Source organism: Thermomicrobium sp. CFH 73360, from assembly GCF_023806465.1.
Taxonomy (GTDB): Bacteria; Chloroflexota; Chloroflexia; order Thermomicrobiales; family Thermomicrobiaceae; genus Thermomicrobium.
On the sequence record NZ_JAMSLS010000003.1, the window covers coordinates 1 to 115,343 of the forward strand.

At 61.9% G+C, this 115,343-nt stretch carries 101 protein-coding genes (1 of these 101 running past the window's edge); 59 read left to right on the forward strand and 42 right to left on the reverse strand.

The features are described 5' to 3' along the window. Positions 1 to 939 (forward strand): transketolase-like TK C-terminal-containing protein (locus NET03_RS06725; protein ID WP_286207268.1); only part of this gene is annotated, 939 nt, incomplete at its 5' end. A gap of 1,002 nt (positions 940 to 1,941) precedes the next feature. Here the strand turns inward: NET03_RS06725 and NET03_RS06730 are convergent. Beyond that, positions 1,942 to 3,489 carry an MDR family MFS transporter gene (locus NET03_RS06730; protein ID WP_252128144.1) on the reverse strand — a complete coding sequence of 516 codons (1,548 nt, stop codon included), beginning with the start codon at positions 3,487 to 3,489 and terminating at the stop codon, positions 1,942 to 1,944. 92 nt (positions 3,490 to 3,581) lie between these two features. Between NET03_RS06730 and NET03_RS06735 the strand changes: the two genes are divergently transcribed. From NET03_RS06735 to NET03_RS06750, 4 genes are all read left to right on the forward strand, one after another. Next, positions 3,582 to 5,294, forward strand: coding sequence for a thermonuclease family protein (locus tag NET03_RS06735; RefSeq protein WP_252128145.1), 1,713 nt, complete (start codon positions 3,582 to 3,584; stop codon positions 5,292 to 5,294). A gap of 135 nt (positions 5,295 to 5,429) precedes the next feature. Further along, positions 5,430 to 6,287, forward strand: a complete 858-nt coding sequence (locus NET03_RS06740) for an SDR family oxidoreductase (protein WP_252128146.1) — start codon at positions 5,430 to 5,432, stop codon at positions 6,285 to 6,287. 1,383 nt (positions 6,288 to 7,670) lie between these two features. After that, on the forward strand, positions 7,671 to 8,939 hold the full coding sequence (locus NET03_RS06745; RefSeq protein WP_252128502.1) for an EAL and HDOD domain-containing protein: 1,269 nt from the start codon (positions 7,671 to 7,673) through the stop codon (positions 8,937 to 8,939). A gap of 7 nt (positions 8,940 to 8,946) precedes the next feature. After that, entirely contained in the window at positions 8,947 to 10,191 is a 1,245-nt protein-coding gene (locus tag NET03_RS06750; protein WP_252128147.1) for an EAL and HDOD domain-containing protein, read from the forward strand. Here NET03_RS06750 and NET03_RS06755 read toward each other — a convergent pair. Continuing rightward, positions 10,188 to 11,069: an alpha/beta fold hydrolase gene (locus tag NET03_RS06755; protein ID WP_252128148.1), complete on the reverse strand. Its 882-nt coding sequence runs from the start codon at positions 11,067 to 11,069 to the stop codon at positions 10,188 to 10,190. The two genes, NET03_RS06750 and NET03_RS06755, sit on opposite strands and share 4 nt — an antisense overlap. A 1,563-nt stretch (positions 11,070 to 12,632) precedes the next feature. On the opposite strand from NET03_RS06755, the gene NET03_RS06760 reads away from it, so the two are divergent. Both NET03_RS06760 and NET03_RS06765 read left to right on the forward strand, forming a co-directional pair. Next, a complete protein-coding gene (locus NET03_RS06760) occupies positions 12,633 to 13,115 on the forward strand; it encodes a flavin reductase family protein (RefSeq protein ID WP_252128149.1) in 483 nt (160 codons plus the stop codon). A 472-nt stretch (positions 13,116 to 13,587) separates the two neighbouring features. Further along, the gene (locus tag NET03_RS06765; protein ID WP_252128150.1) at positions 13,588 to 14,232 is read left to right on the forward strand and encodes a TlpA family protein disulfide reductase; all 645 of its coding nucleotides are present in this window, start codon (positions 13,588 to 13,590) and stop codon (positions 14,230 to 14,232) included. Positions 14,233 to 14,460: 228 nt separating this feature from the next. Here the strand turns inward: NET03_RS06765 and solA are convergent, their stop codons facing one another. The 3 genes from solA to NET03_RS06780 form a co-directional block, all read right to left on the reverse strand. Then, positions 14,461 to 15,684, reverse strand: a complete 1,224-nt coding sequence (gene solA / locus NET03_RS06770) for an N-methyl-L-tryptophan oxidase (protein WP_252128151.1) — start codon at positions 15,682 to 15,684, stop codon at positions 14,461 to 14,463. 450 nt (positions 15,685 to 16,134) lie between these two features. Continuing rightward, entirely contained in the window at positions 16,135 to 17,238 is a 1,104-nt protein-coding gene (locus tag NET03_RS06775; RefSeq protein WP_252128152.1) for a coiled-coil domain-containing protein, read from the reverse strand. A 229-nt stretch (positions 17,239 to 17,467) separates the two neighbouring features. Beyond that, entirely contained in the window at positions 17,468 to 18,073 is a 606-nt protein-coding gene (locus tag NET03_RS06780) for an O-methyltransferase (protein ID WP_252128153.1), read from the reverse strand. A gap of 450 nt (positions 18,074 to 18,523) precedes the next feature. Between NET03_RS06780 and NET03_RS06785 the strand changes: the two genes are divergently transcribed. The 3 genes from NET03_RS06785 to NET03_RS06795 all read left to right on the forward strand — a co-directional run bounded on the left by NET03_RS06785 (position 18,524) and on the right by NET03_RS06795 (position 20,041). After that, positions 18,524 to 18,736: a hypothetical protein gene (locus NET03_RS06785; RefSeq protein WP_252128154.1), complete on the forward strand. Its 213-nt coding sequence runs from the start codon at positions 18,524 to 18,526 to the stop codon at positions 18,734 to 18,736. Positions 18,737 to 19,115: 379 nt separating this feature from the next. Next, positions 19,116 to 19,307: a hypothetical protein gene (locus NET03_RS06790; protein ID WP_252128155.1), complete on the forward strand. Its 192-nt coding sequence runs from the start codon at positions 19,116 to 19,118 to the stop codon at positions 19,305 to 19,307. A gap of 419 nt (positions 19,308 to 19,726) precedes the next feature. Continuing rightward, positions 19,727 to 20,041 carry an ArsB/NhaD family transporter gene (locus NET03_RS06795; protein ID WP_286207286.1) on the forward strand — a complete coding sequence of 105 codons (315 nt, stop codon included), beginning with the start codon at positions 19,727 to 19,729 and terminating at the stop codon, positions 20,039 to 20,041. Between the two features lie 10 nt (positions 20,042 to 20,051). Here NET03_RS06795 and NET03_RS06800 read toward each other — a convergent pair whose 3' ends face one another. After that, a complete protein-coding gene (locus NET03_RS06800) occupies positions 20,052 to 21,311 on the reverse strand; it encodes an alkaline phosphatase family protein (protein ID WP_252128156.1) in 1,260 nt (419 codons plus the stop codon). 147 nt (positions 21,312 to 21,458) lie between these two features. On the opposite strand from NET03_RS06800, the gene NET03_RS06805 reads away from it, so the two are divergent. The 6 genes from NET03_RS06805 (at position 21,459) to NET03_RS06830 (ending at position 28,205) form a co-directional block, all read left to right on the forward strand. Then, the gene (locus tag NET03_RS06805; RefSeq protein WP_252128157.1) at positions 21,459 to 22,439 is read left to right on the forward strand and encodes an agmatinase; all 981 of its coding nucleotides are present in this window, start codon (positions 21,459 to 21,461) and stop codon (positions 22,437 to 22,439) included. 9 nt (positions 22,440 to 22,448) lie between these two features. Then, positions 22,449 to 22,826 carry a hypothetical protein gene (locus NET03_RS06810; RefSeq protein WP_252128158.1) on the forward strand — a complete coding sequence of 126 codons (378 nt, stop codon included), beginning with the start codon at positions 22,449 to 22,451 and terminating at the stop codon, positions 22,824 to 22,826. A gap of 173 nt (positions 22,827 to 22,999) precedes the next feature. Then, positions 23,000 to 23,578 (forward strand): Lrp/AsnC family transcriptional regulator, encoded by a 579-nt coding sequence (locus NET03_RS06815; protein WP_252128159.1) that lies wholly within the window; start codon positions 23,000 to 23,002, stop codon positions 23,576 to 23,578. Next, a complete protein-coding gene (locus NET03_RS06820; protein ID WP_252128160.1) occupies positions 23,562 to 24,881 on the forward strand; it encodes an aspartate aminotransferase family protein in 1,320 nt (439 codons plus the stop codon). The genes NET03_RS06815 and NET03_RS06820 overlap by 17 nt, the downstream gene beginning before the upstream one ends. A 1,562-nt stretch (positions 24,882 to 26,443) precedes the next feature. After that, entirely contained in the window at positions 26,444 to 27,226 is a 783-nt protein-coding gene (locus tag NET03_RS06825) for a ParA family protein (RefSeq protein WP_252128161.1), read from the forward strand. Next, positions 27,219 to 28,205: a ParB/RepB/Spo0J family partition protein gene (locus NET03_RS06830; protein WP_252128162.1), complete on the forward strand. Its 987-nt coding sequence runs from the start codon at positions 27,219 to 27,221 to the stop codon at positions 28,203 to 28,205. Before NET03_RS06825 ends, NET03_RS06830 begins: the two co-directional genes overlap by 8 nt. 225 nt (positions 28,206 to 28,430) lie before the next feature. On the opposite strand, the gene NET03_RS06835 is transcribed toward NET03_RS06830, so the two are convergent. The 11 genes from NET03_RS06835 to NET03_RS06885 all read right to left on the reverse strand — a co-directional run bounded on the left by NET03_RS06835 (position 28,431) and on the right by NET03_RS06885 (position 39,878). After that, entirely contained in the window at positions 28,431 to 29,033 is a 603-nt protein-coding gene (locus tag NET03_RS06835) for a biotin transporter BioY (RefSeq protein WP_252128163.1), read from the reverse strand. 49 nt (positions 29,034 to 29,082) lie between these two features. Next, complete coding sequence (locus NET03_RS06840) at positions 29,083 to 29,856, reverse strand: LamB/YcsF family protein (RefSeq protein ID WP_252128164.1); 774 nt, start codon at positions 29,854 to 29,856, stop codon at positions 29,083 to 29,085. A gap of 2 nt (positions 29,857 to 29,858) precedes the next feature. Beyond that, positions 29,859 to 30,851, reverse strand: a complete 993-nt coding sequence (locus tag NET03_RS06845) for a 5-oxoprolinase subunit C family protein (protein WP_252128165.1) — start codon at positions 30,849 to 30,851, stop codon at positions 29,859 to 29,861. A 35-nt stretch (positions 30,852 to 30,886) separates the two neighbouring features. Continuing rightward, positions 30,887 to 31,879 (reverse strand): 5-oxoprolinase subunit B family protein, encoded by a 993-nt coding sequence (locus tag NET03_RS06850; protein ID WP_252128166.1) that lies wholly within the window; start codon positions 31,877 to 31,879, stop codon positions 30,887 to 30,889. Positions 31,880 to 31,912: 33 nt separating this feature from the next. Further along, positions 31,913 to 32,161 (reverse strand): acetyl-CoA carboxylase, encoded by a 249-nt coding sequence (locus tag NET03_RS06855; RefSeq protein ID WP_252128167.1) that lies wholly within the window; start codon positions 32,159 to 32,161, stop codon positions 31,913 to 31,915. Between the two features lie 23 nt (positions 32,162 to 32,184). Continuing rightward, the gene (locus NET03_RS06860; RefSeq protein ID WP_252128168.1) at positions 32,185 to 33,192 is read right to left on the reverse strand and encodes an ABC transporter permease; all 1,008 of its coding nucleotides are present in this window, start codon (positions 33,190 to 33,192) and stop codon (positions 32,185 to 32,187) included. Further along, positions 33,176 to 34,711 carry a sugar ABC transporter ATP-binding protein gene (locus NET03_RS06865; RefSeq protein ID WP_252128169.1) on the reverse strand — a complete coding sequence of 512 codons (1,536 nt, stop codon included), beginning with the start codon at positions 34,709 to 34,711 and terminating at the stop codon, positions 33,176 to 33,178. The genes NET03_RS06860 and NET03_RS06865 overlap by 17 nt, the downstream gene beginning before the upstream one ends. 11 nt (positions 34,712 to 34,722) lie before the next feature. Beyond that, positions 34,723 to 35,988, reverse strand: coding sequence for a TMAO reductase system periplasmic protein TorT (gene torT, locus NET03_RS06870; RefSeq protein WP_252128170.1), 1,266 nt, complete (start codon positions 35,986 to 35,988; stop codon positions 34,723 to 34,725). 138 nt (positions 35,989 to 36,126) lie between these two features. Next, complete coding sequence (locus NET03_RS06875; RefSeq protein WP_252128171.1) at positions 36,127 to 38,487, reverse strand: xanthine dehydrogenase family protein molybdopterin-binding subunit; 2,361 nt, start codon at positions 38,485 to 38,487, stop codon at positions 36,127 to 36,129. A 16-nt stretch (positions 38,488 to 38,503) separates the two neighbouring features. Next, positions 38,504 to 38,983 (reverse strand): (2Fe-2S)-binding protein, encoded by a 480-nt coding sequence (locus NET03_RS06880; RefSeq protein ID WP_252128172.1) that lies wholly within the window; start codon positions 38,981 to 38,983, stop codon positions 38,504 to 38,506. A gap of 19 nt (positions 38,984 to 39,002) precedes the next feature. After that, on the reverse strand, positions 39,003 to 39,878 hold the full coding sequence (locus tag NET03_RS06885; RefSeq protein ID WP_252128173.1) for an FAD binding domain-containing protein: 876 nt from the start codon (positions 39,876 to 39,878) through the stop codon (positions 39,003 to 39,005). Positions 39,879 to 40,098: 220 nt separating this feature from the next. Between NET03_RS06885 and accC the strand changes: the two genes are divergently transcribed. Then, on the forward strand, positions 40,099 to 41,445 hold the full coding sequence (gene accC, locus NET03_RS06890) for an acetyl-CoA carboxylase biotin carboxylase subunit (protein WP_252128174.1): 1,347 nt from the start codon (positions 40,099 to 40,101) through the stop codon (positions 41,443 to 41,445). A 202-nt stretch (positions 41,446 to 41,647) separates the two neighbouring features. Here accC and NET03_RS06895 read toward each other — a convergent pair whose 3' ends face one another. The 3 genes from NET03_RS06895 to NET03_RS06905 all read right to left on the reverse strand — a co-directional run bounded on the left by NET03_RS06895 (position 41,648) and on the right by NET03_RS06905 (position 44,942). Further along, the gene (locus NET03_RS06895; RefSeq protein WP_252128175.1) at positions 41,648 to 42,718 is read right to left on the reverse strand and encodes a PEP/pyruvate-binding domain-containing protein; all 1,071 of its coding nucleotides are present in this window, start codon (positions 42,716 to 42,718) and stop codon (positions 41,648 to 41,650) included. A 34-nt stretch (positions 42,719 to 42,752) separates the two neighbouring features. Continuing rightward, positions 42,753 to 44,567 (reverse strand): PEP-utilizing enzyme, encoded by a 1,815-nt coding sequence (locus tag NET03_RS06900; RefSeq protein ID WP_252128176.1) that lies wholly within the window; start codon positions 44,565 to 44,567, stop codon positions 42,753 to 42,755. A 141-nt stretch (positions 44,568 to 44,708) separates the two neighbouring features. After that, positions 44,709 to 44,942: an Lrp/AsnC family transcriptional regulator gene (locus NET03_RS06905; protein ID WP_252128177.1), complete on the reverse strand. Its 234-nt coding sequence runs from the start codon at positions 44,940 to 44,942 to the stop codon at positions 44,709 to 44,711. Positions 44,943 to 45,235: 293 nt separating this feature from the next. Between NET03_RS06905 and NET03_RS13570 the strand changes: the two genes are divergently transcribed. From NET03_RS13570 to lgt, 6 genes are all read left to right on the forward strand, one after another. After that, complete coding sequence (locus tag NET03_RS13570) at positions 45,236 to 46,108, forward strand: sortase (protein ID WP_286207270.1); 873 nt, start codon at positions 45,236 to 45,238, stop codon at positions 46,106 to 46,108. Beyond that, the gene (locus NET03_RS06920; RefSeq protein ID WP_252128178.1) at positions 46,068 to 47,000 is read left to right on the forward strand and encodes a Rossmann-like and DUF2520 domain-containing protein; all 933 of its coding nucleotides are present in this window, start codon (positions 46,068 to 46,070) and stop codon (positions 46,998 to 47,000) included. Before NET03_RS13570 ends, NET03_RS06920 begins: the two co-directional genes overlap by 41 nt. Beyond that, entirely contained in the window at positions 46,997 to 47,899 is a 903-nt protein-coding gene (gene panB / locus NET03_RS06925) for a 3-methyl-2-oxobutanoate hydroxymethyltransferase (protein ID WP_252128179.1), read from the forward strand. Before NET03_RS06920 ends, panB begins: the two co-directional genes overlap by 4 nt. After that, complete coding sequence (panC, locus tag NET03_RS06930) at positions 47,874 to 48,722, forward strand: pantoate--beta-alanine ligase (RefSeq protein WP_252128180.1); 849 nt, start codon at positions 47,874 to 47,876, stop codon at positions 48,720 to 48,722. The genes panB and panC overlap by 26 nt, the downstream gene beginning before the upstream one ends. A gap of 56 nt (positions 48,723 to 48,778) precedes the next feature. Continuing rightward, positions 48,779 to 50,416, forward strand: a complete 1,638-nt coding sequence (locus NET03_RS06935; RefSeq protein ID WP_252128181.1) for a serine/threonine-protein kinase — start codon at positions 48,779 to 48,781, stop codon at positions 50,414 to 50,416. 64 nt (positions 50,417 to 50,480) lie between these two features. Next, the gene (gene lgt, locus NET03_RS06940; RefSeq protein ID WP_252128182.1) at positions 50,481 to 51,341 is read left to right on the forward strand and encodes a prolipoprotein diacylglyceryl transferase; all 861 of its coding nucleotides are present in this window, start codon (positions 50,481 to 50,483) and stop codon (positions 51,339 to 51,341) included. Between the two features lie 5 nt (positions 51,342 to 51,346). Here lgt and NET03_RS06945 read toward each other — a convergent pair whose 3' ends face one another. Continuing rightward, a complete protein-coding gene (locus tag NET03_RS06945) occupies positions 51,347 to 53,098 on the reverse strand; it encodes a long-chain-fatty-acid--CoA ligase (protein ID WP_252128183.1) in 1,752 nt (583 codons plus the stop codon). 558 nt (positions 53,099 to 53,656) lie between these two features. On the opposite strand from NET03_RS06945, the gene NET03_RS06950 reads away from it, so the two are divergent. The 4 genes from NET03_RS06950 to NET03_RS06965 all read left to right on the forward strand — a co-directional run bounded on the left by NET03_RS06950 (position 53,657) and on the right by NET03_RS06965 (position 60,199). Beyond that, a complete protein-coding gene (locus tag NET03_RS06950) occupies positions 53,657 to 55,294 on the forward strand; it encodes a thiamine pyrophosphate-requiring protein (protein WP_252128184.1) in 1,638 nt (545 codons plus the stop codon). A 219-nt stretch (positions 55,295 to 55,513) separates the two neighbouring features. Continuing rightward, complete coding sequence (locus NET03_RS06955; RefSeq protein ID WP_252128185.1) at positions 55,514 to 57,076, forward strand: tannase/feruloyl esterase family alpha/beta hydrolase; 1,563 nt, start codon at positions 55,514 to 55,516, stop codon at positions 57,074 to 57,076. Positions 57,077 to 57,409: 333 nt separating this feature from the next. After that, positions 57,410 to 58,816 (forward strand): aminomethyl transferase family protein, encoded by a 1,407-nt coding sequence (locus NET03_RS06960; protein WP_252128186.1) that lies wholly within the window; start codon positions 57,410 to 57,412, stop codon positions 58,814 to 58,816. 48 nt (positions 58,817 to 58,864) lie between these two features. Beyond that, positions 58,865 to 60,199 (forward strand): ABC transporter substrate-binding protein, encoded by a 1,335-nt coding sequence (locus NET03_RS06965; protein WP_252128187.1) that lies wholly within the window; start codon positions 58,865 to 58,867, stop codon positions 60,197 to 60,199. Positions 60,200 to 60,506: 307 nt separating this feature from the next. Here NET03_RS06965 and NET03_RS06970 read toward each other — a convergent pair whose 3' ends face one another. Genes NET03_RS06970 through NET03_RS06980 form a run of 3 tightly spaced genes read right to left on the reverse strand, consistent with a single transcriptional unit; the run spans position 60,507 to position 62,258 of the window. After that, entirely contained in the window at positions 60,507 to 60,950 is a 444-nt protein-coding gene (locus tag NET03_RS06970) for a hypothetical protein (protein ID WP_252128188.1), read from the reverse strand. Positions 60,951 to 60,971: 21 nt separating this feature from the next. After that, positions 60,972 to 61,475, reverse strand: coding sequence for a hypothetical protein (locus NET03_RS06975; protein ID WP_252128189.1), 504 nt, complete (start codon positions 61,473 to 61,475; stop codon positions 60,972 to 60,974). Between the two features lie 24 nt (positions 61,476 to 61,499). Beyond that, the gene (locus NET03_RS06980) at positions 61,500 to 62,258 is read right to left on the reverse strand and encodes a DUF262 domain-containing protein (RefSeq protein ID WP_252128190.1); all 759 of its coding nucleotides are present in this window, start codon (positions 62,256 to 62,258) and stop codon (positions 61,500 to 61,502) included. Positions 62,259 to 62,817: 559 nt separating this feature from the next. On the opposite strand from NET03_RS06980, the gene NET03_RS06985 reads away from it, so the two are divergent. The 3 genes from NET03_RS06985 to NET03_RS06995 are packed head-to-tail and all read left to right on the forward strand — an operon-like array spanning position 62,818 to position 67,231. Beyond that, the gene (locus tag NET03_RS06985; protein ID WP_252128191.1) at positions 62,818 to 64,395 is read left to right on the forward strand and encodes an APC family permease; all 1,578 of its coding nucleotides are present in this window, start codon (positions 62,818 to 62,820) and stop codon (positions 64,393 to 64,395) included. Positions 64,396 to 64,404: 9 nt separating this feature from the next. Then, entirely contained in the window at positions 64,405 to 65,394 is a 990-nt protein-coding gene (locus NET03_RS06990; protein WP_252128192.1) for a metallophosphoesterase family protein, read from the forward strand. Positions 65,395 to 65,413: 19 nt separating this feature from the next. Beyond that, the gene (locus tag NET03_RS06995; RefSeq protein WP_252128193.1) at positions 65,414 to 67,231 is read left to right on the forward strand and encodes a nitrilase-related carbon-nitrogen hydrolase; all 1,818 of its coding nucleotides are present in this window, start codon (positions 65,414 to 65,416) and stop codon (positions 67,229 to 67,231) included. Here NET03_RS06995 and NET03_RS07000 read toward each other — a convergent pair. After that, positions 67,182 to 67,643 (reverse strand): arsenate reductase ArsC, encoded by a 462-nt coding sequence (locus NET03_RS07000; protein ID WP_353655793.1) that lies wholly within the window; start codon positions 67,641 to 67,643, stop codon positions 67,182 to 67,184. The two genes, NET03_RS06995 and NET03_RS07000, sit on opposite strands and share 50 nt — an antisense overlap. 142 nt (positions 67,644 to 67,785) lie before the next feature. Here NET03_RS07000 and NET03_RS07005 point away from each other — a divergent pair, with 142 nt between their 5' ends. The 4 genes from NET03_RS07005 to NET03_RS07020 all read left to right on the forward strand — a co-directional run bounded on the left by NET03_RS07005 (position 67,786) and on the right by NET03_RS07020 (position 70,913). Continuing rightward, positions 67,786 to 68,175 carry a nucleotidyltransferase domain-containing protein gene (locus NET03_RS07005; RefSeq protein ID WP_252128194.1) on the forward strand — a complete coding sequence of 130 codons (390 nt, stop codon included), beginning with the start codon at positions 67,786 to 67,788 and terminating at the stop codon, positions 68,173 to 68,175. Continuing rightward, positions 68,117 to 68,524, forward strand: coding sequence for a HEPN domain-containing protein (locus tag NET03_RS07010; RefSeq protein WP_252128195.1), 408 nt, complete (start codon positions 68,117 to 68,119; stop codon positions 68,522 to 68,524). Before NET03_RS07005 ends, NET03_RS07010 begins: the two co-directional genes overlap by 59 nt. Positions 68,525 to 68,749: 225 nt before the next feature. Then, positions 68,750 to 69,166 (forward strand): iron chaperone, encoded by a 417-nt coding sequence (locus NET03_RS07015; protein WP_252128196.1) that lies wholly within the window; start codon positions 68,750 to 68,752, stop codon positions 69,164 to 69,166. Between the two features lie 520 nt (positions 69,167 to 69,686). Next, entirely contained in the window at positions 69,687 to 70,913 is a 1,227-nt protein-coding gene (locus NET03_RS07020) for an MFS transporter (RefSeq protein WP_252128197.1), read from the forward strand. Here the strand turns inward: NET03_RS07020 and NET03_RS07025 are convergent. Both NET03_RS07025 and NET03_RS07030 read right to left on the reverse strand, forming a co-directional pair. Then, the gene (locus NET03_RS07025; RefSeq protein WP_252128198.1) at positions 70,896 to 71,702 is read right to left on the reverse strand and encodes an ABC transporter permease; all 807 of its coding nucleotides are present in this window, start codon (positions 71,700 to 71,702) and stop codon (positions 70,896 to 70,898) included. The genes NET03_RS07020 and NET03_RS07025 overlap by 18 nt on opposite strands. Before the next feature lie 3 nt (positions 71,703 to 71,705). Further along, on the reverse strand, positions 71,706 to 72,653 hold the full coding sequence (locus NET03_RS07030; RefSeq protein ID WP_252128199.1) for an ABC transporter ATP-binding protein: 948 nt from the start codon (positions 72,651 to 72,653) through the stop codon (positions 71,706 to 71,708). Between the two features lie 969 nt (positions 72,654 to 73,622). Here NET03_RS07030 and NET03_RS07035 point away from each other — a divergent pair. Next, positions 73,623 to 74,183 carry an ECF transporter S component gene (locus NET03_RS07035; RefSeq protein WP_252128200.1) on the forward strand — a complete coding sequence of 187 codons (561 nt, stop codon included), beginning with the start codon at positions 73,623 to 73,625 and terminating at the stop codon, positions 74,181 to 74,183. An 82-nt stretch (positions 74,184 to 74,265) separates the two neighbouring features. Beyond that, entirely contained in the window at positions 74,266 to 76,971 is a 2,706-nt protein-coding gene (locus tag NET03_RS07040) for an ATP-binding cassette domain-containing protein (protein WP_252128201.1), read from the forward strand. A gap of 283 nt (positions 76,972 to 77,254) precedes the next feature. Here the strand turns inward: NET03_RS07040 and NET03_RS07045 are convergent, their stop codons facing one another. Together NET03_RS07045 and NET03_RS07050 are read right to left on the reverse strand one after the other, a co-directional pair. Continuing rightward, positions 77,255 to 78,046 (reverse strand): SDR family oxidoreductase, encoded by a 792-nt coding sequence (locus NET03_RS07045; RefSeq protein ID WP_252128202.1) that lies wholly within the window; start codon positions 78,044 to 78,046, stop codon positions 77,255 to 77,257. Positions 78,047 to 78,463: 417 nt separating this feature from the next. Then, positions 78,464 to 78,838, reverse strand: a complete 375-nt coding sequence (locus NET03_RS07050; RefSeq protein WP_252128203.1) for a VOC family protein — start codon at positions 78,836 to 78,838, stop codon at positions 78,464 to 78,466. A gap of 768 nt (positions 78,839 to 79,606) precedes the next feature. Between NET03_RS07050 and NET03_RS07055 the strand changes: the two genes are divergently transcribed. From NET03_RS07055 to NET03_RS07145, 20 genes are all read left to right on the forward strand, one after another. Further along, positions 79,607 to 80,476 (forward strand): branched-chain amino acid ABC transporter permease, encoded by an 870-nt coding sequence (locus NET03_RS07055; RefSeq protein ID WP_252128204.1) that lies wholly within the window; start codon positions 79,607 to 79,609, stop codon positions 80,474 to 80,476. After that, the gene (locus NET03_RS07060) at positions 80,473 to 81,450 is read left to right on the forward strand and encodes a branched-chain amino acid ABC transporter permease (RefSeq protein WP_252128205.1); all 978 of its coding nucleotides are present in this window, start codon (positions 80,473 to 80,475) and stop codon (positions 81,448 to 81,450) included. Before NET03_RS07055 ends, NET03_RS07060 begins: the two co-directional genes overlap by 4 nt. Before the next feature lie 75 nt (positions 81,451 to 81,525). Further along, positions 81,526 to 82,953 carry an ABC transporter substrate-binding protein gene (locus NET03_RS07065; RefSeq protein WP_252128206.1) on the forward strand — a complete coding sequence of 476 codons (1,428 nt, stop codon included), beginning with the start codon at positions 81,526 to 81,528 and terminating at the stop codon, positions 82,951 to 82,953. 3 nt (positions 82,954 to 82,956) lie between these two features. Next, on the forward strand, positions 82,957 to 83,730 hold the full coding sequence (locus NET03_RS07070) for an ABC transporter ATP-binding protein (protein ID WP_252128207.1): 774 nt from the start codon (positions 82,957 to 82,959) through the stop codon (positions 83,728 to 83,730). Next, positions 83,730 to 84,461, forward strand: coding sequence for an ABC transporter ATP-binding protein (locus NET03_RS07075; RefSeq protein ID WP_252128208.1), 732 nt, complete (start codon positions 83,730 to 83,732; stop codon positions 84,459 to 84,461). Before NET03_RS07070 ends, NET03_RS07075 begins: the two co-directional genes overlap by 1 nt. A gap of 15 nt (positions 84,462 to 84,476) precedes the next feature. Further along, on the forward strand, positions 84,477 to 85,739 hold the full coding sequence (locus NET03_RS07080) for a Tm-1-like ATP-binding domain-containing protein (protein ID WP_252128209.1): 1,263 nt from the start codon (positions 84,477 to 84,479) through the stop codon (positions 85,737 to 85,739). A 21-nt stretch (positions 85,740 to 85,760) separates the two neighbouring features. Beyond that, complete coding sequence (locus tag NET03_RS07085) at positions 85,761 to 86,600, forward strand: phosphoenolpyruvate hydrolase family protein (protein ID WP_252128210.1); 840 nt, start codon at positions 85,761 to 85,763, stop codon at positions 86,598 to 86,600. Positions 86,601 to 87,030: 430 nt separating this feature from the next. After that, positions 87,031 to 87,741: a GntR family transcriptional regulator gene (locus NET03_RS07090; RefSeq protein WP_252128211.1), complete on the forward strand. Its 711-nt coding sequence runs from the start codon at positions 87,031 to 87,033 to the stop codon at positions 87,739 to 87,741. 46 nt (positions 87,742 to 87,787) lie between these two features. Continuing rightward, positions 87,788 to 88,510: a cyclase family protein gene (locus NET03_RS07095; protein WP_252128212.1), complete on the forward strand. Its 723-nt coding sequence runs from the start codon at positions 87,788 to 87,790 to the stop codon at positions 88,508 to 88,510. Between the two features lie 5 nt (positions 88,511 to 88,515). After that, positions 88,516 to 89,487 carry a PEP/pyruvate-binding domain-containing protein gene (locus NET03_RS07100; RefSeq protein ID WP_252128213.1) on the forward strand — a complete coding sequence of 324 codons (972 nt, stop codon included), beginning with the start codon at positions 88,516 to 88,518 and terminating at the stop codon, positions 89,485 to 89,487. A gap of 15 nt (positions 89,488 to 89,502) precedes the next feature. Continuing rightward, on the forward strand, positions 89,503 to 90,117 hold the full coding sequence (locus NET03_RS07105) for an HD domain-containing protein (protein ID WP_252128214.1): 615 nt from the start codon (positions 89,503 to 89,505) through the stop codon (positions 90,115 to 90,117). Further along, complete coding sequence (locus NET03_RS07110; RefSeq protein WP_252128215.1) at positions 90,114 to 91,013, forward strand: FAD binding domain-containing protein; 900 nt, start codon at positions 90,114 to 90,116, stop codon at positions 91,011 to 91,013. Before NET03_RS07105 ends, NET03_RS07110 begins: the two co-directional genes overlap by 4 nt. Further along, entirely contained in the window at positions 91,010 to 91,999 is a 990-nt protein-coding gene (locus NET03_RS07115; protein ID WP_252128216.1) for a fumarylacetoacetate hydrolase family protein, read from the forward strand. Before NET03_RS07110 ends, NET03_RS07115 begins: the two co-directional genes overlap by 4 nt. A gap of 37 nt (positions 92,000 to 92,036) precedes the next feature. Next, positions 92,037 to 92,333, forward strand: a complete 297-nt coding sequence (locus tag NET03_RS07120) for a putative quinol monooxygenase (protein WP_252128217.1) — start codon at positions 92,037 to 92,039, stop codon at positions 92,331 to 92,333. A 41-nt stretch (positions 92,334 to 92,374) separates the two neighbouring features. Further along, a complete protein-coding gene (locus tag NET03_RS07125) occupies positions 92,375 to 94,069 on the forward strand; it encodes a PEP-utilizing enzyme (protein ID WP_252128218.1) in 1,695 nt (564 codons plus the stop codon). Between the two features lie 504 nt (positions 94,070 to 94,573). Beyond that, on the forward strand, positions 94,574 to 96,871 hold the full coding sequence (locus NET03_RS07130; RefSeq protein ID WP_252128219.1) for a xanthine dehydrogenase family protein molybdopterin-binding subunit: 2,298 nt from the start codon (positions 94,574 to 94,576) through the stop codon (positions 96,869 to 96,871). Continuing rightward, positions 96,871 to 97,362, forward strand: coding sequence for a (2Fe-2S)-binding protein (locus NET03_RS07135; RefSeq protein WP_252128220.1), 492 nt, complete (start codon positions 96,871 to 96,873; stop codon positions 97,360 to 97,362). The genes NET03_RS07130 and NET03_RS07135 overlap by 1 nt, the downstream gene beginning before the upstream one ends. A 225-nt stretch (positions 97,363 to 97,587) precedes the next feature. Further along, positions 97,588 to 97,767 (forward strand): DUF488 family protein, encoded by a 180-nt coding sequence (locus NET03_RS13805; protein ID WP_353655800.1) that lies wholly within the window; start codon positions 97,588 to 97,590, stop codon positions 97,765 to 97,767. Next, a complete protein-coding gene (locus tag NET03_RS07140; protein ID WP_252128506.1) occupies positions 97,749 to 98,126 on the forward strand; it encodes a DUF488 domain-containing protein in 378 nt (125 codons plus the stop codon). Before NET03_RS13805 ends, NET03_RS07140 begins: the two co-directional genes overlap by 19 nt. A gap of 747 nt (positions 98,127 to 98,873) precedes the next feature. Further along, a complete protein-coding gene (locus tag NET03_RS07145; protein WP_252128221.1) occupies positions 98,874 to 100,223 on the forward strand; it encodes a permease in 1,350 nt (449 codons plus the stop codon). 394 nt (positions 100,224 to 100,617) lie between these two features. Here the strand turns inward: NET03_RS07145 and NET03_RS13810 are convergent, their stop codons facing one another. The 8 genes from NET03_RS13810 to fdnG form a co-directional block, all read right to left on the reverse strand. Further along, on the reverse strand, positions 100,618 to 100,893 hold the full coding sequence (locus NET03_RS13810; RefSeq protein WP_353655801.1) for a winged helix-turn-helix domain-containing protein: 276 nt from the start codon (positions 100,891 to 100,893) through the stop codon (positions 100,618 to 100,620). A 114-nt stretch (positions 100,894 to 101,007) separates the two neighbouring features. Further along, entirely contained in the window at positions 101,008 to 101,196 is a 189-nt protein-coding gene (locus NET03_RS07155) for a hypothetical protein (RefSeq protein ID WP_252128223.1), read from the reverse strand. Positions 101,197 to 101,560: 364 nt separating this feature from the next. Beyond that, positions 101,561 to 101,917, reverse strand: coding sequence for a type III secretion fhipep protein (locus NET03_RS07160; protein ID WP_252128224.1), 357 nt, complete (start codon positions 101,915 to 101,917; stop codon positions 101,561 to 101,563). 170 nt (positions 101,918 to 102,087) lie between these two features. Beyond that, positions 102,088 to 102,960 (reverse strand): formate dehydrogenase accessory protein FdhE, encoded by an 873-nt coding sequence (locus NET03_RS07165; protein ID WP_252128225.1) that lies wholly within the window; start codon positions 102,958 to 102,960, stop codon positions 102,088 to 102,090. After that, the gene (locus tag NET03_RS07170; RefSeq protein WP_252128226.1) at positions 102,957 to 103,208 is read right to left on the reverse strand and encodes a hypothetical protein; all 252 of its coding nucleotides are present in this window, start codon (positions 103,206 to 103,208) and stop codon (positions 102,957 to 102,959) included. The genes NET03_RS07165 and NET03_RS07170 overlap by 4 nt, the downstream gene beginning before the upstream one ends. Position 103,209: 1 nt before the next feature. Further along, positions 103,210 to 104,100 carry an NrfD/PsrC family molybdoenzyme membrane anchor subunit gene (gene nrfD / locus NET03_RS07175; protein WP_252128227.1) on the reverse strand — a complete coding sequence of 297 codons (891 nt, stop codon included), beginning with the start codon at positions 104,098 to 104,100 and terminating at the stop codon, positions 103,210 to 103,212. 12 nt (positions 104,101 to 104,112) lie between these two features. Beyond that, positions 104,113 to 104,928: a 4Fe-4S dicluster domain-containing protein gene (locus tag NET03_RS07180; protein ID WP_252128228.1), complete on the reverse strand. Its 816-nt coding sequence runs from the start codon at positions 104,926 to 104,928 to the stop codon at positions 104,113 to 104,115. Positions 104,929 to 104,995: 67 nt separating this feature from the next. Next, positions 104,996 to 108,181, reverse strand: a complete 3,186-nt coding sequence (fdnG, locus tag NET03_RS07185) for a formate dehydrogenase-N subunit alpha (protein ID WP_353655794.1) — start codon at positions 108,179 to 108,181, stop codon at positions 104,996 to 104,998. Between the two features lie 149 nt (positions 108,182 to 108,330). Between fdnG and NET03_RS07195 the strand changes: the two genes are divergently transcribed. From NET03_RS07195 to NET03_RS07205, 3 genes are all read left to right on the forward strand, one after another. Next, on the forward strand, positions 108,331 to 108,753 hold the full coding sequence (locus NET03_RS07195) for a nuclear transport factor 2 family protein (RefSeq protein WP_252128230.1): 423 nt from the start codon (positions 108,331 to 108,333) through the stop codon (positions 108,751 to 108,753). A gap of 924 nt (positions 108,754 to 109,677) precedes the next feature. Beyond that, a complete protein-coding gene (locus NET03_RS07200) occupies positions 109,678 to 110,166 on the forward strand; it encodes an NUDIX domain-containing protein (RefSeq protein WP_252128231.1) in 489 nt (162 codons plus the stop codon). A gap of 276 nt (positions 110,167 to 110,442) precedes the next feature. After that, positions 110,443 to 110,784, forward strand: coding sequence for a DUF2173 family protein (locus NET03_RS07205; protein WP_252128232.1), 342 nt, complete (start codon positions 110,443 to 110,445; stop codon positions 110,782 to 110,784). Between the two features lie 450 nt (positions 110,785 to 111,234). On the opposite strand, the gene NET03_RS07210 is transcribed toward NET03_RS07205, so the two are convergent. From NET03_RS07210 to flgK, 5 genes are all read right to left on the reverse strand, one after another. Continuing rightward, entirely contained in the window at positions 111,235 to 111,933 is a 699-nt protein-coding gene (locus NET03_RS07210; RefSeq protein WP_252128233.1) for a type II toxin-antitoxin system HicB family antitoxin, read from the reverse strand. Between the two features lie 566 nt (positions 111,934 to 112,499). Further along, complete coding sequence (locus NET03_RS07215; protein WP_252128234.1) at positions 112,500 to 112,745, reverse strand: carbon storage regulator; 246 nt, start codon at positions 112,743 to 112,745, stop codon at positions 112,500 to 112,502. Between the two features lie 13 nt (positions 112,746 to 112,758). Then, positions 112,759 to 113,196: a flagellar assembly protein FliW gene (gene fliW, locus NET03_RS07220; protein WP_252128235.1), complete on the reverse strand. Its 438-nt coding sequence runs from the start codon at positions 113,194 to 113,196 to the stop codon at positions 112,759 to 112,761. A gap of 23 nt (positions 113,197 to 113,219) precedes the next feature. Beyond that, positions 113,220 to 114,095, reverse strand: coding sequence for a flagellar hook-associated protein FlgL (gene flgL / locus NET03_RS07225; RefSeq protein ID WP_252128236.1), 876 nt, complete (start codon positions 114,093 to 114,095; stop codon positions 113,220 to 113,222). Between the two features lie 40 nt (positions 114,096 to 114,135). Beyond that, positions 114,136 to 115,343 carry the 3' portion of a flagellar hook-associated protein FlgK gene (gene flgK / locus NET03_RS07230; protein WP_252128237.1) on the reverse strand. Its footprint extends 199 nt past the window's final position, so only the last 1,208 of its 1,407 coding nucleotides appear in the window; the start codon falls outside the window, past its right edge; the stop codon is at positions 114,136 to 114,138.

The following is a 115,343-nucleotide window of genomic DNA, read 5'->3' on the forward strand; positions in this document are numbered from 1 at the left end:
GCTCCACGGATTCCCTTCCTCGTTGGTGGCTCAGCCGATCTCAGCGAGTCTACCCGGACTTCGCTGGAGGGCTACCCCCCGATCGCCAAAGAGCGATACTCTGGACGAAACATCCACTTTGGTGTCCGCGAACATGCCATGGGAGCAATACTCAATGGGCTGACCCTCCACGGCGGCCTGATCGCCTACGGCGGAACCTTCCTTGTCTTCAGTGACTACTTGCGCCCCGCCTTGCGCCTTGCTGCCCTCATGCATCTTCCGGTGATCTACGTCTTTACCCACGATAGCATCTTCCTTGGTGAGGACGGCCCAACGCACCAGCCTATAGAGCACCTTGCTTCCCTCCGCGCAATCCCCAACCTCACCGTCATCCGCCCAGCCGACGCTGCCGAAACGGTGGAGGCCTGGCGCGTTGCGCTCAACTACAACGAAGGGCCGGTAGCGCTCGTCCTCACCCGCCAGAAGGTGCCTACCGTCACTGCCGGCGTGGCCGAGGGGCTGGCGCGCGGCGCCTACGTGGTTCGCGAAGCTTCACGCTGGCCGCCCGACCTCCTTCTCATTGCCAGTGGCTCCGAAGTTGCCCTCGTCATGCAGGCTGCGGAGACACTCGAGCGTGACGGGCTGGCCGTCCGCGTCGTGAGTATGCCGAGCTGGGAACTCTTCGATCGGCAACCAGACGACTACCGTGCCGCCGTGCTCCCGCCGGAGGTGCCGCGGCGTCTCGTCGTCGAGGCGGCTCGCCTCTTGGGCTGGGAGCGGTATCTAGGACCGCACGGCCGTGGACTCGGGGTCGACCGGTTCGGTGCCTCCGCACCGGCTCCAGTTTTGGCCGAGCACTTCGGCTTCACCGTAGAGCATGTCGTCGCGCTCGCCCGCGAGCTCGTCGCCATGACACCGGCACCACCAGGCATGAGTACCCCGACCGTGACGGGAAGCTAAAGCGACGCGGTGACCTGCCCTCGCTTCTGCGTCACAAGCGCCCTCGGCGCTGTCGGCGTTCTACCACACTTCGGCACACTGCTCTTTGGGCCAGGCGCAACGCGGTCGGCGCCCGATTCATCGCACGCCGCATCCTTGTCCCTGCGCGAGTTGGCCAGCACCGTGCACGTCCACACCGCCGAGCACGGTGCAGTGTGGCCGAAAGCGCGCCGCGTTGTAAGTGAGTCTGACCATGCCCGCCTGGGGCAGCAGGCCTTGCGCCAGCGCCAGTGATAGGTCATCCTCGCGCAACGAAGCTTCTTTGCGTCCATCTCTGAGACTCCCACACCCCACGGCCGCGATGTATGGTCCCCACCGACATTGCTGGGTGTTGCGCGTGTGGGGGCTCGCCTCTTCTCGCCAGGACCGGCAAAGGTCTGCAGTGCGGGGAAAGCGTAGGACCAAGCAGGGTGCGTCAGAGTGTGCCGCATCGCACCCGCATCTACGGCGATCTTTGTCCTGATCGTGAGAGAAGGCTCCACAGGGGATGCTTCTGCGGTGGGATCATCCGCCCCGGTGTTCCGTGTTATCGTCACGTTGTTGACTGGTGAGAGAATGTATTGGTGTCGGGATCGTTCGTCTTCTCGGGAGTGCAGCTCATGCGCGCTCTCGGCAAACCATCACGGAGGCTCGCCAGCTGCAGCGGAATCGGCAACGTGGGTGGGCGATCCAGGGACGAGTACCAGGTGCCCTCTCAACTTGCTTCACCGCGGTGTTTCCCTGTCCCTCGTGGGTGAGTTTGCGACGCCACCAGCTGGGGGAACCGGGTGTTGGGGCGTTGAGCCGTGTGTCCTATTGCCCAACACTCCGCACTGCACAGCCCTCACTCAGCCGCACGATGGCAGCGGATACCGAGCGTCGTTTTCCCGTGAGGTAGTCCCGACCGTCTTCGCACAATCTGCCATGGCATGCTCCCCTGGCGTGGGGGTGTCCCCCCGGTGTAGCACGTGTACGGCATTACCGTCACTCTGCTGGGTTGGTGCTGCCTCTCCGCGTGTTGCTTACCACCAGTTCCCCTCGTGGAAAGCCCCACACCACCAGCCCGACTGCCAGGATGACCAGGGTGAGGATCCCAAAGTACACCCATCCCAGGGCATCGGCCAAGGCTACCCGGAGCGCTGCCAGCGTGTCTTGGGCCAATGTCGCCCGGAGTGCCGGCTCCAACAGAGCGGTTGTCGGCACGTTTCCGAGAGCTCCGGTGCGAGCAGCCAGCCCCGCACTCAAGATCATCCCCAGGGCGGCTACCCCAACCGCCCCGCCAATCGACCGGGCAAACCCCACCAGTGCGGTCGCGATTCCTCGTTCCTCCCAGCCGACCGCATTCTGCACCGCGATGATGAACGCCGTCGCGCTGAATCCCATTCCCACCCCGAACAACCCTGCGACTGTCACCGGGAAAGCCAACCCAGCCGAGCGCGGCACTGCTTGCAACAGGAGCGCCGCGGCCAGCATCGCTGCCATCCCCACAAGTACCGAGCTCCGGAAGCTGAAGCGCAGGATCACCCGCCCTGCCAGGGTCGACGCCACCGACCATGCGACCGCGAAGGGCATGATCACCCCGCCCGCAGTCATCGCCGTCCCGCCGAGCACCCCCTGCACAAAGAGCGGGAGATATGAAGTGGTCCCAAACATCCCTGCTCCGATGAGGATGCTTCCCAGAACCACCACCCCTATCAGCCGTTGCCGGAGCAGGGGGAGTGGCACCACTGGTTCAGCCGCCCGTCGCTCGATCCACCAGAATGCACCCAGAAGTGCTGCCCCAAGAACCAGACTTCCCAGCGCCAGAAGGCGCCGCTGCTCGCCTCCACCCTCGAGGTCCAGTAAGCCCAAAAGCACGAGCGCCAGCCCCAAGGTCAATGTCAGCGCCCCTGCGTAGTCAATCCGGTGCGGCCGCCGTATCACCGGTTCCGGGAAAGCAAGTCCAAGCAGCGCGAGTGCGGCAAGACCAAAGGGAAGATTCACGTAGAAGACCCAGCGCCAGCTCAGCGTGTCGGTCAAGAATCCTCCCACCGCCGGGCCGGCGACTGCCGAGGCGCCCCACACGGCACTCGTCAGCCCTTGCAGCCGTGCTCGCTGTTCGATCGGGAAAAGGTCGCCAAGGATCGTCAACGTTACCGGGATGATCCCGCCTGCACCCAGCCCCTGCAACGCGCGAAAGATGACAAGCTGCAGCATCGACTGCGCCAGACCGCAAAGCATCGAGCCGGCAAGGAACAGCCCCATCGAGACGAGCAGCACCCGCTTACGGCCATACAAGTCGGCCAATCGTCCGTAGAGCGGTATCGTGGTGGTGCCAGTCAGCAGATAGGCAGAAAAGACCCACGGGTACAAGGCCAGCCCGCCTAATTGTCCGACGATCGTCGGCATCGCCGTCCCTACAACGGTGGCGTCCAGCGCCGCAAGAAACGTCGCTGCTAAAACTCCCGCCACGATTGCCACCTGAGCGCGGCGTCCAAGCACACGCACTGCCGCGCTGCGAACTGCTTCCGTGCCTGCCGGCTGTCTGCTCATCCTCCGGCCTCGCAGCCCCGTAGATGCGACCGGCAGTATGACGCAACCGGAGCCACTCAGCAACGGTGGCCGCGTGGTACATGGGGAGTGTGGTGAGCCGTATTTCGGCGACCCCAAAACCCTCGTTCTCTCCGTATACTGCTTCCAGCTCTCTTGAGGTCGGTGAGTGCACCCTGACCTGCGGTCGGGAGACGCTCCATCCGGGGATCGAGGTGACTGAAGTGATGCGACGAACTGTCTCTCGTCTGGTGCGTCCAGAACTTGTTGCGCTCCGCCCCGCGCTCCTCCTGCTGCTCGTACTGACCCTCCTGCTTCCGTCACCGCTCCTTGTCCAGGCCGCTCCCACCGGCCACGACGCGTTCCTCGATACCTGGGCCCGGAGCGACCTTCCCGTCGCCCAGGGCCGCGTCAGCCGCACGTGGATGTGGGGCCCGGAACCCTTCACCACGCCACTCCGTGAGCCCTACGCCGAGGCACCCGGTGGCTTCCGCCTTGTCCAGTACTTCGATAAGTCTCGGATGGAGATCACCAATCCTCTCACTGATCGCTCTTCTCCCTGGTATGTCACCAACGGCCTCCTCGCCAGGGAGCTCATTACTGGCCAATTGCAGCTCGGTGACGCCACATTCCAGGCCGTCCCACCGGCCCAAGTCAACGTCGCCGGTGACCCTGATGATCCGAACGCACCAACCTATGCGAACTTCGCACACCTCCTCGCCGCCGCACCACTTCCGGTGGGTTCTGTGGTCACGCAGACGTTGGACAATGCTGGAATCGTCCGCGACGATCCCGGTTTGGCACGCTATGCCGTCACTGCCGCGGTGCTCGTCCCGGAGACGAACCACAGTGTTGCTTCGGTGTTCTGGGGCTTCATGAACGCCCGTGGTTTGGTCTACACCGGATGGCGCTTCCGTGAGGACACGCTCTTCCCCAATCCGTTCTATGCCACGGGTTTTCCCATTACCGAACCCTACTGGGTCCGTGTCCGGGTTGCTGGCACGCCACGCGATGTGCTCGTGCAGTGCTTCGAACGCCGCTGCCTCACCTATACCCCAGAGAACCCGCCGGGTTGGCAGGTTGAGGCCGGCAACATTGGCCAGCACTACTACCGCTGGCGCTATGAGCAGCTCGGCCGGACCCCGCAGCAGGCTGGGGTCTACGAACTCGCGACGGTGACGAACGTTGTCGACGGTGACACCATCGATGTCGAGTTCCGCGATGGCCGCACCGCTCGCGTCCGGCTCATCGGCGTGGATACGCCCGAGGTCTATGGCGAGGTGGAATGCTTTGGCGTTGCTGCCTCGCAGTTCACTGCCGAGTGGCTCAACCGCAAGCAGGTCGCCCTTGAACGCGACGTCTCAGAAACTGATCGCTACGGCCGGCTATTGCGGTATGTCTGGATCGGTCCCTACCTCTTCAACGAGCTCCTTGTCCGTGAAGGATACGCTGGCGTCACGACCTATCCGCCCGACGTGAAGTACGCCTGGCGCTTCCGCGAGGCCGAGCGAGTCGCCCGCGAGGAGCGCGCCGGGCTTTGGGGTGTTTGCCCGAGTTCCCCGGTCGGCGGAGGGCAGGAGCCGCTGCCTGAACCTCCTTTGAGCCCGACTCCCCTGCCGACATTGACACCGTCGCCCAGTCCGGAACCCTCCCCTACCTGCGATCCCAGCTATCCCACGGTCTGTATCCCGCCCCCACCGCCTGACCTCGACTGCTCAGATATCCCGTACCGTCGCTTCCCCGTGCTTCCTCCTGACCCACACCGCTTCGATCCCGATCGGGACGGTATCGGCTGCGAGGTGGGCTGAGGGATCACTCAAGAAGTCGCTTGTCGCGCCAAGGCGACGGGGATGAGCGACTTCCTGCCGCGAAACGCAACATGATACTTTCGAGCTATACTGAGCAAGAAAGAGCGCGTTCGAGCGAGCGAAAGGATCAACAGCATGATCGGCGTAACTGGTTCCACAGGTCGACTCGGTCGACTCGTCATCGCCGAGCTCCTGGAGCGTGTCCCCGCGGGTCGCATCGTCGCACTCGCTCGGAACCTGGAAAAGGCGCGTGACCTGTCCATGCGCGGGATCACCATTCGCCACGCCGATTACGATGATCCAGCAACACTCGACTCTGCCCTCGCCGGAATCGAGCAACTTCTCCTCATCTCCGGTTCAGAGGTCGGCCGCCGGATTGTGCAACACCGTAACGTCATCGAGGCTGCACAGCGTGCCGGTGTCCGCCTTCTGGTCTACACGAGTCTCTTGCACGCCGATCGCTCGCCGCTCCGCGCACTCGCGGAAGAACACCTCGCAACGGAGGAAACGGTGCGCACAAGCGGTCTCCAATGGGTCATCCTCCGCAACAGCTGGTATACGGAGAATTATGAAGAGCGTGCCCGAGCCGCCGCGACCACCGGCGAGCTCGTTGGTGCAACGGGACGGGCACGGATCGCCTCGGCCACGCGGGCTGACTATGCTGCGGCGGCAGCAGTCGTTCTGACCGGTGATGGTTACGCTGGCCGGATCTACGAACTTGCCGGTGATGAGGCTTGGACAATGGATGACCTCGCATGTCTCATCGCCGAAGGTAGTGGGCGGCCAGTCACGTACCGTGATTTGTCACCTGAGAAGTATGTTGCGTATCTCGTCGAGCGTGGAACACCTCGCCCAATTGCTGACGTGCTTGCCGCGCTCGAGGCAGGGATCGCTCAGGATGCGCTCTTCGACGAGAGCCGCCAGCTTAGCCAGTTGATTGGCCGTCCCACAACCCCGCTCCGCGAGGTCGTTTACCACTGGCTCCGAACCTGACCGGTAACGCGGCCCGTCCGCTGCTCTACGGATCTCTTGCCTGCGCTTTTCTCGCCACTACCCTCCTCTCCACAGCCGCTCGTGTCACCCGCGTCAGAAGAGAGCGGTTCGTCGACCACGAAGAACTACACCTTCACCGCTCGAAGGAGCAGCAGCAAGACGCCTCTCTCCAGTCAGGACTGTTCTGGTCGGTACAACCGACCGCCCAGGTATTGAGTCGTAGCCGGGCTCGTCTCAGCACAACCACTCCTGCCCAGGCACCGATCGCACCCTGCTCCCCTGCCCTCTCATCATGGTCAGCGAGCTGTCAGCCGACTGCTCCAGGTAACGCTGATGGTGCTGCGTGGGCACGGGACGGGTACACCAGCGTTCCCGCGCTGTGTCGATTCGAGGCACCAAGACACCACGAGTCGGAGCGCTTCGCCCAAGGCGACGCCTATTCGATTCCAGAAAGGAAGCGAGCAATTGGTCGCCGGAAGGAAGGCCGGCATTTGATGCGGTTCCGCTCCTGAGGAAACTGTAGGGAGATGTCATGGGGAGCGGTATCGTCCCATCGCGTGCTACCAGGACATGCGGGTAACAGGGCTCCGACGTGCTTCCTTGAGGCTCTACCACTCGTCGTTGATCAGGAAGGAACAGCGAACGCCACAGAAGGCACGAGACAGCACTCGAAGGATGTTCTGCGGCTCTTTGGCTTTGCCTGAGCCGGCCGCTCCACACTCATCGACCTGGTTGCGGTCTGGGGTGTGTTCAGTTGGCCCGGCGTGATCCTCGCACGTGCCTTGGCTCTCCGTGGCTTTTTGGTTGCTCCCTTCTCTGTGACCTTCATGCAGGGTTTCTGATGGACACTCATCGGAGTACGGTGGCCTGCTGGTGCTAGGCACTGTCTTCCGCTTCTGGAGCACCTTGAACGTGGAGAGTAGCGTACAGGGTAAGTGATTCCCTCGTGACCGAGTAGTTTGGCAAGGTGAGTCCCTGCATTGGGAAACTGGCTGCCTGGCTGGTGCAGTCTTCTCTCCACCACACGCTGCCACCCCTACCGATCCGGCTGCGGCGCCCCTCCGCATGTCAGCTGCCTCAGCAAGAGTCGCCGAGCAAGGGGGCGTAACCAATCGTGATCCTCCGGGGACTGTTCCTGTGAATGCACGGCAAACGCCATCTGCACGCCTTGTCTGGGTCGACACTGCACTCCATCGCGGGGAGTCCGCGAGGCAGTCGCTCTCCCGCGTACGAGGAAATGCCGGCCCCCTATCTGTGCTCAGCGATGCGAGAGCATGCCTTTCTGGCTTGGCCAAGAAGTCCCAAAAGAATTCCGGACATCGTTCCCAGATGATGGCTGCGGTGCTTGCCGATCCTTCGCCATGAAGGGAGTCGTGAGTGTTCATGCGCGATGTCTTTGTGCGTCGCCAGCCCATCTTTACGCGGCGCCTTGAGGTTTGGGGTTACCAGATCATAGCCGGACGCTTCGGCTACGTCGAGCCTGTGGTGTCATCGCCAGGACGGCCACAGACAGGTCGCCTGACTCTTCCAGGCTCGCCCGGTCTACCGCCTGTCCCCAGTGATGAAGCGCGCCTCTTGCTGGAAGCGCTCGCCGAAATCAGTCTACCCGCCCTGGTTGGCGAGTCGCTGGCCGTAGTTCGTCTGGCACCGACGACAGCACTCACGGCTCGTGATTTCCTTGTCTCACTCGCCCCGCCCGATCGTCTCGTTGCGCTGATGACGCTCCATCCTGTTCCGGACCGTGCAGTGCTTGCCGACGCACTCGATGCCCTTCGGGATGCCGGCTTCCGTGTCGGTCTTGCCGGTTTTCAGGGCCAGCCTGAGTTCTTGCCATTTGCTCGCACCGTTGACCTCGTTGCAGCAAGTTGTCAGGAGATTGGCCCAGAAGGGCTCGCTGAGTTCGCCAATCAGCTGCGGGCATGCCGGGCTCAACTTTTGGCAACCGATATTGACACCTACGACGTCTACGATCGCTGCCGCGAATCTCGTGTCACCCTCTTTGCGGGCCCCTTTCTCTCGGCCCCTCGCTCGGTCCGGTCGACTCGTGCTCCCTCGAACCGCGCTCTCCTGCTCCTGCTTGCCCGGTTGCAAGATCCTGAGGCGGAGTTCTCCGAACTCGAAGCACTCATCTCTTTGGACGTTGGTCTCACCTATCGGCTCCTCCGGCTTGTCAACTCGGTCTGGTACGGTCGACGTCGGATCGAGTCAGTTCGTCAAGCCCTGCTGCTCCTCGGTACCCGACTCGTCTCGGCCTGGGTGACCTTACTTCTTATGGCGGATATTCCGGACAAACCGCACGAGCTGCTCACGACAGCAGTGATCCGTGCGCGGATGGCAGAGCTCGTCGCCGCTGCCCGCGGACGGACCAGTCGTGAGGCTGCATTCCTGACCGGACTCCTCTCGGTGCTCGATGCCCTGCTTGACCAACCGATGGAGGAGCTGCTCGCGTCGCTCCCGCTCACTGACGAACTACGCGCAGCGTTGCTTCAGCACCAAGGAGAACTTGGTGCAGTCCTCGATGCTGTCCTTGCCTATGAGCGAGGAGACTGGAATCGCCTCGCCTTGCTGGGTTTGCGGCCCTCTCTCCTCACGTCTGCCTACCTCGATGCAATCGCGCTTGCTCGCGAGATTGATCTCGCCATGGCCGCCTGAGGTCGCCGTGCATGAGGTACTCATTACCCGTCAGCCTGTCTTCGATCGCCATCTTGACACCGTCGCTTACGAACTTCGTTACGGTCAACCAGTGTCGACTCTGCAGTCGGGTGCGTCATCGAATGCCCAACGCTTCCTCGATACCGTCCTTGAGCTTGGGCTCGATGCACTCGTCGGGGCCCGCCTTGCAATTGTCTCCTTCCCGCCTCCAGTCATGGTCTCGTCGTTGCCGGATCTTCTGCCTCTCCTCCCCGCTGACCGGCTCGTCCTGGCCGCTGGACCGGACGACCTTCGCGAGCCGGAACTCCGAGGAGTGATTCGCCGTCTTCTGGCGAGTGGCTGTCGGTTGCTCCTTAATCTTGCGGACGATCCCCTCTTCACTGCCCTACCGCTCGATGACGCAGATTTCATCCGCCTCTCGCTCCGCCATGCCAGGGCCAAGCTCGACCGGCGGCGCGCGCTCGAACGTTGGCTGACAGAGCAGCTGGCAGATGTCGCATCCTATCGCTCTGGTGGCCTACGGGTGCTGGTGTCCGATGTCCAGGACTACCGGGAGTTTGTGCGATCACGCGATCTAGGTGTCGATCTCTTCCAGGGTGATTTTCTCTTCCGTCCGATCCTTGTGCGTGGGCGTCGGCAGCCAGTCTCGAGCGCTGCCTTGTTCCTCCTTGCTCGCCTCAGCGATCCAGCCATCGAGTTCGAGGAAGTCGAGCGTCTCCTCGCACAGGACGTCCAGCTGACCTACAAGCTGCTCAAACTGGTCAACGCGGTCTGGTTCGCCCGTCGTACCCGCGTGGAGTCGCTTCGGCAAGCGCTGCTTGTCCTCGGTCTGCGGAGCGTTGCGGCCTGGGTGGCCGTGCTTGTGCTGGCAGGGATCGAACGGAAGCCAGTTGAACTCGTCCGTACTGCACTCGTCCGCGCTCGCATGTGCGAGCTTGTTGCCGGTGCTCTCGGCGTCTCGTCGCGCGAGACAGCTTTCCTCACCGGACTTCTCTCGGTACTGGACGCTGCACTCGATGTGCCTCTGGCCGATACGCTCGCTGAGCTTCCGTTGACGAGCGAGGTCACAGAGGCACTGCTCTACCACCGTGGCCCGCTCGGCCGTGTGCTCGCCGCTGTCCTCTCGTACGAGGTCGGGCATTGGTCACCACTCGCAGATCTCCCCATCACTCCAATGCTCCTAACCGAGGCCTTTATTGACGCACTTGCCTTTACCGCTCAGGCCCTCGTTGGGCTCGATCTTGCCCCCTAACGCAGCACCGGAGCGGCCGCCGGCCGCTCGAGAAAGACCGCGATCGCGCGCCCAAGTGCGCGGGGCCGTTCCTCCGGGAGAAAGTGGCTCGCATGGACGAACGCCAGAAAGCGGGCTCCAGCGATTGTCCTAGCATATTCCTCCGCTTCGTCGAGACGGAACTGCGGGTCGCGTGCTCCCCAGGCAACGAGGAGCGGAATCCTGCCTTCCCAGCAGCGTTCAGCGAGCGCTACTCGCCAGCACTCGAGGTCAGCCGCACTGAAGAGCGGTTGCCGTGCCAACCGGACGAGCGTGCGCCGAAAGCCGAGTTCGAAAGGCTCCCAGTAGCCGCGAAGCGCCTCCCGGTCGAGCACGCTCGGATCGGCGAGGAACGGGCGCATTGCCAGCCACAACATCCATGGCCGTGCCAAGGCGATCGCTCCGTCGCCGAGCAGTGGGACACGAAGGAGAGAGAGTGGCGAGAACCCCGCTCCACGCCAGCGTTCCACACGGAAACTCGTATTGGTCACAACGAGGTGCGTGACTCGTTCTGGCCAGCGTTCGAGTAGAGCTACCGCGACAAGCGCTCCCGCATCGTGCCCGACAAGCGCACACCGCTCGACCTGGAGTCGTTCGAGCAGCCGAGCAAGCTGTTCAGCGAGTTCGGTCACAGTGCTCGCACCGCGTGCGGGTTTGTCGGACCGTCCAAAGCCGAGCAGGTCAGGAGCGATGACTCGCCGTTCCCGACCGAGAATCGGCAGCACCTTGCGCCACAGAAAGCTCGAGGTTGGGATCCCATGCAAAAGAACAACTGGTTCGCCCTCCCCACGTTCGCGGACAAACCACCGTCGGCCATCGACGTAGACGAATGCACCGCCGGGGGTCTCAATCCTGGCCATGGGTGCCCTCCTCTCGTGCGCTGCTTCTCGTTGCGCAAAGTTCTGCCGCGAACGTCCACGGCAACCACTCACGGGAATCACGACCATTCGCACCAGCCCCTCGGGCTACCCGCCCACCCCGGTTGTAAGGAGTGCTCGGATACCTTCGCCCTCTCCTTCGCTTACAACCGCAACGAGCAAAAATGGCGCGTCTGGTCAGGGAGCAATGCAGGCATTTCTTCCCCGGATAATGCTCATCCTCGAGCCGTGCCACTGATCTACACGTGACAGAGCTCAGGCGTGACGACCGAGCTCGCCGGGTATCCCTCGGCCAGCGGAGTCGCCGCCCTCGCCTGATCAGCCTAGCAGGAGAGAGCCGATCTCGGCGCTGGATCCCGCGTTGCTCCCGAGTTTGCCGCCAGGGTGCATCGTGACCAGATCGTACCCGTTCCTTCACCCGGTTCACGAGATGGCCCGAGGCGTCTTGTGACGCAGAGCCTTCAATTCAGCGAGTGTGCACTTACCCTCCCTTCTCGGCGAAAGGCCTGTTTCCCTGAATCCCGGAACCACGTGCCGGCGCGTCGATATGCTCGATTTGTGTGAGGATCAACTGGTCTCCTCCCCGCCTCGAGACCCTGCAGCACGTCCGGAAGGCGGAGGGCTAGCCTCCTGTTCGGTGTCACCCACACAGCCCGAACCTCAGGAATGTCCGGCCTGCTGCGTGCAAGCGGGTCACCATGTGTGCTCCTTGGTGCGAGTGGCTAGAAGGATCATTCTTGCTGACCTTGGTTCCAGAACACGAGCGCGCACAAGAGGTACCCTGGACGGCTGGGAGGAGAAAGGTGCTGGCGAGAGAGTATTGACTGTTGCACCATCTCTCCCCTGCTCTGGTCACCGTTTCAGGTCGGGCGATGCGGCTCAGCCGGTGTGACACGAGAGGCGCGACTCACGGAACAGTGCTATGTGCTGCACGCGACTCTCACTTCCCTGTGTCCTCAAAGGTGCATCGTGGAGCGCATGTGCCTCAGTCCCTGCGTCCCGATCGTTGCTGCTTTCCCTACCTTGTGGCCGCCGGATGTGTCCGGCGAGGAGATGTGGGTGTGCTCACGTGCGTCTGCATGACGAAAGGGTACGACCCCTTGTACTCGAGTGCTGTAGGTATGCCATCCATCCTCTACCTCAAGACGCGTACCATGCAGAGTGCTCTGACAGGGCAGGGGGGCAGCGGCTAGGCACGAGCATGATGGTGTGTCGCCGCATGGTTCACCAACGGATCCGGTGCGGAGCCGCGGTGTCGCGGAACGTAGAGCTACTGTGCAAAGACCTTTTGGGTTCCCAGAGCTGGTCGATGAATCCGATGTGGGAATACTTTCTGCCCAAGCATGCATGCGGAGCGGCCTGCGCTCCAAAACGATCGTGCAGGTGCGCCAGCGAGGGGCTGACAGTTCGCGTACCCTGCCCGTCGACTCTTCGCTGCCTGGCCGACCGCAGGGGATGCCGGCGTCGAACCTCGTTGCCCGTGTCTGTGGTCACGTCCAGGCTGTCGCGCCTGCTCGGAAGAGAGTCGCTCAGGGGGGATATCCTATGGTCGATCCAGAACGCTTTCGTGACGTGATGGCTCGTCATGCGGCCGGAGTGACGGTTGTCACGACCGCCCACCCATCGGGCTATCACGGCGTGACAGTCACCGCTTTCTGCCCGCTCTCGCTGGAGCCACCGCTCGTCCTTGTTTGCATCGGACGTGAGCAGCAGAGCCATCGTCTTCTTGAGGAAGCGACCGGCTGGGTCGTGAACTTGTTGGCGCGGGAGCAGGAGTTCCTCGCCGAGCAGTTCGCCGGGCGCGCGCCACTGGCTGACCCACGCTTCTCACGCATCCCGCATCATCTCGGCCTCCTCGGGATCCCCCGCATCGACGGCTGCCTTGCCTGGATCGAGTGCCGCCCCTGGGCCCGCTACGATGGCGGCGACCATTCGATCTTCGTCGGTGAAGTCGTGGCTCTGGACCTTGGTCCTGCCGATGATCCCTTGATTTACTTCGATCGGCAATATCGGGAACTGGCCTGGTGAGCGTCACAGCTGCGCCGGCTCCATTCGCTGCTCAATGAGCAGCAACGGTGTCGCGGGACATACAGCTAGCCTCACTATTCCCGAACGTGGATGTGTCACGTCCCGCCATGGATCGACTGCCCCATCTCCCTGCCCGCATCCGTGCTGGTGCACTCCCGGTTGATCGGAGCTCGAGAGGTTCGTAGTGTTTCTGGTCTCTGACTTCACGAGAGAAGCAAGACAATTTTAGCTCGATGAGATTCCGCACTGCGTCCCCGGTGAGTGTGTGTTTCTCCCCAGCTATCTTTCAATGCCAGCGGTCATCTCTACCTCTTGTTTATGAACAGTGTCCGCGAATGTGTTCCAGGACACGGGATCCCATGGGTTGTAATGTGCTCTGCGCATGCCAGTCACCATGCGCCAAGTTCATCTTGATGAGTGTCTGGGAGTACACTCCCTATGGGGAGAGTAACGTGTGTGAGGGAGCCTTAGGGTGGCTGAACAGCTTCAAAACCAATCCGGTGAAGTTCCAGAAACGGTCCCGGCGCAGCGGCGGGAACGCCCGCTTTGGCTGCTTCTTGGGTTGAATATCGCCCTCCTGGCGGTCCTCGTTAGTGCCGTCTGGCTCGCGGTTTGGATGATGCGCCGCGGTGAGGCGCCGCGCCCCGCTCCTTCGGCCGGCGACTTTCTTGCGGGACAAGCCCTGACCGTTGGAACTCCAGCCCCCAACTTTCACCTCCCGCTCCTCGACGGAGAAGAGATAGACCTGAGCGCGCTCCACGGACGCCCTGTCCTGGTCAACTTCTGGGCTTCGTGGTGCGCTCCCTGTCGGGCGGAGATGCCGGCGCTCGAGCGGGTCGCGCAGAACTACGAGCAGGCTGGGCTCGTCGTGGTCGGCATTAACCAGCTTGAGGATCCAGACACAGTGCGGCAGTTCGTTCAGGAGTTCGGAATCTCTTTCCCCATTGCGCTCGATCGTGATGGGACAGTCAGCCGAGACTGGCGCGTGTATGGAATTCCTCAGACGTATCTGATCGACGCTGACGGGGTGATTCGCAAGGCTTGGGTCGGGATGGTCACTGAAGACTCAGTCTCTCGTGCACTCGCGGAACTTGGCCTTCCGTCGACTACTTCTTGAGGAGCTTCTTCTCCTGGTTCCTGCGTCGTGCTGAGGAGCATGTCACCGTCCCCAACTGGGTAGTGTCTCCACAGGGAGCCCAAGCTCTCTGTTGGACATTGAGCTTCGCGCTGCTCGCCCAGTGGTGCTGTCTCCGCAGGTGCCCCCTGCTGGACGCTTCGGGTGGGAGCTCGTGCGCACGCTGATGGAAAGACTGTCAGGTGACTGGCTGAGCAGAAGCTGCTCGTGTCACTCGTCGGGTTGGTTACCGTGCACTTCTTGACTTGCGCCAAACAGTGGTCGAGCAATGCTGTCATCTTCTGCGCGCTGGAAACGTGTGAGCCGGAAGAGTGCCGGTGGAGATGTCGTCGGCTCGGTTGTCAGATCAGCCAAGAGTTCGCCGATCGCCGGGGCGAACTTGAAGCCGTGTCCTGAACACGCGCTGCAGAGCACGACCTGTGGCCACTTGGGGTGCCGGTCAATCACGAAGTGATGGTCAGGGGTCATCGTATAGAGACAGGTTAGGTACCACAGCACAGGGCCGGTGGCGCCGGGCCAGTAACGCTCGAGCGTCGTGCGCAGCTCCTCGATCTCCGTGGGCTCGGCTGTACGGCGAACCGTCTCCGGTGTACAGACTTCGCCAGCATCGTGCCGGCCAAACTTTACCCCCTGGCCAGGAAGCTCTGGGAATGCACCGTAAATTCCGGTCTCGTCTTCCCATAAGGCGAACGGGAAGTGCTCCGCGCGGTAGCGGGCGGGTGTCGTCGGGGCGAAATGTACATGGAGGATTCGCCAGACTGTGAGCGGCAGGTTGAGTTCCGGGACGCTCGTCGGTAGCCAAGGCCCAGTGGCGAGGACGAGCCGTTCTGCGTGGAATGTCCCGAGCGACGTCTCGACCCGAACCCCGTCACCGTCCGGAATCCAGCGCTCCACCGGGGTGGAGTAGTGCAGTTCTGCACCCGCCGCTCGCGCTTCGTCGACGAGTGCTGCCATGGCTGCTTCCAGATCGATCAGGGCGACCTCGGCTTCCCATACCGCAACCTGATCCGGTGCCAAGCGCAGGCCTGGAAAACGTACCGCCGCAGTTTCCGCATCCAGGAGTTCGTGTGTGAGACCGTGTTCGCGGGCGCTGGCCAGTGCCCCGCTCACCAGTGCCGTCTCCGGACGGCCGATGTACAGGCCTCCTGTCTTCCTGAGCAACTGGCGCCCACTGGTCCCTTCCAATTCACGCCAGAGTGACCAGGCACGTCGTACGAATGGGACATAGTCCGGTGCTTCGTAATACGCTGTCCGGATAATGCGCGTCTTCCCGTGCGAGGAGCCGCGGTCGTGTCCGCGTGGAAAGGCGTCGAAGCCGAGCGTGCGATAGCCGCGCTGGGCAAGATGAAAGGCGGCCGAACTTCCCATTGCCCCGAGCCCGACGACGATAACGTCGAGACTGCGCACCATAACCCCCCAAGCCGACAGATTCACCCTATCGTATCTCCATTGCCCCCTGCTAACAATCCGGGAATAGTGAACCTCTATCGTCCCAGCGATTCGTGATCCGTCCGCATGCATTGCCGAAAGCTTGCGGATTGTACACAATCACAGAGACCCTGACCCGGTTTAGGGGTGACAGCCGAGTGGCTCCAGCGTGTGAATCGAGTACTCCAGCGAGTGAACCAGGTGCCAGAGCGTCCAGCGACCCCGCCCCCATCACTGGTCTGCCTCTCGGTGTTGTCTGCCCTCTTCTGTCCATGCAGACGGTGGCTGTGGAAAGGCGGTGTGGACCTCAGCTCGGAAGACTGAGCGGCGCGACACGATCGTCCACACTGACCACGGGAGGATGAGTCCTGGACATGGCGCGGCGGTGGGCTGCTCAGCTGAGGGGGCCGGCCGAACAGTCCAGTGTTGTGTGACAAGTTCGCGGGTGAATGCGGTTTACCGAATGTCCTGACCAGGGCCTGGCAGCACGAGACCCGCCGGTTCGACGAGTTCGCCCCGCCGCGAGAGCACGCCGAGCCCCAGTGATGCTGCGGTCTGCAAAGCATCGCGGTAGATGCGTTGCCCGTACACATAGGCGAGGAATGGTGGCTCAACCGCTTCACGTGCGAGTCGGCTGAGGAAGGACTTGGTTGTCAGTTTCCTAGCCCAGTTCCGAATGTCTCTGCGATGCAACTGGACCTTTACCTCGACAACAACCCAATGTTCCTGCCCCTGTGGGTCCACAACCAAGGCGGCGAGATCAAGTTCGCCGTTGACAGCCACGCTCCAAGGATTCTGCTTGATGGTATAACCCTTTCGCTCTAGTGTGGCCACGAGGGCATCCGCCGCGTCAGCTTCGACCATCGCACCGATCGTGACGGTCACCGAGGCGAGTTCGCTCCGAATCTGGCGGAGTGTCCGTTCGTGACGTTCGGCAGTTATCGTCAGCTCCTCAAGACGCTGCTCGTGGCGCTCGCTAGTGGCAGCAAGGCGGGTGGTGATCTCGGTGAGTTCCGCGAGGCGCTGGTCATGGCGTGCGGCGAGGGCGCGGAGGGCGGCGAGTTCCTGCTCGTGGCGCTCGCTAGTGGCAGCAAGGCGGGTGGTGATCTCGGTGAGTTCCGCGAGGCGCTCATCGTGGCGTTGGGCGAGTTCCTCCAGTCGTGCCAGACGCTCATCATGGCGCTCGGCGAGGGCGCGGAGGGCGGCGAGTTCCTGCTCGTGGCGCTCGCTGGTGGCAGCAAGGCGAGCAGTGATCTCGGTGAGTTCCGCGAGGCGCTCATCATGGCGTTGGGCGAGTTCCTCCAGTCGTGCCAGGCGCTCATCATGGCGCTCGGCGAGGGTGACCAACCTGGCGAGCAGCTCCTCGTGACGAAGCGTCGTGTTCCGGAGTTCCCTGAGGTCCTGCTCTATCCGATCCAGCTGCTGGCCTCGTCGCTGCATCTCGATCGGAAGCGCGAGTAGCTCCTGCGTCAGGACATGGCGCCGGAGTTCTTCCCGCAGCTCAGGATATTCCTCTATTGCCCGGAGCAGCGCTCGAAGCTGCTCAATCGACAGGGACATCAGTGATTTCCCCTCTGCGCATGTGCATCTCAACAACTATAGCAGAGTCTCCCAACTTGATCATCCGGTGGCAGTCGGCTCGCCCTCTCTTCTCGGGTGACATCTCCCTGTGTGATGATCGCCCACCTGCCACTGTGTTCTGCGCTGTGGTCTTAAGCGAATTCGTCGAACAACGTACATTTTCACCATAACTCACGGTCGGTTGGTAGTGATCGCTCTGACGAGTTGCTCATAACCAGCGTTTGACTGTCCATTCGAGGCCGCGCTCGAAGGGGATTGTCACCGTGTGGACGTCCGGATGAGAGCGTACGAGCTCCTGGTAGTCTCTACAGTCGTGTGAGACCACATTGTCGGCGATGACGAGACCACCCGGGATCACGCGGTCAATTCCCGCAAGAAAGAGTCGGCTGTAATCGTCCTTCTCGGCGTCGAGAAAGAGGAGACCAATGCCATCAAATCGTCGCACCAGTTCTGCTGCGTCTCCCTCGAGCACTGACGCCACATCAGCCAGTCCGGCTTCAGCCAGGTTCGCATTCGCTTCCCGGACTCGCTCCGGACGGATCTCGCTCCCGATGACCTGCCCACCATAGGTCTGGGCGGCCAAGGCCAGCCAAATCGTCGAGTAGCCCACGGCCGATCCTGCCTCAAAGATGAGTCGTGGCCGGAGCGCAAGGATCAGTCCATAGAGGAATGCACCGGTCGGCGGTGTGAGTGCGCGGATACGGAGCTCTTGTGGTAGTCCAGCCGCACGCTCGGCAGCGTCCCGCTCGTGCAGGCGGTCAAGGACAAGGCGGGCTCGCTCATTGGCGATGAGGTGTTCCTGTGGTCTCACCACGGCTCATGCTCCGTTCGTTCATACTCCCTCGCGCCGGCGAGTGTAGCACGTCGGATTCGCGGGGCGCTCCGACGCTGGTGCCCGTGAGGCTTCCTGCGGCGAGAGGAGCGTTGCTGGCACGCGACCCGTGGATCGTTTTTCCATCAGCTGCTCCGCTCACCAGCTCCCTGGTGTCGCGTACCATCTGAGAGGGGTTCAACGGATTTGTTGAGACTGCAGAGACCCTTTCCCCTCGACCAAAACGTGCCGTAGTGTGTATCTCCCTTGTGCTTCTGGGCTACGCGAGGAACACCCCTGACGAATCTCGTACGTGCTCTCAACAGAGTGGTGTGAAGGGTGGGCCAAATTCCTAACTGAGAGAAGAAGATCTTCGTGGCGGGAATTTGCACGAAGTGGGGGCTGCGCTCTGGGTAGTAGTGAGAGCAGTACTCTTGGGTGAAGGCGGTTGAGATGCGACTGAGTTGGGGAATTACCACCCGGCTTTCCCGTGCTACGCCTGTTGCCCGCGCGACAGGAGGCGGGGTGTTGCAGGTCCGCCTGGGTGTCGGAATTTTCGCAGCGACATTGGGAGCGATTTTCACTAGACCGGCACGGATCTCGGAGGCGCAAGGGGTGCTGCTCGGCGCAGCTGCCCGGCTGGCCACTAGCTTCTGTTCGACCTGAGCAGGCGGCTACAGCGGTGCTTGATGACTGAAACATACATCTCCTCGTCTTCGGCCTAATGATCTCGGCTGCTCTCGCTGAACAGGCAGGGGTCTTTCGGCTTCTCCCAGGATACGCTGTGCGGTGGACAGATGGCTCGACACAGCGTCTATATGCAGCAGTCTTTGCATTCGGTGTGAGGGTGACGGCAGTACTCTCCAACGATGCAAGTTCGTAGAGGGCGAAACGACGCGGCCGCGGCAGAGGCGTGACGGCAGTACTCTCCAACGATGCAAGTTCGTAGAGGGCGAAACGACGCGGCCGCGGCAGAGGCGTGACGGCAGTACTCTCCAACGATGCAAGTTCGTAGAGGGCGAAACGACGCGGCCGCGGCAGAGGCGTGACGGCAGTACTCTCCAACGATGCAAGTGCCATCCTTCTGACTCCAGTGGTCGCAATGCTTCTGCTCGGACTTGACCTCCCTCCGATGCCCTTCCTCTTTGCGACCCCCTGCATTGCCGATACAGCATCGTTCTTGCTCCCGGTAAGCAATCCGATCAACGCCCTCGTCTTGAGCGAACAGATCGACTGAGCGTTCTTCCTCTGCTTCCTGTTCGTCCCAGGCGCCTTCGCAAGTGTCACCAACGACGTGGTCTTCGCCTGGTGGTTCTGTGATGATCTGCGTGGGCACGAGGACTCCGCACGTTGGCGTGTTGTGCTGCCGAACGACCAATCTGTTGCGCACCGCATGCTGATTGGTCTTGCTCTGGCCTCTGTGTTTGGATTGTGGATGCGTCTTCCGCTGGGTCTGTGAGCGGTGAGTGGCGCGCTGACGCTTGGACAACTGGCACCTGTACCTGGAGCACCCTGCGGCGAGGCATTTCCTGGCCACTCTTTGGTTTCCGCACTGGCATGGTAGTCATTGTCCAGAGGTTTTAGGAGCTTGCCATAACGGAGCGGTTCGGTACTCCGCTCCTGACCCTTGATGAGGAATCGTCTTTCCGAGCTATCCTGGAGACCACCTTTGGTGCAGCACGTGGTTCCAAGCTCATCAACACCGTCCCGTTGACGCTCGTGATGCGGGCAGCGCTCTCTGATGCCGGTCTTCCCGCTCCGCAGCACCAAGCACTGGAGTATGCGACTGTCGTTAAGGCCCACTGCGGCCCGAATGTCACCACCGTCGGTTTGTTGGCGACGATGCTCTGGGTCCTACAGCTACACTGCTACGGGATTACGGTATCGCTATGGCAGTATCTCTGCCTTGGCCTTCTTGTTGTTCCGTCAATGTTGCTGATTGGCACGCTGATGATCTGGGTCCAAACGTGAAGGATGACGACTAAGGGCGCCAAAGAAGACACGGCACGAGCTGTTCGGTGGACTCCAAGCTGGCGTGCGCACCAAAGAAGGGTCGCAGTTGCGCGCCGGGCGGGTCCCAGGGAAAGCTGGCTGCCCCTACGGCCAAGAGCACAAGCTCGCCGACGCGGTATTGTGCTTCTGGGTGATACGGCGGTGGACCGAACAATCCTTCCTCGAACAGCTCGGATCCTGCCAGGATCACGCCGTCGTTTGCAGCAAGTTGCCGCACACGTTCCAGAACATCGGCCGCTCTGCCCGGCAAGGGGTGAAGGTAGACAGCACGTCGTTCCCCTGCCGGCGGCAAGGCCAAATGTGCAAGGAGTGTGGGGTCGGATAACGGACGTTGCCGTGCTGGATCAAGTGCTACCATCCCGTGATCGGCAGTCAGAACCACCAGCACGTCGCGGCGTGGCAGGCGGGCAATGAGTTCCTCCACAATGAGCCGATCAAGCTGGCGGAGTTCGATGTGCCAGGCGGTTGACTCTGGGCCAGCAAAGTGCCCGAGCGTGTCCAGACTGTCCCAATAGAGCGTGACGAGTTGCCGGCCTGGTTGTGCCAGTGCGGCGTGGGCGTGGGCGACGAACTCGCCGACCGTGCGGTAGCCGCGAAACTCCGCTCCCGCCGTCTGCATCTTAGTCAAAGGCGTGTCACGAAAGGCCTCGGGACTCACCACGGTTGAGCGGATGCCAACGGAAGCAGCGCGTTCGGCGATCGTTGGTACGGGGAGAAACTGGCGAGGCTCGAGCCCAGCGTTGGCATAGCTCGGGAAGCGGCCAAGCGGCGACCAGAACAGCAAGTTGGAGAGCATGCCGAACTCGCGGAGAAATGCAGTGAAGCCGATGAGGCCGTGCCGAGCCGGAGGCTCACCGGTGGCTAGTGCTGTGAGCGCAGCGACGGTGGTCGAAGGAAGGACGGAAGTCAGTGGAAACAGCACCCCTTCCTCCGCGAGACGTGCAAGCCCCGGCACCTCGCCGTCTGCCATTGCCCACGCAAGGCGCTCGTACCCGAGACCGTCGATGATGATGAGCAGCACCGCTTCCACCCCTTGGGTGAGATGCGATGGCCAGAGGTCATCTGAGACTGGTGTGCCAGCAGGCAGAGCGCCGAGCGTTGTCAGAATCGACCAGGGAAGATTGACGATCCCAAACCCCTCGTAGCTTGGCCGCACCCAACTCGGTCGCTCTGCCGAGAAACGTGTCCGCTCCCGTACCAGTTGCACTGCCTTCTCTCTGCTTTCCATGGTTTCCCCTCTCCTTCCCACCCCGATTCTCCTCCGGCGTTGCGTTCTCCAATCCTTAGGGCGAGCCGAGTATACCGAGATCGGCTTGACGGGAGGCGGCGCACGCGTCACAATGCTCAGGAAGTAAAACGTTTCGCGGCGGTGTCGATGCAAGAGCAGTACGAGGTAGGCCGCTCCGAGGTGTCGATTCTCCCGGCTCAAGCCGGTTGTCCCACTGTTCTCGGACTTCCCCGCCTCAACGAGTTGCAGCAGCCGCCCCACATCGCCTTTCTCGGTGTACCGTACGGCGTGCCCTACACGGGTAGTGGTCCAGAGCTCCCCTCGGCGGCCGCACCAACGGCGTTCCGTGCGGCATCGCTGGCTTTTCAGCCGTATTACCGGAACTACGACGTTGATTTCGACGGTGATCTCTTTGCCGACCGGGCACTTTCGTTGGCCGATGCCGGGGATGTCATGCTTCTCCCCGGTGACCATGCGGGGAATCTTGCTCGGATCACTGGTGCAATCTCCCAGTTGCTCAACAGTGGGACGGTCCCGATGGTACTGGGAGGTGACCACGCAGTCACGATACCGGTATTGCGCGCCTACAGCGGCTTTCGCTCGCTCTGTGTTGTTCAGATTGATGCGCATCTTGACTGGCGCGATGAAGTCAATGGTATTCGGGAAGGGTACTCGAGTCCAATGCGCCGAGCGAGCGAACTCCCAGCGGTACGTGCCATGCTCCAGGTGGGACTGCGCGGTGCTGGGAGTGGGCGTGCTGAGGAGTTTGCGGCAGCTCGGGCCTGGGGAAGCGTCCTCATTCCAGCCCGTGTCGTACACGAGCGGGGCGTCGTGTGGGTTCTGGAGCGGCTCCCAGTAGCGGACGGCTATTACGTCACGATCGATGCGGACGGGATCGATCCGGCGTTTATGCCGGGTGTCAATGCGCCGGCACCAGGTGGACTTGCCTACTGGCAGGTGTTTGATCTTCTCTGTGGTGTGGCGCGGCGCGGTCGGGTTGTTGGGATTGATCTCGTCGAGCTCGCTCCGGCACGAGATCCCAGTGGCGTGACACTGGCGCATGCGGTGCGGCTCTTGCTGGTCGCAATTGGTGCGATGGCACACACAGGGCAGTTTGATAAGAGGTAAGGAGGGCAGGTGAGCGGGAAATGGTCACCCCGACTAGAGACACCGGAGCGTCCGGAACAGCGGGTGTCTGGGACGTGGCTTTTGCTGGGCAGCGGGTTCATCGCAGTTGGGTTGGTATGGAGCTCGCTTGCCTACCGTTTCCAGATCGGCGATGCGCCACGCGCGATGCTTACGGCATTGGTGGTTGCTGCTCTCCACATCGTGGCGGGGGTGCTGACTTTTCGGCGCGCCAGGGTAGCCTTCCTATCCGGTCTCGTTGCGGTCGCGGCCGGTATCGTGATTGCGATCGGGGTACGGGTCTTCTTCCTCATCGGCGTGGAATTTGTCGCAGGAGTCCTGCTCATTCTTGGCCGGGCAGAGCTGCTCTCCGATCGTGGGAGGGGGTGAGATCGACGGAATCGGTGTATACTAGGGCACGCCGCTGACGGAACCGGCGCTCGACTCGCGAGGGGCGAGAACCGGGAAGTCGAGCAGGCAACGGTGCACTGCTGTACGGACTGAGCACCGAGAGGGTGCGCAAGCTGGTCAATGACGACCAGGGAGTGGGGAGCGCTGGAACAATGGTTCGCCCGATCGATGACCTTGACCGCTCGATCATCCGCCTCCTGCAGGAGGATAGCCGTATGCCAAGTGCGGAGATCGCCCGTCGGCTCGGCGTTGCCGAGCGAACCGTACGGGCGCGCATCAACCGGCTCGTGCAGGACGGCGTCGTCAAGCTGGTCGCGATCATCAACCCAGCAGCGCTTGGCTACGATGTCACTGCAGATATCTTCCTCGAGGTCGAACCAGGGCGATTGGAGGAGGTGGCTGAGCAACTTGTAGCCATGGAAGAAGTCGCCTACGTTGGTCTGACAACCGGCGACCGAGACATTAGCATCCAGGTGTTTGTGCCCTCCGTTGATGCGCTCTACCGTTTCATCACGGAGAAGCTACAGCGTATACCAGGTGTTGTTGGGACGACGACCTACGTTGTTCCCCGGGTGCTGAAGTGGTTGCACAACTGGTCGTTACCTGCCGATGGTGTGGTGACGACTGGACGACGTATGGTCCGGCGGCGCCGGCGTGGTCGGGCAGCGCGGAGCCAAGCAGAGGCGTCGGTGACCCCAGCGACGGGAACAGGCGGTGGTGAGAACGCGTAGTGCGGCACATGAGGAGTGGCTTCGTCGGGGACACACTGCGCTCGGTGGCGCAGTGACAAGTTTCGTCCTTCCTGAGACACATGCCGTTGTCCTCTCGCATGGCTTGGGAAGCCGAGTCGTTGATGTGGACGGTCGCGAGTACATCGATTACGTACTCGGGTCTGGTCCGCTCATCCTCGGGCATGCGCATCCGGCAGTCGTCGAGGCCGTCTCGCGCCAGGCAGCGCTCGGGTCGACGTTCTACACCCTCACGCCTGCGGCTATCGAGTTGGCAGAAGAGATCATCCGGGCCGTCCCCTGTGCGGAGATGGTCAAGTTCGTGTCAACTGGATCAGAGGCGACCTTTCACGCACTGCGTATTGCGCGAGCGTACACCGGTCGCACGAAGATCCTGAAGTTTGAAGGTGGCTTCCATGGTGTGCACGACTACGCCCTCATGAGCGCGTTCCCGCCAGAGCCCTCGGACGTTCCCACGCCGCGTCCGGATTCGGCCGGAATTCCACCCCAGGTAGCTGAGACGGTCCTTGTCTCGCGCTGGAACGACCTGGATCTCACGCGGCAGCTCATCGAGACACATGCGGCAGAGCTCGCTGCGGTTATCTGTGAGCCGTTGCAGCGCGCTCTGCCGCCGGCTCCTGGCTTCCTCTCCGGGTTGCGAGAGCTCACACAGCGGTACAGCATCCTCTTGATCTTTGACGAGGTTGTGACCGGCTTTCGGCTTGCTTACGGGGGTGCGCAGGAGCGCTACGGCGTTGTGCCGGATCTGGCTACTTTCGGGAAAGCACTAAGTGGCGGCTATCCGCTCGCCGCGGTTGCTGGTCGGCGCGAGATCATGAGCGTCACGGATTTTGCGCGCAAGGGGCGTGGCGAGCCGGTCGCGCATTTGAGCGGGACGCTCAACGGCAACCCACTCGCAGCAGCGGCGGGCCTGGCGACCCTCTCAGTGCTCCGCCAGCCCGGCGTTTACGAGTACCTCTACCGGATCACCGATCAACTCAAGGCTGGCCTCCGCGAACTGGCTGCAGCGCGGGGGGTGCCGCTGCGTGTCATCGGTGATGGTCCGGTCTTCCAGGTCGTCTTCGCCGAAGACGAACCACGGGACTACGCCGGTATGCTGCGTGCCGACCGAGAGCTCGCCGTGCGTTTCGGTCTGGCCTGTCTGGAGCGTGGACTCTTTGTCAACCCTGGTGAGAAGTTCTATGTCTCGCTTGCGCATACGGAGGAAGACGTCGCACGCACGCTCGAGATCTTCGCTGCAGCATTGGACGCGGTGTTGCTCCCTAGCGGGACAGCACTAGCCTAAGTACCGGATCAAACCTGTAGGAATTCGTCGGCGCGTCGGGCGAACACTGTGAGGAGTAGGATTCCTCCAGCTACTGCAAGGCGTGTTGCGTGGTGGTTGAATCCTGCTCCCGCTTGACACGAAGCAAACTGTAACGCGTCTCGTTCCGACTGCCTTCCTAGTCAGTGGTTTCCCAAAAAGTGCAGTGCCTGTGCGCTCTTACAGGGTTCACCATTTCGGCCAGCCTCGGTTGCATCTTCGGGGATATGCTCGTCCTTCTGTGGCTCGCTGAACGATGCCGAACTCCTGTTGGTGTTTGCACGGGTGCGCTCCTGTAACTTCAGTTTGCCTCTGGCGTCCTCTTCACTAATGCTCCTTGCGTTTCTGGAGGGACCAGCGCCACGGCGGTGCACGGTCGGCTTGAAGTCTGAGTGGAGGATCTCTTCTGGCGGCTTTTGGCGTGGAACGGGCAACGATAGTGGGAGGTGTTGGACAGAAAGTGGCTGATGTCCTCGTCACGGTCGCCTTTTGCGAGGAGTGTCCCGGTTTCTCCGGGGGGCGATTACCACCATTACTACCTTGAGCACTGCCGATGGCTCAGACGGGTATGAGATTCCACTCGCCTGCGCGGGGACGCTCTTTGCCCCTGAAGGGGCGGTCAGACTCGACTATCAGGCCTTGCACGCCACCCTTACAGCGTACCTTGCGTTAGTGTCCCACCGTGTCCGGTTCGAACACCTCTTTGCCATCGCTCGGAACTCGAGTACTGTGCACAGGCCTGCGAATGGTATCCTGCACGGATCCCATAAGGCCGCACTCGGCCCAGCAATGTCCGGCGATTGATTGACTTCCTGGGGCCAAGGGGGTGTGTCAGCCAGAACCGTCGTCTGAGGCGAGATCGGTACCGGTAGTGCCCATAGTGCGGCTCTCTCTGCAGGCTCTTCGGGAGTACCTTGAGAACTTTTTGAGCTTCCTGGCTGGTTCAGAATACCATCGGTTGCGTGTTCTGAGATGATGTAGCAATATTTGTCAAGGCTATTCGTTGTTGACTCTGATTGTTGTCTTCCGTCTCCTTCATTGTTCTCGGTGGTCGTGAAGGAGACGAAGTCTCGCTCGATTGGCGTTCTGCGAGTCCTAGAGCGCAATAAGTGCGGCATGGTAGTGCAGCTCCTGACCCTCGTGCTCTCCGCTGTGGTCATCAACTGCTTTGTCCCCTGGTTTTGGTACTGGCGGCCTACTGGCCGCGACGCTGATCCAGTGATCAGCTGTGTGTGAATGGCATATCGGGCGGTATTGGCGGTTCGCATTCCCCGCTCTGGGCCCGGGTTAGCCTCTCGGAGAGGGACCCGGCCGTTTTACCCTGTCCACTCTCCACAAGCAAGACGCACGGCGGGCAACCGTTCGATCGCGGGCTGCGACTCTCTCGTCGACGAGCCCCGTTTCCGCAGTGACGACCATTCAAGCTGAGACTCCGGGCAGGCGCGGCCCCGGGGCTCTCCAATTCCGCGCTGCATCCCCTGGACACCTCGTGCTTCCTCTGGTAGCCTTCCTCTGCGGGTGTCCGTACAGCGCGGGGGCTCGGCATGACCCCAGTGATTGCCTTCTTTAACCAGAAGGGCGGAACGGCCAAGACGACCAGCACTCTCAATGTGGGCGCGGCGTTGGCGGAACGGGGCTGCCGGGTGCTCGCGCTTGACCTTGATCCCCAAGCAAGTCTCACGATGGCGCTCGGGATCGACGTCGCCCGTTTGAAGAGCTCGGTCTATGACCTCCTCGTGGAGGAGCCACTTCCGCTCGCCGAGGTCGTGGTGCCGACACGCATCGCTGGCCTCGACCTTGTCCCCAGTCATCCTGACCTCGCTGCAGCCGAGCTGGAGCTCCTCAATGCGCTTGAACGTGAGCGTCGTCTCGCCCACGCACTCGCCGCGGCGGAACCGCTTCCCTACGACTATGTCTTGATCGATAGCCCCCCTGCCCTCAATATCCTGAGCGTGAACATCCTGGTTGCGGCGACCGCACTCGTCATCCCGATTGAGCCGCACCCGCTCTCGCTCATGGTACTGCGCCGCCTCTTCGAGACGGTCAACCGGGTACGCCGCCTCAACCCTCGTCTCACTGTCCTCGGGTTCCTTCCGACGAAGGTGCACCACTCCTCCCGTCTGGTCGCCGACATGTTAGCCACACTCCAGGAGCGCTTCCCGGAACTTCCGCTCCTGCCGAGCATCCCGCTCTCGGTCAAAGGGGCTGAGGCGGTGGCGGAGCACACCTCGATCCTGCAGTATCAGCCACGCTCGCCGCTCGCCGCTGCCTACCGCCAGGCGGCAGCAACGATTGCCGAGATGGTGGGGAGCGCTAGCCGTGTCTGAGGCTACTGCCCCGCGGACAACCCGTCGTCGCCGTTTCACGGTCGATGATCTCCTGGCCGATACCTCACCCCAGGCACGCGGCACGCGCGAGCTCGCCGAGGCACGCGAGATCGCCCTCGATCGCATCGAGCCCGATCCCGACCAACCGCGCCGCAGCTTCGATCCTGAGCGACTCGAGGAGCTCGCTGCCTCCATTCGTCTCCAAGGTGTGCTCCAACCCATCGCTGTCCGTTACGATACCGTTCGCGACCGCTTTGTGATCATCCACGGAGAGCGACGCTGGCGGGCTGCTCAGCTGGCTGGCCTCACCACTATTCCAGCAATCGTTCGGGAGGTGAGTGACGAGCAACGGCTGATTCAGCAGCTCATGGAGAACATCCTGCGCGAGGATCTCAATGCGCTTGATCGCGCAGCTGCCCTGCGCCGGCTCAAGCAGCAGCTCGGTGATGTTCCATGGGAGCACGTGGCGGAGGCGGTCGGAATCAAGCGCAGTCGGCTCTTCCAGCTTCTGGCAACCGAAAAGCTCCCCGAGCCAGTGCAAGAGGCGATTCGGAGTGGACGCCTGTCTGAGAAACAGACACGGCCGCTCCATGGCCTTCCAGAACCTTTGCAAATTGCTCTCGCGCAACTCGTGGAGCGTGAGCGGCTTGGCCAGGCCGAGATTGAGCGTCTGGCGCGGGCCCTGCGTGCTGCTCCAGAGCTCGCCACCTTGCCCTCAGCTGAACTCACCGTGCGGCTGCGTGCGCTTGTCCAGGAAGCTCGCCCAGCGCTGGGTCGTCGGCGACGCAGTGGTCGATCGGCCTCGCCGGTGAGCGAGTTGGTCGCAGCGTTCGAGCGGGTGCGGCAACTCCTAGAGATGATCGACCCGGCAGCGCTCGACGAGGCCGAGCGGCAGGTTGTTGTCGAGGCTGTGCAGCGACTCGGCCCGGCACTTCGGCGCTGGCACGCGGTGCTCCAGACGAGAGATTCGGTCTCGTGATTCGGCCTCGCTCGATACGTTTCTCCTCATTGGTGCTCGCTGGTTCGCTGCAGTTGATCCATGGGACACAGTCGCGGTCAGTTGATCGGCGCGGCTGTGTGGAACAATGGGCCAATGCGGCGCCAGCGACATGCTGCTCGGCACTGGGCGGATCTTCGGGATAGGAAAGGCCGGTATCATCTACCAGGGACGATACCGGCCGGCTCGGAACGTGGACGTCTTTGTTCAGAGGGCTGCTGGATTCATGCGCCGGACAACCCACCAGGCGCCAGGCAGGGCCAGCGTCGCCAGGACGATCTTCAGTGCGTCACCCGGCAAGAATGGCACGAGCCCAAGGAGCGGTGCACGCTCGATCCCGACGAATGCAGCGAGCCAGGAAACACCGAAGAGATAGATTGCGATGTTGCCGAGTGCCATCGCCACTGCCGTCGCCAATGGTTGGCGATCCCAGCCACGCTCGGCCAGCCAGCCAGTGACAAAGGCAGCAGCGATGAAGCCGACGAGGTACCCGCCGGTCGGCCCGAGGAGAACGGCGAGTCCAGCCTTCCCACCAGCGAAGACGGGGAGACCAGCCAGCCCTTGTGCCACATAGAGTGCCATGCTGGCTGCACCACGCCGGCTGCCCAACACCGCGCCGACCAGAAGCACGGCAAAGGTCTGCCCGGTGATCGGCACCGGTGTGAACGGCAGCGGAAGACTCACCCGGGCCGCGAGCGCCGTCAACAGGCTCCCGGCGACGACCAGCGCCACGTTGGCCAGTAACCGTGACGTTGCGCTCTGCTGCCAGGAGCGCGGCAACACCGAGTCCGCGAGGACCACTGAAGCCATCGAACTGTTTCTCCTTTCTCTTTGCTGGCCACTCCTTGGCAAAGCGTCCTCAGGCCAAGGGAGCAAGGCCAGTGCCGAGCGGCCGGACGATTACTCCTACCTCCTCAAGGCGCTGGCGCACCCGCTGGGCGATCTCTGGAGCATTTGGCGCATCACCGTGGATGCAAATCGTCTCCACCTCGGCGTGCAGGGTCTCACCCTCGATCGTCGGGATACGTCCGTGGACGACGAGCTCGACGGCTCGTCGGGCGACCTCCTCCGGATCCCAGGCCTGCTTCCGCCGTTCCAGGACGAGCTGTCCGTGCCGGTTGTAGTTCAGGTCGATATATCCCTCACGCGCCATTGGGACCCCAACGGCAGCTGCCACGCGTGGTGCGATCTCCCCCATCATCACGAGCGCAATCCCATTGCCGAGCGCTTTGATCGCCCGGCAGAGTGCCTCGCACAGCTCTTCGTTCTGCGAACACATCACGTAGAACGCTCCGTGTGGTTTGACGTGCTGCAACCGTGTACCGGCCGCCTGGGCGAATGCCTGAAGGGCGCCAGCCTGGTAGAGAGTATAGTCATAAACCTCCTGTGGTGTAACGTCGATCCGCCGTCGTCCGAAGCCGAGAAGGTCGGGGAAGCCGACGTGTGCGCCGATCCCCACCCCATGCGCGACGGCTAGTTCCACCGTCTGCCGCATGACGGCAGGATCGCCCGCGTGCCACCCACAGGCGATGTTGGCGGACGTGATCAATGGCATCAACGCCGCGTCGTTCCCCAGTGTCCAGCGCCCGAAGCTCTCGCCCATGTCGCAGTTGATATCGATGACGCGGGCCATGGCTAGCTCCTCTCGAGGTTGCTCTCGTGAATCGTTTCGTCCTGCTGTTTCAGCAGCGTGATTGCCTCCTCGAGTGTCACTTCCTTGAAGCGGATGTAGCTCCAGCCGGGCACCATCTGGCCGAGCTTCCACATTGCTGCTTTTGCGACCACGGCGTTACAGATGAATCCACCCAGCGTCGGCCCATCGATGCAGAGAATGATCGGCTGGTCACCACAGACGTTCACGGCGCCGACCGGATAGCCATTGTCAAGGATGTTCGAGGGGTGGCCACCACCCGCACCACCACTCTCGCGTGCCCACTGCCATTTGTGGATGTCCAGCCGGTATCCCGTGCGGTTCGAGGCTGCGTCCAGCTTCCAGTGATGAGAGAAGAAGAACGCCATATCCTCAGCCGTCATATAGTCTGGGTCAGCCTGTGGACCGCGTGTTGCTTCTACTTCCCACACCTCGTTGTAGCCCGAGTAGCTCGGTATCAGCGAGGCGGGGACGCGCCGACCAGCCGCTTGTGCCGGATCAGTCATTGGCTCACCGAGTGGCAGCCGGTCACCGGCCTGCAACTTGCGCCCCTCGAAGCCACCAATCGCTCCTGGCAGATAGGTTGCCCGACTGCCCAGCACTGGTGGAACGTCGATGCCCCCGCTGACGGCGAGGTAGGTGCGGAAGCCGGGACCCTGAAGGTAATCGAACTCGAGAAGATCTCCAGCGCGAACCAGGTAGCTTCGCCACAGCTCAAGCGGCTGGCCGTTCAGGCGTGCCCCCATGTCGGCTCCGCAGACTGCGATCGCGCGCTCGTCCTGGAAAGCGATGACCAGTCCACCGGCCGTAATCTCGAGGCCTGCTGTGCCAGGGAGGTTCCCGACCAGCACATTGGCGAAGCGGAAGGCGTAGTCATCCATTGGCCCCGCCGGAGCAAAGCCAAGAGAGAGCATGCCGATGCGGCCTGGATAATCTTGCACGGTTGTCTCAAAACCGCCGTTGCGCACTTCGAGCATGATCACTCCACCCTTCCCACGAGTCGCAGCTTGCATCACGGAACCGGAACGCGGGCCGCCGCCTCGGCCTGGCGTTGCCGGAACGCCTTCGCTTCGGGGTCCACCTCTTGGAGGAAGCGGAGATAGGCCCCCACGTCGAAGGTCGCTGTTTCGTCGATGACATACTGGTACGTTCCATCGTAGACGGCCTGGATCAGCGCCTCCAGTTCGTCGTCGGTCACGCGGGGGCGGAAACGGAGTCGGTCACCAGGGCGCAAGAGTACCGGGCTCTCGCGGAAGGCAGGATTGCGCTGCAGCGGGTCGTAGATCGGCACGGTGTGCCCAAAGATCTGGTATCCGCCAGCCGACTCAACGGGGTAGATGGCCAAGCAGGGCCCAGCGATCCCTACTGTCCCGGCCGGCGTCCAGTGCCGGGTTGGGTTGTACTTGGGCAGGACGACCGCATAGCGCGGGTCGAGCGGATAGGCGAAGGGAAGACCGGGGAAGAAACCGAGTGCCGCATTCCACCAATCGGTCGCCATGATGTAGCGAAAGAACTCCTCCTCGTCGCGAAGTCCGTTGTACATCGCTGCGTACTTCGAGTTCGTGCCGTCGATGATGTTGGGTGCATCCGCTCGCTGGTACTGCACATAGCGCGCGATCGCCTCGCGCGTCCACTTGTCGTCGAAGGCGATCGGGAGCTCAACGATGCGACTGGGCACCACAAGGTTCTCGAATGGCGGCAGGTGCTCGTATTGGTCTTCGACGAAATCGATGAGGTCACGCACGGAGATCTGCCGGCAGTCGTAATTGATCAGGATACTGCGGAGTGCCGGGATGGTCTCGATGAGCCCCGCCGGGCGATTGCGCTTGATCACATCATCGAGCCCGAGGACGCGGAAGCTCATCGTGAGATCGAAGACCATTTCACCGAACTCGACGAGCAGGAAACTGTCGCCGGCGTTGCGGTAAACAACGCCGGGCCGCCCATTCCGCTCGGGGAAACGTGCCAGGATGACTCCCGAGGGTTGGGTGACGTGTTCGGTCATGGCTACTCGCTCCTTCCACTCGCTTTTGGGAGCTCAGACCTCGTCGCTGACCACAGCGACCGGCTGCCCGGGCCGGATCGCTTCCTCGTTCTCAACGAGGAAGCGCACCAACTTGCCGCCCACGTCAGCAGTGATTTGGTGAAAGGTCTTCATGACGCCGACCAGGCCAATAACCGTCCCCGGGGTGATCGTGTCTCCCTCTTGAACAAAGGGAGCAGCGTCTGGACTTGGCCGACGGTAGAAGATACCAGGCAACGGTGATTTGATGGTGTGCTCTGCCATCTGGCCTTTCCTCCCTTCCCATCTCAACGCTCTCGGTGCACCCAATTGTCGATGATGACGGCCAAGATGAGGAGGCCTCCGGTGATGATCATTTGGGTGTAGGTGCTGATCCCCATGATGTCCATCCCGTTCCGAAGCATCACGAGGAAAACTGCACCTAAGGCGGCGCCGAACAAGTTCCCCTCGCCACCGCGAATCGAAACGCCACCAAGCACCGCTGCCGCAATCGACTCGAGCGGGAAACTGGCACCTAAGGTCGGTTCACCAGAGCCGACTCGGGCTGTTAACAGAAGCCCAGTAATGCCCACCAGTACGCCAGCGATTGTGTAGGCCAGGAACAGATACAAGCGGACCGCAATGCCGGAGAGTCGCGCCGCTTCCGCGTTGCTGCCGATCGCGTACCAGTACCGGCCGAAGCGAGTCCAGTGCAAGACAACATACATGGCGAGCAGCACAAGGATTGTCACAAGCCACGGCACAGGAATGCTGAGCACCTTTCCCGTGTAGAGCGTGCTTGAAAAGTAGTTGGGAAGGCCAAAGATTGGGACACCCCGTGACACGTGCAGGGCGAGCCCTGAGACAGCAGTCATCATGGCAAGCGTCACAATAAATGGTGGCACGCGGAACAACGAGACGAAGAGCCCGTTGAGTGCCCCGATACCCGTCGCCACCGCGATGGCAACCAGGGTTGCCAGGGCTAGCCCAGTTGTCGGTGTATTGGGATGATCGAGGAGCTGAAGGCCGACGACGATGCTAACGAGCGCAATTGACGAGCCCATTGACAGGTCGAATCCACCGGTCAAAAGCACCAGTGTCTGCGCGACTGACACAATGATGAGGAAGAGTGCTTGCGTCAGGATGGTCGAAAGGTTCGCGCGCGTGAAAAAGTTCGGCGAAGCGATGGAGAAGAAGATGAGGAGTGCGATCAGCAAGACGGGAAGCAAACCGAGTTGGTCGAGCATCCCCCGGAGAAACGGGAGACGTCCCACAGCCGCGAACCGCCTGGTCGTCAGCTCACGCGGCGTCGACACTGCTCTGTCCGCCCTCCTCTCGCATATGCCCGAAGAAGTACTGGAGCAGCCGCTCTTCGCTCGCTTCTTCGTGAGGAATCGTCGCGACCAGTTCTCCCTCAAACATCACCGCGACTCGGTGACAGACGTGCAGAAGTTCCAGCATGTCCGAGGTGATAAAGAGAACCGCTGCTCCTTGCCGGACCAGTTCGTGCAGGAGCTCGTAAATCGCGATCTTTGTCCCGACATCGATGCCCTGCGTTGGTTCGTCCATAATGAAGACCTGCGTGTCACGAATCAGCCCTCGTGCCAGCGCAACCTTCTGCTGATTTCCCCCGGAGAGGTTGCGGACGCGTGCTGCTGGGTTTGGGGGGACGATGGCGAGGCGCCGGATGTACTCGACGACGGCCCGGCGCTCTTTCCCTTTCTCCAGGAGCCCGACCAACCGCTCGAAGCGTTCAAGCGCAGCGATTGTCATGTTCTCGAGGACGGAGCGGTTCGTGAGCAGTCCTTCGCCACGACGATCAGCTGGGAAATACATCACGCCGCGTCGCAGCATGGCATGCGGGCTGAGGTGATCTGCTCGAACCGTCTCGCCGCCGATACGAATCTCACCAGCGGTCAGAGGTTCGAGCCCGACGAGAGCTCGCCCGAGAAGTCCTTTGCCAGAACCGATCAGCCCTCCGACCCCAAGGATTTCCCCCCTGCGCAGCGTAAGGCTGATATGACGGAGTCCATGGACTGAGCACAACCCTCGTACCTCAAGTATGGTCGGAGCATCGGGCGGAACAGGCTGCAGCACTGGATAGATCTGCTCATACTCACGGCCGGTCATCAGGGTAATCAATCGATCAGTCGTGGTCTCCTGTGCCGCTAGGGTGGCCACATGCCGACCATCACGCATCACCGTTACCCGGTCGGCAATCTCGTAGAGCTCCTCGAGCCGGTGCGTGATCCAGATGATCCCGACCCCCTGGGCTCGGAGCTCGCGCACGAGTCGGAAGAGGACACCGGTTTCACGATCGGTCAGTGAGGCTGTCGGTTCATCGAGAATAAGAACTTTCGGGTGTTCGAGTGTCGCCTTGGCGATCTCGACGAGATAGCGTTGCGGCACCGTGAGATCGCGGACGCGCGTGGTTGGCGCAATTCCTGCGTCGAAGATACCAAGCTGGGCGAGACTCCGTGCCCGCATCGCTGGCTTACGCAACAGCCCTGGCGCCGTCAGTTCCCTGCCCAGGAAAATGTTCTCCGCGACGGTCAGAGCTGGAACGAGGCTCAGTTGCTGGAACACGGCCCGGATGCCAAGTTCCTGGGCGTGATGGGGTGACCGGATCTGTACCGGTCGCCCCTCCAGCTCAATGGTCCCTCCATCCGGGCGGAGTGAACCGGCAAAGATGTTGACCAGCGTCGACTTCCCCGCTCCGTTTTCGCCAACGAGCGCGTGCACTTCGCCACGACGGAGTTCGAACGACACACGATCCAGCGCCAGCACGCCAGGGAAACGCTTTGTGACCTCGTGTGCCCGCAAGAGGAAGGTCATCGCTCGCTCCGTCAAGACTTCGGTTTCACTGAGAAGACCGGGCGAAAATCACGCGGCCCGAACATATCCTCGTACTTGAAGTCCTTGTAGTTCTGGGGTGTGACAACCTTAATGATCGGGCCAGCGCGGAACGGAAAGTCGACGCCTGGCTTTTCCCCGTTCAGGATCCGCACCATCATGTCTACCGCCATTCGACCCTGGAGGGCAGTGAAGTCAGTTGGTGCAGCAGCGACTTTGCCCGCGGCGATCTTGTCGTACAGCGGTGGGATGATGTAGGTGGACACGATCTTCGGTTTCTTGGCACGGTTAGCGAGAATATCCGGCGCAGCGTCCGCAGCGACGGCGTTACCCACAATGTAGGTGACGTCTGGGTAAGCGTTTAACGAGTCCTCGATGAGGGAGACTTGGACATCCTTACCGGTGTCGCCCCATTTCACATCAAGAATCTGCACCTTGCCCGGAACCTTCTCCTCCACGGCCGCCTTGAAGCCATCGACGGTATCCGGTGCCCACCCCGATCCAGCTGGACCTGGCAGGAAGACGACGGTCACGTTTTGACCGCCCGAGTCTTCAGCAACGAAGGTGCCCGTGGCATACCCCATGTCATAGAACGAGACGAGCGCCTTCGCCATGATGTCCGGTGCTTGAATATCGTTGATTACTTCAATAACCGGCTTCTTCTTGTTCTTAACGATGTCTGTGACGAGCTGGTCCTGCGAGGCATAACTAATCGCTGCCAGGATGATTCCCTCGATATCTGCTCGATTGGCAAGGTTCTCGACTTGATTGATCTGACCAGTGAGGTCGTTATAGCCTTGAGCAGCAACGAGCTCGATCCCAACGCCGAGAATTTGGGCCTCGTCAACAATCCCATAGTCCACGGCCAGCCAGTACGGATCTTTCAAATGCGGGAACGAAACACCGATCATGTACGGCTTGTTCGCCTTTGGCCGTGTCCACTTCTCGAACTTGGGGCCCTGTAAGCTTGCCGCTGGCCGCCCTGGTTGCTTGGTCGAGACGTCATACGTTCCATAATAAGCAGCCACCTCCCAGAGTTCCTCGGTTGCTGCCGGGCTAGCGGCCGGTGCGGTGGTTGGCGTTGCGGCTGGTGCCGTCGTCGGCTGTGCCCCACCGCTTGCTGGGGTCGGTGTTGTGCCACCGCCGGCACAGGCGGCGAGCAAGCTGCCAGCTGCGGCTACGGCGCTTCCCATGGTGAGCGTGCGGAGTACGGCCCGCCGCGTGAGGCGAAGGCTGTTGACACCATGTGAGCGATCCATCTCTGGCTTCCCTCCTCCGAACATCACGACTCTTCATCCGTAGCGGGAGGATCCCCGGCGCACGCACCGGCCGGGGATCCTTCCGCTCTCCCATCCATCCCTTGCCGGCGAAAATAGACAACTGCGATCGTCACCTCCTCACACCCCGAGCTCTCCACCGAGTGCTCGGAGCACGCGCTCTGGCGTCAGCGGCAGCTGCTCGATAGCGCGACCAGCTGGCCAGATGGCATCCAGCACTGCACCGGCGACGGAGGCCGGAGTCGCCAGAAGTCCGCCTTCTCCAATCCCTTTGATGCCACCGATCGTCACCGGCGACGGCGTCTCCAAGTGCTCAATGATGAGTTCAGGAACTTCGGTCGCAGTCGGCAGGGCGTAGGTGACGAAGGTGTCGGTGAGCAGTTGGCCATTCTCGTCGTAGACCATCGCCTCGAAGAGCGCGCCACCGATTCCCTGTGCGATTGCGCCCATGACTTGCCCTTCGACGATCATCGGGTTGAGCATTGTCCCGCAGTCTTCAACCGCCACGATCTTGTCCAGATGCACCGTCCCCGTCTCACCGTCCACTTCGCAGACGGTGACGATGCAGCCGTTTGAGTAGGTGGCACGCGGGTCGTAGAACTTGGTTGCCGAGAGCAACGGCTCTTCACCCTCGGCCCGAACCCGACCATCGAGGTAAGCTGCGAAGGCGACTTGGAAGAGGCTGAGCGAGCGATCGGGAGCGCCTCGGACGAAGACGTTCCCCTCCTGAATCTCCAGGTCCTCCGGGGCGACCTCAAGGAGCCGACTGGCGACGCGCAGGACTTTCTCCCGCACCTCCTGGGCCGCCAGTGCCACCATTCCGCCACCAATGACCGCACTGCGGCTTGCATAGGTGCCCATACCCCACGGAGCGCGGTCGGTGTCACCGTGCTCGACAATCACGTCATCGATAGAGACCCCCAGGATTTCAGCGGCAACCTGTGCCAAGGTCGTCTCGTGTCCTTGTCCGTGGCTGTGCACGCTCACGGCCACGCGGACTTTGCCGGTGGGATCGATAGTCACCGTCGCATTGTCGTGTGACGGGAATGGAAAGCCCGCCTGGAGCGCGATCTCAGAGCCCCAGGCTGTCGGTTCAACGTAGAGGCTAATGCCAATGCCCAGGTACCGACCCTGCTGTCGGAGCTCCGCTTGCCGTCGCCGCAACTCCTCGTACCCGACGAGTTCCAGCGCTCGTTCAAGTGATTCCTGGTAACTTCCACTGTCGTAGACCATACCGGTAATCGTGGTGTAGGGGAATTGGTCGCTGGTAATGACGTTGCGGCGTCGGAATTCGGCTGGATCAAGCCCGAGTTCGCGGGCAATTTCGTCGAAGAACAGTTCTCGCGCCGTCTGCGCGGCTGTCCAACCCACTGCCCGGAAGGCGCCGACCGGGGCCTTGTTGGTGCAGACGGCGATCACCTCATGCTGGTATGCCTGAATGTCGTAGACGCCGGGAATGATGCCCGCTGCTGCCAGCGGTTCGATAAGGGCACTTGCCGTGTTGAACGAGTAGGCACCACCGTCACCGATGAGTCGGGCCTTCAGCCCGAGCACCTTCCCGTCGTTGCGCACGGCTGCCTCGAGCTCGATGATCTGCTCCTTGGCGTGCGTGGCTGCTGCCAGGTTTTCCCGCCGATCCTCTACCCACTTGACTGGTCGACCGAGCACCTTGCCCAGGTAGGCGATTACCACTTCCTCGGGATAGATCGTCATCTTTTGCCCAAAGCCGCCACCGACTTCTGGCGAGATGACCCGAACCTTGTGCTCAGGAATCCCCAGAAAAAGCGAGAGGAAGAGCCGCAACATGTGCGGCATCTGCGTCGACGAGTAGAAGGTCAAGTGCCCACTCGACCGCTCATAGACTGAAAGGCAGCCACGTGTCTCCATAGGCGCTGCGACGAAGCGGTTGGTATGGAAGCGGCGCCGGAAGATCCGGTCGGCCTGGGCGAAAGCGCCATCGACATCGCCGAGTGTTATGACTTTTTGGTAGACCACGTTCGTCCCGAGGTCCTCGTGCAGGAGTGGCGCGTCTGGCGCCATTGCGCGCTCAGCATCGGTCACCGCTGGTAGTGGCTCGTAGTCGACCGCGACGAGTTCGGCCGCGTCCTCGGCAATGTACCGATTTTCCGCCACAACAACCGCCACTGCCTCGCCGACGAACCGCACCTTGTCCTTGGCCAAGACGGTCTGTGGCGTGGGCTTTAGCCCCTCGATTGGTAAACCGCTGGCCAGAGGAGGTAGCGTCGCGACGTCTTCAGCGGTAAAAACGGCAAGTACTCCTGGGAGTGCCCGGGCTGCACTCGTGTCGATCCGTCGGATCCGTGCGTGGCCGTACGGTGAGCGCACAAAGGCGGCATGGACAGTGCCTGGAATCTGGAGATCGGCGAGATATCGCGCCTCTCCAGTCAAAAACCGTGGGTCCTCGACCCGCTTGACGCGAGCTCCCACCCATTTGCCACGCGGCAGAATCTGGAGCGACATGGCTGTCCCCCTCTCGTCAGGTATCGGCTCGCTCGTGCCGTGCCGCGAGCTGGACTGCCCGCACGATGTTCTGGTATCCCGTGCAGCGGCAAAGGTTCCCGCTCAACGCCTCACGAATCTCCTCCTCACTTGGGTTAGGGTTCTCGGCGAGGAGCGCGACAGCAGTGAGCACCATCCCAGGAGTGCAAAAGCCGCACTGCAAGGCGTGTGCTTCCCAGAACGCCTCTTGCACCGGATGGAGCGTTCCGTCCGTTGCCAGCCCTTCGATCGTCGTGATGGTAGCTCCGTCAGCCTGGGCGGCCAGCACCAGGCAGGAGCGGACAGCGGCGCCGTCCCAGAGCACCGTGCAGCTACCGCAAACACCGTGCTCGCAACCCAACTTCGTCCCCGTCAACCCCAGTTCCTCGCGTAGGAAGTCCGCCAGCGTCATTCGCGGTTCGACCACGGCCGAGATGCGCCGGCCGTTGACGGTCACCGTGATCGGTACGCGCTCCATCGTCCACCCCTCTTCCTGGTCATGTCGCCTGCACGCGTTGTGCCGCTGCCTCAAGCGCCCGGCGTACCACAACCGGGACGATTTGCTTGCGGTAGACTGCCGATCCGTGGACGTCGGAGAGTGGTTCGTCAATCGCTTCCGTCGCTCGCACCGCTGCCTCGTGGAACGTTTCAGCAGTCAAGGGCTGCCCCACCAGCGCCTGCTCTGCCGCTGTTGCGCGCACCGGGCGTGTTGCAACGCCAAAGAGAGCGATCGCAGCTCGCGCGCAGGTGCCGTCAGCAGCGCGCTCCACCAGTGTCACCGCCCCGGCCAAGGCGAAGTCTCCGTGTCGGCGCGCAACCTCAGCGATACCCCATCCAGTGGCCGCTGATGGGAGAGGGAAACGCACGGCCGTCAGCAGTTCACCGTCAGCGAGGGCAGTCGTGAATGGCCCAAGGAAAAACTCGCGCGCCGGGACGGAGCGTTCTCCACCTGGGCCCCGTATGACGAGCTCTGCCTCCAGGGCTAGTGCGACCGCCGGGTACTCCGCCGATGGATCGGCATGTGCCAGGGAGCCGCCGAGTGTCCCACGGTTGCGGATCGCAGGGTGACCGACGAGCCGCGTGGCAGCAGCCAGGAGCGGGAGATGGTGAGCGACAAGGGGGTCACGTTCCAGACGTCGTTGCCGTACCATCGCCCCAGCGACGAGTGTTCCATCGTCCAGTGACAACTCGTCCAACCCGGCGATCTCTCCAAGGTCGACGAGTAGGGTCGGTCGGGCGAGACGCAGTGCGAGCATCGGAATAAGGCTCTGCCCACCAGCCAGCGGGCGAGCCTCTGCTCCCTCCCGCGCGAGGATCTCGAGCGCTTCGTGAAGACTCTGCGGCCGCTCGTAGGCGAAGGCCGGCGGTTTCATCGTCGCACCCTCCCCTTGCATGCCGGACCGAAAAATGTCACTTTCGTGAGCATCCGTTCACAGATTGCTGCTCGCTCCGGCGTTGTCACTTTCGGCACGATGACAGTAACGCTCGCTAAGGGTATGCTAGAACTCCGAAGGGTTGGCTGTCAAGACGTGAAACTTTGTAAGCTCGTACAAAGCCGTTTGTCATGTAGCCCAAAGTGAGGGAGGAATAAGGGTGTTTCGCAAGGTCCTGATTGCCAACCGCGGTGAGATCGCTCTGCGCGTCATGCGCGCGTGCCGGGAACTCGGGATCCGCACGGTGGCGGTCTACTCGGAGGCTGACGCACAAGCTCGGCACGTCCGGTATGCTGACGAGGCCCGTTGCATCGGCCCGGCAGCGGCGTCACGGAGTTACCTGAATATCGAGGCGATCATCGCAGCGGCTCGCGAAACGGGTGCCGAGGCGATCCATCCCGGTTATGGATTCCTCGCAGAGAACGCGGAGTTCGCTCGCGCCTGCCGGGAGGCAGGGATCGTCTTCATTGGGCCAAGCCCTGAGGCGATCACGCTCATGGGCGACAAGGCCGAGGCTCGAAAGCTTGCCGATTCGGTCGGTGTCCCAGTTGTTCCGGGAACGCCAGACAAGGTCACGCCAGACGAAGCTCTCACTTTCGCCGACCGGATCGGTTTTCCGCTCATGGTGAAAGCAGCGGCTGGTGGTGGGGGGCGTGGAATTCGCGTCGTGCGCAACCGCGCAGAACTCGAGCAGGCCTTGGAAGTTGCGGCCCAAGAAGCCCACGCCGCTTTTGGTGACGGTGCGCTCTATCTCGAAAAGTTCCTGGAGCGACCGCGTCATATCGAGGTGCAAGTGCTCGTCGACCATCATGGTACCGCTCTGCACCTCTTTGAGCGGGAGTGCTCGATTCAACGTCGCCGCCAAAAGCTCTGGGAAGAGGCTCCTTCCCCGGCGCTCACCCCTGGTCTGCGTGCTCAGATCTGCGAGGCTGCGGTGCGGCTGGCCCGTGCGGCCGGCTACACCAATGCTGGGACACTGGAGTTCCTCGTTGATGCTGGCGGCTCCTTCTATTTCTTGGAAATGAACACACGCGTCCAGGTGGAGCACCCTGTCACCGAACTCGTCACGGGCATCGACATTGTCAAGGAGCAGATCCGGATTGCGGCCGGCGAGCGGTTGCTTTGGCGTCAAGAGGACATCACTGTGCACGGCCATGCGATCGAGTTCCGGGTGAACGCCGAAGATCCGGCGCTCGGCTTCTTCCCCTCGCCAGGTGTGATCGAACGGATGGAGCTCCCGTCCGGCCCAGGCGTGCGCTGCGACTTCGGCTTCGGGCCCGGTGATGAGGTACCACCCTATTACGACTCGCTCATCGGGAAGATCATCGTCTGGGGGCGTGATCGGACCGAGGCGTTGGCTCGTGGGCGACGAGCCCTCGATGAGTTTGTGGTCGAAGGGATCGCGACAACCGCGCCGTTCCACCGCGCACTGGCCGATGATCCTGCAGTTCTTGCAGCCGCATACCATGTCCAGTTCTTGGATGAGCGGCTCGCTCACCCGCAGTGATCAGCTCTTCGGCGAGGGGTGAGAGCGCATCGGTTACCATGCCATATCGTGCCGATGCCGGGATTGGTGATGTCCACGGTGCTGTGGTGGGCGAGCAGTTCTGGCATGTCCTGGCGATTCCACATGCACAGTAGGTGCGAGAGTTGCTCCTCTTGCGCCCACTGTCTCTTGTGCTCTCTTGGTCGTGGTACCTCGCACCTCCTCAGCGGTTTGGCGGGCGAACGAGCGTTTGGGCAATCGCCATGATCGGGTTGGTCGCCGCTATGGTGACTGCAGGACGCTCCTTCTGGCTCCACACCGTCTCGGGGCGACACTGGAGAAAGTAGATCGTTCCACGGTTGGGAATATCCGTGATCGCCCATTCCACGTCTAAGGGGAAGCCGAACTGCTTTTCAAGCTCACGGGCGCGCCGGGCGAGCTCGACGACCTCGGCATCGTCGAGGCACGGGGCAGCCGCGCGCTCCAGCGGAAGTTCCTCGCGCTGGAGTGTGCCATCGGATCCGCCGCGCCGGTACTGGAACGGCTTGGGATTGATCTGCTTGCGGACGATCTCCAACGTCACCTTGCTGACCACGTACTCGTCCGGTGTGACTTCGCCGGCCACCACTGCCTGGCCGAGTCCCCAGCTGCCCTCGATGACCACCAGCGAGCGGTCGCCGGTCCGTGGGCTAAGGGTGAAGAGCACTCCCGCTGCCCGTGGCTCCACCAGGAGCTGGATAGCGACTCCCACCGCGGCGTCCTCGAGCTGAAGCCCCCGATGGACGCGATAGGCGATAGCCCGTGGTGTGTAGGCACTGGCCCAACAACGCCGGACTGCGCGCGCAAGTTCGTCGAACCCCTGGATGCCGAGGTACGTCTCATGCTGGCCAGCGAAACTCGCTGTCTGACTGTCTTCGTCAACTGCACTCGAGCGTACGGCAACAATCGGCTGCGCGCTACCCACCGTGCGGCCGAGCTGGGCGTATGCGTCGGAGAGATGCCGTGCAAGTGTGTCGGGGAGTGCTGCTGTGGTGAAGGCCTCCTCCACGCGCGCGGCCAACGCCGCTGCCGCATCGTCAAGACTGGGGTAACGGTCGAGGTCGAGGCGGAAGAGCCCGGTCAGTCCATTATCCTCGAGGAAGGTGTGATATGCCGCGGTCGTCAGTGCGAAGCCGGGCGGTACGGGGCATCCCGCAGCAAGCAGCAGACCGAGGCTCGCTGCTTTCCCCCCAACGAGAGGACGATCCGCTTCCCGCAGTGTCGCGAAGTTGAGGATGAAGGGTGCGTCATGCATGCGAACCATAACTCCTCTCCGGGCCTTGCGACGCTTAGTCCAGGATCGTTACCACACCGTTGTCACCGTCGACGCGGAGCATCTGCCCGGTGCGAAGACGCTTGGTCGCAACACCAGTTCCGAGAACGGCTGGAATCCGGTACTCGCGAGCGACGATCGCGGCGTGTGACATCACACCTCCAATATCGGAGACCATCCCGCGGACGCGCGCGAGCACGGGGGCCCAGCTGGGCTCGGTGACCGAGCAGACAAGGATCTCGCCGTCGCGGACGTCCTGGAGCTCCTCCACACTCAACACAACACGAGCGGGTCCTTCGGCGACACCAGGTGCGGCAGCGAAGCCACGCAACAGGTTCCCCTCATCCGGACTCAGCCAGGCCCGCAGCCGTTCCGGCGTAATGCCCCAGAGCATGATGATCGCCGGATCGCCGATCACCTCTGGAACGACACCGAGGGCCGGCGGTGGTGCCCAGGCGCGCAGCCGCTCCATGATCTGCCGTCTCCGGGCGATCTCGGACGGCCAGTAGGCTGGACCACGCGATGCCGAACCAATGCTCCAGCCGAGCAGGAGATCCATGAACGCACGCTCGACGTCCGTGTAGTGCAAGAGGAAGATATCATCGACATTCTGGAAGAAGCCCCTGGCGACAAACAACTTGCCGAGTTCTCGCACTTTGTTCCAGAAACGGCTCTGATACCAGTGCTCCACATAGAACTTGTGATCCTCGATCGAGTAGTAGACCTCGCGGGTCAGTGCGAGGATCTGATCAAAGGCTTGCTTTTCCTCCTCGGTGGCGAGGAGTTCTCGGTAACCCTGCGTGATTCGGTCGCGCTCTTGCCGCAGGGCCTCGGTATCACGCTCCAGGTTCTCGCCGCGCTGCAGACGCTGAATGTAGTCAGCCAAAACGCTTACGACCGGGGTTGGGTCATCGATCCAGGCACGGTGGTGGTGCTGGAAACCGTCACCGGTGTTCATGTAGAACCAGGGATCAGCGCTCTGCTCCCACTCAGCCAACCAACGCTGGCCTGCTTCGCTGTTCCGGAGCGCAGCAAAGACGCGCTCACCTGTGCCGTCAGTAAGGAAAATGTCCGCAACGCCGAGTTCGAGGGCTTTCCGGGCCAGGCGCTTCAGTTCGTCGTTCGGACGGAACATGCTCACGTCGATCGCGCCGACCATCCGAGTTACTTGCTGGTCAGAGATTTCTGGGAAAGCCTTTTTGCAGAAATCGTAGAAAGTGAAGTAGGCGGCAAACCCGATCATGACAATTTCCATATGGATTTGCCACACTCGGAAGATGCTATCGATCAGATCGTGGTACGCCGTCAAGTTGTCCATTGAGGCGCCGTAGCCACGACGGCTGAAGACATACTCGGCTGGTTCAACGTCGGGGAGCTCCGGAAACTGGATTGCGACCAGCCGATCGATCTCGCCGATTAACTTCTGCTTCCACTCGTCATAGAGCGTCCGCCAGTTCGCGTAATAGTAGCCGGCCCGTTCCTGGAACCAGGAGGCACGGCGCTCGATGAGTGCGGGGTCAGTGACCGGAGTCGGGCTGATATAGACATACCCGTTAAGCACGCGGAAGTCGATGCCCATTGCCGGCGGGATACAGAACATGCGACTGCTCATCTCACCAATCGCCAAGTATCCCGCCTCGGCGGTGATAATGTCGAAGGGGGTCATCGCCTCCGGGAAGTGCATACCGTTAAAGAACCAGAGGCGCTGCTCTTCTTCCGCTCGCCGGTCTTCACTGAAGAGGAGATAGTACGGATAGAGCTGCTCCCACCCTTCTGCCCCAGGTGGTGTGCCGACGTCGAATGGGCTCGGGAACCGCAAGGCGCCGCTCATCCGCTCCTCCGATCTCTAGTCGACTGCACTGACTTCATTCCTAATCATGACCAGAATGTTGCCGTATGCAAGCCGTGCGTTCGGGAATGCAGAACAAGCGTCGCCATGCCAGGTCGGCTCTCTGCTGAGCTGACCGAAGGATCAGCCAACAACGACGTGCGTGCTGGTTGCCGTCACGCCTGGTGTACCGTGGATACGCTCCAGGACAAGTCGTCCAAGTTCTTCCACGGTTGGCTGTTCAACGACGACGATCAGGTCGTAGTCTCCGGTCACAATATCGGCATGCTGGACACCAGGCACGCTGGCCAAGGCCTCCTTGACTGCGCGCGCTTTCCCGACGTCACAATGCACCAGGACATATGCTCGGGCCGCCATCGCATACCTCCTCTTCCTCTGGTGTTGCGTCGGCTCCTGTCTCGAGTGTGCCTGCCGTTCGGGGCTTGCGCAAGCGGCAGGATGATCCGAAGAACAGTAGTCCTGGTGTTCGAGTATGTGCCAGGCAGCTGCCTCTTCGACCTTCGGAGCAGGAGAGCGTCACGCGCCAGGCTAAGAGGTACATCTGGCGGAAAGCGGTTCGTCCTGCTAGCGCGCTGCGACATGACCCGATCTCAAGGCGGCTGCGGCTATACTTAGCGCGCGTGCGGTGGAGAGGGGTTCCCCGGGGGGTTATGAGGCGACGCGCATCAGACAATGGACCACCGCTGCGGGTGCTGACCGTGCCTGGCCAACGCCGAAGATGGCGTTCGCCCATCCCAGCCCTCAGCTTTGGCCGGGCCGCGCGTACACCTATTGCACGCGGTGAAGGGCGTCCTACCAGTGGACGGCTCTCTCCTTTTAGTGCCGTCCTTATCCTGGCAGGTCTATTTCTCCTGGCAGTCGCCGCGATGGGGACAGCTGCGCTTCGCCCTTCCCCCGAGCCTCCACCAAGCCAGGAAGCAAGTATCGTCACTCCGCCCCCACCGATGCAGGCAGTGGCAACGCCGACACCAGTGTCTTTTCCCTCGCCGACGCCACTTGCGGAACAGCTCGGGGCTTTACCAGTTGTCCCAACTCCTTCCCCTGAGCCGACCCCGACACCCAAGCCGAAGATGCCGCCACCGACGCGGATCCAGATCCCCTCTGTCGGGATCGACACCACGGTCGTCGAGGTCGGCTATCGCATTGTTGAGATCCAAGGGATGCAAGTCATCGAATGGGAAGTCGCTGACTATGCCGCTGGCCATCACAGCACGTCGGCGAATCCCGGTGAGGGTGGGAACATCGTCATCACCGGCCATAATGATTGGAAAGGTGAGGTGTTCCGCACGCTTGAGCATGTGAAGCTCGGCGATGAGGTGATCCTCACCAGCGATGCTGGGGTCTTTCGGTACCGCGTCACTGAAATCCACTATCGAAAGGAAGTCGGTGTGCCGCTCGAGGAACGGATTGCGACTGGCCGCTTCCTCGATCCGATGCCCGAAGAACGCGTGACGCTGGTCACCTGCTGGCCGTACGGGATCGATGATCACCGCATCATCGTCGTCGCCAAGCCCATCGATTAGGCAACCGGTCTCGCTCCTCGGTGCCGGCGGAGCGGCAACGGCGCTCGGCGTTGCTCTCGCGGCCGCTGGCATCGAGGTGAGTGCGGTCTGGAGTCGTCGACTCGAGCATGCGCAGGCGCTCGCGACTCGCCTGCCTGGGGCGCTCGCCTGTGCAGATCCGCAGAGTGCAGCTGACCGCGGGGCGCTGGTCGTGCTGGCAGTACCGGACGGCGCGATCGTTCCACTGTGCGCGCAGCTGCGCTGGCGCTCTGGACAGGCAGTCATTCACTTGGCCGGTGCGTATGGACGCGAGTTGCTCGCACCTGCTGCGCAGGCGGGTGCGGAGACGGGTGCGTTTCACCCACTCCAGGCCTTCGCTGGCCGGGTTGATCCAACAGCTTGGCTCGGTGTGGCGGTGGCGATCGAAGCGGATCCACCGCTGGCGACCGAGCTTGCGTCCTTGGCCCGACGGCTCGGGGCCGAGCCGTTCCGCCTCGACCCGGATCAACGCCCGCTGTATCACGCTGCCGCAGCGCTCGCAGCCAACGGCCTGGTCGCACTCGTTGGTGGAGCGGCCGAGCTCCTCGGCCGGGCAACCGGGCTGGAACGCGAAGCGGCGGTACGCCACCTCATGCCATTGCTGCGGGGTGCCCTGACCAACCTGGAACACCTCGGCTTATCCCAAGCGCTGACGGGGCCCGTTGCCCGAGGGGACCGCCAAACGCTCGAGCGGCACATTGCGGCGCTTGCCCACGAGGCACCGCACTGGCTCAGCCTCTACTGCGCGCTTGCAGGAGCCATGCTTCCATTGGCCCGCGAACGCGCAGCCGGTGATCCTGAACGACAAGCGGCGCTGGATGCCTTGGCTGACTGGCTCACGAGCGCCGAGAGCGGCGAGGGGGTGTCTGGATGACACAGCGTGTGACGGTCGCCGACATTGTCGCCATGAAGCGGCGTGGTGAGCGGATTGTCATGCTCACCGCCTACGATTATCCGACCGCACGCCTCCTCGATGAGGCAGGGATCCCGGTCATTCTGGTGGGTGATTCGCTCGGCAACACCGTCCTCGGGTACGAGACGACGATCCCCGTAACGCTCGCCGAGATGCTCCATCACACCAAGGCTGTCACGCGGGCAGTGCGCCGGGCGCTGGTCGTTGCGGACATGCCGTTCCTCACCTTTCAGGTCTCCCCGGAGGAAGCCCTTCGGAATGCGGGACGGCTGGTGCAGGAGGGGGGCGCCCAGGCGGTCAAGCTCGAGGGCGGCGGTCCGGTTGTGGAGACAGTCGCGCGGCTTGTCCAGGCCGGTATCCCGGTGATGGGCCACCTCGGTCTCACGCCGCAATCGGTGCATGCACTGGGTGGCTTTCGCCTACAGGCACGCACGGCGCCAGCTGTGCGACAGCTCTTCGCCGATGCACTCGCGCTCGAGCAGGCCGGTGCGTTTGCGATTGTCTTGGAGCTCGTTCCCACTCCGGTCGCTCGGGCCGTCAGCCAACTTCTCCACATCCCGACGATCGGGATCGGCGCGGGCGCTGGCTGCGATGGACAGGTGCAGGTGCTGACGGATCTCTTGCATCTCCTTCCCGGCCCGCTCCCCCGCCACGCCCGGGCCTACGCCGATCTGGCGACCGTCGTCAGCGAGGCGGTGCGCCGCTACGCGGACGACGTCCGGAGCGGGGCCTTCCCAGGTGAGGCAGAGAGCTTCGGCCTCCCGCGCGATCTCGATCCAGAGATACTCGCTGCGATTGCCGAAGAGTTCGGCAGCCGGCGTGAGGGCGGAGACAATGAAACTCGTGCGGACAGTCCATGAACTCCGCGCGTGGCGTACCGCGCGCACGGGCAGCACAATCGGTTTTGTCCCCACCATGGGCTATCTCCACGCGGGGCACCTCGCGCTTGTCCGGCGTGCTCGTGCTGAGAACGATGAGGTGGTGGTGAGTATCTTCGTTAACCCTCTCCAGTTCGGGCCACACGAAGATTACGAGCGTTATCCGCGTGATCTTGCGCGCGATCTCCGCCTGCTGGAGCCAGAGGGTGTTGAACTGGTCTTTGCGCCGCCGGTCGAGGAGATGTATCCACCTGGCTTCGCCACGGCGGTGGAGGTGCGTGGACCGCTCGCTGAGCGGTTAGAAGGTGCGGCGCGACCAGGACACTTTCGTGGCGTGGCAACGGTGGTGACGCGCCTCTTGAACCTGGTGCAGCCGCACCGTGCCTACTTCGGCTGGAAGGATGCCCAGCAGGTTCTGGTCGTCCGTCGGGTTGTTCAGGATCTCGCGCTTCCGGTCGAAATCGTGGCGGTGCCGACCGTTCGGGAGGCGGATGGATTGGCGATGAGTAGCCGGAATGTCTACCTCTCAGCAGATGAGCGCGCCGCCGCGGCTGCCTTGCCGCGTGCGCTCTTCGCGGCGCTCGCCCGTTTCCAGGAGGGGGAGCGTGATGCCGAAGTACTTCGGCAGTTGGTGCATGCTGCGCTCGCTCAGACGCCGGTCCGTCTCGACTATGTCAGTGTGAGCGATCGTGAGACCTTCCAGGAACTTGCCCAGGTCGATCGCCCGGCGCTCCTGCTCGTTGCTGCCTGGGTTGGCACGACGCGGCTCATCGACAATGTCCCGCTCGATCCCGTGCCCGCGTGAGGTCGCGCCGCTCTGTCCCGTCGGCGTACAATCGCCCACGGCGAAGGAGTTCTGTCGTGTTTCTATCGCCTCCACGCGTGATTGGTGGTCGCTATCGCCTCGAACAGCCTCTTGGCACCGGCGGGATGGCAACAACCTACCTTGCGCGCGACCTTGTGCTCGAGCGACCGGTAGCGGTGAAGATCCTCCGCGCCGACTCCAGCGATGCGCGCGAGGAAGCTCGATTTGCGCGTGAAGCGCGTGCAGCTGCAGCCGTCTCGCATCCCAACGTTGTGCAGCTCTACGATGCCGGACGCGATGGCGAGCTTCGCTATCTCGTTCTGGAATGGGTTGATGGTGGCGATTTGGCGCATTTGATCCGGGAGCGTGCCCCGCTTCCAGTTGACGAGGCTGTGCGCCTGGCACTTGATGTCCTGAACGGTTTGGCTGCGATCCACCGGGCGGGGATCGTTCATCGCGACGTCAAACCCGCCAATGTGCTGCTCGACCGGCACGGACGTGCGAAGTTGACTGACTTCGGCATCGCCCGGCGGGCCGACGAGCCGACCCTCACCGGCCCAGTGGACCTTCTTGGAACGGCTGCCTACGTGGCTCCGGAACGGATACGGGGGCAGCCGGCGACTGCCGCCAGTGATCTGTACGCGGTCGGTGTACTCCTCTACGAGCTTCTCACTGGTCGATTGCCCTTCCCAGGTCAGACACCTGATGAGCTCCTGGCACAGCACCTCCACACGACGCCCGTCCCGTTGCGCCGTTGGCGACGTGACATCCCGCCGGCACTGGAGCAAGTAGTCCGACGTGCACTGGTTAAGGAGCCGGAGCTCCGGTACCGTTCGGCTGAAGCGATGGCCGCTGCGCTCCAGGCAGCAAGTCTCGTTGGGAAAACGAGCGCGCAGACTGATGCTCCTGCGCTGACCACTGCACGTCCGGGACGGGCCCGTTCGGGGACGCTCAGGTTGGCGGGCGGAGTGACAGTCCTTTCGCTCGCCGTGATCGTGTTGCTTGCGCTTTTCGCACGAGCACAGGTGCCGGGAGAGCAGTCGGCACCGACGCCGACAGTCACTGCAGTCGTTCTCGCTCCGGCCGATCCGACTGCGACGCCCACCGTGCTACCCACGCCGACGCAACAACCGACGCCGACTCCTCCGGCCACACCGACACCGGTGCCAACTCCGACGCCCTCGGAAGTGCAGGTGCTGCTCGGTTCGCTCAAGGTGCTCGCGCCGACACCTCCGGAACTCCGGCGGTTTACCGATGCACCCGCACTCACCTTTGCACCGGAGGAGCTTGTCGGAGCCTATCTCCCGTCACGTGATGGGGCCTTGCAAGGGTTCAGCCGTGATCTCACCAACGCCGCGTTGCTTTTCGGAAGCGGAAGCGGTACCGAGCAGGCCTCAGTTTCGTTCGTCATCCCTGCGGGAACGGAACGACTGCTGATCCAGGTCGAAGGTCGGCAGCATCGTGGTGACCCGGTGGCGGCGCTCCAGATGGAGCTGGCTGGTTGGGTCATTTGGGATGGACAGAATCCATTTGCGGGCGCAGGCTGGTCGACGATGAACGTGGTTCTGCAGTTCGACCGGCTGCAGAGCGAGGTTCCAGTCACACTGACGCTGCGCAACGTCAGTGGCCCAGGGGGGCGCGGGGCCGAGTCCTGGCTTGCGGTGCGCTTGATACGAGTGCTCAGTGCTGTTTGACAACTGAGACCCTCTGGGGTATCTGATGGGATACTCCCACTGGGTATGACAGGAGGCATCGAGTATGGTCACGTTTACCATTGGTATGGATCCGGACATCGCGCGGATCGGCCCCATCCTTTTGACCTGGCACGGCTTCTTTACGGCAGTCGCAATCTTGGCTGCAGTCTGGTTGGCTGGCCGGGAGCTGAATCGGAAACAGATCACTATCCCGAACTTCGATCTTCTCGCTGTTCTGACAATCCTTGGCGGTATCCTGGGAGCACGGCTCTTTTTCGTCTTGGATCATCTGGGTGAGTATCTGCGCCAACCGTGGCGCATCCTGGCGATCACCGAAGGGGGCCTCACTGTCTATGGAGGGATCATCGGTGGGACGGTGACTGCTGCCGTCCTGCTGTGGCGTCAGCGAGTGCCGATTGGTCCGGTTGCCGACGCGGTTGTCCCAGGTTTGCTCCTCGCGCAGGGGATCGGCCGCATTGGTTGTCTCATCAACGGTGATGCCTGGGGCGGCCCCTGCACGTGCCTTGCCTGCTCGGGAGCGGCCGCCGCAACACCGACCGAAGGGCTCGGGTACTGTCCCTTTGCCCTGCGTTACACGAATCCAAAGGCGCTGCTTCCAGCCGACCTCCTCGGTGTTCCGACCCACCCCTATCCGATCTACGACATGGTAGTGAATTTCCTTGTCCTCGCAGTGCTCTGGCGCTTGCGCCGGCGCGGCCTGCCTGACGGCAGCCTCTTCGCGCTCTATTGGTTGCTGTATGGCATCGGCCGCTTCTTCGTGAGCTTTGTCCGGCAGGAAGCCGTCTGGTTCTGGGGGCTCCAGCAGGCGCAAGTCATCGCTCTGGCCACCGCGCTTGTTGGCGCGGTCGCACTTCTCTGGCTTCTGCGGCGCAGGACGCCTGCCGCAGCAGTCGTGCGTTCCTGACGAGTTCACCCCTCAGCGGGTGCAGCCGCTTCACCCTGCCGCTTGGCGAGCTCTTCCTCGATCAGCTTGCGGCGCAAAACTTTGCCGATCAAATTCTTTGGGAGTTCTGTACGGAACTCGATCTCGCGTGGGACACGATGCGGTGCCAGCCGCTCGCGACAGAAGGCAAGGAGTTCCCGCGCGTCGATACTCATTCCCTCCTGGAGGACAACGTAGGCCTTCACCATCTCACCGCGGTAGGGATCTGGAATGCCGACGACCACTGCCTCTTTCACGGCCGGATGCTGGAGTAATACCGACTCCACCTCGCTGGGAAAGACCTTGAGTCCGCCGACGATGATCATGTCCTTGCGTCGGTCGACGATCTGGAAGTACCCGTCTTCAGTCATGCGCGCAATGTCGCCGGTCAGGAACCAGCCTCCGCGGAAGACCCGCTCCGTCTCGTCCGGACGCTTCCAATAGCCTTGCATCACTTGTGGTCCACGAACGGCGAGCTCCCCAACCTCGCCCGGTGGCAGCATCTGGGTTCCTGTCTCCAAGTCCACCACGATCGCCTCCGTGCTCGGGAGCGGAAGGCCGATGGTTCCGGCTCTTCGCTCGCCAAGGATCGGATTGCAGTGCGTTACCGGCGCTTCGGAGAGCCCGTACCCCTCGACGAGCCGAGCTCCGGTCAGGCGCTCGAACTGTTCTTGCACTGGAACCGGCAGCGGCGCAGCACCAGAGATGCAGGCCTTCAGCGACCGTAAGTTGTACTTCTCCACCTTCGGTGCGTTCGCAAGCACCGCATACATCGTCGGGACACCCGGGAAGAAGGTGGGCTTCTCACGGTCGATCGCTTCCAAGATTTCCTTCAAATTGAAGCGTGGGAGAAGGACCATGCACCCACCGGTGACAATCGGGAAGTTCATGACCACCGTCTGCCCGTAGATGTGGAAGATCGGGATGACACCGAGCACGACATCAGTGCCGTCCGGCTCTTCAATGTTGCGCGCCCAGGCGTGGGTCTGGAGCGCAACGGCAACCAAATTCCGATGAGTCAACATCGCACCCTTTGGCACACCGGTTGTCCCCGCTGTGTACTGGAGGACAGCCAGGTCGTCCGGATTCCGTGCTACGCCGGGTGGAGTTGTCGGAGCACTCTGCAGAAGTGGTTGGAGCCAGTGCGTTCGCCCATCCTCGGGGAGTATCACATCGTGTCCCTCTTGCCGCTCCCGGAACAGGGCGAATCCGACCCGAGTGAGTGGCGGCAAGTACTCTTTGATATTGGTGACGATCACATGCTCAAGCGAGGGAACCTGGTCACGCACCGCTTGCACCTTGGGGAACATCAGCGAGAGGCACAGCACAACCTTCACCTCAGCGTCAGCAAGCTGAAGAGCAAGCTCTGGCTCGGCATAGAGCGGATTGCATGGCACCACAACTGCGCCAGCACGCAAGGCCCCATAGTAGCCGACCACCATTTGCGGGCAGTTTGGCAAAACAAGCGCCACCCGATCACCTGGCTGTACACCGAACCGAAGAAGCACATGCGCAAAACGATTGACGGCCTCGTTGAGCTCGCGATAGTGGATCGACTTGCCAAAGAAGCGGATCGCCTCTCGCCGCGGATACCGTCCAGCGTTCAGCGTAAGATACTCCGGCATCGTCGTCTCAGGGATCTCAATCGCCCAAGGAACGCCAGGCTCATAGTGGCGCAGCCAGGGCCGTGCCTCGGGGGTCATCGGCAGCGATTGCGGCAACTGCCTCGTGGCACCCATCCAGGAGCTCCTTTCTGGCAACTCTGCTCAGTTCGTGACTCCTCCCACATCCCTGCTGATCAGGGATGCTCTGCTTCCGTCGTCTCTGCATCCGGCACTCAGAGCGAGGTGCTTACAGCAAGTATGACCCAAAGAGCGTCGTGCCGGAAGAGACAATATCGGGTTTTCAGGAGCTGAAGCCGATCAGCAGCACCCAGCGTCTCCCTGTGTGCACAGTGTCGTTTTCTCAAAGAGGCCCTGACGCTACTCTGCTGTCGGATCCGGCTTCAGTACAGTCCATCACAGGGAGGGGCGCCACCGAGCGCACCGTAGCTACCCACACGACGTGCACTCTGGGTTCCTTTTGGTGAGTGTTCATTTCCAAACCAGGAGCCCTGCGGTAGACTGGCGCAGGGGAATGCCCCCTGGAGTGATGGTTGCGTTGTTCGTGCCGACAAGGTATTGAGCCGGTGATCGATGTCGCGCATTGGCTGCTGACCGGTGTCGTCACGCGTCTGCCGATGGAGAAACTGATCCCGGTGCGTATGGCGAGTGGTAGAGCGGGTGAGGAGGCAAAGGGTGCGTGTCGCGGATGTCGTCGCGGAAATTCTCAAGCGCGAGGGAGTCGAGCTCATCATCGGATACCCAGTGAACGACGTGTTGGAGGCTGCCGCCCGCGCGGATATCCGAACGGTTATCGTCCGGCAGGAGCGTGTGGGCATCCACATGGCGGATGCGATGAGCCGTGTCACCTCGGGCCAACGTATTGGCGTCTTCGCCATGCAGCATGGTCCGGGAACGGAAAATGCCTTTGGCGCGGTTGCCCAGGCCTATGCCGATAGCGTTCCAGTGCTGCTCTTACCTGAGGGTTATCCGCGTCCACTCATGAACCTGCCTCCCAACTTCAGTGCACTGTTGAACTTCCGGGAGATCGCCAAGTGGGTCGAGCAGGTTGTCCTGCCCAGCGAAGTGCCGAACGCCCTCCGCCGCGCGTGGACGCAGCTCAAAAACGGTCGGCCGCGTCCCGTTGTGATCGAACTCCCGCGCGACCTCGTTCAGGAGGAGTTCACCGGCACCTTCGACTACCGCCCGGCTCCTCGTGTGCGTCTCGCCCCGGATCCGGTCGCTGTCGATGAGGTGGCGGCTGTGCTTGTTGCCGCCCGGCGCCCGGTCATCTATGCCGGGCAGGGGGTCCACTATGCCCAAGCTTGGGAGGAACTCCGAGCCCTGGCAGAACTCCTTGAGGCACCGGTCTGCACCAGTCTTCAAGGGAAGAGCGCTTTCCCGGAGGATCATCCGCTCGCGCTCGGCGCCGGTGGCCGGGCCTATCCGGCGACCGTCTCGTATTTCCTGCGTGAGGCCGACGTAATCTTCGGCATCGGCTGCAGCTTCACCAAGACGAACTACGGCGTGCGCATTCCGTACGAGGGGAAAACGATCGTCCACGCCACGCTCGATGCGGCCGACCTCAACAAGGACGTCCCGGTGAGTCATGCCATTCTGGGTGATGCCAAGCTCACCCTCGCGGCACTCTCCGAAGCGGTCAGTGAGCGGCTCGGCGGGAAGCCGCGTGGACGCTTGCCGGAGGTCGCAGCTGAGATTCAGCGTGTCCGTGAGGCCTGGCTTGCTCAGTGGATGCCCAAGCTGACGTCCGACGAAGTTCCCCTCACACCGTACCGCGTGATCTGGGAACTCATGCGAACACTTGACGTCGAACGCACGATCATCACGCACGATGCTGGCAGCCCACGCGACCAACTTTCCCCCTTCTGGATTGCCAAGCGGCCGCTCACCTACCTCGGTTGGGGCAAATCAACTCAACTTGGCTATGGGCTCGGTTTGGCCATGGGTGCCAAGCTCGCCCGACCGGACATGCTCTGCGTCAACGTCTGGGGCGATGCAGCGATCGGCATGACCGGGATGGACTTTGAAACCGCAGTACGGGAGCGAATTCCGATTCTGTCGATCCTTTTCAACAACTTTTCGATGGCCATCGAGATTCCCGTGATGCCCGTGGCGACCGAGAAGTACCGCGCCACGGATATCGGCGGCGACTATGCGGCATTTGCCCGAGCCATGGGTGGTTACGGTGAGCGGGTGACTGAGCCGGGCCAGATCGTCCCAGCTCTCCAGCGGGCACTCCGCGCGGTTGAGGATGGTACACCGGCGCTCCTCGAGTTCATCACCGGCAAGGAGCTCGCCGTCTCGACACCGTAGGAGTCTCACGCCTCTCCTCATCCAGAGGATCAGTCTTCATCCTCCATCGAGGACGGTGCCCTGGCGAAGAGCCAGGGGCCCTTTGTTCTTCAGTGCTGAACAATGGCCTTGCCTACCTCGGCTTGGACACCCAGCATGCCTTGCAAGGTGTTCCCAGACAGAGCACAGCCTGATCAGGCGGATTTGCCCGTCCTGCAGATTTCAGAGAGGAGAATGGAGATGGATGAGGTGCGACTCGAGCGACACTGCGCAAGGCTGACCGGCCAGCGGGTCGTTGCCGAGGCGATCGCGCTGCCGACACGTGGCGCGCACCTCGTGATGACCGAGGTCGTCCCTGCGAGCGAGCGGTTGCCAGCCTATTGTCGCATCGAGGGCGTGATTGAGTCGGTTGATCCGACCGCGCCGCCCATCCGTTTCCGGGTCAACCTCCCGGCTGTGTGGAACGGGCGGGCACTTCATGTCGGGGGCGGTGGCTACAACGGGTTCGTTCCGAGTGGGACAGAACCAGCACCAGGAGCTCCGCCGGACGCTCTGGTGCCGTTGGCCCGAGGATATGCCACGTTCGGGAGCGATTCTGGCCACCAGGGGATGAACGCGGCTTTCGCACTCAACGACGAGGCGCTTGAGAACTTCGGTTATGCTGCGCTGAAGAAGACGCGTGATGTGGCCGTCACAATCATGCGTTGGTTCTACGGTGCGGAGCCAGACCGTACGTATTTCGCCGGACTTTCGCAGGGGGGTCGTGAGGCGCTCACCGTCGCCCAACGGTTCCCGGAGGACTACGACGGTGTGCTGAGTATTGTTCCAGTTCTTAACTTCACGTTGCTTCAGCTGGCTGGAAATCGCATGGGTCGTGTGCTCCTCAATGGCGGTTGGATGGATGCGGGAAAGATCCGCTTCCTAGCCCAGGCGCAGCGTGAGGCCTGTGGTGGTTGTGAAGCGGTACTGGATGGCTTGTTGATTGACTACACAGCGTGTGACTTTGACGTTGCGGCACTCTGCTGTGCATCGAGTCCCGAGGAGCCTGGTCTGACCGAGGCGCAAATCGCTGCAGTACGGTTAATGCGTTCACGTTTGGAACTCTCCTACCCGCTCGCGAACGGTGTCACTTCCTATCCCGGCTGGCCCTCTGGCAATGAGGATCTGCCTGGTGGCTGGGATCTCTGGGTCATGGGCTCTGCACCACCGCCAGCGGTGCAACCGCCAGGCGTCGATCCTGGTGGCCCAATCATTGTCAACTTCGGTGCACAGTTCGTCCGCTACGCCATTGTCCGCGATCCAGCGTTCCGGACCTATCACTTCGATCCGGAAGACCCGCGCTGGCGCGAGCGAATCATCCAGGTCTCCGCCATCGTCGATTCGACCGACCCCGATCTCTCCTGTTTTGCGGCACGGGGTGGGAAACTTATCCTCGTCGAATATCTGGCCGACTATGCGCAGAGTCCTTACGCCGGGATTGAGTATTTCCAGCGTATCCAGGAAAGCCTTGGCGAGGAACTGGTCGAGTCGTTTGCTCGCCTTTATGTCGTTCCGGGAGCAAATCACCGCGGCGGAAATGCGCCCAGTCAGGCTGACTGGCTCACCGTCCTGGAACGTTGGGTAGAAAGCAGTCAACCACCTGATGCGAGGATCATCCTCCAGCAGACTGAACCTGTCCTACGCACCTTGCCGGCCTGTCGTTACCCTGATTGGCCGGTGTACGTCGGTGGTGATCCGAACGATGCGCGGAGCTACTGCTGTCGTCCCGCGCGTGGGTTCGCGCGACGAATTCTGAGGCACTGAGAGCGACCTCTCGTCATCACTGAAGTCCTGAACCGACTCGGCGTGCCGGAGACACCTGAGCGATGTCGTGCGTGGGAGTGGTGAACTGACCGGCCGGATCGGCACGCCAACCAAGTGCGCCCGCTGCTCGCGCATGGAAGAACATCCTTGCAGCACGTCCTCGAAATGCAAGGAGCGGTGTCCAGATGTTCGGCATATCGGAACCATCGAGTTGACGCCTCATGATAAACATTGTAAATTAAACACTGAATTAGCCTGGGCGTTGCGCGGCGTGACCACCTCCCTAGAAGCCCTGGGGCAAGGAGCGAGAGCAGGAGCGAAAGGGATCTGTAGATGTCGTCAGCACGAGCCCTGAGTCTCCAGGCGCTCCTCGATCAGATCCCAAATATCGTCGATCATCTCTGCAACCAGCCATTGACGCTTCTCGGAACTTTCCCTGATCTGCCTCCAGAATTCACCAACTGGCGTGACGAGCAGCATGCGTGGCGTGAATCTGTCGCGCTCTTCGACCAGTCCTATCATATGACCAACCTTTATCTCAGTGGCCCTGACGCTGTGCTCCTGCTCGAGCATCTTGGGGTCAACTCTTTTCGAAATTTCCGGCCGGGGCACGCCAAACAGCTGGTCGCTTGTAGTCCAGAGGGCTATGTGATCGGTGATGGTATTCTCTTCTCTCTGCCAGATGGTCGTCTCAAGTTAGTCTCCCGTCCCGGCATCAATAACTGGGTGCAGTATCACGCCGAGACTGGTGGTTATAACATAACAGTCGAGAAAGACGCCTGGTCGGTTGTTGACCCAAATCGACCTCGAACGGTGTACCGATTTGAGCTCCAAGGGCCACAGGCGCCAGTGTTGCTCGAAGAGCTGAACGGTGGGCCATTGCCAGAGGTGAAGTACTTCCGTATCGGGGAGATAACGATTGCCGGTCGCCGTGTGTTCTTCCTGCGCCACGGCATGGCTGGAGTCCCCGGTGCTGAGCTCTTCGGCCCGTGGGGAGACCGAGAGGCGGTCCGTGACGCAATTCTCGAGGCCGGGCAAAAGCACGGCCTCCGGCGTGTCGGCGCGAAGGCCTATATCACGAGCGGTATCGAGGGCGTGGGCTGGATCCCCTCGCCCGTGCCAGCAATCTATACAAGCCCAGAACTCCGATCCTATCGTGAGTGGTTGCCAGCGACGAGTGAGGAAGCGATTGGATCGATCGGTGGTAGCTTCTACTCGCCGAACATCGAAGATTACTACTTCACCCCGTGGGATTTGGGATATGGACATCTCGTGAAGTTTGACCATGACTTCGTTGGGCGGGCGGCGCTCGAGCGGATGGCGACTGAGCCGCACCGCGTCAAGGTGACGCTTGTCTGGGATGGCGAGGACGTGACGCGGGCTATCCGAACCATGTTTACTGAACCCCCTGGCCGTCGGGCCAAGTTCATTGATTGGCCATTACCGCGCTATGCACTGTGGCAGTATGATGCAGTCCTCAATCAGCGTGGTGAGCGAATTGGTGTCTCGACGACCTGCGGTTACAGCGCAAACTACGGTGCTATCCTCTCGCTGGCGGTTGTCGATCCGGCGTACAGCCAGCCGGGCACGCGCGTGACACTCCTCTGGGGAGAGCCGCACGGCGGATCACGGAAGCCGCTCGTCGAGCGTCATGTCCAAGTGGAGATCGGTGCGACAGTCGCCCCCGTGCCATTCGCTGAGCATGCGCGACAGTATCTTCTGACGGTGCGTGGTCATTGAGGTCGATCGAAGGGCGAGGTCAAGTCTGTGCAACGTGAGGAGGGTGCAATGCAGCGGATGGATCGACGAGCCTTCCTGAAGCGAGCGTTCGGTGCGCTTGGCGTCTCGGCTCTGATGGCAGCCTGTGCGGGTGGGCAGGCAACGCCAACACCCACAGCTGCGCCAGCAGCAACGCCGACACCAGCTGCAGCCACGCCGACGACCGCCCCGGCTACACCGACGCCAGCTGCAGCGGTGACACCGACGGCCGCGGCCACGGTCACCAGGGAACCGATCCGGATCGGCGTCCTACTCACGCTCTCCGGTCCGGCGAGTCCGAACGGCGAGGCCAACCTCCGTGGGATCCAACTGGCGTTCAAGGAGGCCGGCAACGCGATCGCGGGGCGGCCCTTCGAGCTGTTCATCGAGGATTCGGCTGGTCAGCCGGATCAGGCCTTGTCCAAGGCGCGCCAGCTGCTCGAACAGCGGCGAGTCCACCTCCTCATGGGGATTACGCTGAGTAGCGAAGCGGCGGCGCTACGGGACTACTTGCACCAGAGCGAGATGCCGACGATCGTCACCAATGCGGCGCTGCAGGCACTGACGCGTGACCCGAAGATGCGCAGCCCCTTCATCTTCCGGGTGTCCTATGCGAACGGCCAGTATGATTCGCCCGTCGCCGACTATGCCTATCAGAAACTGGGCTACAAGCGCATGCTCGGCTTCGCAGCTGACTACGCAGCCGGGAAGGAAGAACTTGCGGCCTTCAAGGCGCGCTTTACGAAGGCCGGCGGTACCTGGGTCGACGAGTTCTATTCCCCGATGGGTACGCAAGACTTTGGCCCGTTCCTGCAGCGGATCCAGCAACAGGCCGGGAACATCGATGCCGTCTTCCAGTTCCACGGACTGAGTTCTGACGCCATCCGTCTCGTCGTCCAGTACGAAGAGTTCGGGCTGAAGGATCAGATTCCGCTGATCGCCTCCGGTGCGACGACCGACGACTCGATCCTGTCCGAGATGGGTGATGCTGCCGTTGGGTTGGTGAGTGGTACAGTCTACACGTCATCCATCGATCTCCCGGGAAACAAGAAGTTCGTCGACACCTTCCGGGGGGAGTACAATCGCAAGCCTGGGCAGGTCGATTACTTGGGGTACCTCGGTGGGCTCGTCGTGCGCCAGGCGATCGAGGCGGTCAGAGGGAGCGTCGAAGACAAGCAGGCGTTTATCCAAGCCGTCAAGTCGGTGCGGGTTGCGGCGCCGGCCGGTGAGTTCCGCTTCTACCCGGAGTCGCAGGGCCCTGTGCATACCGTGTACATCTGCCGCGTCGCAAAGGCCGCCGACGGCAGCTATTACAACGAAATCTTGGAGAAGATCCCGAACGTGGACGATATGACGTTTATGTGATCCCCATCGTACCGAAGCATAATCGGGGTGGTGAGCCCACGGGCTTACCACCCTGTTTGCTCATTGCCTGGCAATGGCTTGTTTTCCCAACATGCGCTCTTGCCCGCGAAGCCCTTTGCGCACTCTGTTGATCGAGCAGTTCTCCCTCGCAACGTGCCTCCGTCGAGGCCGGCTCGACTGTGAGCTCTCTGACGTGACCCAGCGTGTCATGGCTGACCCGTCCCGTCTCCTCGGAGGAACGGTCTCGCACGGGCGATGCCTTCCCGGACGAGGCTGGAGTTCGTGTCTGCTCAGACATACTGGCAGGCTAGCGACCGATGCACTCGGACGCTTGCTTGATGAGATGAGCCATCCGCCGTCGTCGCTCACTGAGGAATTCCTCATACGGATACTCATACCAGCGCTCCGGAAGCGCGTTCAACTCCAGCATCTTCTGAAGCTGCTCTCTCGAAAAGAGTCTCTCGAGCTTCGGTGCGTACTCGTCCGGCGGTGAGTCATTGATTGCCAGGTTGTCCCGCCACCCGATCCAGACGCGGTTGGCCAGCTGATTCGCCTGCTGTGGTGTGAAGCCAAGTTGGGAGAGAAAGGCCCGAGGGAAGAGGTGGTGGTCGTGCACCGGCTTGATCGGTGGTGCGTGCGTTGGATCCAGAACGTGCCGGCTCGGGATCGTCGAGAAGAGTGCTGGCGCATCCAAGACTACCTGTGCAGCACGGAAGACCTTGAGAAGGGGCGAGCTTGCTGTCGCCGTCAAGGCGGCGGGGAGCGTGACGCTCTAATAGTCAGGTGTCAGGACCGTTGTCATGATGGTCTGAAGCCGCTCGCGGAAAGCGCGGCCGCTGTGGATGCCGTCGAGTTGACGCAAGTCCTCTTCACTCTGCGTCTCGGCTGACCCAGCATACCGTCCGGTCAGCAGCGCGAGAAAGAGCCAACGTGCCAAAAGCGGGCGTGCTTCACTGTCAGGCAGGCCGAGTTCGAAGCGGGCGATCAGCCACAGCGCATAGGTCACAGCGAGGGCAGTTTTGGAGCCAATCATGGTGTCGCGCAGAAAGCCGGCCAGCCGCGGAACGTGCAGGAAGTCATGCCAGTGTTCGAGGGCGAGCACCTTGCTTTGTGCTTCGGCCAACCGTTGAAACTGCCTTTCGCGTTGATCCTCTGGAAAGATCCCGGTTTCTAGGTCTTTGCCTCGCAGAAGTGCATAGACGGTGCGCAAGCGGCTTCGTCGGAAGGCCAGCGCCACTGTTGTGCGGAGTAGTTGCTCTGGCGTCGGTTGCCACACACGGTTCAATGGGGATGGCTTTCACTAAGGTAGTTGCTTTGCTTGTTCACAGAACCGTTCCAGCTGTGCCCGGCCACTGTCCCAATACACCGACATCAGGGTGAGAACAAAGTCGGACTGTTTGAGAGACTTCCCCTGGCTGTTGACACGGACGAAGATCTCAGCAACACGTTCCTCGTCGACGTCGTGTGAGACCTCCAGGACCGTGAACGGGTAGTTCTCCAGTGCGTGCAGCTGTTGGAAAGCATTCTCGATTTGTCGCTCTTGACTCAGACTCAGACCACCGAGCTGACGATGCCGAGTGAGGTAGCTGCCGATGAGCGCATAGAGTGATGTCTCGGGTCTCCACAGGACGCTGATGTCCGCAATCCATCGTGGATCCTTGGCCAGGAACGCGTTGGAGACCTCGAACCGCTCCTCGAGCGGGTCAAAGGCGATCTTGATTCGACGGTGCACGAACGACTTGTCGCGCACTGGTACGCCAAAGTAGACCGCATAGAGTCCGGTAAGGCGTTGCTGCCCGTCGATGACCAAGAGGTGCGGCGTGCACTGCCCGTTCGCTCCGATCTGACGGACGTGTATTCTGTCCTGCTGACCAAACTCCCAGAACAAGAGGGTGCCAATCGGAAACCCGCGGTACATCGAGTCTAGGAGATCGCGCGCTCTCGTGTCCGGCCAGACAAATGGCCGCTGGAGGTCTGGTAGTGCCAGATGCCCGCTCTGGATGTCGAGCAAAAGCTTCTTGAGGGGGTATTCTGTCTTCTTGTAAAGCAGTGCGGTCATGCTGTGGCTCCCCTCGATCGGCAGGACGATCCGAACAAAGATCTCGGATGGAGACGAGCTGCACAAGACCTTTCGGTGCCTGTTGCTGTTCATCTGGCCTGGCCGTGGTCAGGGCAGTACACCGACTCTCACTGCCGATCGGCACCCCAAGAGCGAGCATCCGAGCCATGCCTGGTGGACGCTCCGCTTCCGACCGCTCTCCTGATTAACGTGAGGGGAGGTGATAGTCTGGACAATGACGGGATCGTTGAGGCTGGCGAGAACCACCGGACTACCAAGACCGTCGTTTCCTGGTATCTGCTTCCACTCGCTGCGCTTCGTGTTCTCGTCCCCCTGCGTCTTCTGTATCACCCGGCACAGCCAGCGACGGGACCCCTTCAAACATTCTGTGGATCACCGTCGTGGACCGCCCGCCGTATGGCACCGTGCAATGTCGCCCGTTGAACGCTTTGCCGCTGCTTGCGCCCGTGACAGCGCCAAGTTATCCTCACTACGGCGATAACGCCCTGATATGGTACCGTAGCGGAACAGATACAGTTGAAAGGGGGCGGAAGCGGCAATGTCAGTGCGACTCTTCGTCCGGCAGTCTTCGGGGCTTGTGCGCAGTATCTCGGCACTCGATGCCTTCATCGGGAATCTCTTAATCATCAACCTGGTAATCACGGCGACCCAGATTGTTTTAATGCCCTGGCTCTTCCCAGGTCTCAATCTCCCCCTTTCCGTCCTGCTGACTGCACCGCTTGTCCTGCTCCCCGGGACGGTCTACCTGCTGTACGGACTCGCCATGCCACGTTCTGGTGGTGATTACGTCTACATTAGCCGGACACTCCATCCAGCGCTCGGCTTTGCAGCCAACTGTTCCGTTGTCCTCTGGAACATGTCCTGGATGGGAGCCTATGCGAACTGGGTCACGACCCAGGGAATCGCCGCGAGCCTCTCGATCACCGGTGCCCTTTTCGGAAGCTCCGGTCTCACCGGGCTGGCCGACCGCCTGGCGACACCATGGGTGACGCTCCTCATCGGCACGCTGGTCAATGTCTTTCTTGCCCTCGTCCTGATCAGCGGACTCCGCCGTGCCCTCCTCGTTCAGCGCACCCTTTTCGTGCTCGCCTTCGCTTCGCTTGCACTCGGTGTCTTCGTTGTTGCTTTGTCCTCCCACGCGGACTTCCTTGCCCACGCACAACGCTTCTTCGACCCAGCGGCGCTCGAGCAAGCTGCTCGCCAGAGTGGGTTGGAGCTCCCCGCGTCTTGGAATGACCCGCTTCAGACGCTCTATGCGACCGGCCTCAACGCACTCGCGCTTCTCTTTATGTGGTTCGTCCAGTATGCCGGTGGCGAGATCCAAAGTGTGCGGCGCACATTGCCCCGCGCTGTGCTCGGTTCCCTCGCAGCTGGAACTGCAATGATTACGCTCATGGCCTGGGCTGCAGCAAAGACGTTCGGTCCTGATTTTCTGGCCGTCTTCAACCACGTCTTCTCCAACGCGCCTGATTCCTATCCGTTCCCTGTTGCGCCCAGTTGGCAGCTCTTGCAGAGTCTCTTAACCGAAAGTCCGCTCCTCGTCTGGCTTATGGCGGTTGCCTTCATCGCCTGGCCGATGGCCGCCATTATCATGAATCACCTGGCCAACAGTCGTTGTATGTTCGCTTGGGCCTTCGACCGCCTGCTTCCCGAGAAGCTCGCAGAGGTGAATGAGCGGACAGGGAGCCCAGTCGTCGCCGTCCTGCTCAGTGCGATCGGAGCTGAACTGTTCTTGCTGGTTTTCACCTTTTGGGGTGACACGGCTACCTTCTTCGGTGGAAGCACGCTCGGTTATCTGCTCGCTTTTGGCACCACGGCGTTGGCTGGTCTTCTCTGGCCATTCTTACGGCCGGAGTCGTTCCGGCGCTCTGCAGCTGCTGTCCGTCTGTTTGGGGTGCCGCTTCTCCCGCTCGCTGGGGCGGGAACACTCCTCTACTTCGCGTTTCTCTTCCTGGCTTTCCTCACCAACCCAGCTTTCGGGTTAGCACGGCTCGGTCTCATCGGTTTCGCACTGTACTGGCTGATCGGGCTGGTCATCTTCCTTGTCAGCTGGCAGATTCGGCGTCGTCAAGGGATCGACCTTTCCCTTGTCTACCGTGAAGTTCCGGCCGAGTGAGGTGCCCCCATGCGCTGGTTCCGCCGAACGACGAGTCACCAGACGCGTTTTCGTCTCCTCTTCGCGACCGATCTGCACGGTGCCAACCTCGTCTTCCGAAAACTGGTCAACGCCGCATTGGTCTATGAGGCGAACGCTGTCCTTATTGGCGGTGACCTCACCGGAAAGGTACTGGTTCCACTCATTCGCCAGGCGCGTGGTGGCTGGCTCGTTTCAGTCGATGGGGAGACGAGACTGCTCGCCAGTGAGAGCGAGGCGGAGGCTTACACGACTGAGCTTGCCGATCGGGGTGCTTACGTCCTGCGCTGTGATCCGGAAACGTTCGAAACGCTAAAGAACGATCCGATTCGTCAGCATGAGGCCTTCCTGGCTCTCATGCGTGAGCGCCTCCTCCACTGGGGCTCGCTGGCGCGGGAACGTCTGGCACCGCGTGGGATCCGTTTCCTATGGAACTGTGGAAACGACGATCCGCTCGAGCTCGATTCACTCCTTGCTGAGGTTCCAGGTGCGGAGTTCCTTGAAGGACGTGCTCTTCCCCTTTTCGGACGTGTCTGGCTCGCCAGTGTGGGAGCCGCCAATCTCACACCATGGCACTGCCCACGCGACATGCCCGAGGAGGAGCTCGCACGCCGCATCGACGCTGTCGCGACGCAGATCCCCAGAGAAGATCTCCCGTTTGCGATCTTCAATGTCCACTGTCCACCATATGGAACTGGCCTCGATCTCGCGCCGCGCCTCGACGCGACGCTCAAGCCGGTGGTGGTCGGCGGTGTCGTCGAGATGGTACCGGTCGGGAGCACTGCTGTCCGAGCGGCGATCGAGCTTTATCAGCCGCAGCTGTCCCTGCACGGCCACATCCACGAGTCGCGTGGTGCTCAGCGGCTCGGACGCACCCTCTGCCTCAACCCCGGCAGTGAGTATCAGGACGGAGTTCTGCGCGCTGCCGTGGTCGACTTCGAGGACGAGACCGTGCGAAACTACCTGCTGGTGAGCGCCTAAGTTTGCTGGAGGAAGCGTTGTGCTGACACGCTACTGCGTCGCCGCGATCCAGTTCGAGCCGGTCTTCGCCGCCAAGGAACGCAACGTCGAACGTCTGCTTGCACTTTGTGCCGAAGCAGCGCGGGGCGGTGCGCGCCTTCTCGTAACGCCCGAGATGGCAACGACTGGCTACTGCTGGTATGACCGGGCGGAAATTGCTCCCTTTGTCGAGCCGATTCCCGGGCCGACGACCGAGCGCTTCGTGATGCTCGCGCGTGAACACAACTGTTTTCTCGTGTTGGGTCTACCTGAGGTTGATCCCCGGACAGGAATCTTTTACAACAGCGCCGCGTTTCTTGGGCCTTCTGGGGTCATCGGCGTCTACCGTAAGACACATAGTTTCATCAGTGAGCCCAAGTGGGCGAAGGACGGTGATCGCGGCTTCCCAGTCTGGGAGACGGAGCTCGGGCGCATCGGCATCCTCATCTGTATGGACGCTGATTACTTCGAGCCTGCACGGATCCTCGCGCTTCAGGGTGCCGATATTCTCTGCTTCCCGACCAATTGGCTGCTCGAAAAAGGCCCTGGGGCAGCGTGGATGGCACGGGCGTTCGAGAACGGTTGCTACCTGATTGCGGCTGATCGGTATGGCTGCGAGCGCGGTGTGCAGTTCTCCGGTGGCTCGGCCATTATCGATCCGGACGGCCGGATCCAGTCGCGGCTCGATACCGGGGACGGGATCGTTTATGGAGCGGTGGATCTTAAGCGTGCCTGGGAGAAACGGTTTCCCGGAGCGACGACGTCAGACAAGCTCCTCGCACGGCGTCCAGAGTTCTACGATACGCTGACGCTCAATGCCTACCTCTGGAACCCGCTCGAGTTCCATGGGCTCTATGGCCACCGCCCACTCCCGCCTGGTCGGCGAAGCCGCGTCGCGGTTGTCCAGTTGCAGCCGCTCTCTGGGGCGTTCGCGGGAAATCTTGCAGCGATCGAGCGAGCGTTGGAGACCCTGCCGCGTGGGACGCGCCTCGTCGTCTTCCCTGAATATGCGCTCACGGGTGTTCCGCACGACGCCGATGAGGCCGCACGGCTCGCGCTTCCCGTGGCGGATGCGGTCACTGCGCTCCATCGCCTCGCCCGCCGGTGTCGGACGGTCGTTGCAGCAGGCTTCCTCGAGCGCCTTCCTGATGGCGTTGCCTCGAGCGTCGTTTTGGTCGGTCCGCGCGGACTCCTCGCGGCTTATCGGAAGACACATGTCGTCGGCTGGGAGCGCGCGTTCCTGACGTCGGGGAATGCGCGGCCACCAGTTGTCGATCTCCCGCTTGGCCGCGTCGGGCTGATCCTCGGAAGCGACCTCTGTTTTCCCGAAATCATCCGGGTGCTCGCCCTGGACGGTTGTGATCTCATTGTTGCTCCTGCCGGACCGCTCCTTCCGCCGGTCCAGGGCTTGGGACCGACTGCGGTTCCACTGCACGCACCAGCCGTCACAGCAGACGACCCAACGCATTTTCACCTAGCACGTGTGCGCGCGTTTGAAAATGCCACCTATATCGCCTATGCGGCACTCCCACAGCCGGAGGGTACTGGCTGGAGTGGACTGTTCGGACCAGAGCCCCAGACACGACCCCTGGAGCAACTCGTTGAGCCGACTGTGACGGGCGTGACTGTGGGAACAGTGGACACCACAAGTCGCTCCGCTCGTTTCCCTACCAACCCGGTACGCGCGAAGGAGCTTCTGCGGATGCGGCAACCGCATCTCTACGATTGCCTGCAACTCGCGTGCAACACCGAGAGTGTTTCCTTCAATTTTACCAGTGCGTCACCGGTCCACGCTGCCGATCCCGCAACGTCACGCTGACCCACAACCGCAGCCGTTGGGCGAGGGCGTCTCGCACTTGCCGAAACGCTTCCAACTTCTCCTCCTCATTCCCCTCAACCGCCGCCGGATCGGGAAAGGACCAATGAATCTGCTCACCACCCGGAAAGACGGGGCAACGTTCTCGTGCCTGGTCGCAAACGGTGATCACATAGTCAAAGGTCTGTCCCAGGAACTCCTCAACTGATTTTGCGCGGAGCCCACCGGTGTGAATGCCAAGTTCCTCAAGCACGCGGATCGTCAGCGGGTGGACCGCGGTTGGCTCTGTCCCGGCGGAGTACACCTCAACCGCCTCGCCCGCCATCCAGCGCAACAGCGCTTCGGCCATCTGTGAGCGCGCGGCATTGTGCGTGCAAACCACCAGCACGCGGATCGGTTTCTCGCCTTTTCCCACTATCCTCCCCCTTGACTCATTTGGCTTCCCCGTCTGGAGTGTTTCAAGCCTCGTGTGACCATCCATTGCAAAATCGTGAACACTGGTTGGTCAGGAACTCGTGGTACGCTCGCAGTAGCGCCGACTCGGGAGAATGACGACGATGTCGAATCTCCAACGGACAGCCAGTGCAGATCAGGCGATCGAACGCTGGCTCAAGCACGCGGTCGATCGACTCGTCAGGACGCTCGATCCAGAGCGGATCCTCCTCTTCGGCTCCTTTGCTCGCGGCACAGCAGGACGACGTTCGGATCTTGATCTCATCATCGTGTGGGATACCGAACTCGCCCCACTCGAGCGAATCGGGCGTGCGCTCGAACTCCTCTCTGATGCTCCGCGCCCCGTCGATGTGTTGGTCTATACTCCCCGTGAATTTCTGGAGCGCGCTGACCTTCCGTTCCTCCGCGGCGTTCTGCAGGAGGCGAGAGTCCTCTATGAGCGTGGAGAAGCGACGACAGGAGGCGACACGCTGGCTCCGGCAAGCTGCGGATGATCTCGAAGCGGCACAGGCGCTGTACGATGCCAACAAGTTCGCTCAGGCATGCTTCTTTGCTCAGCAAGCAGCGGAGAAGGCATTGAAGGCGCTGTGGTACGCGCTCGACCTCGACCCCTGGGGGCATTCGGTGACTCGCCTGATCGACGAGCTCCCAGAGGAGTTTCGGCGGTCTCTCTCGTCTCATCGCGATGCGGCACTGGCACTTGACAAACTGTATGTTCCGACTCGTTATCCTGACGCGCTTGGTGTGTTAACGCCGGCCGAGGCCTACACACGCGCAGAGGCGGAGCGTGCCGTTTCTGATGCCTGGGCGATCCTCATCGCGGTACGTGAAATGCTCGCGTGAATCCGTCTCGACCCGCATCCGCCGGCTGGAGCCGTGGTGACCGACTGGATCGCGAGCGCTCCTGCAGTGCAGAACGATGCTGCACTGAGCGACCGGCAATGTGCCACGCATCAGTCACGCCGACGTGTGCTAGGTCCTGCTCCTCGGACCTTGTTGCGGTACGCTTCCTAAGTCAATCATGATTGTTCCACTCTGTGCAGGGAAGGAAGCGTGAGAGGGGTACGAATGTCTGAGGCACATGATCCACAGCATGCACCTGCCCGCAAGCGGAACATCCGGCGTTCTTCACAACCTCCTGAACGCGCCAGTATCGAGGCAGCGGTGCGCGAGAAGATCGCCGCGATGCCTGAGCCCTGGCGGACAATCGGCGAGCGGTTGGATGCCTTGATCCGGTCCACTGCGCCCGAGCTTGTCCCGCGTCTCTGGTACGGCATGCCTGCCTATGCCAAGGCAGGCAAGGTTGTCTGTTTCTTTCGTGCTCCCGACCGGTTCGACGAGCGGTACCTCACGCTCGGCTTCACGGATGCTGCACAGCTTGACGAGGGCGTCATGTGGCCAACGTCCTATGCTCTCACCGACCTCACACCGAGTGAGGAGGAACGCATCGTCGCGCTGGTTCGGCGTGCGGTCGCTGGTGGTTGAGCGGACCGTGCTCACACGGGAGATGGGACTGCACTCGGGGTGCCGTTACCTGGCAAACAGAATCGACGCGTGGGAGCGGGGTAGATCGTCCCAAAACGCTGAGCTCGTGCTCCAGATGGTTCTCGAGACGCGGGATAAGGAGTCAGTGGGGCTGGGGAAAGAGCGAGCTTCCTACGTGGGTGTGGAGGAGCATGGTTCCCCCTCGCTTTGGACGCCATGGCAGAATGGAGCGACAACCAACAGTGCTTCGGTAATGAGTGGATGGCCGTCTGCTCGTATGACGCAGGGATGAACCACGTCGTGTGCGGTTTTGCAAGGGGGATGCGAAAGACACGCGGGCCCCCCGGAGGCGTGCATTTGCTCTGGACGTCGTGCGGTCTTGCCTCCGGTCGAGTCGCCTACCCGTGGGTGAGCTTTCCCCAACACTGGTGCCCTACGAAAGTACCGCCGCCGTCGTGTTGATTCGACCCTGACAGACTTGTCGCTTCTCTACCATGCGATGATGTCCCGGGAGACAGTGGTGCTGTACCAGCGTGACCGCGGCTATGCCTGGGTGATTGTTGGCACGCTCGCGCTGACGGAGACGGTTTCTTGGGGCGTGCTCTACTACGGATTTCCTGTCTTCCTTCTACCCATGGAGCGCGAACTCGGGGAGTCGCGTGCCAGTTTTACCGGTGCATTCTCTCTCGCCCTGCTCCTCTCTGGGCTGGCCGCACCGCTGGTTGGTCGCATACTCGACCGTGCTGGCCCGCGCTGGCCGATGACGCTCGGCTCGCTTCTTGCCACACTGCTCGTTCTTGCTTGGTCGCGTATTCAGGCACTACCTGCGTTCTACGCGCTCTGGGCCGGTCTTGGACTTGCCATGGCACTCGTCCTTTACGAGCCGGCCTTTGCCACGCTCGCGAAGTGGTTCGAGCACCGTCGGCGGTTGGCAATCACGGTTCTCACGCTTGTTGGTGGACTTGCCTCTGTCATCTTTACTCCGTTCAACACCTGGCTCGTCAGCCTCCTCGGCTGGCGTGCTGCGTTGGTCGCCCTCGCTGGATTGTTGTTCGTTGCCACAGCTCTGCCGCATGCGCTGCTGCTTCGTGCACCACCTGATCACCGTCCTGTCGGCCGGGAAACGCCGGTTTCCAATGTTCGCGCAGTGCTCCGCACCCCCACATTTTGGGCACTGAGCACGGCGTTGACACTCGCCGCGCTGGTGACGGTTGCTGTGAACGTGCATCTTCTCCCGTACCTTCAGGAACGCGGCTTCACGCCTGCCTTTGCTGCGACTGCAACCGGTCTGGTCGGCCTGATGCAAATTCCAGGGCGCTTACTCGTCGCACCGCTCGGTCGCTGGCTGTCTCACCGGACGTTGACGACCGCAGTCTTCCTCGTTCAAGGTGGTGCCTTGCTTCTCTTGCTCCTTCCCAATGGCAGGGAGGCTGTCGTCCTTGGGTTTGTCGTAGCGTTCGGGATGGCCAACGGGATGATTACGATCTTGCGGGCCGCACGTCCCGCCGAACTCTTTGGTAGTACCTCCTATGGTGTCATCGCTGGCACGATGACGCTCCCCATGACGTTGGCGCGTGCAGCGGCGCCCCTCGGTGTCGGCACACTCTATACGGTTTTTGGGCACTATGAACCGGTCTGGTGGGGCCTTGTCCTCGTCGGATGTATCTCGGCACTGGCGGCAGCGGTGGCCGAGTCCACTGCCGGGCGCACGCTCTCGCCCGCACTGCATTCATCCGAGCCGGAGTAGTGCTTCTCGCTGGAAGAGACGGCGACCAGCGCGCAAAATGCCAAAAGCCGCTGCCCAGACGACCACACAGCCGAGTAGTGCGAGGCGCCAGTCGATCAGGAAGAGCCCGCTTGCCTGTGCCACCATGACGCCGATAAGCGGCATTGCCAGTAACCCGCTTAGCTGCATGACTTCCTGGAAACCACGGACTCGAGCGGAAATGAGCACAACGGCACCGAGCCCTAGGAGAGCGATGCCGGGCATCCCAAGCCCGACCAAGAGCATCCACGGCGGGCTCGGTAAGAGCGGAGGACCGACGCCAGTCACCGCGATTCCGACCACCGCGCTGACGAGCGAGCCGAGCCACCCGATCACGACGGCGGGGAGCACGGCAGCCAATACCTTCCCGAGGAAGAGTTCTTCATCGCGGATCGGGGTCACCAACAGTGCCTCCAGCGTCCGCCGCTCCCGTTCTCCAGCGAGACTGTCGGCGGCGATCGCCGTTGCGACCGCGAGGGGAACCAACAAGATGAGCGGTGCGAACTGGTAGCTTATGAGCACTACCGCAATTTGCTGCCCCGGTTCCAGCCGCTCGAGCTGTGCTCGGTCGGCAGCAGGGAGGGCGCGAATCAGTGGTTCGAGTTCGCTGTCTGGTACCTCGCCGAGGAACCGTCCCAAGAGACCGAAACCAACCGGCATCGCCAGGAAGAAGACGAGCGGCAGGACGATCAGCGGCACGAGCACTGGCCGGCTTCGGCGCACCGCGAGGAGATCCTTGCGCACGATCGCCCGAACACGCTGCCAGTGCACGTCTCACCTCCGTTCTGTTCGTTGGTGCAATGCGAGGTACACGTCCTCCAACGACGGTGTACGGAGTTCCACCCCGTACACCGCTATCCCGGCCCCGACAAGTGTGGCGACCACGTCGGGCACTGCGCGCTTCGCCAGCTGCTCCACAAGGATCCTGCCGGGCTCCGGCTTTGCCTGCGCGCGCATGCCGCGACGAGCGAGGACGTCGAGTGCGCTGTTGACCTGTTCTGGTTCCACCTCAATGGTCACCCGTGCTGGGACACCAAGTGCCGCGGCAAGTTCTCGCGGTGGCCCCTCCACTAGGACTCGGCCACGCTCCAGAATCACCACCCGGTCGCACAAACGCTCGGCTTCGTCAAGGTTGTGCGTTGCCAGGAGAATTGTCCGCCCCTCGCGTCGCCGCTCGGCGATCAGCTCCCGGACGTGGTGTGCTGCCACCGGATCGAGCGCCGCAGTTGGCTCGTCCAGGAGCAAGAGTTCTGGGTTGTGGAGAAGACAGCGGGCCAGCGCAAGACGCTGGCGCATCCCAGCGCTGTAGGTCGCCACACGGCGTTCAGCCACCTCGGCCAGCCCAAACTGCTCCAGTAATGCTGCGATGCGCTGGGCCTGGACTACCCGCGGGACGTCGTAGAGATCGGCGAAGACCTGTAAGAGTTCCCGTGCCGTCAGGCGCTCGTCGAGCCCCGGAGATTCACCAACGACACCGGTCCGTTGGCGGATCTGCTCGCCGTCGACCGTTGGTTCAAGTCCGAAGACGCGCACTGTTCCACCGTGCGGCGTGAGCAGACCGAGTACGAGACGGATTGTGGTCGTCTTCCCTGCCCCGTTATGGCCGAGCAGACCAACGATCTCGCCGGCAGCGACCTGGAAGCTGATCCCGGCGAGTGCGACTGTCTGACCAAACCGCCGCTCCAGCCGGTCGACTTGGATAATAGGTCCGTCGAACACCACGTGGCTAACTCCCCGAAACACCACAGCACCGAGTCGGGTGTGGCCCTCGTGCATTGGTCAGCGTAGCTAGGACCCCGGCCGCGTTGTGAACGGGCTGTGCTGTCCGCTTCCTGATGTGCCGCTTGCCGAGCGCGCCGCACAGTCAGCGCTAACACGACGTTGGAATTCTTCAGTCGACCGTCACGCCTCTGCAAGCGGAGAGCAGTGCGTGACAGCACGCCGGGTGGCTGTACACTGTCGTCCTACGACGCTGAGTGTGGCAAGAGAATCGCGAGAAGAGAGGGACTATCGGGAGCATCTCTGCGCGCGGGTCGCGGCACGCTCGGACCCTGCCGGCGATGTCTCATTCTCGAGTATGTGGGGAACATCCCCGTGTGCTCCTCAGCGCGAGTTCCTTCTCAGATGCTCGGCCGAGCACGAGGCGGCTCTCCGGAAGAGGCTGCAGTTGAGTCGAAGGCGGCTGGGACATACCGAGACAGGCGCAAAGCCACCGACTGCTGACGTGCGGGTTCACGTAGCGCTTGTACCACAGCCTGCCTGCCTTGGAGACTCGCGATCCACCTTACGCTCTTGGGATGGGGCAGTGGCAGCGGCTCGAGTGCGTGCAGCGGCGAGGTCAGGGCTGTACAGCCGTTGCGCAGGAGTATTGGCCCCCGTGCGTGTGCTGACAAGGGGACTGGAGTGTCCCGGACCGTCGTTGGAGCGCTCGTTCACCCTGGCGTGATACTGGGCCATGGGCAAGCGGTGGCCCCGTCGCGAACCACACGGGTAGGAGCAGCCTCGCAGCATGTCAAGCGTATCGAACAAGCGAAATGTGAGTTGTGCCGGCGTTTAGTTGTGCCTCCCGAAGCCGATGGGCCATTTGCGAGAAGATACCCGACATCACACCGGATTGGATGGTGCCAATTGGCTGTTGTCCGGGATACACGTTCCGCGCACGCTTGCCATATTGGAGAGAGGAGGATGGTCATGCAGATTGGACGACCCAAGCAGTCACAGCGGTTCGCGTTCACTCCCCTCACCATCGCCCTCAGCGGCGTGATGATCGCTGTTGTCTTCGTGGCCACCCGTTTCATCCAGGTGCCGATCCCAAGCGGTTATATTCACCTCGGCGATATTGCCATCTATACGGGTGCTTTCCTGTTCGGCCCCATCGTCGGGGGCATCAGCGGAGCGCTTGGGCCGATGCTGGCTGACCTCACCAGTGGCTATGGTCAGTACGCTCCGGCGACGCTTGTGCTCCATGGGCTCCAGGGTCTCCTCGCCGGTTGGATCGGATGGCGCGCCGGGATCTGGCGCATGATCCTCGCTGTGACCATTGGCGGTCTTCTCATTGTCGTCGGGTATTTCTTGTACGAAGTCGCTGTGCTGCGCATCGGTCTCGCCACCGCGACGGCCAACGTTCCCTTCAATCTTTGGCAGGTCGTGTCGGGTGCGGTCGGTGGTGTCGCGTTGACGATCCTCTTTCGGGAGAGCTATGCCGCGCTCCTCGCTCGTCTGCAGCCGCAACGGTTCCGCCGTGAGGCCTGAGTACTCGCCCGCGGACCAATCTTCTGCGCCGAACTGGTGAGCGCGAGCGTGATGCTCGTCCATCTGTGTGGATGACCGTTCAATGGATCCGGACATCCAACCGGTAGAAGCCTCGACCTCGGATGCCAGGCCGAGCATGGCGACACGCGTCGTCGTTCGGGCTGAGCGGTTCACTTACCGCTATCCTGCTCTTGTCCCTGGTGAACAACCACAGACGGCGCTTGACGATCTCACCTTCGCCATTCCCGCGCGACAAGTCGTTGGCCTGGTCGGTGCGAGTGGGAGTGGTCTGACCACGCTTTGCCTCGCCCTTGCTGGCTTGGTTCCCTATGAGACTGGCGGGACTGTGCGCGGATGGCTCGTTGTTGCTGGTCAGGAGACGACCAGCGTTCCACCGGCTGAGCTCGCCCGCTCGGTCGGCATCGTCTTCGAGGATCCGGAGGCCAATCTCATTGGGCTTTCTGTGGCGGACGAGGTTGCTTTTGCGCTCGAGCTCCGCGGGCTCCCACCGAGGGAAGTCGCGCAGCGGGTCGCTTGGGCGCTCGAGACTGTTGGTCTCGCGCACGACGCTGATCGGCCGTCCGGGCAACTTTCTGGCGGGCAGAAGCAGCGTCTCGCCCTGGCTGTTGCGCTCGCAGCCCAGCCCGAACTGCTCGTACTCGATCAACCAACCAGCCAGCTGGATCCACGCGGAAAGCGCGAACTTCTCCAGGCGCTCGCTGCGCTGGCAGCTGATCCCGTTCGCTCGCTGACGATCGTTTTGGCTGAGCGTGACAGTGACCTCCTGCTCCCGCTCGTCGAGCGCGTGCTCGGCCTCGCCAATGGTCGGCTTGTCCTTGATGCTCCACCCGCGGAAGCCTTCACCGATCCCGAACGTCTCCGCACACTCGGTACCGCTGAGCCCCAGCTGGCGGCACTAACCCGTCATCTTCGGACGCGCGGCCTGTCGACTGCGCCGTGCCTCTTCCGCCATGTCAGCGAAGCCGCGGCGTACTTGCGCACGGCGTTTGAGCGAGAGAGACAGGACTCGGGTAGACCGAGTCCTCTCGACCTGTCACAGAGTTCATCGGCCCAGCTGTGCGGTGCTGCCGGCCAAATGTTCGGCCCTGATCTCGCTCCTGAGCCAGTCCTTCGGATCGAGCGCCTCTCTTATCACTATCCGAACGGGCCGCTGGTCTTACGTGATGTAGAGCTCACCCTTGCCCCCGGCGAGGTGGTCGCTGTCGTCGGACCGAACGGCTCAGGAAAGACGACGCTTGCCCGGCAGGTGATCGGGGCTCTCCATCCCACTGCTGGTCGGGTCCTCGTTACCGGCCAGGACACACGGACGAAGACGATCGCCCAGCTCGCTGCGTTCGTCGGTTACGTCGCGCAGAATCCGGACCACCAACTCGTGCAGGCGACCCCCTTGGCCGAAGTCGCTTTCGGGCTTCGGCAACTCGGGCTCCCGGCCGAGGAGGTCGAGCAGCGAGCCCGCGAAACGCTCGCGCGCTTTGGTCTTCTGCCCTTTGCCGAGCGACAGCTCCCTCTCCTGAGTCGCGGGCAACGCCAGTTGGTTGCCCTCGCGGCAGCGGTGGCGCGCGAGCCCGCGCTGCTCGTCCTCGACGAACCGACCAGTGCTCTCGATCAAGCTGGCCGTGAGCTCCTCGTGCATCTCCTCGCCGAGCGTGCTGCCACTGGTGCGAGCACGCTGCTCATTAGCCACGATCTCCGGTTGGTTGCACGGTGTGCGCACCGCGTTGTTCTGCTCAGCGAGGGAATCGTGCGGGCCGAAGGACCGCCACATGTTGTTCTTGGTGATGCTGCGCTTTTGGAGGCGAATGGATTTGTCCCACTTCCGGTCACCGAACTGAGTTGTGCGTTGGGGTTAGCGCCAGCGCTCGAGCCTGAAGAACTCATCGCGGCGCTTTTTGTGCCATCCGCTGTGGTCGCTCCTGAGCCAACCCGAGGCTCTCGCTCGCCGACAGCGCCATCCATGCACGCCGAACCGGCCTTGTCGCCACGCCAACACGCGCTGCCTGCACTGGCACGCCTTGATCCCCGGGTCAAGCTCGCGCTCGTCCTCGTCGCTGCGCTACCGCTGCTCCTCTGGCAGAATCCGCTTGTCCTCGTGGTCGTGGTCATCCTGTTGCACGTTCTCCTCTGGCGTGGTGGCGGTTTCGACCGCGCGCGACTCACAGCGGTTTGGCGAGCGCTCGCGCCACTCCTCTTACTCGTGCTCCTGCTCCGTCCCCTCTTCGATCGTGCTGGTGAGCCGGTCCTTGTCTCTTACGGTCCGTTCACGCTTACCCTGCCAAGCATCCTTGGCGCGGTGGGTACGGCGCTCCGACTGGTCGCACTGGCGCTGCTCGCACTAGCCTGGGTCGCAACGACAAGTGAGCGAGCGTTGGTGCAAGGTCTTGTGCGGCTGGGGCTTCCGGCGAGCGTGGGACTTGCGCTCACTATTGGCCTTCGTTTCATTCCGATCTTTGCTCAGACGTTCTCCACAGCATCCGAAGCGCTGCAGACCCGCGGCTGGGTCATCCCGGAACGGGGGATGGCACGTCTGCGCGCCCTGCTGCCTGTTCTGTCCGCTGCTCTTGCGGCGACATTGCGTCAAGCGCAACAGCTGAGCTGGGTGCTCACGGTACGTGGCGTGGGCGTGCGCGGGCACCGCCCGCGTTTTGGGGAGCTCCGCCTCAGCCGACTTGACTGGATCGTACTCGTGGCTGGCCTTGCTGCAGAGTTCCTGCTCCTTGCGGCCACGCTCACCGGATTCGGTCGCTCTCCGCTGTGGCCGGTGGGCTGAGGCGGAGCAGTCTCAGTTCGACCGCAATTCGCGCAGGGCAGGAGGCACGTGCTGCACGCGATGCGACGGTCCCAGTGGTCAAAGTTAGCACCACGAAGGAAAGGCATATCGCGAGCGAACGGTCACCAGCTATTCTGCTCGGAATCGGCGGCTTTGGCCCCGGGGTACCCTCCGGTGTATCGTCGCGTACTCGCCAACAAGCGTTGGCATGCAACCACTCACGGCGCACCTTCGTGGTACAGCGCACCCCTATGGTCGGTTGTTGATCCACCAATTGCGTCGCTCAGTAGATGCACTTGATATAGCCGCCGTCCACCTGGAGTGAGGCGCCAGTAATGTAGCTTGCGCGTTCTGAGGCGAGGAAGACGACCGCGTTCGCGAACTCTTCCGGATCACCGTACCGGCCCAGCGGGATCTGGGCAATTGTCCGTTGGCGTATTTCCTCGACCGACACTCCGGCTCGTTCGGCATTGACTTGATCCAGGTAGAGTAGCCGCTCCGTGGCGATCCGTCCGGGGAGCACATTGTTAACACGGATGTTATACGGAGCGAGTTCCTCGGCGAGTGTCTTGGCCAGCGCCGCCACTCCTGCGCGGAAGACGTTGGACAAGATGAGGTTGGGAATCGGCACCTTGATTGAGGACGACGTCATCACGATGATGGCGCCGCCTCCCCGTGCTCGCATCGACGGGAGCACGCCCCGGATCAGGCGTACGACACTCATCAGCGTCAGCTCGAACGCTGCCTGCCAGGGGGTATCGTCCGGAAAGTCCTGGAAAGTGCCAGCTGGCGGACCTCCGGCGTTCGTCACCAGGATGTCGACACCACCGAAGTGGGAGACCGTTCGCTCGACGAAGTGCGCGATGTCCTCAGCGCGTGTCACGTCTGCCGGAACCGCCAATGCGTCCACCCCGTATTCGCGCGCGGCTTTGGCCACCGCTTCCAGCGCTGTCTCGTTCCGGCTACAGATCGCGAGGTTCGTCCCCTCTCGCGCGAAGCCAAGCGCCACGGCCCTGCCGAGCCCTTGACTGGCTGCTGCCACCATCGCGACCTTCCCGCGGAGCCCAAGATCCATCGCGCACCTCCCGACGAACGCATGGCGCCGGACGACCCTGGCCGGCGCCTCCTCGCACCCGCTGCCAGTATGGGCCGAGCGGCGCGCGTTGACAAGCCGGACTGAGGCGGTGTGTCACGACCAGAGGAGCGCTGAACTCGTTGCTCTACCCAGTACGGAATGCCCGGCACGGAGCTGACATTTGCTGGAGTCGAGAACCTCCCTTTGTCTCCTCGTCTCTCCCATCCAATGCGTCTGTGCGGAGCCAGGGCCTCGAGGTGAGACCTCGCATGCCCAGGCAGGAATGATCAAGGATGCCGCACAGGATGGAGTGCGGTCGCCAGGGGTCGGCATGCTCGCGGGCATGTGCGAGCATCGGGAGCTTTTGTGCCGCAATGCTGTCCTGGCGACGACAAGGCTTAGAACCTGCCCTGGCCACTACTCAGCAAAGGCCATAAACTCGAGTAAGTTCCCAAATGGGTCGCGGCAAAAGAAGCGAGGTCGTCCCGGAATTGGCGTCGCGTCGTAGGGGTGATATCCGGCCTCGACAAGCCGAGCGCGGATGGCTGCGAGGTCGTCGACTTCGAAACAGATGTGGCGCCGTGAGCGACCGCGCGTCTCGTCATCCTCGGCGACGATGTGGAGTTCGCTTGGCCCAACGTCGAACCACAGCAGGATATTGAGTCCAGCTAAACTCTCCGGAACCGGTTTCTCTCGGAGTCCGAGCACGCCACCGTAGAAGGCGCGTGCTGTCTCCGTCCCGTCGAGCGGTGCTGTGATAGAGACATGTTGAATCCGCTTCAGCGTGGTCATGCCATCCTCCTCCGTGGCGAACGTCCGCTCCTACCCGTGACCGTCATCCTTCCGCTGCGGCACGATCGCCGCATCCACCATGCGTCGCAAATACGCTGCCCCTGGGCCTCTCCAACGCAGCGCAGCGCCACCCACTGTGCGCGACAATAGTCTGCTCCCTGGCCTCATCTCGCCAGATCGGCTTCTCCCGCCGAATTTCCTTTGGGACGGCGCGTGAACCGATGAATGAGCCCTACCTCATTGCCGCTGCCAGCACCACGCCGCAGTTCCGGATCGGTATCGACCGACCTTCGAGGGGAACCTGTGGCGCACCTTCCCGACGGGGGCGGAGCAGCTCCTGAAGTCGCCAACCCTGGCTGGTTCCCCTGACCATAGACGGAGATGAGGGGCAAGTGGCCGGCCGGATCTCGGTGATCAGACCTGGCCACCAGCCTTGTGCCCCATCAGAAAGGGGGAGCGCGAGACGGTGGTACGGTTGGGAGTCCAGAATTGAGCCTTGTGGTTGCCATCGGATGTGCGACTTGCTGGCGTTCCCTCGGAAACCGGCGCGCTTGGCAGTCGGTCTCCCATTGTGCAGTCTGCTTCTCCCTGTCTCTCATGCTCAGCATCCTGAGCGCAGTGACAGTTCCTGGAAGGCGATGGTGCTCAACCTCCGGTCTGTTTCCTCTTGACAGCCACACCGCCCGCTCTTACGATAATCGATAATCGCAGATTCGCAACGGCCAAGCGCGTTCCGCTACCAAGTGAGCCGAGACGGCAGGAGATGCGATGAGTTGGCCACAGTTTGTGACCGTTACACTGAACGGTTTGACGCTCGCGGCGCTGTACTTCATCGTTGCTATCGGCTTCACCCTGATCTTCGGAGTGCTCCGCGTGGTCAACCTTGCCCATGGATCGCTCTACCTGTTTGGTGGCTACCTCGGCTGGAGCGTTGCCGATCGGACGGGGAGCTGGGTGCTGGGCGCTGTTGCTGCTCTGTTTGTCACAGCTCTTGCTGGACTGTTGCTGCAACTGGGTCTACTTCGACGGATCCATGGCCAGGAGCTCCGCGAAGCGCTCGTGACCATCGGCGTCTCGATCGTTGCCGCCGATCTCATGCTGGCACGTTGGGGCGGCTTCACCTATGACTTTTCGCCGCCGGAAGTGATTACTGGCGGTCTCCGTATCCCGCTGCTCGACATCGGCTATCCCCGCTATCGCCTCTTCGTGCTTGCCTTCGCCATAGCGCTCGGACTCATACTCTGGTTTGTCCTCGCGCGCACTCGTCTTGGAATCACGGTGCGTGCTGCCATCGATGACCGCGACATGGTCGCGGCAGTCGGCATCGACGTGCAGCGCCTCTTCGCGCTCATGTTCGCAGTTGGTGCCGGACTCGCGGGGCTCGCCGGGGTGATCGGCGGTTCAGTACTCTCGATCTCCTCAGGGGAAGACGCTCGGTATCTCTTAGCCTCGCTCATTGTGGTCATTGTCGGCGGGATGGGTAGTCTGCCGGGCACGGCGGTCGCGGCAGTGCTCGTTGCGCTGGTCGAGCAGTACAGCCTCGCACTCTTTCCCACCTACGCAGCGATCGTGAGCTTTCTGCTGATGGTCGTGGTGCTCGCCCTTCGTCCGCAAGGTCTATTCGGGAGGCCAGCGTGAGGAAGACTCGTCTCCTTGCAGCACTGCTTCTCTTACTCTTATTGACGTTTCCCCTCTGGGGCAGTGCCTACTTTGTCGGGCGCATCTTCACTCCCGCACTGTTTTTCGGCATTATCGCGCTCAGTCTTTCCTTGCTCGCTGGCTACGGCGGGATGGTCTCCTTAGCGCAGATGACGCTGGCAGGCCTGGCTGGTTATGGCTACGGCTATCTGACGATCACTCTCGGACAGCCGTGGTGGATTGGCATCCTTGCCGGACTGGCAGTTGCGACGCTCGCGGCACTGGTCTTCGGACTGATTGCGGTGCGTTCAACTGGCATCTACTTCCTGATGATCACTGTCGCGCTTGGCATGGTCGCCTACGCCCTTGCCAACCAGAATCGTTCGATCTTCGGCGGTCACACTGGGATTCTTGGTATCCGTGCTCCAGAACTTTTCGGCCATTCCCTGGTCGAGCGCACAATCTTCTACTACCTCTGTCTCGCAGTCGGTCTTGCGACCTATGGTTTTGTGCGTTATCTTGCTGGCACGCCCTTCGGGTTGGCCCTGCAAGCGCTGCGCGACGACCCGCGGCGCTTGTGTACGCTGGGCTATAACGTCGCGCTCCATCGCGTGGCAGCGTTTACCCTTTCCGGCTTCCTGGCCGGAATCGGGGGCTTGCTTCTCGTCTGGTACAACGGAGCTATCTCGCCAACAACGATCGATCTCACCCGGCTGATCAACATTCTTGTCATTGCTGTGATCGGTGGCCTGGCCTACGCCGAGGGAGCATTTCTCGGGGCGCTGGTCTTTGTTCTCGTCACCAATTTTGCCAGTTCCTTTACACAGCGCTTCAACACGATGATCGGACTCACCTTTCTCGCGATCGTCCTGTTCTCTCCCGAAGGGTTGAGCGGCATCGCGCTGCGCCTTTGGTCACTGCTGCGCCGCACGCTCCTGACGCGTGTTGCACCATCGCGCCATACCGGTCTGTAGCGAAGGGAGGTGTCTTCTCGTGTCGTGTGTGAAGGCCTGTTCCGGCGATCCGACGACAAGGAGAGGAGGAGAACGATGAACAGGCAGGAACGTCGGTTGAGTCGTCGGGTACTCCTTCGGCGCGCGGGACTCTTCGGTCTGGCAGCCTCTGCGTCGGCTCTCCTGGGAGCTTGTGCCGGCCAGCAGGCGACGCCAACTCCCGCTCCACCGGCTGCGAGCCCCACGCCTGCTGCGGCTGCCTCACCGACTGCCCCACCAGCGACACCAGCCGCAGCGGCTAGTCCGACGGCCACGGTTGGACCGGCTGCCGGTGAGATCGTCATCGGCATCCTCGCGACGTTGGAAGGAGCCTTCGCACTGTACGGTGAGGAGGCTGTTCGTGGTGTCGAGCTCGCCGTGGCCGAGTTTGGCGGAGCCATCGCTGGCAAGAAGATCCGTCTTGTCAAAGAGAGTACCGATGCCACACCGCAAGTCGCTCGCGAGAAGGCTCGGAAACTCATCGAGCAGGACAAGGTCGACTGCATCGTCGGACCGCTCTCCGGGGACGAAGGGCTGGCGCTCCGCGACTACGCCAAGACAATTCCCGATAAGACGATCGTCAACGGCACGTCGGCTGCCCAGGACACAACGCTGCGTGATCCGGCTCCTAACTTCTTCCGCTTCTCGACTGATGGCGTCCAGTGGATGGCTGGCCTGGGTACCTACTGTTATGAGGTTAAGGGATATCGCCGCGTCGCCACCCTCGGTGAGGATTACTCGTATCCCTATAGCCAAGTAGCGGGCTTCCTTCTGGAGTTTTGCCGACTCGGCGGTGACTGTGTCGCCCAATTCTGGGTTCCGATCGGGACGAAGGACTACAGTTCGGTCATCACAGCCATGCCCAGCGACATCGATGCGATTTACGTCATACTTGGTGGGGCCGATGCGGTCAATTTCCTCAAGGCGTACGCAGACTTTGGGGGCAAGGCGGCTCTCATTGGTGGGAGCTCGACTATTGATCAGAACGTTCTCGAGACGAAAGGTGCACTGCGCGAGCGAGTCATCGGTATTCCAGGTGCCATGCCGGTCGCGGCGGATAATCCCGATCCGGCTTGGAAAGCATGGGTCGACGCGTACCGGAAGCAGTTTCCCCAAGGCCTCAGCACGCCGTCGCTCTTCTGTTGGGGCTACTACGTTAACGCCAAGGGCTTACTCCTGGGTCTCCAGGCTGTCAACGGAGACCTAAGTGATGGACAGAAAGAGCTTCAAGCGGCTCTCGCCAAGGTTGAGTTCGACGGTCCTACTGGTCATATCAAGCTGGATAAGAATCGCCAGGCGATCGCGAACAACTTTGTTGTCGAAGTGGCCGAAGGACCGGACGGCAACTTGTACAATAAGCTCGTGAGGGTGGTCGAAGGAGTCAACCAGACGCTCGGCCTGCCCGAGGACAAGTACCTCGCACTCGGCTCGTTCACGCGCGACAACCCAACCTGCGAGAAAATCAAGCAGACCTTCGGGTCCTGAGTTATGGTCACTGTCGAGTTGCATCGCTCCCAAACCGCGGCTCGCGCCTTGGAACTCCAGGGCGTGAGCCGCCGCTTTGGTGGACTCGTCGCTGTCCGCGATGTCTCGCTGGCACTCGAGCCGGGCGAGCGACGTGCCATCATCGGTCCGAACGGTGCGGGGAAAACGACGCTCTTCAACATCATTACGGGCGAACTCCGCCCCACGGCTGGTATTATTCGTTTCTTTGGTCGCGACGTCACGCGCCTGCCGCCTCACCAGCGTATCCGGCTCGGCCTGGCGCGCACCTACCAGACCCCGCTCGTCTTCCCGCGCCTTAGTGTCGCCGAGAATCTCTACTTGGCCGTCCGGGGTGTCCAGCCGTGGCGACTCAGTCTCCGGCGACCCAGGGCTGAGGATCCGGAGCGCGTCGAGGTCGAGCGCCTCGCCGAACTTGTCGGTCTTCGGCATGCCTTACACGCGCTCGCTGGTGTGCTATCGCATGGGGAGCAACGACAACTCGAACTCGGGATGGCACTTGCTAGTCGCCCGAGGCTGCTGCTCCTCGATGAGCCGGCTGCCGGCCTCTCCCCCGGCGAACGAGAGCAGCTCACCGCGCTCCTCTTCGCGCTCGACACTGAGATCACAGTCTTGCTCATCGAGCACGACATGGATGTCGCGTTCCAGGTGGCGCAGCGGGTGACAGTGCTCCACGAGGGGAGGGTCATCGCTGAGGGAACACCGGACGAGATTGCCATGAATGCAACCGTGCAACAGGTCTACCTCGGAGGGACGTGATGACCGACACGCCGCTCCTCGAAGTCCGCGGGTTGCATGCCTACTACGGCCAGAGCCATGTCCTGCAAGGGATCGATCTGGTGCTCGGGCACGAGCCTCTCGCCGTCCTCGGACGGAACGGTATGGGAAAAACAACGCTCTGCCTCGCACTCACCGGTCTTTTACCGAGCGTCCGCGGGTCTATTCGCTTTGCTGGGCACGAGCTCGTCGGCCAGGCACCGCATCGGATCGCTGCACTTGGGGTGGGGTACGTCCCGCAAGGGCGACGGATCTTCCCCTCCCTGACAGTTGAGGAGCATCTCCGGCTCGTTCCGCGCCGTGCCACTGGCACGGGTGACGTATGGACACCAGAACGCATCTATGCGCTCTTTCCGCGTTTGGCCGAACGAAGACGCCAGCCGGCCGGCACGCTTTCCGGTGGTGAGCAGCAGATGCTGGCCATCGCTCGCGCGCTCCTCACCAACCCGCAACTGTTGATCATGGACGAACCATCGGAGGGGCTCGCTCCGGTCATCGTCGAGCAACTCATTGCCACACTCCGACATCTCGCGGAGGGCGGGCTTGCCATTCTCCTCGTCGAGCAACGACTGGCTGTCGCGACCGCTGTCGCTCAGCGCATCGCCATCATGGTCGGCGGACGGATCGCGCTCGAGACGACCTCTGACAGACTCCTCGCTGATCCGGCGCTGCAACAGCGATACCTTGGGGTGAGTGCCCGGCGCGCGGCATAGGGAAAGGGGGCGAGGATGCCGACTGTCGTGCTGATCGGCACGCTCGATACCAAGGGTACGGAGTATGCATTTCTGCGACAGCGCCTCCGCGAGCACGGTTGTGAGGTTGTTCTTGTAGACGCAGGCGTGCTTGGTGAACCCCAGACCGTCCCAGACGTCACCCGTGAAGCCGTCGCGCGGGCTGCCGGTGTCGAGCTCGCGGAACTCGTCGCCCGCGCTGACCGCGGGTATGCCATCGCCACCATGGCACGGGGAGCAACCGCGGTCGTGCAGGAACTCTTCCAGGCAGGACGCTTGCACGCGATCCTTGCGCTCGGCGGATCTGGGGGATCAGCAATTGCCACTGCAGCCATGCGCGCGCTCCCGATCGGCGTCCCCAAGTTGATGGTCTCGACCCTCGCCTCCGGTGACACGCGGCCGTATGTCGGAGCCAGCGATATCGCCATGCTCTACCCGGTCGTCGACATCGCCGGAATTAACCGGATCAGTGAGCGCATCCTGACCAATGCTGCAGCAGCGATCGCTGGTATGGCGCAGGCCTACGAAACCTACCAGCCGACGGTGCCAAGCAAACCGCTCGTCGCCGCCACAATGTTTGGCGTCACAACACCCTGCGTCACTGAAGCTCGCCAGGAACTTGAGGCGCGCGGCTACGAAGTTTTGGTGTTCCATGCTACTGGTACCGGTGGCCAGGCGATGGAGGGACTCGTCAAGGGTGGCTTCTTGGCCGGTGTGCTCGATATCACCACGACAGAGCTCGCCGACGAACTCGTCGGGGGTGTGCTTTCTGCGGGGCCAGAGCGATTGGAAGCAGCGGGTGCAGCTGGCATCCCGCAAGTTGTCTCCCTGGGGGCACTGGACATGGTCAACTTTGGCCCGCGTGACACTGTCCCCGAGCGCTTCCGGCAGCGCCGCCTCTACCAGCACAACCCCACCGTGACGCTGATGCGCACCACCCCGGAGGAGTGTGCCGAACTCGGCAAGATCATCGCCCAAAAGCTGAACGCTGCGCGTGGTCCAGTGGCGGTCTTTATCCCACTGCGTGGCTTTTCTGCGATCGACGTGGAAGGCAAGCCGTTCTATGATCCGGAGGCAGATCGCGCTCTGATTGAAGCGCTCAAAGCCAACCTCGCCCCTCATGTCGAGGTACACGAGTGGGATACCGATATCAACGATCCGGCGTTCGCTCGGGCGATGGCCGCACGCCTCGATGAACTGATTCGGGCACAGGCTACGGAGAGGACGCTCTCGCCTGCGCCTGAAGGAGAGACCAGCTGAGCTGGGGAAGGAAGGCAACCAATGAGTTGGCGACCGATGACGCGTGCCGAAGCACTTGCCAAGCTGCGTGCCACCCTGGCCGAGGGAAAGCCGATCATCGGCGCTGGCGCAGGAACAGGACTCTCGGCCAAATGCGCCGAGGCGGGTGGAGCAGACCTGATAATCATTTACAACTCGGGTCGCTACCGGATGGCTGGGCGAGGTTCCCTGGCCGGGCTCATGCCCTACGGCGATGCCAACGCCATCGTCGTTGAGATGGCTGCCGAAGTCCTTCCCGTTGTCCGCCATACACCAGTCCTGGCTGGCGTTTGCGGTACCGACCCGTTTCGCCTTATGCCGGTCTTTCTCCGTCAGCTCAAGGAGATGGGCTTTGTTGGCGTCCAGAACTTCCCGACCGTGGGGTTGATCGACGGGATTTTCCGCCAGAACCTCGAAGAGACTGGAATGGGGTTCGATCTCGAGGTCGAGATGATTCGGATCGCCCACGAACTCGATATGCTAACTGCCCCATACGTGTTTGATCCGGATCAGGCTCGGGCGATGGCCGAGGTGGGAGCGGACATCATTGTTCCGCATGTCGGGCTGACGACAAAGGGGATGATCGGGGCCAAGACCGCGCTCACGCTCGATGAGGCCGTCGAACGCGTCCAGGCGATGTGCGATGCCGCCAAAGCGGTCAATCCGGACGTGATCGTGCTCTGCCATGGTGGGCCGATCGCCGAGCCTGAGGATGTCGCGTACGTGCTCGCCCGGACGCGCGGCGTGGTCGGCTTCTTTGGTGCCTCGAGTGTCGAACGATTGCCGACTGAGCGGGCGATGGTCGAGACGATGCAACGATTCAAGGCACTCCGCCCAGCGTGAGGGAAGCGTGGTGCAATGTTCCACGAGCGAGGGACAAGTCATGCTCCTCAAGCCTTGAGCCCGAACTGCTTGACCTATCCCTGGGTATGGACGAGTGCACTGGTTGCGACGGAATCAAGAAGGAGGAAGCGAGAGATCGAGGCGCAAGATCTAGGACCCAAAGCAGGTTCCGCGCCGATTTCCGGCGTGTCCTCGGAGCAAACTCGGGCCAGCAGTTGGAGCCGCGGTCGCATTTGTACGCGGCGCAGCTCATCCTCACTGCCCCGGAGTCGGTAATGATCTGTCGAGGGGCCGGGTACCGAGCAGTTGGTTACCGCCTGAAACCGGGGCAAAGGTAAGCAAGGCTCAGCAGTGTGGCGCTTGACAGCCTGCGGGGCGGACGTAGTATCATCCTATAGAATCGATTCTCGAAGGAAGTGTGAGGCCATCGATGTCGGATCCCAGGTCACGCAACCGCGATCAACTCCTTCCGAAGCCGATCGTCCGCCGCGTTCTCCGCGAAGAGATCAAGGAGTACCTGATCGACGCGATCCTCCGTCGCCGCCTTGCCCCCGGTGACCGCATTGTCGAGACGCGCATCGCGCAGGAACTCGGTGTCAGCCAAACGCCGGTCCGTGAGGCGCTGCGGGATCTCGAGCTTCTCGGTTTCGTCACCAGCGAACCCTTCCGTGGTACTCGTGTCCGCGCCTTCACCCACGAAGAACTGGTCCAGATCTATCCCATTCGCGCCGCGATTGAGGGAGTTGCGGCCCGTGCCGCTGCGACCCGCATCACCACCGAGCAGCTTCTTGCCCTGGAGGAACAGCTCGACCGCATGCGCGAGGCGACCGAGTTCGGCGACGAGGCGACGGCGATCGAGGCTGACATCGCCTTCCACCGTATCATCGTCGAGGCGTCCGGGAACCACCTCCTCCAACAGTTCTGGACAAGTCTGAGTCTGGCAACCACCACCTTTCTCACCTTCTCTCTTCACCGTCGGGCAATCGAGGGACTTGCCGCACGTCACGAACCTATCTTGGAAGCGTTGCGTACGCGCAATCCTGACCTCGCGGAAGCGGTGATGCGTCGTCATATTGAGGAGCCGGGACGCTGGGTCTACGAAGCACTGTCTCGAGAGCAGAGCGCTGACCAGGAGCGTTGAGCTGTCAATGTTTTGCCAAAGCAAGTGGTGAGAAGGGAGCAGTTCAGTGGGTGTTCGTCTGATTGATCTCTCCATGCCGGTGCACAACGACATGATCACCTTTCCGCGTGTCCCACCTCCCAAGATCGAGATGCACGAGTCGTGGGAGGAGTTTGCTGAGCGGATCGGTGCTGCTCAGTATGGCGCGACGTGGCTCACAGCCAGCTACCGCCTGCAACTCAACGATCACGTCGGCACGCATATTGATGCCCGGAAACACCTCGTCGCCGAGGCTCCCGGGCCGGAGGGTATCCCCCTCGAGTACTGCTATTCCGATGGTGTCCTCCTGGACTTCCGCCACAAGGAGAAAGGCTCTGGTATCACTGCTGCTGAACTCCAGGAAGCGCTTGACAGGATTGGTTACCGCCTCAAGCCACTCGACATTGTCCTCATCTGGACGGGTGCTGGTGCATATCAGAACGAGCAGCGCTACCTCACCGATCACTGCGGCATGACCCGCGAGGCAACGCTCTGGCTCATCGACCAGGGAATCAAGGTGATGGGAATCGATGCCATCACCTTCGACCCACCTGTCTGGGCCATGTTCGAGCGTAAGCAGTTCTGGGAAGCTCATCTTGTGATGCGGGAGCACGAGTACTACCACATCGAGAATATGACGAACTTCGATCAGATCCCGCGTCCCTATGGGTTCAAGGTTGCGGCCTTCCCCATCAAATGGGTTGGAACGACCGCAGCCCCGGTGCGTGCAGTCGCCATTGTCGAGGAGTAGTTCCCATGAGGAGGGCTGCCACGGCTGCGCTTGTCCGCTGGTTTGACGATCCCGCCTGTGCCGACGTCACGCAGGCCGGTGGCAAAGGGGCGAGTCTGGCTCGTCTGGCGACTGCGGGTCTTCCTGTCCCGCCAGGCTTCGTCGTCACCAGTGCCGCTTTCGCGGCGTTCCTGGAAGCGACAGGACTTGACGCGACCATCCGCGCACTGCTTCGGCAACTTGATCCGGGTCAGCGGCACCAGCTGGAGGCTATCGCGACGGAGCTCCGGCAGCTTATCACGAGCCAACCAATCCCACTGGAGCTCGATGCAGCGGTCGCTAGCGCCTACGCTGAACTCGGCCACGGTGAACCGATCCCTGTGGCGGTCCGCTCCAGTGCGGTGGCGGAGGATTCCCATCAGGCGTCCTTTGCCGGTCAGCAGGAAACGTTCCTCGATGTGCGCGGGATCGATGCGGTGCTGGAGCGAATCCGCGATTGCTGGGCATCCCTCTTCGGCCCGCGCGCCCTTTTCTATCGTGCTCGCAAGGGGTCGCTCGACGACCTCGCCTTCGCTGTTGTCGTTCAACAGCTCGTCGTGCCGGAGAAGGCAGGCGTGCTCTTCACGGCTGATCCCGTCCAGCGGCGACGCGATGTGCTTGTGGTCGAGGCGGTCTGGGGCTTCGGCGAGTTGCTCGTCTCCGGTGAGGTTACGCCCGACCATTATGAACTCGACCGACGGAGCCGCCAGCTACTCCGTACCCTCGTCCCGCTCAAGTCGCAGATGCTGGTGCGAGCTGAGCAGGGTGGACTGATCGCGGTATCCGTGCCTGAGCATCGGAAACGTGCCCGCGTGCTCGACGAGCAGGAACTCGCCGCACTCTGCGCGCTGGCGGAGCAGGTCGAAGCGTTCTTTGCTGCGCCACAAGACGTCGAGTGGGCGATCGACGAAGGACAGCTGTTTCTCTTGCAAAGTCGTCCGATCACGACGCTCGTCTGAGGGCAGGAGCGGCCAATGCCGACCGATCGCGAGCTGCTCGATCGAGCACACCAGTGGATCGCTCCGTACTGGAACGCCGAGCACTTGCGCCGGACACTCGACTGGCTCTTTATCCTGGAGCCGCAGGCAAGCCTGGCGCTTCGGCTGGCGGCGCTGACTCATGATATGGAACGCCACTTCCCAGGGCCTGATTCTCCGCGGCTCAATGTGCAGCGCGGTATCCCTGATCGCCTCTATGAGGAGCAGCACCAGAAGCGTTCGGCACGCATCGTCGCTGTGTGGCTGACCGAACAGGAGGCCGACCTTGCCCTTGTCGAGGCCGTACGCGATCTTGTGGCAGTGCATGAGTGGGGAGGCTGGCCGGAAGCTGACCTGCTGCAGGCGGCCGACTCACTCAGCTTCCTCGAGGTCAACGTTGATCGCTTCATCGGCCGTGGGCTTACCGGTGAGCAGGGCTTCACGCCCGAGCTCGTTGCCGTCCATTTCCGCTATATGGCGGAGCGGATCAGGATCCCCCGAGTCCGCGAGCTTGCGGAGCCGCTCCTCCGCACTGCACTGGCCCGACTGCAAGAGCAAACGGTGATCGCTGCCTCTGCTCCAGTGGACGGTCGATCCGGAGGCAGCCGATGATGGACTGCACAGTCGTTGCTCCTACGGTGCTCGATGAGGTGCTGGCGCTGCTCGCTAGTGCAGGGGAGGATGCCGTCCCCGTCGCTGGAGGAGTTTGGGTCACGCTGACACTCCGCCATGGACTCATCAGTCCGCGCCTGCTCGTTCACCTGCGAAGAGTTCCGGAACTCGGCCGCATGGTCGTGGAACCGACTGGTGAACTCGTCATCGGGGCGTCGATCACACACCGCGCGGTCGAGCGCTCGTCGCTTGTCCGTTCGCATTCACCTATTCTAGCAGAGATGCTTGCCGAAGTGGCGAACGTCCGTGTGCGCGAACAGGCGACGCTGGTCGGCAATCTCTGTGAAGCTGACCCGGCTTCCGATCCACCGACGGTCTTGGCCGCCCTCGGTGCCTCGGTTGAGCTCCTGAGCCGGCGCGGGCGTCGCCTGGTACCCGTGGCCGATTTTGTCCTCGGGGCTTACCAGACCGCGCGTGCGCCGGACGAGCTCGTCACCGCGATCCGAGTACCGCCGCTGCCACCACGAGCAGGAGTCGCTTATCTCAAGTTCCGCACCCGTTCGCACGAGGATCGTCCCGCTCTGGGAGTAGCGGCTGTCGTCTTGCCCGATGACGCAGGACGCATCGCGGCAATCGACCTTGTCGTCGGTGCAGCCGGCGATCATCCGCAGCGCGTACCGTCGGTGCTCGAACACGCTCGTGGACTCCCACTCGATGAGGAACTCGTCACCGTGCTCGCCAGCGCATATGCTGGAGCTGTCGAGACAGTCTCCGATCTCCGGGCCAGTGCCTGGTACCGCCGGGAGATGGTCAGAGTGTTCGTTGCTCGTGCACTGCGCCTGGCTGCAAAGCGCGCCGGTCTTTACTACCAGCAGGGAGGGAGTATGGACGCATGAAGCTCGCCACGTTTGCGGTCCCGAGCCCGGCCGGTGCCATTCGCCGGATGGGCGCTTTGGCCGATGGTTGGCTTGTCGATCTCCAGGTCGCCTATTCCGCCTACCTCGCACGGACCGATCCTGGCTGTGAGGCCGAGCGGCTGGCTGCGCTGCTCTTGCCAGACGATATGGTTGCCTTTCTGGGGCATGGGACACTTGGATGGGAAGCAGCAGCTCGGGCGGTCGAGGAGGGACTCCGCGTCGAAGAAGCGTTCGGGAGACGTACGCGGTATCGACTCGAGGAAGTTCGTCTTCTCGCGCCGCTGCCGCGCCCGCGGGTGATCCGGGATTTCCTCACCTTTGAAGGGCATATGCGCAATGCGAGCCGTGCCCTTGGCCGCGGCGGCGAAATTCCGCCAGCCTGGTATGAGGTGCCAGCCTACTACAAAGGGGATCCCGAGACGGTCGTCGGCCCCGACGCGGACGTGGTGATGCCGCAGTACACACAGCAATTTGACTTCGAGCTCGAACTCGGAATGGTGATCGGCCGGCGCGGCAAGGATATTCCGGTTGCGGAGGCACACCGGTACATCGCTGGTTTCACCATCTTCAACGACTTCAGTGCGCGCGACCAGCAAATGCGTGAGGCTCCGATCGGGATGGGGCCGAGCAAGGGGAAGGATTTCGATACCGGCAACGCCATTGGCCCCTTCCTGGTCACTCCCGACGAACTCGACGTGACAAACCTGCGCATGGTGGCGCGTGTCAACGGCGAGGTGTGGTCAGAAGGATCGAGCGCGGGGATGCATTTCTCGTTTGCCCAACTCATTGCGCACGTCTCGCAGAGCGAGACCATCTACCCAGGCGAGCTCTGGGGTTCGGGTACGGTGACCAACGGCTGTGGGCTTGAACTCGGCCGCTACCTGAAGCCTGGCGACGTCGTCGAATTGGAGGTGGAAGGGATCGGTGTGCTGCGCAACCGCGTGGTGCGTCAGCCTGCGTCGTGAGCAGCGTGTGCGGAAGGGAAGGAAGGAGGAGTGTCCGATGCCGTTCGTTGTCGTCGCCCACTACTACGCCAAGGAAGGAAAGGCCGACGAGATCGCAGCCATCTTGAAAGAGATGGTCACGCTCTCACGGTCGGAGCCCGGCTGCTTGGTCTATTACGTCAACCGGTCACAAGACGATCCGCGCAAGTTCTTGCTCTACGAGCAATACCGGAGTCGTGAGGACTACGAGGCACACAAGGCGACCCCGTACTTTCAGGAGAAGATTCTTGGGACGGTCGTCCCGATGCTCGAGAGTCGCGTGCCAGAGTTCTACGAGCTCGTTGAGCCAGAGTGAGCGTTGATTCGCTGTTGTGCTGCGCGGAGAGGAGGGAAACCATGGCCCAGGAGCGACCGGAAGTCCAGCTCCCCGTGACCTTCTTAGGTGACGAGTCCTTCCCCGTCGAATGGGCCAGTGAGGAGGAGAAGCAGCTTTTCTGGTGGTGGGATGACCTCCACTGCCCGAACCCACTCTCCCCGATGTTCTTCGAACTCGGCGGTTGGTGGGCAACCTGTGCTTATCTCTATCGTCGGTTTGGTGCACCGTTTGGCGTCGACTGGAAGGCGAAGTTGGTCAACGGCTATCTCTATACCGCTGTTGTCCCGCGCGATCCCAAAGAGGCGCAAGAGATCGCGCCCTATTACAACATGGTCATGCGCGTGTATGCCGAGAAAGGCCTGGAATGGTGGCAGGAGCGGCTCCGCCCAGAGATTGAGCGGAACTTTGCCTATCTCGATTCCTTCCCCTATGAGACGGCTTCGCTCCCCGCACTCATGGTCCTCTTGGAGGATGCAATCGACATCCAAGAGCGTCACTGGCGGATCCACTGGATCCTCAACCTCTCGCAGTTCCAAGCCTCCCTCGACTTCCAGAGCGCCGTGCGTGAGGTCATCGGCGACGTCGATTCCACCCTGCTCGAGCGGATCATGGTCTCGGATAGTGACCGCAACTGGGACGCTGTCCGCGCGCTCTGGGAAGCGAAGGAGCGAGTCAAGCGCAACGTCGTGCTTACCGATGCCTTCAGCAAAGAGACGCCGGTCGAAATCCTCGCCGAACTCGAGAAGACGGCCGAGGGCCGTGAATTCCTTCGCTGGCTCGACGAGTACAAGCGCGAGTTCGGTCATAAGGCGCTTTTCAGCCACGAGTATATCTACCCGACCTGGTACGAGAATCCCGCCCCGATCATCGCCGCGATCCAAGGGTATCTCCAGACGGACTATTCTTATCCAGAGGCCATTCAGCGCCTCCGTCAGGATCGCGATGCTGCTATCCAGGAGCTCCTCAGCAAGATTCCGCCGGGTGACGTCCGTGGACGCGAACGCGTGGAGGCGGCCCTTCACCGCGTCCTCCAGATGATGCCACTCACTCCTGACCATCACTTCTATATCGACCAGGGTACATTTGCCCGCATGCGCTACGTTCTCCTGGCGATCGGACGACGCCTGGTGGAGGCGGGCCTTCTCGACGAGCCGGACGACGTGCTCTTCCTCCGCTACCATGAACTCCGCGTCCTCGCTGCCGAACCCTCCAACCTGCCGAACGCTAAGGAACTGGTTCGCCAGCGTCGTGAAGCACGTGAGCATGCATTCTCTATCCGCCCGCGTGAGTGGATTGGCACGGCCAGCGAGTGGGCACTCTTCCAGGAACCTTATAAGACACTCTGGGGATATCCTCAGAAGTTCTTCGACTCGCTCAAGCCGCGAGAGGTCACGCAACGGATCGAAGGAATTCCAGCCTCGGCAGGGGTGATTGAAGGCACTGCCTTCGTCGCCCACACGCTTGAGGATGTCGATGCGCTCAAAGGTAGCGAGATTCTGGTCTGCCGCATGACCAACCCAGCTTGGGTGGTCGCCTTCACCAAGATCGCTGGCTTGGTGACCGATTCCGGTGGACAACTCTCGCACCCTGCGGTCGTGTCGCGCGAGTTCGGCATCCCTGCAGTCGTCGGCACGAGCGTTGCGACGCAGGTGATCCGTACGGGACAGCGGATCCGTGTCAACGGCTCAGCTGGCGTCGTAGAGATCCTGAGCTGAAGCGGAGGGTGCCAAGATGACGAGCGGTCGGCCGCAACCGGTCGCAGCGGATCGGCCTGACGGCGTGGGTCGTTGCAGCACATCTGACCGCGGCCGGCCGCTCGTGGTCCTCGCGTCCTCACCCACTGATCGCGGAACCGCCGATTCTCGTGTCCGGTGCGCTCAGCAAGAACAACGGATGACGTGGTGGCACGTGGCCTGGTGGGATTTCGTTGGCAGTGTCGCTGCCCCGTACCCTGCGGCACGGTCTATCTCATCTGACGCGGTAGCGAAGAGGGACTGTTTTCCACCCCAAGCGAACAGCGGTTCGCCTGGTGATCCCTGTTTTGTGCGACAGCTCTACTGCGTTGCTGGCGCAAGCATTACGCTCTCTATGGTGCATCGGCACTCGTGGGTCGAGACTTCCTCCTTCCCTGCTCCTGTTGGGTTGTTCTGCTCTTCGCGTACCGGACCAGTGTAACCTGATCTCGATGCTTGCGGCTCGCGCTGACGGGAGGAGATAGGGTGAGTGGTCGCACAACGTTCGGCATGATCGATGCATGGGAGCGCGTGACCGCACGCATCCGCTTGAGCCAGGACGTGAGCATTCCGGGGATGCTGCACGCTGCGGTCGTGCGCAGTACCATACCGCACGGCCGTCTCCGTCGCATCGAGACGAGTGGAGCCTGGACGGTGCCGGGCGTCGTCGCCGTTGTGACTGCTGCTGACCTCGCTCGCATCCCGAACTTGCGCCCTGTCTACGGTCCCCAGATCGAAGACCAACCCGTGCTCGCGCACGAGCGCGTCCGTTACGTCGGCGACATGGTTGCACTCGTCGCTGCGGAGAACGCGCGTGCGGCTCGCGAGGCCGCTGCCCGGGTCGTCGTCGAGTACGATCCGCTGCCTGCAGTCTTCGACCCGATTGAGGCGCTGCGACCAGACGCGCCGCTGATCCACGAGCTCCGCCCCGAAGAGCCGCATCGCGGCCATGCCGTTTACTTCGGTCTGCGACCGATCTTTGGGACCAACTGCTGTAACCATTTCCGGCTCTACACTGGCGACATTGAGCGTGGTTTCGCCGAGGCCGACCTCGTGCTCGAAGAGACGTTCCGCGTGCCGGCTGCGCAGCACGTGGCGATGGAGCCGCATGCTGCGCTTGCCTACTGGGAAGATGGACGTCTGGTGGTCATCAGCGGCACCCAGACGCCCTTCAACACCCGTCAGATCCTTGCCCAACTCTTCGGGCTTGCTCCAGAACAGGTACGCGTCATTGTACCCCCGATGGGGGGGTCCTTCGGCTCCAAGGTTTTCCCGCGCATTGAGCCGCAGGTGGCAGTCCTTGCCTACCTCACTGGTCGTCCTGTCAAGCTTGTGCTCGATCGCTACGAGGAGTTCGTGACGCTCACTCGCCACGCGACGGTCGTCACGATCCGCCTTGGCCTTACGCGTGACGGTCGCATCACAGCCAAGCGGGTGCAGGCGTACTGGAGTACTGGAGCCTATGCTGATTGCGGCCCGGATGTCGCACGCAAGGGTGGCTTCGGCAGTGTGGGCCCGTATCGCATCCCACATGTGGCGGTGGACTCCTACTGCGTCTATACCAATCTCCCGCCTGCCGGTGCCTTCCGCGGCTACGCCGTTACTGAGGTTGTCTGGGCCTCGGAGCGCATGATGGACATCGCTGCTGACGCGCTCGGGCTCGATCCGCTCGAGTTTCGCCTACGCAATCTCCTTCATGATGGTGAGCAGTTCGCGACCGGCGAGACGCTGCACGATGTTCACTTCCGCGAATGCCTAGAGGCGGTCGCTCGCGCACTCCACTGGGAACAAGGTTCCCGCGCGCGATCGCCCGAGGGTCGCCTCCGGGCCAAGGGGCTTGCTGTCGTCATGAAAGGGATGACAACACCGAGCCGCTCGGAGGCTCGTGTCGGTGTCGACCGCGCCGGACGCGTGACGGTCTATTCCTCGACTGTCGAACTCGGCCAAGGTGCCCGTACCGTGCTGGCACAGCTTGCGGCGGAGCCACTCGAAATACCCTACACGACTGTCCGTGTCGTCGATCCAGATACCGATCGCACTCCATTCGATAACCGCACCACCTCAAGTCGCTCAACCTACATGATGGGCAACGCAGTCCGCCAAGCCGCAGAGGCGCTCGCTCGGCGCCTTCGCGAGCTCGCAGCAGAGCGTCTTGAGGCCGCGCCGGAGGACCTCGAGCTTCTCCCTGGAGCGGTTTGTGTCCGCGGTGTGCCGGAGCGCTGTGTGAGCTGGGGTGAGCTCGTCACTGCGACGGGGAGCGACGAACTGCAAGAACACGCCGTCTTTAGGAACGAAGGTGGACTCGATCCCGAAACGGGACACGGCATTGCTTCCTCACACTGGCATCAAGGAGCGGCAGGTGCCGAAGTCGAGGTTGATCCAGAGACAGGGCAAGTACGCATTCTGCGACTTCATGCTGCAGTCTATGCTGGCCGCGTGGTCAATCAACTCACGGCAGCATTGCAAAACGAAGGCAGTATGATCATGGGACTCGGTAGCGCGCTCTTCGAGGAGCTTGTCTACGACGAAGGGCAGCCGCTCACGACGAATCTCTCAGACTATCTCATCCCCTCGTTTCTCGATCTTCCGGTGACACTCTCACACGACCTCTTGGAGTGTCCTGGGGCCGAGGTGCATGGGCTTGGTGAAACCGCTCTGCCGCCCGTCCCCGCGGCCATCGGCAACGCCGTCGCGCGGGCCATCGGTGCTTGCCTCACGGAATTACCGCTGACCCCCGAACGCGTGTTACGTGCCCTGCGCGCCACTCGGCAGGAGGCGTCCTGATGGGACAAGTTGTTCACCTTGCCGTCAACGGTGAGTACCACGAACTTTCGGTCCTCTGCGACGAGACCCTTCTCGAAACCTTGCGTGATCGTCTTGGGCTCACCAGCGTGCGGGAAACCTGCGGTATCGGCATCTGCGGTGCGTGCACTGTGCTTGTTGATGGACGTCCCGTTTCCAGCTGCCTGCTTCTTACGAGTCTCGCAGATGACGCCCAGGTGACAACGCTCGAAGGACTGGTTGGTCCGAACGGTGCGCTCCATCCCGTTCAGGAAGCGTTCCTCGCGCAGCAAGCTTTTCAGTGCAGCTACTGTACGCCAGGGATGATCTTGAGTGTCGTAGCATTGCTCACGGAAAATCCTACCCCTACCCCCGAGGAGGCCGCGGCTTACCTCGCCGGCAATCTCTGTCGCTGTGGCTCCTACCTCCGTATCCTTGCGGCAGTGGAGGATGCTGCTCGGCGGTTGCAGCAGACCAGGAAACTGTCACGGTGAAGGCAAAGCGCCGGACACGACTCCGGCGGTGCAGGCGAGCATCTGCTTACCCTTCGGATCCTGTGCTATGCCTATACGCACCACGAGACCTTGCCGGGCTGAAGCTGATCTACAGGTGGTACAGTAGGGCCGGTGATGACTCTCGGGATTCTCACACGGCCGAGAGTTTTTCGCCATCCGTCGAGTGCAGGCAGCCGATTCATCCTCGATGCAAGACTGAGCATGATGTCGAACGTCCAGATCTTCACCATTGGCCACTCTAATCGCTCCTTGGAGGAATTTCTGGCTCTGCTCCGCGCGTATGGGATTCGCTGTCTGGTGGACGTGCGGCGTTTCCCCACTCACGCCGGAATCCACAGTTCGATCGGGAACTCCTTGCCCAGCAGCTGCCAGAGCACGGCATGAGCTATCGGCACTGCCCCGCTCTCGGTGGTCGGCGCCGACCGCGGCCTGATTCGCCCAATACAGGCTGGGTCAAGGCCGGCTTCCGTGGCTTCGCCGATTACACGCAGACTCCTGTCTTTGCTGCTGCGCTCGAGGAACTTCTCCAGGTGGCGATACGCGAGGGGTCACTCGCTCTGCTCTGTGCCGAAGCGGTGTCGTGGCGCTGTCACCGGAGCCTTATCGCCGATGCGCTCGCTGCGCGTGGTATCTCTGGCTGGCATATCCTCTCCCCCACGCGTCTGCAGCCGCACCAGCTAACTGTCTTCTCCCGCGTTGTCGATGGCGTCGTCCAGTATCCCGGCTACGTGCAGGCTCCATAATCCGCCTATCTGCCATAACACTCGGGTGAGGACGGAGACGCTCGACACTGTTGTCGCGCTCCTGTTGAGCGGATCGCAATCTCCGGCGCGTCAACTGGGCTGCAGTGTTCCGCTTTGACTCTATGTATCTCGGCGCTCGGTGTCCACCAGTTCGGGTTCTCAGGAAGCACGCGCAGCTCGGTAGCTGCGGTGGAGTGTAGGAGTGTCCTGTGCCGACTACGATTCCTCCATAGCTGATTCACGACGCGTGGTTCCCATCTCGGAGCAGCCGGACGACCGCGGTCGCCCGGTATTGCCCCAGTTCGGTCCCTCGCGATCACGAGGGATTCTGGTATCGGGTGATCCCGAAACCCGTTCTCGGCGATCGCGCCCAGAGACGTTACGGCACCCAGTAGTGTACGGCAATCCCCGACGATTCCCAAACGCCTTGTTGACAAAGGCCGAGCGGTGCGCTACGCTGTCGACAACGGTTGGTTGCGAAGGTCTGTTGCACGCATGCACGATCGTCGCGTGAGATTCGACTGTTCCCCAGCTCGTGCCTGGCTCCTTGGCCAGGATGCTGGGCCGAGTGTTCCTCGAGGCCCCTGATCCCCCTGATGCGGCCGGTTCGGCCGCCTCTGACAGAAGATGCAATCTCTCTGCCCAGAGTGCGTATCTGATGCGACTCCGAGCATGGTGGAACCGTGTCCCGTGCGGTCGGGTCGCTTCAGCGGCTGATGCAACGGTCTCGCTGAAAGGGGGATCTCCGTGAGCAGTGCCGTTCCACGACAGCCTTTGGCGTCGGCTCAGCGCTCAAGCCTCAGCTTCGTCCTCGCACTCGGTCTCTTCGTTCTGAGTCTTGCCTTCCTGCTCGGTACCGTCGTCGATATGCGACGGGCTTTCCTCCTTGCTCCCGAGTCCTATGACAAACTCGGCTCTCCCTCAGCCTTCTTGTACGTCACTCCGTGGCATCTTGGTGCACTCGTGCTTGCGTTCGTGCTCTGTTGGCTCGCCTATCGGGCGCTGCGGACCACCGAGTCGACGCTCAGCCTTAGCGACCTCCGTCGGGCCCGTGACGTCCTCGCGGGACTACTCATGGGCCTCCTGGTCGTTGATCTCTTCGTCTATCGAATCGTCCAAGCGCAGCGCGTCGCGGCCGCTGGGAAGGCGGGTATTGCCAAGACCTTTGCCGTCGATGCGCTGCCGACCTGGCTGCGTCCGTTCGGCGAGGCGGTCAACTTCCTTCTCGTCGTCTGGCATGCAACGACTTTGGGAATCTTGCTCGGCGCGTTGTTCCTTGTCTTGCTCTGCTCGAGCGAGCGGCTGAAGCGTGCCTTCAGCCTGCGTGGGTTCCAGGCCCATGTTACCGGCAGCGTCAGTGCGCTCGCCTATCCGTTCTGTTCGTGCTGCGCGGGCCCGCTCGGAGCCAGTCTCTACCGTGGTGGTGCCTCGCTCAACGCGTCTCTCGCGTTTGTGGTCGGAGCTCCTCTCCTCAACGTGACAACATTGTTCCTCGCTTCCGCCCTGCTGCCTCCGGAATTCGCTCTGTTGCGCATTGTTGGAGGTGTCATCTTGGCCGTCTTCGGGACCTGGCTTGTCGCCTTAGCTGTTCGACGTCGACCACCCGTGATTGTTGGTGACGCGAGCATGCGTGGTCTACGCTGGCTTGAGCGTCTCACGCGGGCATTTGCGTTCGAACAGGTCGTCCAGGGGCGACGAGTCGAATCTCCGTCGGAACTCATCGCAGCATGGCTCCGTACGACCTGGGTGATTGCCCGTGTCGCGGTGCCGATGCTTTTCATCGCTGCCGCAGTGATTGGCTGGGTAGCTCCCGTGGTCACTGCGCTCGGCGGCGGTAACACCGTTGGTACCGTGATCTTTGCCACCGTGGTCGGAGTTCTCTTCATGATTCCCACTTGGACGGAACTCGCCATCGCCGCGCCACTCATCCAACAGGGTCTTACGGGCCCAGCCGCGGCGCTTCTGCTCGCCCTGCCAGCGGTCAGCTTGCCGAGTCTTCTCATCTACGGCGCTGCGCTGCGTGATTGGCGTGTCCCGGCGTTGCTCGTCCTGGTGGTGGCTGTGGTCAGCATCGGCGCAGGGCTGCTGTTCCTGTGACCGCCTGAGTGTGTCGCGCATTCGTGTCCGGGTTTTTCACCACCCCGTGCCCTCGCGCGTGCGGGGCACGGGGTGAGACCTTTTGGCTGCGCAACGCTTTCAGGTGTGTTGCCTTGTCAAAAGCCGCTTGCCGAAAAGCCGGAGAGAGCGCTGGTCTTCTCGTCTGTTCTTCCTCACGTGGCTCCTTCTGACGGGAGGGTCAATCAGTACTGCGCTGCCGCACGCAATGAGGCGCCTGGGAACAGCGCATGACCAAAAAGCTTGGCGTGTTTTCTTTCTCCAGTTTTGTCCTCGCCGTCCCTGGCCTGTGGGCGAAGAGATTCCAGGCTGGGGCCCACACAACTCTCTCGTGGACGTTCCTCCGTTCCGATCACCGGCATCGAGCGTGCGGTGTTCAGGGTGCAGATTCGGCGCGAGATAGCTCGTTCACTGCTGCCCATCCCATCTCGGTGAGCTTCCAGATCCCTCGCGGTGAACTCGATTCCAGTAAGCCCTCTTGGACCATCATCTTCCGGCACCATTGTGCCGTATTCTTCCATCTGATACTTCCATTGGATCGCAATGGGCTGCGATCGTAGTCATTCAACACTGCTCCCATCTTTTGCTCAACAAGCTGTAGGACGTGCTCAGTCCTGCCTGCCCCGCCAAGCTGTGCGAGCGCTTCCAGGATTGGCCGCCTAAAGGCTTCTTCCGGTGTCCGAAGACCACGCGGAAGCCGCTTCCCCGTGGCTGGTCGTGGTCTGCGCCTCGGCGTGGGGAGGGACTAGGTGAAGAGCTCAGACCATTAAAACTGCATCTCTTTGACGCGTGCTCGAAAGGCCTCGCATTGACGGGCGACCTCGATTGCCCGTTGTGCCTCGTCCAACTGTCCTTGCTCCAGGCAGAGTGCTCCTTGCCGACGAACGGCCTCAACGACAGCAGTGATCTCTTGAAGAAGCAACTCGAAGGCAACCTGTACATCATTCTGCGTCATAAGGAAACCTCTCCGAAGACCCCTCTCGTCTCGGCTATCAAGAAATTGTATTTGCTCATGGACCCTAGCCTATCCTGGTCATAACTGTGTGGGGACGAGCAGATTCATCACCACCTCGGCTGTGGACTCTAGCGTTTATCTGATGAAAACCCAGAGAAGACCATTCTCACTCACCTCCACTGGTGGTTGGCCGGCTATTGTTCTGGTGTGGAGAGGCACTGTGCTGCCCGACGCCTGAGCACAGCAACGTGGGTAACTTCCGAGTTTCCGAGTGGAGAGATCCGTTCTTTGGGAGCGGATGATGGACTGACTCAAGTGTGGAGCACATTTGAGAAGCAAGTGCGCTGGTCACAAGCGATACGTCCTATGCCCGTGGCTTGTCTGCGCTCGGTGCGCCGAGTGCCAACCATGCACGGAAGTCTGGGTCGTGCTGCGCCAATTGATATTCCATCAACACTTCTTGGCACATTGCCCGCAATCCCCCGCTCCCCGGGGTTTCCAGCACCAGCTGCAGCAGCCATCCCTCAAACGCCTCTGGCTCCGGGTCGGCTGCAATCGCTTGCTCCAGCACCCAGCGCTTGAGCTCCTGCCCAAGCGTGTCTGGTGTCTGGTCGCGCTTGCGTCGCTTCCGTCGACCTTCGCTCGCTTCCATGGCGGCAAGCAGTGCACGACAGAAGACTGAAGGTCGGGTCAGTTGTGCTGGATCGATCACCGGCGGCATGGCCTCGTCCTTTCGACCGAGATGGCCCCTTGCCCCTCCCAAGACGGCTTGTCAAGCAAATTCGAATCGGGCAACTTACTCCCTGTTGCTGCGCCGGCCGCGTATCGCATGTCTGCCGCAACGTGACATTGCTGGGAACGGGTGCAATCGGCACTGCCCGCACCAGACAGTTAGGCAAGCAGTTCCTGTGCGACTACCTGGACCTCCAGCGGGTATCCTAGTCCCTCCGGCCGCTGATATCCCCGATCCTGAGCCAGTAAGTCGAACTCGACCGTTGTCAGATCCTGGAGGAGTATTTCACCATGGCTCCACGGTCCAAGCGTCGCGAATGTTTTCACGTAGCCGCGACACTGTTCACACACCTCGACGCGCTGGGAGTCCTGTTTCCCCTCCTCAGCGAAGTAGCGGAGGCTACGGTGGTCGCTGTTTCCACAAAACGGGCACTGCTGGTGCGGGTAACGCCACCCAGTACCGCACCGACCACAACGCAACCAACGCTCTCGCTCGAGTCCTCGAAACTCTGCCAGAGTGGGCCAAGCAGCACAATGGGGACAATAGCCCACTCGCCAACGTAGTAGCTCGCCCAAGGACATGACACGACTGGCTGACGCCAGGACAGGGATACTGAGGACGTTCCCAAGTACAGTAATGAGTTGCACGGCAATCTGCGTTGAGCTCGCCAGTTGTTCAAAAGCCACCGCATTGCCTTGGACACCTGCTTGGACGAGTTCGAGTGCAGAAAGTCGTCTCTGCGCCACAGCTTCCACTAGTGCTTGACTCTCTGGTAAGCCGTGCTCGGCGAGAAGTTCACTGGCCTCTTGAAAGAGTCGTTCCATCATGCCCAGATCAATCGCAAGTGTCTGCTGGTGGAGAAGCGGGACACTCAAGTGCGGCTCCGGTAGACGCTGTGTCGTGGGCACAGTCACGAGCGATCCCTCCGTGGTGTCAGTCAGCCGTAGCACGAGCACATAGAGCCGTGCCAGCGGGGCCAGGACCGCATCGTGCTGAGCGAGAGCTTCGAGCCGTGCAACAATTGCGGTCATTCGACGGTCATCCCAGCCAGTTGGCTCGCCTCTCCTTCTTTCGGGGTGTTGTAGTAGATGATCCTGGGGCCGCCAGGATGGAGTTGCACCTCCTGGGCGCGATTCCCGATATCGCCGCCGGAGCCACCACCACGTGACCGGGATGCTTCCGGGCTACAGGCTAAAAGCAGGGCTGTAAGAAGGATAACCATGACCCAGCGCAGCCCTTGCTGGATGCGGCGTGACGTGCTGAAGCTCTTTCTTACCACCTTACGCTGCCTCCGAGGAGAGAATCACGGCAACACGCAGGAAGAAGGCACCAGCCAACACAAGTACTGCCAGGCTTGGGACGGCATAGCGCCCAAGCAGTTGGGGGCGCCAGGTCAAGATCAAAGGCAGCAGAACACCGAACACAAGCGTCAGTGCCAAGATCACACCGTACACGTTGCCCAGCACGAGACGTAAGACGCTGCCTTGCAGTGTGAAGAGAAGCCCCAGAGCCACCACGAGCGTGACCCCCAGGGCGCCAAAGAGCAGCTGCCCAAGCCATGTTGAAGTCGCTGGGGCTCGACGACGAGTAATCAGCAGTAAGAGTGCACACGCTGCGGCCATCCCTGAGGCGAAGAAGAGCGCTCCCAACCACACCGTATCGCCCCACAGCGGACGGTTCGTCGCATTGAGCAACACGCCCTTGTATCCGGCGTAGAACGTTCCGGCTAGACCAGCCACGAAGGCCAGGATGGTTCCGATCGGTTCCCGACCGAGGAACGCCAGCCCGCGAGGCAGCCGCCCAGCCTCAGCCAGGCTGCCCACGAGGATCAGGAACGAAGTCCCGCCGAAGACGAAGAGGGCCCATGCCCCCAGTGCCATCACCGACCACCACTTGAGGAACGTCGGGAGCAAAGTCTCAGAGAAGAGCAACATATGCCAGAACCGGTCTGGCCGCTTGAGATCAGCGATTAAGAGCAGACCGCTCAACACACTGCCGACCATGGCGATGCCGAAGCCCCAACGCGCCACGAGGCGGTCATCGCGGTTCCGACTGAACAACCAGAGGAGTGCCGCAATGCCGGCTGATGTCCCAGCTAGCCCGGCGACGAAGAACTCGACAACGGCAAACCAGCCCCAGTGTGGAGAGACTGTATAGAACGTGTCCGGCATGTCCCGCCCCCTTCACTCCCCGTCGTTCCCCTGCTTTGCCGCAGCAGCCAGCTGATCCATCCGCTGCTTTCGCAGCCCGACGAGTCCCAGGAGACCGAGTACCACAGCGGTCGCAGTCGAGACGGCCGCGGCCGCGGGTACGCGGGTCGAGGGGAGCTGCGGGTTCGACGGCAGGCCATACTTCTCCGGTTCGTCGAGCAGCAGGTAGAACGAATTCAACCCGCCGAGGATCGACTCGTCGTGGCCATAGAGCCGAGCCTGCGTCACACCCTGAGCATGCAGCTGTTCGAGCCGCTGTTGTGCCCGCTGGCGAAGCTCCGAGATCGGCCCGAATTGGATCGATTGGGTCGGACAAGCCTGGGCACAAGCCGGTACCATCCCGGCCTGCAGCCGGTCGTAGCAGAGCGTGCACTTCATTGCGGTATTCGTCTCAGGGTTGATCTCGATGACGCCGAATGGGCAGGCCGAGATGCACGCCCGGCACCCGTTGCAGACGTCCTGTTGGATCACCACGGTGTCGAACTCGGTCCGGATGATGGCTCCTGTCGGGCAGGCCTCAAGGCAGGCGGCACGGACACAGTGCTTGCAGACGTCGCTCATCATGAGCCAGCGGCCAGTCGAGCGATCCGGCGTGAAGTCCTCAATGAACTTGACGTGTCGCCACTGGATGCCGCTGAGCGACACAGTGTTATCGTAGGACATGCCACTGAGCTGCACCTTGCCGCCGTTCCGTGCCGGGAGCTGGTTCCATGCCTTGCAGGCGACCTCGCAGGCTTTGCAACCAATACACACCGAGGTGTCAGTGAAGAAGCCCATCGGTTCCGCCATGGCTCATCTCCCCCAGAGATCCCCAGGGCGACCAGCCGTGGCCGCCCTGGGTCTCCTCCAGTCCCCACTACTGCGCTTTCTCGACGTTGACCAAAAGGGCCTTGGCTTCGTGGATCATCACATTCGGGTCAGCGACCCAGGAAGTCAGGTCGTTTACGACATCCCCAACCGCTAACCCCATGAAGCCCCAGTGCCACGGCATTCCAATCTGATGCACCGTCTTCCCGTTGACCGTCAGGGGCCGCAGCCGTGGCGTCACGAGCGCCTTCGCGACGATCGAGCCTCGCTTCGAGCTAACGCGTACGAGGTCAAGATTCTTGATCCCCTTCTCCGCCGCGAGCTCGGGGCTGATTTCCACGAACAGCTCTGGCTGCAGCTCGGCCAGCCACGGCAGCCAGCGGCTCATCGCACCAGAGAGGTGGTGCTCCGTTAGGCGGTAGGTCGTCAACACGATCGGGTACTGGGTATCGCCCACGGTTGCCAGCTGGTTCCGCTCGTGCTCGTAGATCTTGGCGATCGGATTGATTTGCCACTTCGGATACAAGAGGTTCGGCACCGGGGATTCGACCGGCTCGTAATGGGTGGGTAGCGGTCCGTCTTGCAACCCAGTTGGCACAAAAAGCCACCCCTTCCCGTCGGGTAGCAGAATGAAGGGGCTCTTGCCGTCGTGCGCGTCCATCCCTGCCGCACCAGGCTTGGCTGGGGTATCTGGTGCCTTGGTGGCAGGGAAGTCCGGCACGTCGTACCCAACCCATTTCTTCTGCGTCGCATCCCACCAGACAAGCTTCTTGCGCTCCGACCAGGGATTCCCATTGGGGTCGGCGGACGCCCGATTGTAGAGAATACGTCGGTTGGCCGGCCACGCAAAGGCCCAACCGAGGTGCGTCCCTGGCTTGTCATCCGGATCTGGATTCCGGTTCGCTGGCAAGAACTTCCCTTCCTCGGGATACGCCCCGCAGTAGATCCAGGAGGCACAGGTCGTTGAGCCATCATCCTTGAGTTCGCCGAACCCCTTCAGGAGTTCGCCAGTGTCGGTCTTAAATCCGTTAATTTCTCGCCAAATCTTCATGACGTCTGGCTCACCCTGAATCCGGGTATTCGTTGGGTAATGGCCAGGATCATAATCGAAGTCCCAGGTAAGGTTCTTGAATCCTTCGTCACGCGGGAGCGTCGAGTCTGCGTACAGTTTCTTCAGGCGCAGGGCCAACTGGTGGGTAAACCACGCGTCAGAGCGGCAGTCTCCTGGAGGATCGGCGGCCTTCTCATGGAACTGGATCCAGCGTTGCGTGTTGGTGAAGGTGCCCTCAATTTCCGCAACCTGTGCCGATGGGAAGAGGAACACCTCCGTCTTAATCTCTTCCGGTTTCATCTCGCCACGCTCGACCTCCGGTGACTTGTACCAGAAGGCCGCCGTCTCAATCTCGAAGTTGTCCTTCACCACCATCCAATCCAAGTTGGCCAGGGCGCGTCGGATCAGGCTCCCGTTGATCGACGTCGCCGGGTTTTGCCCGAAGAAGAATGCCCCCTTGATCTCCCCACGTGCCATGGCGTGGAAGCTGGCCATGAAGGAGTAGTCACCAGCGATCTTTGGATGCCAGTCATAGCCGAAGTCGTTCTCCGGCTTGGCTGCATCCCCATACATGGACTTGAGATAGCTCACCAAGAACTTCGGCAAATTGGCCCAGAACCCGGTCGGTCGTGTCTCCGTGAGCATATAGTCGCGCAGGGTATCATGGTTGCGTCGGGCGTCCGGATGGGCCATATAGCCGTGAATCGAATGGTGTAATGTCGGAACATCGGTCGAGCCTTGGATCGTTGCGTGGCCGCGCAACGCGAGAATACCTCCACCCGGCCGGCCAACGTTGCCAAGGAGCAGCTGGAGGAGTGCCGCCGCACCAATGTTCTGCACGCCGTAGGTGTGTTGCGTCCAGCCCATGGCGTAGACCATCATGGTGGTCCGCTCGGGGCCGGAGTTCTCCGCGAGTATCTCCGCCACGCGCAGGAAGAGCTCCTTCGGCGTGCCACAGATCTGCTCCACCATCTCTGGGGTGTACCGTGAGAAGTGTCGCCGGACAATCTGGAAGACCGTCCGCGGATGCTGCAGCGTCGGATCCTTCTCCGCCGCCGGCGGCACCATCTTTTGGATCATCTCCGCAAACGTTGCTGCCTTCTTCGCTTCTTCGCGCGCCTTGGCCACGTCCCAGGCAGCCACACGTTTGTATTGCCATGTTGCGTTGTCATAGACGTATTTCTGGTTCGTACCCTGTGGTGCCTCCTTGAGCCCGGAGAATACACCCTCTAAGTCTTCCGTATCCTGGAAATCGTCGCGGATGATCGTCGCGGCATTGGTGTAATTGACGACGTAGTCTTTGAAATATTTTTCGTTTTCTATCACGTACCGGATGAGCCCACCCAGGAAGGCAATGTCGGTTCCTGAACGCAACGGAACATAGAGGTCAGCGAGTGCCGATGTCCGGGTGAAGCGTGGATCGATATGAACCACCTTTGCCCCCCGCCGCTTCGCCTCAGCTACCCAGCGGAAAGCGACCGGGTGGTTCTCCGCCATATTCGAGCCCATAATGAAGATGAGATCGGAATTGACACAATCACCCGCGTGATTGGTTGCACCACCGCGCCCGAGCCGAGTCCCCAGACCGGGGACGGTCGAGCTGTGTCATATCCGCGCCTGGTTTTCGATCCGCACAATCCCCAGGCCGCGCATCAGCTTCTGATGAATGTGGTTCCACTCGTTATCAATCGTTGCACCACCCAACGCGAAGATCGCCGTCGTATGCATGACCCGCTTCCCGTTGGGCAGTGTCTCCACAAACGTCTCATCCCGCGTCTTCTTGACCAGCTCCGCGACGCGGTCCATCGCCCAGTCAAGATCCACAACTTCCCACTGTGTCCCATACGGCTTGCGGTACAGGACCTTCGTCAGCCGGTTTGGGTTGACGTGCAGCTGGTAAGTCGCTGCTCCCTTGGGGCACAGGTTCCCTTTGTTTACCGGACTCTTCGGGTTCCCCTCGATATTGACAATCTGCCCGTTCACGACGTGCACCAGCGTGCCGCAGCCGACCGCGCAGTACGGGCAGACGCTCGGATAAACTTGCGCATCTTTGATGCGCAGCTGTTGGGCACGCACCTGCTTCGGCCGCAGGTCCACGCCCAGCCCGAGCAACGCTCCCGCTGCCGTCCCGGCTGCCGCGCCGCCGACCTTGAGGAACTGCCGACGCGACACAGCCATGGCCATTACGGTACCCTCCTCCACACTCCGTAAGGACACGCTGAGGCGCAGGAATGGTTCAACGTTGATCATATCTTATACACGGTGGTTGACCATGTCAAGAGCTGCTCGCTATCCTTGCCCCAGCGCTCAGTCGAAGGCGCGGGAGATTTGTCATGCATCGTTGGTCCATACCCCTTCTCTTTTTCGTGCTCACAGTCCTGGCGTGTTCTCGCCCCGTTCCTACAACGACCCCCACGCCTTTCGCGAACCCGGCCGATGAAATTCGCTTCGTCGTCACCCGGTACCTCGACGCCATCTACCACGGTCGTGCTGGCGAAGCCTGGCTCATGCATTCCCGCGCGACGAACGAGGGGGAGTCGTTTGATGAGTTCGCGGCGGTGGTCCAGGTGGCGAAGCAAGTTGGTAGCCGCATCGAGATTCTCCAAATCGACGAGCCCGAAATCCGCGGCGATCAAGCGTCCGTCATTGTCGTCCAACGCCTTGGCCCGCGTGTCACGACCTATATGTTCCGTCTCGTCTACGAAGATGGTCACTGGAAGATCCACAACCCTCGTGACCTTGTCCCACAACCCTAAGACGCTGTCGGTTGTCGTGCCCCTGATGATCGGCCGGCTCGCGCCCGGCTATCGCCACTCTCTGTCGCAGCGCAGCCTGTTCGTCATCACGTAAGCGCCTGCGCCAGCATTCGGACTTTCGCTCCTATCCCAGCAGGACCGGATGGAACTTGACGATGACGGCGAATGCAAGGAGCGTCTCATTTCCTTTCCGCTGACCCCTTCCCGGTTCACCTCGGGCAATTCCCACAAGCGGAGTGTTGCCTGCGCCCCACGCCCGTGAGCAGCCGTTCCCCATCCCGGCATGCGAGCGTGCGTCACCGCATGTGTTCCCCCTGGGCCGGCGTCACTTCTGTCTCGCCCGTGCAGTCGCGCCCAGTTGCGAGTACGGTGAGCTGCCAGAGAATGACGACATGCCTCGCTGTGGGGTTCCCTGTCGTCCACGGTTCTGACCCCGTGGTGCCACGAACGTGCATGCGTCCTTCCGGTGGTGCTCGTGCGGCCGGGTAGTCCACCCTACCGTCGTGGAAGATCGTTCTGCCTTCACAGATGGTCCTCTGCTGCTCAACACGAAGAGCGCGCTTGCTCCCAGGTCGTGGCCCGAGTATTTGCGTGTCACGGTGTGTCCGGCATCCGCCGCGTTCAGGCAACCGATCGACACGTCCTCTCCATGTATTCGAAGCGGCCTTGCACCCCTGTCACCAGCGAGAGGAACCGATGGTGTTGCTCGTGTTCCACTCGTTCCCTCATCGAGAATGGGGAAGTGAGGGAATGCATTGCGATGCGACGCTTCCAAGAGAGACCCTCGCACCCATGAGGAGCAATGATGCGATCTGCTGTCTGCGCTGCTCGAGGACAACAGAGCTCTCGCTATTGACGAGTCTCCTCTTCGCTGGATGTCCGCGATGCGGCCATACTCGAGAGGGTGTCAGAGAGGAGCATGCCATGCCTGAGCACAACCGTCATGTTGTTGCCGTCGGTGGTGTGGTTCGCCGCGGCGATGCCATTCTCTTGGTCCGCCAATGCTACGGTCCCTCCCGTGGACTCTATCTCTTCCCGGGCGGTCTCGTGGAGCCTGGCGAGACGCTGGATCAGGCGGTTGTCCGGGAAGTGACCGAAGAAACTGGCATCCAGACCGCTGTCTGCGGCGTCTTGGGCCTGCGCACCCGTTGCGACGGTGCCCGAAATGACACGTACGTGATGTTTCTCTTAGACTGGATCGCTGGTGAGCCGCACGCTGACGGACAGGAGATTGACGACGCGCGCTTCTTCTCTCTCCAGGAGCTCCATGACCCCGCCGTCCCAGTCACTGCGCTCTCGCGCTACATCGCGTTGCGTGTGCTGGAGGGGCGCTGCGCGCTCCAGCCTTTCGCCAGCGACTTTGACTACGCTGCAGCAGAGCGTGATCCGGCGACTTGGCGATTGTTCTGCTGAGTGATCCTTCGTCCTGGCATCGACGCGGTCTTAGGAAGAGTCCACCGCAAGCTTCCCGTGCCTGACCTGCCTCAGGATCGGGGACTCTTGGCCGCTCGATGTGCTCAGGCGTGGGTCACGTCGTCCACCTTGACCGATGGAACAGTCTACCTTTGACCTGATGACCTGATGATCTTCATACTGTACTTCTCTAGGGTACCCCTTACAATCATTTTGCTTGCCCGGGAGGTGTCCCGCTCCGAAGTGACCTCGTGTCCCCACGGAAGGAGGAAACCAATGGCGGTCAATCTCGATCGGCTCATGAACCTGCGCGGCGTCTTCGCTGCTGGCGAGTTCGGCCCTGATGGATCCCTTGTCGCGTACACAGGGCCGCTTTCCGAGGAACACGCGGCGATGACTGCGCTCATGTGCGCTGCAAACAACCTGATGCTGCGGATGCAGGCCGAGGTGTACTCCCGGTATACGGGGATGCAGTGGACTCCTCTGCGTGGCTGGGCCGTGGCAGCGGGGGATTATGCGGTCTGTGTTATGGGAAATGCTGGCGTGTTTGTGAAGTCAGACGAAGCAGACTTTAACCAGATCTTCCGCGAATTAGGACAGGAAGCGGGCGTGCTCTAGGACCTCTAAAGAACACCGCGTGACTTGTCCCTCTCGGGGCGGGATACCTCACCGGATTTTAGTCAGCTCGCCGAGGTCGGCAGGAGTTCCCCTGTTGAACCTGTCCGCCGTACCCGCGTTGGACCGCCAGAGGATCGTTGCGAGTGGTGAGAGCTCGGTACGACCTCTCTGGTGTTTCCCAAAAGCTGTGCCGAGGCGTAGACCACTTCGGTGGCCGGGCAGCGCCCCGGCGAACCCGATCGGTCCCTCGGTTCTGTGTCCACCGAGGCCGCCTGCTCAATCTCATGGACTAGGTTGGAAGAGGAGGAACGCCTCCGTCGTCACTCCACTCTCGGGGAAAGGTATCCGCGGATAGCGATTCCCGTGTAGTGTCTGACACGCTTCCCCGTGCTGCTCGTGCGCCATCCTTGTCGCCTGGCGGTGGTTCGTCGGTGCGCGAGTGGTGTCGGCTCATGTCTCTCGAGCCCGCTCCATGCACTGCACCCACGCGAGGAGTTCTATGGCGTGCTTGCACAGGTGACTTGTCCGACGCCGGAGCACCTTGGCAACCGTCCACTGCTCACCGTCGCGCTCCACCACCCGACTTCCCCATACGGCCCACCAGGCCCGAGTGACCGAAACAAAGGCCTGCGCTGCCTGCCGGAGCGCCAGGAGTGGGTCTTCCGGAAGTGCCAACGCACCGGCGTCGGGAGCTAGCCGCGCAGCATACCAGCGGTCAAACTCCGCGACGTGCCGCACGATTTGCGGTGGTGTGCAACCAGACGGACGATGGTCAAGTGGTAGGGTTTCCCACTCCCGTGTCCGATCTGTCAGCGCGACCAGCTCGTTGAGCGCCGCGTCGCCGACCTCCAACGCGTGGGCCAGCTCCTCAGGTGTGATGACGCGCTGGTCGATCTCAAACAACGGTCTTCGGCCATCGGGAGATGCCTCTGCAACTTCGACCACGGTGATCGCATTCGTGGGGCACTCAGCGACAGTGAGCCCCTTCGCACACAGCCACGTTCGATGTTTTGCGATCGCCATCGGTGCCTCCGTGATGAGTTCCTCAAGTGAGCAACCGGTGATCAGGCATCCGGGAAGTTCGATGATGAAACCCAGCCAGGTCGACTCCCATCGCTCAGCGACCAGCCTCCAGTGTGCGACGATCACTGCGCTACTCGCCTTCCACGTCTCCGGTGAACAGGTGTCCACAGGTGTGGCAAGATGCCCGTCCGCGCTCCCCTTTCACCCTTACGAGGACGCTGCGATGCCTCGAAGACACTGTGCTGACGAGGTGACAGCTGCACCGCACACCTCTGCGATACATACAACGCGCAGTTCGGGAATCTGTCACGTAGTGGTGGAAAAGGGGAAGCGGGCGGAAACGTGTTTTCACTCTGCGTTCTTACCAATCGCCGAGAGGAAGCCAAGGTTGCGGTATGCCGAGTAGGCCAGTGGATGACTTCGGGGGGCAGCCTGAGATAGAGTGTTCTTCCTCCTCGTTGAACTGTCCATGCGGCTGACATTGAGCTCACCCCGCAACGCCATCTTCAGCGCTGATGGTGATGTGCCCGTATGGCTCCTGCGAGCGAGGATTGGATGCGGTTCGGCTGGACACTGGCGAGACAGTTGGCGGTACGGCTGGGAACAAGCGCCTTGACTTCGTCCTCGGGAGGACTATGTCTGGAATTGGAGAGTCGCGGTGAGGAGGGCTGCGGGGTGTTTTCCCAGGGTGATCAGCGTTGCTGTTCGCCCGCCCCGGCCAGGGCACGCTTGAGACGCTCTAAGACACGCTGTGGGGAGTATGCTGCCTGCCGGTTTGCTGCCTCCACTGCCGCGAGGAGCTCTGCCCGCACGATCGGGATCTCACGTGAGGCCTCGATCCCCAGTTTCACTCGTTCTCCCTCGACTGCGAGGACGATGACCCGGATTCCCTCCCCAATGACGACCGCCTCGCCCGGGCGACGGGTTAAGACAAGCACCGGCGTGCCCCTTTCACCGCGTCAGGATCGGATGACGCGTCCCCCAGCCCGACTCGGTCAGGACGACTTGCGTGCCGCAACCCCGTTCGAAATCAAGGACCAGGGGGCCAAGTAGGTTCGCTGTCACCAACCCGTCCTCGTGCACACTGAGCGTCGCCCACAGCTCGACCTGCTCGCTGCGCCCGACGCCAAGAGCCACAAGCGCTGCGCGGTCAGATGCGGCCAGCTGTTCGAAGAAGTCCGGAACCAGCTCCAGGACCGGCGCGAGCACGAACTCGATCCCGGGTTCGTCGAGAGAGCGGAGCAGGAGCAGCCCGGGGAGGTCTTCCGGGGCTTCCACCATAAAGCGTCGCCATTCCGGACAACCCACAAGTCCGTTGGGGAAGATGATCTCGGTGTGGATCGCCGTGAGATTGCTAACCGTCTGGGGTTCGCTCATCGGTTGTGTCATCCTCTGCTCCTTATACGTGGTCGTCACCGGAGGTAATCGAGCAGTGTCGGTTGGATTGCGCGAGCCCCTGCCTGTAATGCCGCCCGGTAGGTCAGTTCTTCCTTTGAGAAACGGGTGACAGCCTCAGCCATGTCGGTATCGCCGGCTTCGCTCAGGAGCCGCAACGTACTTGTGTGTGCATCGAGCAAGCGGTCTCGCTGTGCCTCAAGCCGATTAACCCGGGCGCCGACTGAGGCCTGGGCTGCCAAAAGCTGCGTGTGCGCTGCGTCGATGGTGGAAAGCGTCGCCCGAATAGCTACTGGGTCGTTTGCTGCAACAGCATCACGTGCCTGCTTGAGTGCCTGAAGCACTGGCAAAATCGCCGTGTCACCGGTCACGTTGATCTCAATGCTGACCCCGCGGTCGATCAGTCGGGAGAGTGGATGGCTGTTTCCTTGATACGTCGGTGGATCGGCCGAGAGGTCAAACGGCTCAGTCTGCGTCAGGGTGCCAGCAAAGAGGTATTGGCCAGCGTGTGCATAGTTGCCTGTTGTAGCGATCTGCTCCTGCAGCGCGGTCAACTCTTGCCAGATTGCTTGACGGTCGTCGGCGGAAAGCGAGTCATTCGCAGCCTGCACCACGAGTTCCCGTGCCCGCTGCAGCGATTGCCCCACAGTCGTCAGTGCTTGATCCGTCAAGTCGAGCCACGTCTTCGCCTGCTCAACGTTCGCGAGGTACTGCTCGATCTCCTGGGCGGCCGAGCCGAGCCGAAGCACCGTTGCCGTTCCGACCGGGTCATCGGATGGCCGGGCAATGCGGCGTGCCGAGGTGATCTGCTGATACACCCGCTCCATCCGCGCCAGATTCCCTACAAGGTTCCGGAGCAGCGTGTCCACCAGCATTCCGTGCGTCACCCGCATTATTGTGCCCCTTTCTCCGACCGGCTCAGCAGGGTTGCGCTCACCGGCCAACCAGCCCCATTCCGTTGATGATGCGGTCGAGCATCTCATCCACGGCGGTAATAGCGCGCGCTGCTGCACTGTAGGCCTGCTGGAACTTCACCAAGTTCGCCATCTCCTCGTCCAGTGAGACCGACATGATCTCCTGCCGCTGCCGGTCGATCGCCTGTACCAGGGACCGCTGGTTCTCGCGTGTCACCTGGGCCGTCTGGGAGGCGCCGCCGACCTCGGCGACCAGCGTGTTGTAAAAGTCATTGATCGTCGCCGTATTGCCGTTCAACACGAGTTTCGAGCGGAGCTCAGCGATCGCACGCGCGAGAGTGTTGTTCCCTGGCTCGTCCGCGGCGTCCGCCGCTGCGATAAGCTGCGGGTTTGCTGCAATTGTTGCTTCGATTTCGAGATCACCGCTTGGTGTCACCACGAAGAACGGGCGTCCGGGCGGTGGCCCAGGCGGATCGGTCAGACCGTAGCCAGTGCTGTGCAACGCGTTTACCTCGTTCGCCAGTGCGTCGCGAATTGCCTCCAACTTCTGCACGAGACCGGGCAGAATGACGTTGTGCGTATCGAGCAATGCCTGCAGCGAACCGCGTTCCAGGGCCACTGGGCTATTTGTTCCCTGCCAGCGGATACTGGCGGTTCCTCCGGAAACCTGGACGGCGAGCGGGAACCACTGATCCTGATCCACCAGCGGATAACCACCCAGAGAGAGGTTGACGGCGCCGTTGGGGAGTGTCCGGATCGTGACGCCGGTAAAGTTCGCCAGCTTGTCCAAGAGGAGGTCCCGCTGGTCCATGAGATCGTTCGGGGTCTGTCCTGTCGCAAGAGCCGCGACGATCTGCTGGTTGAGTGCTGCCAGCCGCTGCGCGATGCTGTTCACCTCGCTGACTTGGAGAGAGAGCTTCATCGCGGCGTCGGCTTGGAGTTCACCGAGTTGTCGTCGCATCCGGTTGAGATTCGTGGCGAGCGTCGCGGCATCCTGGACCAGCGCTGCGCGCGCTGCCAGATCTTCTGGCTGGTTTCCCACCGCCTGCCAGGCGCGCCAGAAGCGGTCAAGCAGCGCTCCGAGCCCGGCCTCTGTCGGTTCGTTGAAGACGGCTTCAATCTGGGCGTACGCATCCACTTGTGCCGAGGCTTCACCGAGTGCCTGTGACTGTACCCGGTACTGAAGATCGAAAACCGATTCCCGCACCCGGGTGATGCTTGCCACCA

Excerpts from the sequence above, each read along its gene's own strand:
- NET03_RS06730 (WP_252128144.1), bottom strand. The coding sequence starts at position 3,489 with ATGAGCAGACAGCCGGCAGGCACGGAAGCAGTTCGCAGCGCGGCAGTG.
- NET03_RS06740 (WP_252128146.1), top strand. The coding sequence starts at position 5,430 with ATGATCGGCGTAACTGGTTCCACAGGTCGACTCGGTCGACTCGTCATC.
- NET03_RS06745 (WP_252128502.1), top strand. The coding sequence starts at position 7,671 with ATGCGCGATGTCTTTGTGCGTCGCCAGCCCATCTTTACGCGGCGCCTT.
- NET03_RS06755 (WP_252128148.1), bottom strand. The coding sequence starts at position 11,069 with ATGGCCAGGATTGAGACCCCCGGCGGTGCATTCGTCTACGTCGATGGC.
- NET03_RS06760 (WP_252128149.1), top strand. The coding sequence starts at position 12,633 with ATGGTCGATCCAGAACGCTTTCGTGACGTGATGGCTCGTCATGCGGCC.
- NET03_RS06775 (WP_252128152.1), bottom strand. The coding sequence starts at position 17,238 with ATGTCCCTGTCGATTGAGCAGCTTCGAGCGCTGCTCCGGGCAATAGAG.
- NET03_RS06785 (WP_252128154.1), top strand. The coding sequence starts at position 18,524 with ATGCGACTGAGTTGGGGAATTACCACCCGGCTTTCCCGTGCTACGCCT.
- NET03_RS06800 (WP_252128156.1), bottom strand. The coding sequence starts at position 21,311 with ATGGAAAGCAGAGAGAAGGCAGTGCAACTGGTACGGGAGCGGACACGT.
- NET03_RS06805 (WP_252128157.1), top strand. The coding sequence starts at position 21,459 with ATGCAAGAGCAGTACGAGGTAGGCCGCTCCGAGGTGTCGATTCTCCCG.
- NET03_RS06815 (WP_252128159.1), top strand. The coding sequence starts at position 23,000 with ATGGTTCGCCCGATCGATGACCTTGACCGCTCGATCATCCGCCTCCTG.
- NET03_RS06825 (WP_252128161.1), top strand. The coding sequence starts at position 26,444 with ATGACCCCAGTGATTGCCTTCTTTAACCAGAAGGGCGGAACGGCCAAG.
- NET03_RS06835 (WP_252128163.1), bottom strand. The coding sequence starts at position 29,033 with ATGGCTTCAGTGGTCCTCGCGGACTCGGTGTTGCCGCGCTCCTGGCAG.
- NET03_RS06840 (WP_252128164.1), bottom strand. The coding sequence starts at position 29,856 with ATGGCCCGCGTCATCGATATCAACTGCGACATGGGCGAGAGCTTCGGG.
- NET03_RS06845 (WP_252128165.1), bottom strand. The coding sequence starts at position 30,851 with ATGCTCGAAGTGCGCAACGGCGGTTTTGAGACAACCGTGCAAGATTAT.
- NET03_RS06850 (WP_252128166.1), bottom strand. The coding sequence starts at position 31,879 with ATGACCGAACACGTCACCCAACCCTCGGGAGTCATCCTGGCACGTTTC.
- NET03_RS06855 (WP_252128167.1), bottom strand. The coding sequence starts at position 32,161 with ATGGCAGAGCACACCATCAAATCACCGTTGCCTGGTATCTTCTACCGT.
- NET03_RS06865 (WP_252128169.1), bottom strand. The coding sequence starts at position 34,711 with ATGACCTTCCTCTTGCGGGCACACGAGGTCACAAAGCGTTTCCCTGGC.
- torT (WP_252128170.1), bottom strand. The coding sequence starts at position 35,988 with ATGGATCGCTCACATGGTGTCAACAGCCTTCGCCTCACGCGGCGGGCC.
- NET03_RS06875 (WP_252128171.1), bottom strand. The coding sequence starts at position 38,487 with ATGTCGCTCCAGATTCTGCCGCGTGGCAAATGGGTGGGAGCTCGCGTC.
- NET03_RS06880 (WP_252128172.1), bottom strand. The coding sequence starts at position 38,983 with ATGGAGCGCGTACCGATCACGGTGACCGTCAACGGCCGGCGCATCTCG.
- NET03_RS06885 (WP_252128173.1), bottom strand. The coding sequence starts at position 39,878 with ATGAAACCGCCGGCCTTCGCCTACGAGCGGCCGCAGAGTCTTCACGAA.
- NET03_RS06895 (WP_252128175.1), bottom strand. The coding sequence starts at position 42,718 with ATGCATGACGCACCCTTCATCCTCAACTTCGCGACACTGCGGGAAGCG.
- NET03_RS06900 (WP_252128176.1), bottom strand. The coding sequence starts at position 44,567 with ATGAGCGGCGCCTTGCGGTTCCCGAGCCCATTCGACGTCGGCACACCA.
- NET03_RS06905 (WP_252128177.1), bottom strand. The coding sequence starts at position 44,942 with ATGGCGGCCCGAGCATATGTCCTGGTGCATTGTGACGTCGGGAAAGCG.
- NET03_RS13570 (WP_286207270.1), top strand. The coding sequence starts at position 45,236 with ATGAGGCGACGCGCATCAGACAATGGACCACCGCTGCGGGTGCTGACC.
- NET03_RS06920 (WP_252128178.1), top strand. The coding sequence starts at position 46,068 with ATGATCACCGCATCATCGTCGTCGCCAAGCCCATCGATTAGGCAACCG.
- panB (WP_252128179.1), top strand. The coding sequence starts at position 46,997 with ATGACACAGCGTGTGACGGTCGCCGACATTGTCGCCATGAAGCGGCGT.
- panC (WP_252128180.1), top strand. The coding sequence starts at position 47,874 with ATGAAACTCGTGCGGACAGTCCATGAACTCCGCGCGTGGCGTACCGCG.
- lgt (WP_252128182.1), top strand. The coding sequence starts at position 50,481 with ATGGTCACGTTTACCATTGGTATGGATCCGGACATCGCGCGGATCGGC.
- NET03_RS06945 (WP_252128183.1), bottom strand. The coding sequence starts at position 53,098 with ATGGGTGCCACGAGGCAGTTGCCGCAATCGCTGCCGATGACCCCCGAG.
- NET03_RS06955 (WP_252128185.1), top strand. The coding sequence starts at position 55,514 with ATGGATGAGGTGCGACTCGAGCGACACTGCGCAAGGCTGACCGGCCAG.
- NET03_RS06960 (WP_252128186.1), top strand. The coding sequence starts at position 57,410 with ATGTCGTCAGCACGAGCCCTGAGTCTCCAGGCGCTCCTCGATCAGATC.
- NET03_RS06965 (WP_252128187.1), top strand. The coding sequence starts at position 58,865 with ATGCAGCGGATGGATCGACGAGCCTTCCTGAAGCGAGCGTTCGGTGCG.
- NET03_RS06980 (WP_252128190.1), bottom strand. The coding sequence starts at position 62,258 with ATGACCGCACTGCTTTACAAGAAGACAGAATACCCCCTCAAGAAGCTT.
- NET03_RS06985 (WP_252128191.1), top strand. The coding sequence starts at position 62,818 with ATGTCAGTGCGACTCTTCGTCCGGCAGTCTTCGGGGCTTGTGCGCAGT.
- NET03_RS06990 (WP_252128192.1), top strand. The coding sequence starts at position 64,405 with ATGCGCTGGTTCCGCCGAACGACGAGTCACCAGACGCGTTTTCGTCTC.
- NET03_RS07005 (WP_252128194.1), top strand. The coding sequence starts at position 67,786 with ATGTCGAATCTCCAACGGACAGCCAGTGCAGATCAGGCGATCGAACGC.
- NET03_RS07010 (WP_252128195.1), top strand. The coding sequence starts at position 68,117 with ATGAGCGTGGAGAAGCGACGACAGGAGGCGACACGCTGGCTCCGGCAA.
- NET03_RS07015 (WP_252128196.1), top strand. The coding sequence starts at position 68,750 with ATGTCTGAGGCACATGATCCACAGCATGCACCTGCCCGCAAGCGGAAC.
- NET03_RS07035 (WP_252128200.1), top strand. The coding sequence starts at position 73,623 with ATGCAGATTGGACGACCCAAGCAGTCACAGCGGTTCGCGTTCACTCCC.
- NET03_RS07040 (WP_252128201.1), top strand. The coding sequence starts at position 74,266 with ATGGATCCGGACATCCAACCGGTAGAAGCCTCGACCTCGGATGCCAGG.
- NET03_RS07045 (WP_252128202.1), bottom strand. The coding sequence starts at position 78,046 with ATGGATCTTGGGCTCCGCGGGAAGGTCGCGATGGTGGCAGCAGCCAGT.
- NET03_RS07050 (WP_252128203.1), bottom strand. The coding sequence starts at position 78,838 with ATGACCACGCTGAAGCGGATTCAACATGTCTCTATCACAGCACCGCTC.
- NET03_RS07055 (WP_252128204.1), top strand. The coding sequence starts at position 79,607 with ATGAGTTGGCCACAGTTTGTGACCGTTACACTGAACGGTTTGACGCTC.
- NET03_RS07065 (WP_252128206.1), top strand. The coding sequence starts at position 81,526 with ATGAACAGGCAGGAACGTCGGTTGAGTCGTCGGGTACTCCTTCGGCGC.
- NET03_RS07070 (WP_252128207.1), top strand. The coding sequence starts at position 82,957 with ATGGTCACTGTCGAGTTGCATCGCTCCCAAACCGCGGCTCGCGCCTTG.
- NET03_RS07075 (WP_252128208.1), top strand. The coding sequence starts at position 83,730 with ATGACCGACACGCCGCTCCTCGAAGTCCGCGGGTTGCATGCCTACTAC.
- NET03_RS07080 (WP_252128209.1), top strand. The coding sequence starts at position 84,477 with ATGCCGACTGTCGTGCTGATCGGCACGCTCGATACCAAGGGTACGGAG.
- NET03_RS07085 (WP_252128210.1), top strand. The coding sequence starts at position 85,761 with ATGAGTTGGCGACCGATGACGCGTGCCGAAGCACTTGCCAAGCTGCGT.
- NET03_RS07090 (WP_252128211.1), top strand. The coding sequence starts at position 87,031 with ATGTCGGATCCCAGGTCACGCAACCGCGATCAACTCCTTCCGAAGCCG.
- NET03_RS07100 (WP_252128213.1), top strand. The coding sequence starts at position 88,516 with ATGAGGAGGGCTGCCACGGCTGCGCTTGTCCGCTGGTTTGACGATCCC.
- NET03_RS07105 (WP_252128214.1), top strand. The coding sequence starts at position 89,503 with ATGCCGACCGATCGCGAGCTGCTCGATCGAGCACACCAGTGGATCGCT.
- NET03_RS07110 (WP_252128215.1), top strand. The coding sequence starts at position 90,114 with ATGATGGACTGCACAGTCGTTGCTCCTACGGTGCTCGATGAGGTGCTG.
- NET03_RS07115 (WP_252128216.1), top strand. The coding sequence starts at position 91,010 with ATGAAGCTCGCCACGTTTGCGGTCCCGAGCCCGGCCGGTGCCATTCGC.
- NET03_RS07120 (WP_252128217.1), top strand. The coding sequence starts at position 92,037 with ATGCCGTTCGTTGTCGTCGCCCACTACTACGCCAAGGAAGGAAAGGCC.
- NET03_RS07125 (WP_252128218.1), top strand. The coding sequence starts at position 92,375 with ATGGCCCAGGAGCGACCGGAAGTCCAGCTCCCCGTGACCTTCTTAGGT.
- NET03_RS07135 (WP_252128220.1), top strand. The coding sequence starts at position 96,871 with ATGGGACAAGTTGTTCACCTTGCCGTCAACGGTGAGTACCACGAACTT.
- NET03_RS13805 (WP_353655800.1), top strand. The coding sequence starts at position 97,588 with ATGTCGAACGTCCAGATCTTCACCATTGGCCACTCTAATCGCTCCTTG.
- NET03_RS07155 (WP_252128223.1), bottom strand. The coding sequence starts at position 101,196 with ATGACGCAGAATGATGTACAGGTTGCCTTCGAGTTGCTTCTTCAAGAG.
- NET03_RS07160 (WP_252128224.1), bottom strand. The coding sequence starts at position 101,917 with ATGCCGCCGGTGATCGATCCAGCACAACTGACCCGACCTTCAGTCTTC.
- NET03_RS07165 (WP_252128225.1), bottom strand. The coding sequence starts at position 102,960 with ATGACCGCAATTGTTGCACGGCTCGAAGCTCTCGCTCAGCACGATGCG.
- nrfD (WP_252128227.1), bottom strand. The coding sequence starts at position 104,100 with ATGCCGGACACGTTCTATACAGTCTCTCCACACTGGGGCTGGTTTGCC.
- NET03_RS07180 (WP_252128228.1), bottom strand. The coding sequence starts at position 104,928 with ATGGCGGAACCGATGGGCTTCTTCACTGACACCTCGGTGTGTATTGGT.
- NET03_RS07195 (WP_252128230.1), top strand. The coding sequence starts at position 108,331 with ATGCATCGTTGGTCCATACCCCTTCTCTTTTTCGTGCTCACAGTCCTG.
- NET03_RS07200 (WP_252128231.1), top strand. The coding sequence starts at position 109,678 with ATGCCTGAGCACAACCGTCATGTTGTTGCCGTCGGTGGTGTGGTTCGC.
- NET03_RS07205 (WP_252128232.1), top strand. The coding sequence starts at position 110,443 with ATGGCGGTCAATCTCGATCGGCTCATGAACCTGCGCGGCGTCTTCGCT.
- fliW (WP_252128235.1), bottom strand. The coding sequence starts at position 113,196 with ATGACACAACCGATGAGCGAACCCCAGACGGTTAGCAATCTCACGGCG.
- flgL (WP_252128236.1), bottom strand. The coding sequence starts at position 114,095 with ATGCGGGTGACGCACGGAATGCTGGTGGACACGCTGCTCCGGAACCTT.